Consider the following 98,642-nt stretch of genomic DNA (forward strand, 5'->3'; position numbering starts at 1 on the left):
ATGGCTCTCGAGGCGTCCCGCGTCGCGACCGTGATGGTGAGAAGGCCCGCCTGCGAGAGCGGCTCGTAGTCAGCGGCGATTGAGTAAGCAACCCCGGTCTCCTCACGGAGTGCCTGGTAGAGGTGAGACGATATGCCGTCTCCGAGCAACGATGCGATGACGGGATACCAGACGCTCGAGCCAGAGACGGGCGCAGGGGTGACGAACGCCAGACGTAGGTAGCCCGGAGTTCTGTCCTCCTCCCGGGCAATATACCGCGGCCCCTCAAAGCACGACGGCCCGCAAGACTCAGACGCTTGCTCATGCGCAGCAACCGGCCTCGTCGCATGTCCCAAGCTCGTCCCGGCGTCCAGTCCTCGAGCCACGCCGCAACGCTCGCGCAAGCACTCCTGTACTTCGTCATGTCGAACGTCTCCGCCAACGACCAAGACCATCCTGTCTAGCTGGTAGTGCGTGGCGTGGTACTCTACAACGTCCGCGTGCGAGACGGCGCGCACCGCCTCCACGCTCCCATAGGGCGGCTGAGCGTATGAAGTGCCCGGCCAGACGCTCTGATAAACAAGGCCGTCCACGACGGCTTCGGGATCATCCTGGAGTTCCGAGATCTCCTCGATGATCACCTCCTTCTCCTTTTCCACATCCTCGGGTAGCAGGAGGGGCTCCCTCACGAAGTCCCACAACACGTCGATGGCGCTTGGTAGATGACCCACGGGCACGTTGACCCAGTACGAGACGAACTCGCGCGCGGTCACCGCGTCCATTTGGCCGCCGAGCCCTTCGATGTCCCGACCAAGCTCCTTACCTGCCGGTCTGCGTCGAGTGCCCCGAAACAGCATGTGCTCGGTGAAGTGTGCCAGGCCGTTCTTGCCGGGAGCCTCGTAACGACTGCCCGCTCTTGCTCGCAGATTCACGGCAATGGCAGTTCGCCCCGGGCACTCCAGGGTGATCACGCGAAGACCGCTCGGCAGGACTGCTTTGTTCATACGCCCGAGTCCTCCAATCGCCTGAAGTCAGAGAACAACATGCTGAAGAGAAAGGCATCCCAGTATCGCCCGTACCGGAAGACATACTCCCGGAGGGTGCCGTCAAGTCGAAACCCCATCCTTTCGTTTATCCTGATCATGGTCTTGTTGAACTCAAATACGATGCTCTGAAGACGGTTGAGGTTCATTTCCTCAAAGCAGAACCTGATGAGCGTGCGCCTGGCATCGGAACCCAATCCACGTCCTCGGTTCTCTTTATCGCCGATCACCGTGCCCGCCAGGTTTGCCCTCCGGTTCTTCCAGTCTATCTCGTCCAACTCCAGGAAGCCAACCTTCTTCCCTGTCGAGAGGTCTTCGATCATCAACAGCAGCGTATCCTCGCGTGACAGCTTCTCGTCGAAATGCTTGCGCACAGCTTCCTCATTCGTGGGATAAGCCACGGAAGTGAGCGCGGGTTCCACTACGTCCGGCTGGTTTAGCCACCCGGCAAGCAATGCGTAGTCGGATTCGACGAGCGGGACCAAACGCGACTTATCGCCGACGAGCATGCCAGGTCTCCTCCTGAAATGCACTAAAGTTCTCGATGCTACACTATCCCGCTTCACGTACCGGGTCACGAGAACTCCACGCCGTGGCGTCGCGCCCGGGAGAGTTGCAGCGAGAAGAGAGCGACCCCGGCCAACACGTACGCGGCGGCCACGCCCGCCTCTGCCAACAGGTGCGGCAGGACATCTACATAAGAGGCCCCGGCCGCAATTGCCCGAAAGGCAAGTAGGCCGTTGGTAAGAGGCAGGCACCTGCCGACGGCGGCCAAGGGCTTGGGTAGGGCCTCCAAGGGCACGTTCACGCCTGCCAGAACCATCAGAAGGCTGCTTGCGGCGTTTGCAAGGACAACCTCCACTCTCGTCGTAAACGATACACACGCGACAGCCAGCGCAAGGCCCGCTACCGACAAGGAGATCAACGGCAGCACGGGCAAGGCGCGCAACGCGCCGATCAACACAGATACCGGAACGCCAGACAGTGGTCCGATGAGGAAGAGCACAGTGAGGGTCGTCACGATGCCCTCGACGAACGATGCGCCCTCCCGTCCCAGGATCGACAGGACCTTGTTCGCGGGCGTGACCATCATGAGCGTCAGGTTGCCGCTCGTACGCTCAATATAGACCATGTTTGAGATGGGGACCATGATCGCGACGGCGACCGCCTGTACGGCGTTGCCGACAAGTGCGAATTGCCCGAGAGCCGGCCCGCCCGCGTACGTTGCCGCCAACATGAAGAAAGCCACTCTCATAAGCAACTGCGGGATCTCCGTGCTGAGATAGAAGCCTAGAGGCGTGTCCACGAGGAACATCTTGAACGAGATTCTCACGCTGGCAACGAAAGGCCGCAAAGACCTCACCATTCGGCTAACCGTCCTTCGGATCGGATTCTATCGAGGACCACTCTGTATGAGTAGTACGCCAGGCATACATATGCCCAGGTCAGAACCACAAGGCTTGCGACGATCGTTGCGCGGCTCGTGCCTCCAGCAAGCCCAAAGGCGGCCCTCAAGCCCACGAGCCCCCATGTGGGAGCCAGGATGTAGCTGATTGCCCTCAGGCCGACGGGAAGACGAGAAACCGGGAACATCACACCCGAGATGATATAGGCCGGCCAGTTCATCAAGCCCACCACACGCAACGCCTGTCGAAACCACACGAAGGCGCAACCGGCCACGAGACCCAAGGCTGTGACGGCCACCACCGTCATTACGAGACTGGCAAGGAGGAGCGTCCAGTCAACAACGGGCATGGCCCGCGGAGCGACACTTGCGGCAAGGAGAAGGGCGGTCAAGACCGAGCAAGCGGAGATCGTGGAATTGGCCAGGCTTCTCCCGAGAAGGATCCACATCGCGTCGGTAGGGCTAGCCACTAAGAACAGGAGTGTGCCGTCGCGCCGTTCGCGCTCGACGATCATGCCCGAGCTGAAGAGGTTCGCGTTCCAGATGCCGATTATGCCCGCGCCGATGACGGAGCCGGGGACCAGATCTTCGCGGCCCGCATGCCTGAACAGGAGGACGCTGAGCGCCATGAAGAACACGGGTTGTCCAACCATGATGTAGAAGTAGTGCGGACGTAGGACGAATTCCTGCACTTGACAACGGTACGCCGTCCTCATCACCCTAACGAGGCTTCGCACACTCATGTCTTCAGCGCATCTCCTCCCACGATTTTCACGTACGCATCTTCGAGACTTGGCTCCTTCACCCTGAAGACCAAGACCTCCGCTCCGGAGATCGCTCTCAATATGCTGTCGATCCTGTTCCTGATGTTGACCCCGTGAATGACCAGAGTATGTATGTCGCCGTTGGGGTCGCCGCTTTGTTCCACGACGATCTCAACGCCCGGCTCTCGCCTCAATCTCTCCAGGTGGTCCTGGGTAACCTGCCTGGCCTGGACTTCCGCCGTACATCCTCCCAGAACGACTTCCTTCAACTCCTCGGGCGAGGCGACCTTCAGGACCGTGCCCCGATGCAGGATGGCGATGCGCTGGCAGAGCTCTTCCGCCTCGTACATGTAGTGGGTGGTCAGCAGGATCGTCTTCCCCCTGGAGCGGAGCTCCTTGAGGAGACTCCTCACGGCGCGGGCAGCCACGGGATCAAGACCGATGGTGGGCTCGTCCATGATGATGAACTCCGGATCCGCGATCAGGCTGCGGGCGATGTGTAGCCGCTGCTTCATTCCACGAGAGTATGTCTCCACGAGATCGTGGGCCCGTTCTTCGAGTCCGACCATTTCCAAGAGCTCCTGTGCACGTCTTCTCGCAACCGACGGGGGCACGTGGTAGAGATCGGAGAAGTAGAGCAGGTTATCCCAGGCGCTGAGCCTCCAGTACAGCCCCCTCTCGCCGCCGAGAACGAGGCCTATTCGCGGCCTGATCCTCTTATACTCGGTCGCGACGTTATGACCGAGCACAAAGGCCGTGCCCGCGCTGGGCAATAGGAGCGTGGAGAGCACTTTCGTGAAGGTGGTCTTCCCAGCCCCGTTCGGTCCGAGCAGGCCGAACAACTCCCCCTTCTCTACCGTCAGGTTGACGTTCTTCAGCGCCTGGACCTCCGCCGGTTGCCCAGATGCGATCCGCCCCGTGCGGCGATAGGTACGGCAGAGATCGCGAGTCACTACGACAGACACTTTCCACCACTTCCCTTTGCCTCATGGAAGCGCTCAGTAATGCCCTAAGGGTCCGGGGAAAGCCTGTGGAGCACGGTGCTCTCCTGGTTCCCTACTTCTTCTTGCTGTTCTTCTTGGTCTTTGCGACTTTGAGGCAGGCTCTTATTGCCATCGGCCTCACCCCCTTCGTAGAGGCCTACGGTGCGGCTTTCCCCGGTACCCTGAAGGATGTCGCGAACGACCGAAAGAGCGTCGGCTACCTCCTCCATGAACGTGTCTGTCACTATCAAGCTGGGTCCGGCGAGGTAAACGTTCTCCACGGAAACGAGCATCTCGACACGACCTCTCGAGATACCCACAAACCCCTCTTCGAACATCGGGTGAACGCGAAACCCGTATGCCGGAGCATTCCTGCACAGCCTCTTGAGCGGCTCAAGCGTGTCGAGGGCGTCAAGATCGCGCCCGTCCTCGCGGGTGCTAGGTGAAGCCATTGTCGCAAGAAAGACCAGAGTGCCCGCGGACAACGGTGCGACGTACGAACGCCTTCGTTCCAGATTGAACCAGAATCTCAGCCAAAAGTCTGATGCCGTTTTGTACTGCAGCTCCTTCTTGGCAAAGAACCATACGTCCGCAAGGACTTCATCCAGAGCGCGACGGACCCCTCCTCGCGGCGCCAGGTACTGCCAGACCCAAAATGGCCCGACGCCGATCTCGCGCGCGATGTGCCTTGGCTTCCTGTATTGGTGTAACAGAACTCTCCTCGCAAGCCATGAAGTCGTTCCACGGGGAAACGCTCGAGGAAGCGAGAGCCCATACAGCCTTGATACCTTTCGCGCTAAGAAGTCGTAGAGCACGGTCATCCGAAGGAGCCGGACGTGACGCATGATGTAGTCCCAGTCCAGGCCGTCCTCGTAGGTCCTGACGATGAGGCAGACATCGTTCACGTCCTTCTGTATCACATATCCGTGCTGGTGGGCATGGGCCAATGTTACCAGCAAGGCGTTCTCGGGCGAGGGAACGTAGAAGCCGCTATCGATTCGGCGAGCGTGGTCCCAAAACCAGCTTGGTTCGAGGTAACCGTGGCGAATCCCCACGGGCATGGATGGCCAGTGTATGTCCAGGCACACCCGATGGCGACCCTGGACTTGTTTCTCAAGAGTGATCGAGCCCGCGACCACATGGCCGTCGCCATCGATGGAGCGTCTCAACTGAATCCAGGGAGCCACGCGCCCCGGAACGTACCCCGCCCTAGAGAGGCGCCGGACCATTTCCCATGCAGTCTTCGTGTTCGGGGCGACCACATCGATGTCGTTTTGCGCCCGCAAACAGGTGTCGGGAACCAAGTACCAAAGACTAGTTCCCTTCACCAACATCACCCTGAGTCCCGCGAGGAGCGGGGATATGGCCTCGAGCTCCGCCCGAAGCTCTCTTGCCCGCCGGCCTGCCTCGAGCCCATCTCCGCATTCCCGCTCGAGAGCGCTCGCAAGGTCGCTCATGCGCGGGTCCCCGAGGCCGTTGATATTGCCGTAGGCGATGGGAGCAACCTTGTTGGCATCAAGCCAAGACACGGCAAACTTCGACCTACCTAGGATCGACTCAGTGTGCGCGCGAACCCACGCTCGGGCCTGCGTCGCGGCGGGTGAATCAAGGTCAACTCGGGCGAGGGTTTCGAGGATGTCGACCAGTGACATTGAGATGGGCCCCCTCACGTGCCCAGGATGATGGTACAGAGATACCCGGCGTGCACAAAGTCGTCGGCCGGAGCGGTGCGGAATCTCAAGCCCGGATCGTCCCCGCGGATCAAGGCGCAGTATGGGTCGGGCTCGTCAATGCTGTGGTAGAAGCGTCTTGCCGCACACCCGGCCTTGCACAATGTCAAGGCGTCACACTCCCGGCACGCGCGTGGGATACGCGTGATGCCCGTCCTCACGAACGCCTCTGTCAGGCTGAACTGGGGATCTTCAAGCGCCTTAACGGTAATGCCAACGGAAGGCCAGTACACGCATGGCACAATCTGGCCGTCCGGTCTTATCCGAAGACTCTTGGTGCCACAGCGCCCGTCTTGATGCGGAGAGGGAATGCCCGTGACCGCGTTGACCACGCCTTCGCTGAGGGCGACCACGGTCCCCTCCAGAAAGAGATTCCTTACTCCCAGCCAAAACTCGTCGTATGTCAGAGAGAACCTATCGGTCCGCACGGGTTTGTATACGTTTATCCGTAGATTGACACCATAACGGTCAAGCAACGGGAAGAACCCGGGCAGTGCCTGGTAATTGGTGTTCATCATGCACGCGACGATGCTGGTTTTCACCCCAGCAGCCAGGCACCGCTCTACCGCCCTTATGGCAGCGTCAAACGCGCCTGGCCCTCGGAACTCGTCGTGCCCTCTCCGCGTGGGGAAGTCGATCGATATGTCAATGTCGTGGAAGTAGCGTAAGCGTCTCTCGTCTAGCGCGTTAACGGAGTACCCGTTTGAGGTAAGGCTCATCTTCATGGAGCTATCGTGAAGATAGTCCAGAATGCCACCGATGTTGGGATGAAGCCCGTTTTCGCCCGTGCCCAGGTTCAACGCAGCTATTGGCAGAGCCTCGACGATCTTTCGGACATCTTCCAGTGCGAGACTGCTGGGTGTCTCGCCCCTTGAGTAACAGTGCTCGCACCCGAGGTTACACCTGCTGGTCAAGCCAATGCCCACAGACCACCCATCTGCCTTTGTGCCTGCATGCGCACTGGTGCAATGGCCGCCCATGGTCCATGCTCCTCTCTTCTTTCTTCTCGGGCCGCAAACCAGCTCTGCCTTGGTAGCTGGTTCCAGTAGTCGCACACCGCCCCAGCGGCGCTTGCTTGTGTCGCGGCTTCGCTCCGTCCGCCAGCCGGCGTGACGACTAGCGCTACGAGGCTGTGCGCCCGATTCCGGGGCAGCCTGCCGAAGAGCACTTGAAGGAGCTGAAGCTCAGCGGGCGTTAGTGACTTCGCCGTCTTGGGGTCGGCCGCACGTGGCTTGATTGGGAAGAAAGTGGCAATGGTGGTGCGATAGTGCCCGATCTCATGGGCTTTGGATGAGCAGAAACTTTGTGTGATTGGAAGGCGACAGAGAGCGTCCCGGGTACATCCGGAAGCTAGCTCTCGGCCCTATTTGGCATTTCCTATTCGCCGGGGAATCCAAGAGTCCTGCAGACTCATAGACAGAATCTACAGAATCTCATTTCACCTCCTTTCGTTTCTTCGTTTCATTTCCCATGCTCAACGCCAGATTCACGACCCATCGAGAGTTCGCAGGACAGAACACGAATCGGCCTTCCTCGCCTGCGTTGCAAGCGCTCGAGCTTTTCGGAACGAGCCTCACATGGTCGGAGGCTTCCGGCCCGGATGGGTGTGGAGGGCACGAGCTAATCCGGCCATCCCAGCCCATCTCCGCGACCGTGTCTCCAGTGGACGGGACTTCGAGCCTCCCATCGACAGGGCATTGACATGGGTGCCTCGCAGTAATACACTTCTGGTAAGGAGCGCTCTTTCTTACATATCGACTTGACAGCCTGAGCATATGGAATTCGGCCAGCCTCGGGAGCCAGACTCCGGGCGAGCCGCGCCGCAAGCGCGCCGCCGCTCTGGAAAGGTAACACCGGAAGCCCAGGCGAGGACCTACGCCCTGAAAAGTGGCGCAACGCTATGGCCGTCCACTTGGGTCTCCCACACGACCAAAGGCCGGCAGTGGCCTCGAGGAGCCGTTCTGAACCGGGTGGCTCAGCGGAAGAGGTGCAGAATGTATAGGGCTAAGGTTACGTCCAAGGGGCAAGTCACGATCCCCATGGCAGTCCGAGAGAAGCTCGGGCTGAGGCCGGGCGATATGCTCGAGATTCGCGAGACGGCAGATGGGTACGTGATAAGGAAATGTGTGAGAGTGTCGCCTTTCGATCGGTACGTAGGGTTCCTGCGCAGCAAGGCGGGCCACACCAGCGATGGGATAGTCGAGGAAATGAGGGGTCCGAGTGATTAGCGCTGTGGACACCAACGTCTTGCTGGATATACTGGTTCCGAACACACCTCACAGCGAGGCGTCAAAGGCCCTCCTCGACCAGGCGTACGCTGAGGGTTCCCTGATAATCTGCGAGGTTGTCTACACCGAACTGCTCTGCCAATTCGAAACGTCTCATGACGTGAACGTGTTCCTCTCGGATACCGGCATACGCCTTGTGACTTCCGGCCGAGAGGCCCTCCAAGTGGCCGCCCTTGCCTGGAAAGACTATGTTTCCAGGCGTACCGGCCAACTTCAGTGTGCAAGGTGTGGGAGGTTTCAGGAAATCACCTGCGTTCAATGCGGTGCTGCTATCACGTCACGACAGCGCATAATCACTGACTTCCTCATCGGCGGGCATGCTCTCACGTGCGCAGACCGCCTGCTGTCAAGAGACAGAGGATTCTACAAGACGTACTTTCCATCTCTTAAGGTCAAGGCCAAACCCGGCCCAGAGTGACTTGCTTCCACGCTCCAGCGCGCAATGGGCCTGTCAAGGCTTGATGCCCGGAAGCACGAATGGCACTTTGGCCGTAACAAGGCGAGGTTTCGTGAGAACCTCGGCGTGAACGTTGTACTCGCCGGGCGCGACCGGAGCGCCGGTCGAATCCCTGCCGTCCCAGACAACCGAGTATACGGCTAGCTCCCCCGGGGCTATCTTTCGCTCGGTGAGCATCATGGTGGCCGCCTTGCCCGACGACCAGCGCCATACCTCGGTGCCGTCCTTCGCCGTCACCACGAAGTCGAACTGCATCCCGCTTGAGAACTGCAGACGGATGGGATCCTCGCCCGTATTGAAGGCAGCGATGGTGAACACCTGCAGCTCACGGCCGTCGACTCGGGCGTCACTTGCGCCCACCTGGATCTTGAGGTTCTCGAAGGCCCTTGCAGAGCAGCCGGAAAAGATCGCCGACATCAGCACGATCATCACCACGCCCGTGATCCATCGAATGCCTCGCGGTCTCAGCGTTCGCAACACGGAAATCACCTTCCCTTTGCTCCGGCGGAGTCAGTGCCGGCGGGGCTCCTGGGTGTAAGGCGCGCCGGGCGCACGCCGCCGTCCGCGCCAGCCTCACCTTCTGCGGCGTCCGCGCCGGCCGCGCCGGCCCTCGATAGTGGCGCCGAGCCAACGTTGATCCGCACGCGCAGGTCCACGCCGGTGACCGAGTCGCCGTTCGATGTGATCCTGCCCGGGGTGCGTCCGTAGTAATCGCCTTCATCGATCATCCCGTTGTGGTTGACGTCGATCCAGCCATACAGGTACCAGGATCCCGCCTCGACGTCCCTCACCTCGTACAACCCGCCCGGGGCAGGGTTCGCCACGGCGCTGTGGTACGTGAGCGTGGTTCCGTCGTCCTCGCCCGCAAAGACCTTCATCGTCGTCACCGACGAGCCGGTTACCGCGGCGTGGGCGTTGACCAAACCCCAACCGTGCTCACTGTCCTGCCCGGGGAATCCGAGGTCCATGGCTGTCTCACGAAGAGCATTCGCCACCGCGGCTGGTCCCCTGACCCCCGAGGCGATCATGAGGGCTGCAAGGCCCGCCACGTGCGGCGTGGCCATCGATGTCCCCGAGGCGTTCGCGAAAGAGTTGGTCGGCCAGGCGCTCAGGATATCCGCCCCTGGGGCGACCACGTCCACTTTGCTACCGTAGTTGCTCCACTCGGCTCGGACGAGGTCCGGGCCCACGGCGCCGACGGCGATGACTCTGGGATCGCGGCCGGGGTACGCAACCCACGGCTCCCCGTCGTTGCCGGCCGCCGCCACCATAGTCACGCCCCTATTGTACGCGTACTGGATGGCCTGATCCATGAACGGGTCCTCGCCCGAGCTCGCATCGCCGATCTGGAAGCTCATGTTTACCACGCTGGCTCCGTGGTCCGCGGCGTAACGCAAGGCCTCGATGATCATGGAGAGATCGAGGTAGCCCGAGCCTGAATCGTCAGTGGCCTTGAGCGGCATGATACGCACGTTCCAATTGATGCCTGCCATGCCGAGACCGTTGTTGGTCACCGCGCCTATGATCCCGGCTACGTGGGTTCCGTGGCCATTGATATCCCGCACGTATGTGCTGCGATTGTAAAAGTCGTACCCGGTGGTCATGTGGCTGGCGAGGTCCGGGTGATCCGTCTGGACGCCCGTGTCTATCACAGCCACTATGACGGACGAGCTACCCGTGGTGAAGTCCCACGCGTACGGAAGGCTGATCGCTTCGGGCCCCCACTGCCTCGAGTAGTGCGGATCGTTCGGGACTCGACGCATGACCCGGGCGCTGCCGGACGCGGCTGCGGCTCCAACGCCAACGACCGCGGAAGCCTGGCCCACGCGCGCCGTATAGTTGGGCTGCGCGTGTTCCACGAGGGGATCCTCCTTGAACCTCTCGGCGGCTTGAGCGGGATCGATGCCACGCGGAACGTCGATCACGTATATGCCCGTGCCTTCGATGGCGCGCTTTATCGTGTAGCCGTGCCGCTCAGCCGCGGCGCGGATCTCGTCGGAGGTGGCGCCAGAACGAAAACTGGCGAGGAAGTCCGACGCCGAGTAGGACGGGCCTCCCGGCGCCGCAAGGGGCTGAGTCTTGACCGTCCCCTGTACCACAACGCCCGGTGTTCCAGCCGCCGATGCCGCGCGGGTTGAGTACGCATTCTCCATGACGACGTGCCCGAGAACCCTCCCGTATACTTTGGGAGGCTGTGTGCCGCCGCCCCCTCCGGGATCTGAAGGCGGGGATGGCGGCAGCGGAGACGTGCCGAAGCTCCCCGAGGAGCATCCGGCAAGCACCACTGCTATCAAGACCATCGTCGCGGCCGTTCGTCCAAGTCCGGGCGTCGCCGCCCACGAACGTGCCGAAGCATAGGCTTGTTTGAGCCAAGAGCGTGTTCCTTCGTTCATCGTCTTCCTCCTTCTACCCTGCCGTGGCAAGCCCGCCCGCCTCAGTAACTCGGCAACCCAACGTCATCACTGCCTACCTCGTCGTCACCGCCGACCTCCGTCGGGGCCGCCGTTGGAGAAGGCGACCGCTCCCGCGCCAGCAGCGAAAGTGAGTGTGGCGGGGGCGCCAAGATGCCGGAGATAGGCATGGACGACGCCCATACCTGGAAACCGGCAGCCACATTTCAATTAGCCGAAAGCCGCTCCATATCCTGCAAACAAGACCTGTAGCTGGGCAGGTAAGTGATGGCACGCATGGAGTACTATCCCGCAAACTTCCACGAACGCCCACGGACGACTGAGCGTCATACAACGGGACTCGTTTGTGGAACGAGTGTGGGACGACTGTGGGACGAGTGTGGGACGGGGAGGTTGCTCAAGAGGAGAAAGCATGCTGGTCGGTGTGTGAAGGAGACAGTGTCAGTGAGCGTTACGATGGACCAGCCCTTGAAGTCGACCGGCTCACACCCGAAACCGCCTACGGTCGCCTGACGATCGCCCACTCGCCGCCGAAATGAGAGACGAGGTCGCTCCAGGTAAGGCCGGCCGCAGTGAGGATCTCGGCTTCAAGGGCTTTCGTCGGGATGAAGGACGCTTTGAGGAGGTCCGCTATGTCGGCGCGTCGCCCCCGTAGGTCCGCAAACCGCTCGTCTACGGTCACGAGCCGGCGCGTGACGATCTTGTCTGCGTAGAAGACGACCTTTTCCTCCCAGTTTCGTGGGTATTCCTCAGCGCTGATGATTGAGTCGAGTATGTGCCGGGCCACTATCTCCGCCAGCTCTGCACGGCCTTCATCCCGTACGATCTCCGCGGACGCCTCCGCGTGGTTGCGTGCGCCTCGCCGCACGTGCAAGTGGGATTTCCCCACGTCGTGGAGGAGCGCTCCGCCCACGACCCGCTCGACGTCGACGGCCTCGCCGCGCTCCGCTAGTCGCGAAGCTATGAGCCTCGCCACTTCAGCCACCTTGATCGAGTGTTCGATGACGCCCTCGGGCAGCGCGTGGCGACGCAGGATCTCAATATACTCCTCGCGCCCGTCGCACCACTTCGCACCGCGCGCGTGCGGCACGGCTGCTTCGCCCGCCGCCGCGTCCGTCCTATTCGCCTCTCCCCGGTCAGCGTGACAGGCCTGAAATCCCGGTCTCACGTCCCGTCCGTCCCCTCTCGTCATCTCATCATCCTGTATAGCACTATCTTCTCCGCACACTCCCCGCACGCTCGCCATGGAGCATGGAGAACGAGCGATAGAAGTCCGCCGTGGGACCGCGAATCGAGCCCCCGCACGCCTCGCCGCGCTGGCGCGACGCGCGAAGCAAGCCTCGGCAATGGGCAACCTAAACAGAAGTATACCACAGGGCGCTCGCTCCGTGAGCCAACTCCGATCGCAGGCGGCAGATGCCAGGGCATCCGATGGCAATTGCAGCTCGCGGCACCAAACCGCCACGCAGCGAGGGCGTTCCAGCACATTGCGAGGGCTGTCTTCGTGACTTGGGGCGCGCGGTCCCTGAAAGAGGACCTCCTATGCCCCTCGCGTGCTGGCGACAATGCAAGGGAACGCGGCTCGGTTCATGCTTCGTTCACCTTGACAACGAAGCAGCACTTGCGTACGCTACTAATTGAAAACCATATTCATTTAGTGGAGCGGTGTTCATGATAGACTTGGAAATGCTCCAGCGGCAACTTAAGGCCCACGGACTCAAGCTGACCCGACAGCGGCGCGCGGTGCTCCGAGTAGTCACGACCACAAATGGGCGGCTCGACGCGGCAAAGGTATGCGAGGACGCCAAGGCGGAGTGTCCCGAGATCGGTCTCACCACAGTGTACCGCACTCTTGAGATCCTCGCAGAAATGGGAGCTCTGAGGCGCCTGCATCTCCCCGATGGGTGCAGCACGTATGCCCCTGCATCACCGGGGCATCGTCATCACCTCGTATGTCTGCAGTGCGGAAAGGCCGTTGAGTTCGAAGGCTGCGACCTCGCAGCTTTCCTAGATTCTGTGGCTTCGCAGACCGGGTTCGAAGTCGAGGACCACTGGCTGCAGCTCCTGGGAAGGTGCCCGACGTGTCGACGAACGCAAAGAAGGCTGTGATGATAGCCGCGGTCGCGCTCGCGGCCGTGCTTGCGGCGCCCAGGGTCCTTCGCGCGACGCTTGGGCTTCCGCGCGAAGCGTTCCCGAGCGATTCGACGCCTGCGCGACCGAGCGAAGCGATCGATCAGACGGGTACGGCGGTGAACCGAGGCAAAGTAAAGGTTGCCGTGAGCGTTCTCCCCCAAGCCTACTTCGTGGAACGCGTCGGCGGCGACAGGGTGAACGTCTCGGTCATGGTTCCACCTGGAGCAAGCCCTCACACTTACGAGCCGGCAGCCGGCCAAATGAGGGATCTCGCCCACACGCAGATGTACGTTAGAATCCATGTGGACTTCGAGGAAGCATGGATGCCCCGCATCGTCGCGGCAAACAAACACATGCTGGTGATAGATTCCACAGAGGGAATCCAGCTTTCAGGCGACGGCGATCCTCACGTGTGGTTGTCGCCCAAGCTCGTGCGCATCCAGGTCGAGCACATCTATCGTGGGCTCGCGAAGGTTGATCCGGCAGGCCGCGAGGTGTACGAACGTAACAAGGAAGCCTTCCTCAAGGAGATGGACACACTGGATAAAGAGATCGCCAGCATCCTCGCGCCGGTGAGAGGCGGGCTCTTCATGGTGCTTCACCCCGCCTGGAGCTACTTCGCAAGGGACTACGGGCTGGAAGAGCTGCCTATAGAGGTAGAGGGAAAGGAGCCGAGCGCGCGGGAGCTCGCAGCTCTCGTCGAGAAAGCGAAGGCCCGCCGGATCCGGGTCGTCTTCGTCCAGCCTCAGGCGAGCTCGAGGACTGCTGAGGTGCTCGCGGGGCAGATCGGGGCGCGCATAAGCGTGCTGGACCCGCTCGCGCGGGATTGGGCCGCGAATCTCCGGAGGGTGGCAAAGGCTCTCGCTGACGCGCTCGCAGCATGAGCCTCCATGAAAGCTGCGGAGGGCAGCGGAGGGTGGTGTTCCGAGTGGAAGTCATATGCCTCGAAAACGTGTGGGTGCAACATGACGGCGTCCCCATTCTGGAGGACGTCAACCTCGTAGTACGGGAGGGCGACTTCCTCGGCGTGATCGGACCGAACGGCGGCGGCAAGACCACGCTTCTGAGGACCATCCTCGGCCTTGTGAGGCCCACCCGCGGCAGGGTGACGGTGCTCGGATCAAGCCCCCTGAGGGGACGCCGCTTCGTCGGATACGTGCCTCAGTACTCGTCGTTCGATCGCGACTTTCCCCTGAGCGTCTGGGACGCCGTGCTCATGGGGCGGCTCGGGCATACGGGCTGCCTTCGGAAGTACACTGATGAGGACAAGAGAGTCGCCGCCGACGCGCTTCGAGCGGTTGACGTGTTCGCTTTGAGAGACAGACAGATAGGATGCCTCTCCTGGGGGCAGCGGCAAAGGGTGCTCATAGCGCGGGCGCTCGCCACCGAGCCGAGAGTCCTCCTCCTTGACGAGCCCGCCGCATCCCTGGACAGCCGAGTCGAGGCAGGTCTGTACGATTTGCTGCGTTCGCTCAACACGAAGGTGACCATAGTCATGGTGTCCCACGACATAGGGGCGATCTCCGCCTATGTGAAGTCCATCGCGTGTCTCAACCGTAAGCTCATCTGCCACGACTCGAGGGAGATCACCAGGGATATGCTGAACATCGCGTACGAGTGCCCCGTGGACCTAATCGCGCATGGGCTCGCCCACCGCGTCCTGGACATGCACGACGAGGTCCCGGCCACGACGCGAGGCTCCGTCCCGACTGACACGACACCGACAGTCGCGAGACCGTGAAGGATCGGTAGGCCGTTCCATGGCTTTCAGAGTCTCGAGGGGGTCCGTTGAGGATGCTTCAGGCGCTACAATACGAGTTCATGAGGAACGCCCTCGTTGCGGGCATCCTGGTCAGTGTGGCATGTGGCATCATCGGGACTTACGTAGTCGTAAATAGGATCGTCTTCCTGGCGGGTGGGATCTCCCACGCGGCGTACGGTGGCATCGGCCTGGGAATCTTCCTCGGGGTAAGCCCCATCGCGGGCGCGGTCTCCTTCAGCGTCGCAGCGGCCGTGGCTATGGGCGTCGTGAGCAGGCGGGCGAGGCAGGGCGTGGACATCGCCATAGGCATAATGTGGGCGATGGGCATGGCCTTGGGCATAATCCTCATCGACATGACCCCCGGCTATTCGGCGGATCTCATGAGCTACCTTTTCGGAAGCATACTTGCGGTCCCCACGGAAGACCTAGCCCTCATGGGCGCTCTCGACCTTGTCATCATCTTGACAGTGGCCGCTCTATACAAGGAGTTCCTCGCCATCTCGTTCGATGAGGAGTTCGCCTCGGTGGTAGGCGCGCCCGTGGAACCGCTCTACCTGGTTCTTCTTGGGCTCGTCGCCCTCACCACGGTGATGGCGATGAGAGTTGCGGGTCTCATCCTGACGATCGCCCTCCTCACCATGCCGGCTGCCGTGAGCCGGCAGTTCACAGCCAACCTCGGCAAGATGATGGGGCTCTCGTGTTTCCTAGCTGCGGCGTTCGCCATCTCCGGCTTGTGGCTTTCGTACGCCTTCGACCTCACCCCTGGAGCCACCATCGTGATGGTTTCAGGCGCTGCTTTCGGACTCTCCTCCCTCTATCGCGCGTTACAGCATCGAAGGGCGGATGAGCCAGCGGCGTCCTCCGCGCCGCAATCTTTACGCCCCGCGTAGCTTCACGCCCCACGTAGCTTCACGCCTCGTATGGGTCGCCGGGCGGCATCGTGTGGCCTCCTGTGGCGTGTAGCTGCGTCCGCTTCTTCCGCGGCAAGTCTCGGAACGCTGCGGCCACGGTCGCGGCCGCGCACGCTGGGTGACCTTGCGGAAAGGCGTGACATGTGTGATGTGAGGGTGCCGCTTCGCGCTAGCGATAAAGGGCAGCACACGCCCGTGGCAGGCCACGCGATGCGTGTCTGGCGCTGCTCGCGCCCTGTCGAGACAGCGGACATCTCGGCGAGCTCCTTTGGAGCATCTTGCGCGGCGTCGGTAAACGTGCGATACTATGGCGGTGGCACCGGCAAGAGGTGACTCCGGAGCGGGATCCCCACCAGATCATATGAAAGGATTCTCAACCCATGTCAAGATCGCGCTTCGCGGTGACACAGCACACAACTTTCGAGCGCGCGTCGGCCGCACACGGGCAAGCGCGTACGCGCGCCCAGGTGGATACACTCGGAGACGCACACGCGTCCGCTCATGCCTGCGAATTCACGAATGCTTGCGGGAGCACAAGGGGAGCGACGCCAGGGGAACGCGGCACCACGCCGTGGCGGGCGGCGGACACGCGGCGGCTCGCCGCGCTCGGGGCCATCCTATTCACCACTGTGGTGTGGGGGTTGTCTTTCATCAGCACGAAGACCGTCCTCACCGCAGGCCTGACACCCGTTCAAGTCGCGTTTGCCCGGTTTTTGGTGGCGAGCGCCATCTTCATGCTGCTGCACGCCACAAGGCGCGGCCGAGGTTGGAGCGACCGGCGAGGATGCCGCGATCGAAACCACGGTTGCAATGTAGGGCGAGATGCAGAGCGTTCCGAGCCGGTGTCCCGGAGCAGGAGCCTACCTTGGTTTGCGTCTGGCACGACCATGCGGGTATTGGCCGGAGGGATTCTGGGCGTCCCCGTGTACTTCTTGCTGGAGAACGGCGGCCTTCGCCTCACGTCCGCCAGCACCGCTTCCCTCATCACCGGGACTCTGCCTGTCGTCAACGCCCTCGCCGTGGCGGCGTTCTCCCGCGAGAGAGTCACCGTCCCCCAGTGGGCGGGCATAGGCATCTCGTGCGCGGGCATTTACGCCATCGCCCAGGCCGACCTGGCATCGTCGGTCTCTGCCCGGGCGATGTTGGGAAACGCAATGGTGTTTCTGTCGGTGTGCGCATGGGTTGCATACACTGCGATCAATAGACCACTCTTGCGCCACTACGACAACCTCACCCTCAATACTTACCAGACCGTGACAGGCACTCTCTTCCTCGTGCCCTTTGCCTTGCACGACGGCGTCCCACTCGGCACATGGGGTTCGGAGATCTGGCTCAACATCGTCTATCTCGGAGTCGTGTGCTCTGCTCTGGCTTACGTGCTGCACCTATTCGCACTGGAGCATCTCGGTTCAACGGTGGTAACGAGCTGCCTGAACCTCGTGCCAGTCTTTGGGGTGCTCGGCGGGGCGTTGCTCCTCGCGGAACCTGTCTCGTGGGCAAAGGCGCTCGGCGGAATTCTGGCAATAACAGGCGCGTTCCTGGTGACCACTGGAGACGCAGCGGCGAGACAGCCGGCGACCGCCAGACAGTGAATCTGGGCGAGTCTCTCGCTCTTCTAGAGCTCCCGTGCTCTTGCACCGGACTTGACACAGGTGCTTCTGGTATGGTAGCATACAAAATGCCTCCAAGGACATTGGAGTTGGGTGCGTGCTGCACTGAGACTTGCCATTGTTGATAAAGATAGCGCTCCCATCGTCTAGGGGCCTAGGACACCGCCCTTTCAAGGCGGCGACGCGGATTCGAATTCCGCTGGGAGCGCCATTTGTTTTGTACGGGGGTCACGGGAAGAAACGGGAAGATAGCTTAGCCGCGCGCGAGATACCGCACTCGAGCCGAGGCATTCGAGCGGCGGCGGCACACACTCGCGGTCACGGAGGATCGAAGCCCCTCTTGCCTTTCAGGGTGCCGTGGGGTATAATTACATTGCGCCGGCGATAAAGGTGGCGCGACGGTATTACGGTTTGTGTGGTCGCTTAGCTCAGTAGGTTAGAGCGCTACGCTCACATCGTAGAGGTCGCTGGTTCGAGTCCAGCAGCGACCACCATGTATTTCTTCTCAGCCTGGCAGGCGCGTCGTGGTCTGTCACAGTTGACTGTAACGATGCGAGAGGATATACTAAAGGTGAACGCGCGAGGCGCGTAACCTCGTCATAACATACAAGAACATTTGACGAGCGGATGTGGCTCAGTGGTAGAGCATCGGCTTCCCAAGCCGAGGATCGCGGGTTCGAATCCCGTCATCCGCTCCATTTTTGTGCCCTGAATCGCTATGAGGGCCGGGGGTTTGTCGCCGCCAGCAGCTCGCAGATCTTCTCGGCGGCAAAGCGCACCGCCGGACAGCATCTCTCGGTGTGAGCGTACTCCTTGTATCTCCTTTGTCCCTCCTCGGTTCGGAAATCCACGCCGGAGATGTCCTTGCACATCACGGTTCCGAACTTCTCCACGAACTCGTCGACGAAGCGCCCCATGGTGCTGTATGACGGATCTCTCGCCTCCGCCGTGCTCATGCGCCCCATTGCAAGACCGACGGCTAGCGCCGCGCCGCTCACCGCACCGCATGTGTAGCCCCTGCGCGCCAGCCCCCCGCCGAAAGCCGTAGCCGCTGCGGGCACGCGGTCGTGCTCAAGTCCGAGGGCATCGCACACGGCCTTGAGCGTTGCTTCGGCGCAGTTGAATCCCCCATCGAAGTACGACACCGCGAGTCTACCAACGTCTACGTCAGCGCGCGCCATCTGGAATCCTCCTTCGCTTGGATCTCCGTGCCGCTGGGCTGCTTGTCTCAAAGCCGACACCGGAGCTAGGTTGCAGCCGCCCCGCCCAAGGCCCGAACGCTTGACCGGGGAACCTCTCCTCCGAATTGAACATCTTCTTCACACGGAGTCTATTTGCTTCATTCCTCTCCATTCCTGCTCGCCACCGGCAAAGAGGATCTCGTCGACCTTAAACGAAGGAGCATCGACGGTAAACCGGACGAGGCCGGAGGAGTATCAGGAGGGTATCATAGGAATGTAACGTCGAGTTGCCGCGAGCTGTCGCGGATCCCTTTCGTTATCGGCTGGCGAGCAACACCCGGGTGCCGGTGCAAGCCCGACAAAATGGAACTTCAAGGCGACGGGCCCGACTGGGAGGATTGACGATGAGACACGTGGGCATGTACAGGGGCCTTTGGGAGAAAGGCGAGCTTTCCACCCGCATGGACCAGGCATGGAAGCGTCTCGAGGTCTGCCGCCTCTGCGCCCAGGAATGCGACGCTCGCAGGCTCGCCGGGGAGCGAGGTGTATGCAAGGCCGACGACACTGTGCAGATATCCAGCTACGGTCCGCACTTTGGCGAGGAGGAGCCGCTCGTGGGCAAACACGGTTCGGGCACGATCTTCTTCACCGGGTGCAACCTCCGCTGCGTCTTCTGTCAGAACTGGGACATAAGCCAGATGCGCGTCGGACGCACCGTGTCGACGGCGGAGCTCGCCGACATCATGCTCGAGCTCCAAGACATGCGCTGCCACAACATAAACCTTGTGACCCCTACACACTACATGCCGCACATCCTCGCCGCTCTCGTCGTCGCCTGCGACCGAGGTCTCGAGCTGCCTCTCGTGTATAATTGCGGAGGCTACGAGTCCCTTGCGGCGCTAGAGCTTCTCGACGGTGTCATCGACATCTATATGCCGGACGTGAAATACGCCGACCCTGAAACCGGTCTCCGCTACTCGCACGCTAAGGACTACCCCAAGGTAGTCAAGGTCGCCCTCAGGGAGATGCACCGCCAAGTGGGAGACCTCCAGATCGACCGAGACGGCGTTGCTTGGCGAGGCCTTCTCGTCCGCCACTTGGTCCTGCCTGGAGGGCTCGCTGGGACCGCCGAGATCGTCAAGTTCATCGCGGACGAGATATCGCGCGACACGTACATAAACATCATGTCGCAGTATAGGCCGGAGTACCGTGCCCGGAAGTATCCACCACTCGACCGTCCGATAACGGGGCGGGAGTACGAGGAAGCGGTACGCCTTGCCCGCGAGGCGGGTCTCCATAGGTTTGCTCGTTAATCCGCCTGGTTCGGCCGCGCGGCGGGATCTCGCCGTGACTGCGCGAGCTCCTCTCGCTGGGCGCTCCTTGCCTCGCGCGTCCGCTCCGCCGCTCGGCTCCACAGCCCGGCGGCACCGTCCGGCGGCACCGCTCGGTTCCACAGCCCGGTGTCGTGGTCACGCGCTCACGCCCAACGCCCGCAGGGCAATCACGCAGCCGACGCCCACCACGACCGGCAGGAGCAAGCTCCTGGTCCTCCACGCCACGATGACCGTGGGCACCGACGCAATGAGATAGACGTTCTCGCTCCGCAACGCCAGCTTGCCGCCGGTCACGAGGATACCCTGCGCTCCGAGCGCCGCGAGCACGGCCGGCGCCACGTACGATAGCCACGTCTTGAGCCACGACGGCATCCCGATTCGCGACAGAGCCACCAGCGGCAGCGCCCGCGCGAGGTACGTCACAACGAACATGCCCGCCACCATCAAGGCTATGGAAGGCCTTACACTCAAGTCGTGCTCACCGCCTTGCCCCACCTCGCCGCGTCTCCCCATGCCCGCACTGTCGATGGTCGTCTGGCGACGGCCCGCCGCCCGATCCGCGGGCCCGCCCGGTTCCGTCCAGGGCAGTTCCCACGGAGGCCGCGACGAGAGTGGCGATCACCGTGGACCACCCGCCTAGCGGGCTCACCGCCACGGCGATTGCGACCGTCGCCGCTACGGCGGCCACAAGGAGCGCGATACGTGTGTTCACTTGCATCACCAAGAGGCAAATGAACATCGCAGGAAGGGCGAAATCCATCCCCAGCCTCGACCCGTCCCCCAATGTGGACCCGAGCAACGCTCCGGCTAGCGAGGTCGCGATCCAAGCGGCGTACGAAACGAGGTTGAGGCCTGCCACCTCCCTCCAGTCCGCCGGCTCGTCCGGGGGAAACGCGCCTACCGCGACGCCGTACGTCTCATCGGTTATCCCGAACGCGATGACCGCTAGCAGGCGCTGAGTTATGTGCCTCAGCCTGGGTAGGAGGGACATGCTATATAGCACGTGCCTCAGGTTCACAAGGAGAGTGGTGCCAACCACTCCGGCGGCCGCCGCCCCAGACGCTATCAGGCCGCACGCTATGAATTGGGCTGACCCGGCGTACACGAGAGCCGACATGAGGGTAGCCTCAGCGGGCGATAGTCCTGCTTGGCGCGCGATCACCCCATAGGCGAGGCCGATGGGAGCATATCCCATCACCACGGGAACCGCGAGCCTCGCTCCCCGCGCGAACCTGAGCGGTCCCGCCCTTCCTCTCCCTCGCCCTCGCACCATCGCGCTGTCCCTTCCAGGCTTGCCTACCATACCGGCTGCTCCGCTCCTTTTGCTCTGCTCCTTGTCGTTTGGCACCATGATTTCTCCGTGTCCACCCGTTTCCCTTCCGTTCCGAAACGCAGACAAGGTCGAGGCTTGGTGGGTGTGGCGCCGGAAAGGTGCAGACACCGTACCGGGCACCGAGGCATACAGTGAACTGAAAGACTTTGGCTCTCCTGGCGAGAAGAGCTCCTGGGAGGTGAATTCACATGGCTGAGGAAGAGCGCACAGAGCGCGGCTATCTCCATCCTCCGTATAGAATCCCTGCCCGTGAGCGGGAGGAGATCCTTGCCGGACTCAACCTCGATCTCATGTGGGAATACGCCGCCATGATTCAGTACATTCAGCACGCGAGCATGCTCACAGGGCCGGAGTACGTCGCCGTGATCGAGGAGGAGCTGGAGCACGCCCGGGATGAGCACGAGCACAGCGTGATACTGACCGACCTCATTCAGTACCTGGGCGGTGTGCCCACGGTGGAGGTGGCGGAACGTGCCGTGTCAGCCGACAACAGGACCATGCTCGCCCAGGACCTTCAAGGCGAGTACGACGCCATAGGCCGCTACCTTACACGCATCCAGCAGCTCGAGGCGGTGGGGCTGTACGACTCGTCGCAGAAGATCCGCAACATAGTCGTGGTGGAACAAGAGCACGCCATAGACCTCGAGAAAGCTCTCGGCATCCGGCGGACCGGCCAGGTATGAGCCGGGCAAGCGAAAGCGGGCAAGCACGAGCGGAAGGATACCGCCGCTCGCCGGGCGCCACACGCGAGGGGGCAGGGTCCGAAGCCGTGCTTGCTTACTCTCATTCGCCCCCTCGCTCACTCACGCCCAACACACGTGGCCTGGTGCCGCTAAAAGACCTCGCCGAGGATGAGGGTCTGCGTTCTCTCTTTGCCTGTGGAGACTATCAAGACAGGCGCGCCCGCAAGCTCGGCCATACGAGCCAGGTAAGCCTTTGCGTTCGCGGGAAGGTCTTCGTAGTTCCCGACTGCGCATGAGCCCTCTGGCCATCCGGGCAGGTCCTCGTAAACCGGCTCGCACTCCGCAAATACCTCCTGGTTCGCTGGGAAGTCCCTCAGAATGCAGCCGTTGTGCCTGTACGCAGTGCACACTCGCACCGTTGGAAAACCTGAAAGGGTATCGAGATGAGTGACGGCCAGGCCATCGAGGCCGTTCACGCGCACCGCGTGACGCACTATGACAGCATCCAGCCAGCCGCAGCGTCTCGGACGTCCGGTCACCGTGCCGTATTCCTGCCCGCGCTCACGGATCCTGTCTCCCATCTCGTCTTTCAGCTCTGTGGGCATGGGGCCCGCCCCCACCCGGCTGGTGTAGGCCTTGGTAACCCCGATGACCTTGGAGATCTTCCTGGGACCCACCCCTGTGCCGGGCGCGATTCCACCGGCTGTGGGAGACGACGAAGTCACAAACGGGTATGTGCCATGATCCACGTCCAACATAGTGCCCTGGGCGCCCTCGAAGAGCACGTTCTTGCCGCTGTCGATGGCGTCGTTGAGAAGCACAGAGGTGTCGGTGACATGCGGCCTGATGCGCCCGGCGAACCTCGACGCCCAATCCATGAGATCGTCCTTGGAGAAGCCTTTCGCTCCGTACACGCGCTCGATGACCCTGTTCTTGATGGGAAGCACCACATCGAGCCTTGATGACAGCGCGTCGGCGTCCACTAGATCCACGATCCTCACGCCGAGCCTCGCGACCTTGTCTGTGTAGGTTGGCCCGATTCCCCTTCCTGTGGCTCCGATGCGGGCCGCGCCTTTCTCCTCTTCCTCGAGCTTCTCAATGAGAAGGTGGTAGGGCATGATCACGTGAGCCTTGTCGCTGATCCGGAGGCCGTCGAGATTGACGCCTTTGCCCTCGAGGTAGTCCATCTCCTCCACTAGCCAAGCAGGGTCGACCACGACCCCGTTTCCGATGACGTTGAACTTCCCCGGATAGAAGATGCCCGAAGGTATGAGTTTCAGTTTGAAGATCTCACTGCCTATCTGCACAGTGTGGCCGGCGTTGTTTCCTCCCGAGTACCGCGCCACCACGTGCGCTCGGCTGGCGAGCAGGTCGGTGACCTTTCCTTTTCCTTCGTCGCCCCATTGGGCTCCTACTACCGCTACTGCGGGCACGAGGCCCACCTCCCTCCGTCGCTCTCCGCAGGCTCCCGCCTAGATCCGACCGGGCGAGTTCTAGTCAAGGCCCAGTCTGCTTCGGGCTTCGGCAGCCTGTTGCCTGTTCTGTTAGGTTCTCCCTCATGCACGCCGGGTATGATACCAAAGCGGAGGAATCGTGTCAACATCACGTGAGGCATCCGTCAGATAACTCGCGGTCGCTCCGGCGTGCATTAGCGAGCGACCCGCCCGTATCCGCTTCCATCCCAAGAGTATGAGCGGCCCTGGGCAGCGAAGGTTCATTGTGTCTTCCGAAAGCGCTCGAGGTTCTCGAAACGGGTGTACTCCTTGTGCCACATCAGCTCCACTGACCCCGTCGGACCGTTTCGTTGCTTGGCTACAATGACCTCGGCTATGTTCTTTTTCTGCGTGTTCTTGTTGTAGTAGTCCTCCCGGTAGATGAAAGCGACTACGTCAGCGGAGGTCTCGATCTCTCCGCTCTCCTTGAGATGGCTGAGGAGCGGGCGTCGCTCTGCAGCGGCCTCCACTGCTCTACTGAGCTGGGCAAGGGCGACCACCGGCACTTTCAGCTCTCGTGCGAGGGATTTCAGAGACCTCGTGATCTCCGCGATCTCCTGCTGTCTGCTCTCCGTGCGACCGCGCCCCTGGATGAGCTGGAGGTAGTCTATGACTATGAGCCCGAGGCCGTGCTCTGCTTTGAGCCTTCGCGACTTCGCCCTGATGTCGAGGGCCGTGAGGGACGGACTATCGTCGATGAATATCGGCGCCTCGCTGAGCCGACCTAGACCGTATGACAGGCGCTTCCAGTCCTCGTCGACGAGTTGTCCCCTGCGCAACCTCTGCCCGTCCACCTTCGCCTCAGAGGACAGCAGACGCATCGCCAGCTGCTCGCGGGACATCTCCAGGCTGAAGATGATGACGGGTATCTTCTCGCTCAAAGCTGCGTGCGCCGCGATGTTCAGGGCGAAGCTGGTCTTTCCCATGGACGGCCTCGCCGCAATGATGATGAGGTCGGATGGCTGGAGCCCCGTAAGCATGGCATCGAGATCGGTGAATCCCGTAGGAACTCCTGTGACCTTCCCCTTGCTTTCATACAGCTTCTCGATGCGCTCAAATGTACCGACCAGCACCGCCTTAATGTCCGCAACGCTTTGCCTGCCACGCTGCTGCGATAGAGAGAAGATCATCTGCTCAGCTTGGTCCAGGGCGAGCTCGACGTCTTCCGCGCCCTCGTAGCCTAGTGCAGCTATGGCCGTCCCCGTCTTGACGAGCGACCGATACAGGGATTTCTCCTTAACGATTCTCGCGTAGTACTCCACGTTTGCCGCGGTGGGCACCACACCGGCGAGCGTCGTTATGTAAGGTATCCCTCCAACCCGCTCGAGGGCGCCGTGTCTCCTAAGCTGCTCCGTGACGGTTACGAGGTCGATGGGCTCCCCCCTGTCGTACATGCTGACTATGGTCTCGAAAATCGTCCTGTGCGCGTCCTTGTAGAAATCGTCCGCGGTCACGATATCGAGGGCTTTCACTATAGCGTCTTTCTCGAGCAGCATGGAGCCAATGGTAGCCTGCTCCGCCTCTGTATTCTGCGGTGGCACCCTCTCCAGTCCAACTGCAGTCTCCATGCGATTCGTTCCCTCCGTGTCCTCAGCCCTGGTTTTCTCGGATTCCGGTGATGGCAGCCCGGTCAGCTCGAGCAGCCCAAGGAAAACCCCTCGAGCACCGGTGTACATTCATAGACCCGACTGTGGCTGCGGCCCTGGAAACGGGCGGTCCCGCGACCCAACCTTTCCAAGTAACATTATTGCCACAATTCGGGTTACAATATGGCCCTAGACCCGTGATCACCCAGTTATCTGCGTTGTCTGAGCGTACGCTCACCCACAGCGCCCGCGCGACATGTCGATGGAAGGCTCAGCCAGCACCCGAAAAGGGCACGATCTCTGAGTGCAGCGAGATCCTGCCACGCAGATCCGGACTACACCGCCTGGCTCTGCAGGCCGTTCGCGCTCTGGAGGCCACCACCGGCATCCGGCAGTGCGGTTTCCGGGAGAAGCTCGCCTTCCATCTCGCACCAGCCGTGATTCGCGAGGGCACCTCCCTCGAAAACGTGCGCGATGACGTCCTCGATTCGCTCGACCGGCACAACTTCGATCCCTCGCAGGTCAGGCGGGACGTCTTTCGCGTTCTCCGTGGGAACGATGACCTTCCTCATGCCGGCCTGCCTCGCCCCGTATATCTTCTCGAACACTCCGCCGACGCCCTTCACCCTGCCTTGGATCGATATCTCGCCTGTGATCGCCACATCCTGCCTCACCGGCGTCCCGGTCACGGCACTGAGGATGGCGACGAGAATCGCGCTCCCGGCGGACGGGCCGTCTATCAGGCCTCCTCCGACGACGTTCACGTGCACGTCGTAGTCCGCGAGATCCTTGCCGGTGATTTTCCGAAAGACGGAGGCCGCGTTGAACACCGAGTCCTTCGTCATGCTCCCCGCGGTGTCGTTGAACCTGATGGTGCCCTTGCCGCCCTCACGCGCCGGGAAGGCTATGGCCTCCATCTCGATGACAGTGCCTACGAAGTCGCTTACGCCCAGGCCGAACACATGCCCTACCTCCGCACGGTCCTGGGCCTTCACCAGCACGTATGGGGACATTCGGGCGTTCCTGATGACCTCACGCACGTGTTCCTTCGTAACCGTGAGCCTGCGCAGCTTCTCGCCCGCACGGTATATCGCGAGGCCCATCGCGTCTGCCAGGATGGCCGTAGACTTCCTGCCCTCTATCGTGTAATCGCTTATGAGATCCGACACCCCTGGTTCCAGCCTGACCTTCATGCGGCGCGCCGCGTCTTCCACGATCTGTTTGACGTGAGCGCATGTCAAAGGTTCGAAGTACACCTCGGCCGTTCTTGATCTTATGGCCGGGTTTATGCTCGAGGGATCGCGGGTCGTCGCGCCGATGAGAATGAAGTCCGCCGGGGCCCCGTCCTCGAAAAGCTTCTTGATGTACTTCGGCACGTGAGGGTCAGATGGGTCGTAGTACGATGAGTCGAAGCGCACCCGCTTGTCCTCGAGCACTTTCAGAAGCTTATTCAGGAGGATCGGGTCCATCTCCCCGATTTCGTCGATGAATAGGACGCCCCCGTGAGCCTCGGTGACGAGTCCGACCTTGGGTTCAGGCACGCCCGTCTCAGCAAGGTCTCGCCTAGCTCCCTGGTAGATTGGATCGTGCACCGATCCCAAGAGGGGGTTGGTGACCTCGCGCGGGTCCCATCTGAGGGTGGCCCCGTCGACTTCAACGAACTTGGCGTTCTTGGAGAAGGGCGTGAACTTGAGCTTCTTGGCTTCCTCCAGTACGAGCCGCGCCACCGTGGTCTTGCCTACCCCCGGAGGACCGTACAATATCACGTGTTGGGGGAAGGGGGACGCTATCTTGGAGAGAAGGGCCTGAATTGCCCGCTCCTGGCCCACTACCTCACTTAAGCGACGCGGCCTCAAGAGCTCCGCAGCTGACCTGGAAAGTTGTCTCGCCTCGAGCTTCTCGAGCTCAGCATATTTCCTCAGCGTGTGCGCATTGTCGGCGGGACCCTCTTCCTTGAGGATCTGCATTCTCACCTCTCGCACGTACTCTTCGTGCTTCTTGCGCATTCGCTCCGCGATACGCTTCTCGAGCCTGCCCTCCACCTCGCGCCTTGCGAGGATGTCAGCGATCTCGTTCTCGACCTCGCCTATCACGTCACGTATGTCTTTGCCAGGCGGAATATCCTCGATGGTAGGGTCGTCGAAGACGAGGCGCTCTAGGGCGATCACCCGGTCACGCAGAGCCTCGGATTTCATGAGCTCCAGCGCTTCCAGTTTCCCAGCTTTGAGGACGAGCTTGTCAGCGCCGTAGACGTGGGCAAGAACGCCCATGAGCGCTGAGACCTGTCTCTGAAGCTCGTCCCCAGCCCTTGCGGATACCGTCGGCTGTGCGCTGAGTCCTTTGAATATCCTCGTTATGATGCCATTCATCCATCCTGGTCCCCTTCCGACTGAGGCTCCACGTCAACCAGCACTCTTGCGGCGACTTGAGGATGGAGCCTTATCGGGATCGTGTACGAGCCCACCGCCTTGATGGGGTCGGAGAGCTCGATTTTCCTTCTGTCGACTTCCACGCCGATGACCTCGCGTATAGCGTCGGCGATGTCCCTTGCCGTGACTGACCCGAAGAGGCGGCCTCCCTCTCCGCTCTTACGGCGGATCGTGATCCCCCCAGACGCCAGCTCCTGCGCAAGCTTCCGGGCGAGAGCAAGCTCCTTGTCTGCCTTCCTTTCAACGGCAATCTTCTCCGCCTCGAGGACCCTGAGGTTTCGTTCTGACGCCTCGATCGCAAGCCCGCGGGGGATGAGGTAGTTACGGGCATATCCATCGGCCACCTTCACCGTGTCGCCCTCTCGCCCAAGCCCCTTGACATCTTGCTTCAGGATCACCTTCATGTTCTCTTCCCCCCGCTTTCCACGGAAAGCTTGCGAAAATCGAACCACGCGTCGAATAACCCCACCCACGACACTATCTGCAAGACGGTCGGGTTCAGGATCGCGAACACGCCTAGCAGGATCCTCACGGCAGTGTTCAGGCGGTAGCGGTTCATGAGATACCAGCCCAGCGCGATCCCCTGTACAAGGAAAAGAGTGCTGAAGATGGATAATAGGTTTGCTCCCGCCTTCCAGACGAGAGGAGCTCCCCTGGCCTGGCCGAGCATGGAGAGAGCGAGGGCGGCGACGTATCCCCATCCGAAAGGCCACGAGATCCTCCATCTGTCGAAGGGCGGTATCTCTTCCATCCTGTAGCCCAGCCTGCCCAGCACGAGCCGCGCGAGAAGGTAGTTGACCCCTGCGACCCCCACAACGGCCATCGCGAGCGACGCTGGCAAGATGATCTTGGCTACCTCCAGGAGCTGGGTCATCTGAGTCTGCACCTGCTGAAGTTGAGCCTCTGGCAGTCCGAGGCTCCGATAAAAGTCCATTGCAGAGCTCAGGCTCTTCCTGAACGTCTCCTCCAGCTCCGCGGGGCTAAACCCGCCGAGCCAAGCACTCACCCCCAACACGAACGCCATGGAAACCGCCACCGCTACGCTCGTTACAAGAAGCGTGCGAAGGGGCGTAAACCGTTTTCTTATGCACCAGGCGAGCGTGATGCCTATGACGCCTACCTTCGCCAAGACCGTTAGCCCCTGAAGGGGACCAACTATCATGCTAGTAGCGGCTATAGTAACCACGGTGGCCCACGCGCCCACCTCCACACCCCGTCTGACCACGAGCACGACGATGGGCAGCGGGTACACCAGAGCGAAGACCGGGACATAAGCATCAAGGACACAGAAGACGGTAGCTATAGCTATGAGAAGTGCGCTCTCCACCAAAGTTCTGGTGGCAATGGAACGGGGCATCCCCTCACATCTTCCTCTCAGACAAGTGCCTCTTCAAGGCTGAGAAATCACCATACCACGTCTCGATCTCGTGGTTCTGCTCTATGTTGGCCTTGATCTTTTCCCTTATCCTTGCGTCAAGAGCGGAGTGAGGCAGGCCAAGGCGCTTGCCAAGAAGGTAGCACGCCACGACTATGTTTGCAAGAGAGTCCGCGCAAGCCTCATCGCTCGTTTTCATCATCCCTTTGAAAAGGGATGCGATGTTCACCACGAGCTCCGTTTTGAGCCACTCGATGGTCTTGAGGTTGCGGGCGATGTCCGCCCGGGAGATGATCTCCTGCTCCCTGGCTCCGGCGTCTTCCAGAAAGGCCATACGGTCCCCTGCCCCCCTCTGCCCGATGAGGCCACGGCGTTCGTCTCACTTATTCTCTAGTTTTGCGTGGTTATCCTTCACGGGAACTCAAACAATTGCTGCCATGATTGGGAGGCCAGCAGAAGCGCTCCGCAGCGAGGGAGGCCGGACCGTCTCCAGATATCGCGCACCTCGCTGCCCGGATTTGCCACGGGAGACTGCTCCCAAAAGCGGGAGGGGGCTCTCCCCCCTCCCGCCGGAAGAACAATGCGTCCGCCCTTGGGACCCCGCTGCTCATTGCTCGGCGCTGAACGGCAAGAGCGCAACAAGGCGGGCTCTCTTGATGGCGGCTGTGACCTGGCGCTGATGCCTCGCGCAGTTCCCGGAGATACGTCGAGGTATTATCTTGCCTCTCTCTGTGATGAATCTCCTGAGTCGCGCCACGTCTTTGTAATCCACGGCCTCTATCTTGTCCACGCAGAAGCCACAAACGCGCTTCTTCGACTTACGCCCCTTTTCACGTCTCATGTCAATTCCTGGTTCTAGAACCTCACACACCTGGCAGGCGCCAGATTTGCGAGCCGGCCTCCCTTGACCAGGCTTTCTCTCCTTTCGGGCTGGACTCGCCCGCCCGTCTCGAGCAGGCGTCGTGACAGGGAGACCTCAGCCTGGGTATCGCACCCGGTGAGTTGGCCTCGGCAGATCAGAACGGCAGGTCGTCGCCTGGGCCGGCCGCGTCATCCGGGAATCCTTGACTCGGCACCTCCTGACCGCCCTGCATGCCATCCTTACCTCGGTCGAGAAACTCCACCCTGTCGGCGACCACCTCAGCCACGCGGCGCTTCTGCCCCTCGGCAGTCTCGTACGACCGGATCTGAAGCCGCCCCTCTACACCGACCAGCCGGCCCTTCGCAAGGTAGTTGGCGCAGTTCTCCGCCTGGGCGCGCCAGACCACCACATCGATGAAATCCGCTTCTCTCTCTCCTTGCTGGTTGGTAAACGGGCGGCTCACTGCCACCGTGAACCTGGCAACGGCGACTCCGTTCTGGGTGTAGCGGAGCTCCGGTTGTTGTGCCAGCCTCCCCACGAGAAGGACCTTATTCACCGTCGCACACCACCCTGCCCCGGGCGCCGCCCGGGCTGCTTGCTAGTCGCCCTTTCTCACAATGAGATGCCTTATCACATTGTCCGTGATGCGAAAGACCCGTTCGAGCTCGCGCGCAACCCCAGACTCCGCAGAGAAGTCCATGACCACGTATATGCCCTCTGTATAGCCTGCGATCTCGTACGCGAGCCGTCGTTTGCCCCACCTGTCCACGTTGTTTACCGTGCCGCCTCCGCCTGTCACGAGGTCCTGGATCTTCGCCACCGTGCTGCTCACGGCTTCCTCCTCCAGGTCGGGCTTGACGATGAACATAGCCTCGTAGTCGCGCATCTCGTTCACCTCCCTCTGGACATATGGCTCCACGTCTCGCGTGGAGCAGGGATGACGCTTTGGCGTTCCTCGGACAATCGCCGTCCCTATTATAACATCGCCAGTCGCAACGGGCAATCATACGGAAGGATGAGACGAAGGCCGCCAGCAACGCTTCCTTCCACACCGTCGGAAGACGTCCCGCGCTTTTCGTGGGGTCTAACGTGACGGTTCGCTGAAGCGAAAGAGGATGACGTCCCCGTCCTGCACGACGTAGTCGCGACCCTCGAGCCGCAACAGTCCCCTTTCTCGGGCTTCGGCGAAGGACCCCACGGCCGCCAGGTCGTCATACCTGACTATCTCCGCTTTGATGAATCCCCTCTGAATGTCCGTATGTATTTCCCCCGCGGCTTCATAGGCCGTGCTCCCACGGCGGAGCGTCCACGCCCTTGTCTCCGTGCCCTTCGTAGTGTAGAAGGTAATCAGGTCGAGCGCGCGGTACGCCGCCAACACCACCCTGTCGAGCCCAGACGAGTCCATTCCAAGCTCACGGAGGTACTCCATTGCCTCGTCTCGGTCCAGGTTCAGGAGCTCCGATTCTATCTTGGCCGACACCGTGACCACAGGGGCATGGTCCGCCCGTCCGGCCGCCCACTCCTTCAAGGCACGCACCCTTCCCGCGCCATCCCGAGGGTCATCTTCACCAACGTTTGCGACGTAGATGACAGGCTTCATCGTAAGGAGGAAGAGATCCGATACGACCGCTCTCTCTTCGGTCGACATGGGGACCAGTCTCGCGGGCCTGCCCCTCTCAAGCTCGTCGCTAAGCCTGTCCATGAGGGCGGTCTCCTCCTCGTACTGCCTGTTCCCTCCCTTTTGCATCTTGGCCGTCTTCTCGCGCCGCTTCTGGACCGTCTCCAGATCCGCCAGGATGAGCTCCAGCTCGACCGTCTCGACGTCGCCTACGGGGTCAAGCTGTCCCGAGACGTGGGGCACGCTGGAGTGCTCAAAGCACCTCACTACGTGCGAGATCGCGTCCACCTCGCGGATGTGGCCGAGGAAGCGGTTGCCAAGGCCTTCGCCGCGGCTCGCCCCCTTGACCAGGCCGGCGATGTCCACGAACTTTACGGAGGTCGCCGTCACTCTCTCGGGCTTCGTGATGTCGGCAATGGCCTCAAGCCTCCGGTCGGGGACGGCAACCACTCCGACGTTGGGGTCGATGGTGGTGAACGGATAGCTCGCCACCTCTGCCGTGCCCCGAGTCAGGGCGTTGAAGAGCGTCGTCTTGCCCGCGTTGGGCAGCCCCACAATGCCTATGCGGACCATCACGCCTCGGCCTCCTCGCCACCAGGGCGGGACACGATCTGCTTGACGCTCTTCTCGAACCTCGGCCGACTGAGCATGACGACGCGGCCACACCCGCAGCACTTGATGCGGAAGTCAGCGCCCACTCTCATGACTTCCCATTCATAGGAGCCGCAGGGGTGCCCCTTCTTCAGCCGGACCACGTCCCCTATGTAGAACTTCAAATGCTCCCTCTCCCTCCGCCCAACGCGTCCCCTCTCCCATGAACCCGACGCACAGCCTCACGTGTCCGCGGCTCCCCCAGCAAGCGGCGGGCTGGGGACGGCGCCGGATGGTTCCAAATACACTCGCATGCTGGGAGAATAGAAGGCGATGCCTTCGCGATCAAAGGTCTCCTTGACGCGCTTCCTTAGATCTCGCTCGGCTTGCCACTGCTCCATGGGCTTGGCCTTGGCTATGATGAGCAGCTCGATCCCGCGCTCGCCAATGGCATTCACTCCAAGCACCGTTGGGCCCTCAACGATGTTGGGAATCTCCGTCTTCGCCCTCTCGAAGTCCCGAGCCAACACCTCGATTGCTCGGTCTACGTCGGTGCGGTGATCCACGGTGACGGTGAAGAGCACGCGCATCGCACTGCCCATGTGGTTCACGACCTTGGAGATCTGCCCGTTGGGCACGATTTGAAGCGCCCCGCTGAAAGCACGTATGCTTGTAGTGCGAAGGCCTATGGACTCCACGATCCCCTCCGCGTCAGCGACGGTCACGTAATCGCCGACGGCAAACTGGTCTTCGAAGAGGATGAAGAACCCGTTGATCACGTCGCGGACGAGGTTCTGAGCTCCGAAGCCCAGAGCGAGGCCTGCAAGTCCCGCTCCGGCCAGGAGGCTCGAGGTATCCACGCCGAGCTCGCCCAGAATGGATATGCCCGCGAAGAGGTATATGGCATACCGAAGAAGGCTCTTGAGGAGCGACCGAAGGGTCCTGGCTTTGCGTTCGTCCATGAGCCTGTGGCCCTCGGTTGCACGTTGGGTGATCAGCTTGTCGACCAGTGCGTTCGAGGCCTTCACGAGCAAGAAAGCCACCACCAGCGTGAGCGTGACACGGATGATGGTTCCGCCCGCTCCAAGCCCCAGGTCGATGAGTCGGTCCATTGGCACACCGCCAGAGAGCGCGGGAGCAAAAGTATCGAACAGACTACTCACTTCTTTCCCTCCGTCGTGCCACTTCCCGGGTCACTGAGATGATGTTTCGCCGACGATGCGGAGATATCCTCCCGTCGCACGATAGCCTAACCGCGACCGGGCAGGAACGCGTGCCGGGCGGTTCAAAGGCGAATGCGGGTCCGCGCTTGTCAGAGTCTCGCGTCCTGGCGGCTCGTGCATGGCCGAACTTGCGGACGCAACGGGCTAGCCGTGCGCGCGAGCGGCGGGCGAAGTCCCCCCACACCGAGGAGCCAGGGGTCGCTCTAAGCGAAAATCCCCGTCCAAGACGGGCGGGGAGCTCGCGCCGAGGCTGCTGGCCGCAGGCGTCGCTTTGTGTGCAATCTGTCGGCTCCGAACGAGACTATCTGAGGGTGGTCGGGATGAACGTGTCCACGAGCCCAATGATGAACGCCGATATCAGGGCACCAAGGACGGTCACGCGCATCGCCGGAACAACGAACTGAGAGACATAGATCACCGCGGCCGACACGAGGAACCCGACTACCCCGCGACCGAACGGAGAAACGCTTCTTCCAACGGCAGCCTCGATGATATATCCGAGGCCGGTTATGACCGCCGCCGCGATCAGGGCATTCACGAAGCTCAGGGTGCTGAAGCCCGGCACTATGAGCCCGATGAACATGAGCACCAGAGCCGACACAACGAACCTTACGATGTGGCGCAGCCAGTCGCCCACTTGCTTTCACCCCCTGCGCTGAGATTGGCTTGATGCTAACCATAGAGTAACCATATCCTGCTGCAATATGCGCATTACGGGGAAACGTGGCGCGCCTTAGTCAGTTCTGGCCTATTAGTCTCTCAACGCGATGACGTATCTCGTCGCGCACGCGCCTGAAGACCGCGAGAACCTCATCAGGAGACCCGGTCGCCTTTGCTGGGTCTTCGAGCGGCCAGTGCTCGCGCCTTACATGGGCCGGCAACACCGGACACCTCTCGTCGGCGCTGCCACACAGCGTGACCACGAGATCCACTGCGTCAAGAACGGCGGGGTCTATCGGCTTTGAAGCCTGGCCCGATATGTCGATTCCGGCCTCTGACATGACTCTCACAGCACCGGGGTTCACGCCCTGTGGGTCGAGCCCGGCGCTGTACGCCTCCCAGCCGTCTCCTCCCAGAGCGCGGAGGAACCCCTCTGCCATCTGACTCCGGCACGAGTTGCCTGTGCACAGGAATAGCACTTTCTTTCGCTTCCCATGCTTCGTCATGCGAACCTCTCCTTGAACTCTAGTGGGCTCCCCTTCGCGTCTCTTCCGGCCCGCTCCTTCAGGGGGCGCCGCCACCTAGGCCGCTAACGGTGCGAGCCCGCTTCACCGTTGGTAGCCTTGCCCGGGAGGCTACGCCTGCTACCGATGGAATGAACACGGCAAGTCATCACTCCGGGCGCACTGCGCTCCTGTGTCGCGGCCTTCGAACCCTCAGCAACCCTTGCAGGCGCGGGGCAACCGCTACCGGGCTAGGATGAGCACGATGTCCATGACGTTCGTGCGCGTCGGACCCGTCACGACGAGGTCCCCCAGGGCCTTGAAGAAATGATACGAGTCATTGTTCTCTAGATAGGCACTGGGAGCCATGCCCGCCTCCCGCGCCCTCACCGCAGTGTCGCCGAAAACCATGGCACCCGCCGCGTCTGTTGGCCCGTCTGTGCCATCCGTCCCCACGGCCATGAGGACCACGTCTGTCATGCCCTCGATATCGAGAGCGGCGGATAGGGCAAGCTCTTGGTTTCGGCCGCCGAGCCCTGTCCCCCTTAACGTCACGGTCGTTTCGCCGCCTGCCAGCACGCAGGCAGGCTTGGCCGTTGGCCTGTCATGTCTCGAGAGCTCGCGCGCGATGGCCGCCATCACACGTCCCACCTCTCTGGCTTCCCCCTGGACGCACGATGACAGCACGAGGGAATGATATCCCAGCCTCTCGGCTGCTCGAGCGGCAGCATCCATCGCAATGGCGTTGCTCGCCACGATCACGTTCGCCACGTTTCCAAACAGAGGATCTCCCGGCTTTGGCGTCTCGGGCACCTCGCCCCGTACACCCGCCTCAATCCGGCGCCTCACGGCGTCGGGGATCCGGTCCAGCACCCCGTGGCGCTGCATGACCTCCCACGCCCCCACGAAGGTGCTTGTGTCGGGCACTGTCGGGCCCGACGCGATGACGTCGAGATCGTCCCCGATCACGTCGGAAAGGATGAGGGACACGACCTGAGCGGGTGCGGCGGTCCGAGCAAAGCCGCCCCCCTTCACCAGGGAGATGTGCTTCCTGACCGCATTGATCTCGTGTATCGTGGCACCGCAGCTCAACAGGGCCTGCGTAACACGTTGCTTGTCCAGGAGCTCGATGCCCGGAGCGGGAACTGGCATTAGGCTTGAGCCGCCACCTGAGATGAGGCAGATCACAAGGTCGTCCTCTCCGGCGTCGCGCGCGAGCTCCAGCATTTCTCGGGCGCCCTCGACGCCCGCGGCGTCGGGCACAGGGTGCCCCGCTTCGCGGACCCGGACCTTCGTCAGGGTCTCAGAGTGGCCGTACTTGACGTTGACGAGGCCTGCCGTGATGCGGTCCCCCAGGGTCTCCTCCACGGCGAGGGCCATTCGCGCGCTCGCCTTGCCGGCCCCTATCACTATGACGCGGTCGATCCGCGAGAGGTCGTACGATCTCGCTCCCACCTCCAACACATTGCCCTTCCGGCGAACAATCCTCCTTATCGCCTCGTACGGGTCGACCGCGGCGAGTGCCTCGTTGAGGATCTCAAGGGCGTCACGGCGCAAGCCGTCTGTGACACGTGTTGTCCCGCTCCTGTCCGAGGCCGTTTCCGAAGTCATGTCACACGCCTCCCTTCACGGTTCGCGAACCGGTACCAAGACCCCGCGCCCTACGCCTCCGCCGCCTCCGCCCGACGGTGCAGCGTCCATGACGGCGAATCGTATTTCCGGGAAATAAGGGTGCTTGCCAGGGCAAGCTCCTCTTGCGAGATGTCGTCCTCAACCAGCTCGATAGGGGAGATATGGGATCTCATCCCCTCTATGATCGCGTCTTCGACCTCCCGGAAGCCCACCGGGCGGCTAAGGATCTCAGAAATCGACGTGGCGTGAGAGCGTAGGTGGTCCACCGCCGCGGCCCTTTCCGCTTCAGAGGGGAATCTCAGGAGTCTGCAGAGCTTCTCGGCGTCCAGCTCAATGAGAATGGACCCGTGTTGGAGGAACACGCCCATGAGCCGCGCCTGTGCGCTGCCCACCAGTTTCCGTCCCCCGGCGACCACCTCGTACCAGGACGGTGAGTCGAAGCACGCGCCTGTGCGCACCCCCGCGGCGGAATCTTCGACCGCCCGGGAGGTGGCTCCCCGACCCGACGAGTCGCCGTCGTCGCGCCCGCGGATCTCCGCCTCGACCCCGAGGAGGCGAAGGCCCTTTATGATTCCTTGTGTTGCGAGGCTAAACGATTCCCCCATGCCTCGCGGAAGGGCGGGGTCGTTCTCGCTCATGATGAGACTGTAGGTGACCTCAACGTCGTGCAACACAGCCCTGCCCCCCGTCGGGCGGCGCACGACGTCTACCCCGAGTCTCTCGCACGCGTCTGCGTCTACGTCTCTTTCGAAGGACTGAACCCGGCCGAGGGAGAGGCTCGGAGGCTCCCACTCGAAGAGCCTGAACGTGGGCGGGGAAAGACCCTTGGCTACGTGGGCCATCACCGCCTCGTCCACGGCCATGTTCCATGCTCCGCGCTTGTGTCCCGTACGAAGAAGCCTCCAACGCGTCTGCATTCCGCGCTCCCTCACAAGTCTCCTCGCTCGGACGGCACTCCATGTCAACGGCTGCCCTCGGCTAGACCGACCTCGCACAGCGCCTTCTCTATCTCCGCGCAAGTGAGAGATCTTGGATAGTTGTACATGGTGCCGCCCGGGCATTCGTTGTAGTACGGCCTGTTGCAACCGGGACAGCCCGATGTCTCAAACGGCTTGCCTGTGCGGGCAATCTCCAGTAGCTTCTCTCGCTCCGCACCGAAGCCGGTTATCCGCCCGTCACTGAACCGGAACCCCTCTACGTCCCAAAGTCTGTTTACGATGATGTGCCGGGCGAGCTGCACTCGGCGGTAAGTGCCGATGGGAGGTTGCGGAACGTCCTCCATCGCCGTGCCTCTCACCGGAGTGAACGCGAAGAGACCGATTGTGACGCCGCTGTCAGTGAGACGGCGCATCACCCGTACCAGGTCCTCCTCGGTCTCGCCCAGGCCCACTATGAGATGGGTACTGATCCTTCCAGGGAAGAGGCCTGCAGCTTCCTCGAGAAGGGAGACCGTCCCCTCCCACGACCCAGGTTTGGTCCTCGCGTGAACGTCCGCGCACGCCGCGTCTAGAGCGATCCCGATGGCGTCCGCTCCAAGGGCCAGGATTTCCCTTACCTCTTCCACGCTGGACGCATGGTGAGAGACGGATATCTGAATCCTCCCATCTCCCACACCTGCGCCGCAGTCGCGGCGCACGGCGTCGAGAGCCGGTATGAGCCACCTGAGCATGCTCCGCGCCCTGGAAGTGCGCGTCGCCTGGACGCACACGCGCTTCAGGCGAGACGGGTGACGCGCGACGGCGCCAAGCGCCTGAAGGACGTGCTCGGGCTCGAACTCGGGCCAGACAACCCGGGAGAGGAAGCCGTCCGGGGAGGCGCTCGTCCTCGCTTGAGTGCAGAAAGCGCAGTCCACGGCGCATCGGCCGCCCGCCAAAAGGTATACAGTAGTGGGCGCGTCATCGAGACGAGCCCCACGAAGGCCCAGCACCGCCGCGCTCCCTGTTGACACCCTGATCTTCTCCTTCAAAACGCGCAGCACTCCTCTCGCCATCGCGCGGAAAGGCCGAGCGCCTCCGCTTCCTCTCTCGCCGCGGGGGACGGCGCCACTATCCTGTTGACCCCCGCGCGAAGCGCAAGCTTGTCGATCTTATCGCGATACCCGCCTCGCGGCCGCATGCACCCGAGGTATATGGGTGTCGCGGGGAACATCACCCGCGCCTGGGCCATGACTCTCGCGGCGAACTCGGGGCTGGGCGGCTCGCGCGACTCGTATGACGTCCCGGGAGTGGGCGTGAAGACGATGAAGATGATGGCCTCCACACCAACACGCGCGAGAGCGCCCAGGGCTTCGAGCTCACCTGACGGCTCGCCGCCTCGAAGTCCGATGCAAATGTGCGGCACCACGCGAACGTGGCGCCGCAACATGACGTACTTGGCGAGAAAGTCCCTTGCCGTCACATCGAGGCCGTAAACCTCTCGGATCGTCGCGTCGTCCGCCACGAGATCGAACGACACCACCGGGTGAAGCGGCGCAAGCTCCAGCACGTCTTCCTCGTCCGCGAGTCCGAGGTGGAGATTGAGCCGGTAAGTCGCGGCGAGCTCTCTGATGGTATCGATGCGTGACCTCACCGGGACTCTGCCCCGCCTGTCGCAACCCCCGCTCACAAGGCAGCTCGAGACCCGGTCCGCACAGACCAGCTCATGCCACCTCTCGATGGGGATCATGTGCTTGAGGTAGTGGCCGCCGCAGTGAGCGCACCCAAGCTCGCACGCGCCTCCCGTAACGCTCAGCACGGCGGTTCGCACTGGGTTCACCCACTCGATCTCCTGCCCGAAAGCCGACCGTCTGAGCCGGCACGCTTTCTCAAGAAGAGCCTCTAGTGAACTCATCTGTCATCTATCATCTCATCGCACCGTGGCACGGCCGGGCACTTGCCGACTCAGCAAGCCTTCGCCCAGCCGCACCGGCCCTTGTGAACCCGCGCCCGCTCACTCCTCCTGCGGCTTTCCTTGGCCGAGTGGTTTCCAGCGCAGCACGGGCCTTCGCGCCGCGGTGACATCGTCGAGCCTTCCAACAACCATCTTGTGGGGCGCGGAGTGCAATACGTCCGGATCCTTCTCGGCAAGCTGCGCGATCTCCACCATGGCGTCCACGAACGCGTCGAGTGTGTCCTTGGACTCTGTCTCTGTGGGCTCCACCATTATGGCTTCCTTCACGATCAGGGGGAAGTAGACCGTCGGCGCGTGGAACCCGTAGTCTAGGAGCATCTTGGCTACGTCCGCGGTGTGGACGCCGGTCGCGAGCTGGTACGCCGCCGAGAGGACGAATTCGTGCTTGCAATGTCGATCGTACGGCAAGTGATAGTAGGGCGCAAGCCTCCGCATGAGGTAGTTCGCGTTTAGAACGGCATTCTCGCTTGCCTCGCGCAAGCCCTTTGCGCCGAGGGCTCTGATGTACGCGTACGCTTTCACCATGACGTTGAAGTTGCCGTAGAAAGCCTTGACCTTCCCGATTGAGTGCGGCCTGTCGTAGTCGAGGACGAACTTGCCATCCCTCTTCGCGACCACCGGGACCGGCAGGAAGGGAGCGAGCGCTTTCTTCACGGCCACCGGGCCCGATCCTGGTCCCCCGCCCCCGTGGGGCGTGGAGAACGTCTTGTGGAGATTGAAGTGGAGCACGTCAAATCCCATGTCGCCAGGCCGCGCGATACCCATGATGGCGTTCATGTTCGCCCCGTCATAGTAGAGGAGGCCGCCGGCGTCATGCACGATCTTCGCGATCTCCACTATGTTCTCGTCAAATAGACCGAGTGTGCTGGGGTTAGTGAGCATGAGGGCGGCAACCTCTTCCGAAATCACGGCGCGCAGTGAATCCAGATCCACCCCTCCGCGCGCGTCAGACTTCACCTCGACTACTTGATACCCACAGAACGCCGCGCTCGCCGGGTTTGTGCCGTGGGCGGAGTCGGGCACTATCACCTTGGTGCGCTTTCCGCCATCCCCGCGGCTCTCGTGGTAAGCCTTCACAATCATGAGCCCCGTGAGCTCGCCGTGGGCCCCCGCCGCGGGCTGAAGCGTGGCTTCATCCATGCCTCCGATCTCGCACAGGTATCGGCCAAGCTCATACATCAGTTCGAGGGCCCCCTGGACGAGATCCTCCGGCTGATAAGGGTGGAGGTTGGTGAACCCGGCAAGGGCCGCGGCGTCCTCATTGACCTTGGGATTGTACTTCATCGTGCACGAGCCGAGCGGGTAGAACCCCACGTCGACCCCGTGGTTGCGCTTGGAAAGGTTCGTGTAGTGGCGCACGAGGTCGATCTCACTTACCTCCGGCAACGGAGCGGCGTCCTTGCGGAGCGCCCACTCAGGGAGAACCTCGGCGGGATCCTTCCTCGGGACGTCGCACCGAGGCAGCGAGCACGCCTTCCTGCCTACCTCGCTCCGTTCGAAGATGAGCGGCATAGTCATGCCAATCCCTCCAGTGCGCTGCAAAGTGAGTCGATCTCGTCTTTCGTGCGCTTCTCAGTCACAGCGATCGTCATGACATCGCCAAGGTCCGGGTAGTATCGGCTGAGCGGCAGTCCGCCGAGAATCCGCGAACGAAGGAGAGCAGCGTTCACCTCTTCAGGCGGAACGGGCGTCCGGACGGCGAATTCCTTGAAGAACGGAGCCGAGCTCGCCGGCGCGAACCCCGGGAGCGCAGTGATCCTATCGAATGCGTAGTGCGCCTTTTGCAGGCAGAGGTCGGCAACCTCCCTGATGCCGTCCCTCCCTAGCCACGAGAGGTAGACCGCCGTCGCGAGGGCAAGGAGCGCCTCGTTGGAGCAAATGTTGGAGGTCGCCCGTTCCCTTCTGATGTGCTGCTCCCTGGCCTGAAGGGTCAGGATGTAGCCCCGACGTCCCTGGGCATCCCGAGTCTCGCCGGCGACCCGTCCAGGCATGTTCCTTATGAACTCCTGCCGGCACGCGAGAAAACCGAGGTAAGGTCCACCAAAGCTCATGGGATTGCCAAGACCCTGACCTTCGCCGACGGCTATGTCAGCCCCATATTCCCCGGGGGGAGCGAGGATGCCGAGGGAGATGGGATCGACGCACGCTACGAAGAGCGCCCCCTGCTTGTGGGCGATCTCCGCTGCTGCGGCCATAGCCTCCACCGAGCCTAGGAAGTTCGGGTTCTGAAAGACCACACAAGCGGTCCTTGACGACACGAGCCGCTCCAGCTCCCCGAGGTCGGTGGAGCCGTCGCGCATCCCACACTCGGTCACGTCGATGCCCAGGTTCCTGGCATAGGTCTTCAGAGTGGCGCGGTACTCCGGATGTACCGCCACGGATGCCACCACCTGCTGACGCCGGGTGTGGCGGCACGCCATCGTCGCCGCCTCCGCGACCGCTGTCGCACCGTCATAGAGTGACGCGTTGCTCACATCCATCGCGGTAAGCTGGCACATGAGCGTCTGGTATTCGAAGATGGCCTGCAGCATCCCCTGGCTCATCTCTGCTTGATAGGGCGTGTAAGCGGTGTAGAACTCCGAACGCGAGACGATGTGCCTGACCACGCTTGGCACGAAGTGGTCGTAGGATCCCGCGCCCAGGAACGACACGACCTCGTCCGTGGTCGTGTTCTTGGCGGCGAGGGCCGCCATATGGCGTGCGATCTCGTACTCGGACATGGCTTCCGGGAGGCGCAGGTCTCTCTCGAGCCTCACCTCTCGAGGGATGTCCGAGAAGAGATCATCCACGCTGGAGACTCCGATTTGAGCGAGCATCTCACTACGGTCCCTGTCTGTGTGGGGCACGTAGTTCATCCTTTGCTCGCCTCCTCGGCAACGAAGGCTTCGTACTGTGCGGCGCTCATGAGGCCGTCGAGCTCGCTCGGATCCTCCATCTCTATGACCGCCACCCATCCATCCCCGTACGGATCCTCGTTGATCAGCTCAGGGTGCTCCTCGAGCGCCCGGTTGACCTTGGAGACCTTGCCGCTCACGGGGGCGAACACCTGATCGGCCGTCTTCATGGAATCGAGGTCCGCAAGCGGATCGCGCTGCTTCACCCCGGCTCCCTCGTCCGGAAGGCCGACTCCCACTATCGCGCCCAGTTGCTCCTGGGCATGAGAGGTGATACCCACGGTCGCGAGGCGGCCTTCCACTCGAACCCACTCATGCTTCTCGGTGTATTTCAGGTCCTGTGGATACATTCGCTTCGTCCTCCTTCCTGAGTCGCTCTGAGTCGCTGCTTTCTTGCGCCTTTCCTCCCGACGATATGATTCCCTTGCGGACGGGCTCGGTTCCCGCGTCGGCAGCGTCGTCGTTCCCGCAGCTCGAGCCGATCCAGGCCTTCTCACCATGCCTTTCCCGGCGTCATTGTCCGGCGGCGCTAGAGCGCGCCTTCGCAGCGAGGCTCGCCCGTCAGGCCTGCTCGGGCTTCCCAGGAATGTGTATTTGTTCCACGTGAAACACGACTCGTGGACGAGTCCCCCTCCGCGGGTCCCCCGACGGCGATCTGCGACCCACCGCCGTTGTCGCAGTGTCGTGCGGCTTACTGAGCCTTTCGAACGCGCGGTTTCACGAATGGAGGCCTGACAGCTTCGGCCAAGACTCCTTTGCCGCGAATTACGACTTCGAAGCGCGTTCCAGGCCGCGCCATCTCGGGTGGCACAAAGCACATGCCGATGCCCACTCCCAGGGACGGTGAGAGCGATCCGCTCGTGGTCTCGCCCACGACCGTGCCGTCTTTCGACACCTCGCAGTGAGCCCTCGGCACGCCCTTCTCCAGCAGTCTGAAGCCTGTAAGTCTCCTGGAAACCCCTTTGGCCTTTGCGGCCGCGAGCGAGTCCTTACCGATGAAAGTCGGTTTGTCCATGGCCACGACCCATCCAAGCCCAGCTTCCAGCGGGTTTGTGCCGGGATCGAGCTCGTGACCGTACAGGGCGTAGCCCATCTCGAGCCTCAGGGTGTCGCGCGCTCCCAAGCCGACAGGCTCGATGTCGAACCTCCGGCCCGCTTCCATGAGGGCGTCCCACATGTGTTGCGCGTGACAAGGGTCGAAAAACAGCTCGAATCCGTCTTCTCCCGTGTACCCCGTGCGCGAGATGATGCACTTCACCCCGGCGACCTCGCCCTGCGTGAGGCGGTAATAGTAAAGCTGGGCCAAGGGCACGGGAGTAAGCCCCTGCAGCGTCGCGGCTGAGTCAGGCCCCTGAAGCGCGAGGAGCGCCGTCTCATCCGAGACGTCGGTGATCGCGACGTTGCCGGTGGCGTGAGACTTGATCCAGTCCAGGTCCTTCGACGCATTGGCAGCATTTACCACAAGATAGTAGCGGTCCTCAAGCCTGCAAACAAGGATGTCGTCCACGGCACCGCCGTCCGGATAGCACATGACCGAGTACTGAACCTGACCGACCTCGAGCCGGGCCGCGTCGTTCGTGGTGACTTTCTGCACAAGATCCAGCGCGTCTGGGCCGCTCACCTCGATTTCGCCCATGTGAGACAGGTCGAACAAACCCACTTTCTCTCTGACCTTCTTGTGCTCCTCAATGATCCCCCGGTAGTATACGGGCATCTGCCAGCCGCCGAACTCGATCATCCGCGCGCCGTGCCGTACGTGCAGGTCGTAAAATGGCGTCTTTCTCATCTGGGTGGCCTGCGCCTCGTCCGCACTCACCATTCTCACCTCCGACGTTCTCTCTTGCTCACCGTCCCGGGCCCGAGCACCCGCCCTCCAACGGGCCAAGGAAAACGCAAAACGGGCAAACTCGTTGCCCGTTTCTCTGTCCTTACGCCTGAGAGATTCCCCCGCCAGCCACGTGAGGCGGCGGGTTACCCCGTCGGCGGCACCTCCGGTACGTAGCAGCTCCTTCGGTACCGGTCAATTGAGCGCAAGAGGACAATGGAGGTGCCTCTCCAGAGCGCCGTCAGCGAAGGTGCTTTTGCCTGAGAGTTTGGACACACGCGTGGCAAACGTGCGTCTTGCTCCTTCGGCTCTCTCGCGCCGTGCTCGCGTCCTCGTCTACGTGGTCGTGCGGTCGCACGCGGTCGCGGAGCATCTCCCTCCGACTTCATCCGGCCGCTATTCTGTTCGTGGTCTTGTTCATGTACCTTCTGTACCTATCTATATTAGCCTTGAACCCCGGAATTCCTTCCCGATCGCAGGCCCGAAACGTGATTTCTCAGGAATTCCGCCGCGCTCTCTGGCGTCGTCACATTGATGTACACGCCCATCCCGAACTCGAACCCCGCCGCCACCGTCAGCTTGGGGAAAATCTCAATGTGCCAGTGATAGTATCCTTCACACCGTTCATGAGGCGGCGCGGTGTGAAGGATGTAGTTGTAAGGCGGATCGTCGAGTCCGGCGCCAAGAGCGCCCAGCACGTCCACGAGAACCCCTCCCAGCTCGCGATACCTCGATGGGTCGAGATCCTCGAAAGAGGGAGAGTGGGCTTTCGGCAGAACCCAGGTCTCAAAGGGCATCTTCGAGGCGTACGGCTCCAGCGCGATGAACGCGGACGTCTCAGCCACCACTCTCGCGCCAGCCTCGAGTTCCTGGCTCACGATGTCGCAGAAGACGCATCTGCCCGTCGACTCGTAGTGATGTCTCGCGCCGGCGAGCTCCTCGAGGACAACCGGTGGGACCAGCGGCACGGCCGCGATCTGAGAGTGGGGGTGTTCCAGCGACGCTCCTGCGTCCCTTCCGTGGTTTCTGAAAACGAGGATGTACTTGATCTCGGGCTCCTCGGCAAGACTCTTGTAACGATGACGGTACGCCCGTACGACCTCCGCCATCTGGTCATACGACATGGTCGCCGGGCTGGCGTTGTGGATGGGCGACTCAATGATGACCTCGTGTGCCCCTGTTGCGGGCTTCACGGCAAAGACTCCCGACGTCGAGGGTTGCACCGTAGGTTTCCACGTGAGGGCGGGGTACTTGTTGGGCACCCCCCTCACCCACCAGCCCGCGTGATCCGGTTGCGTTCCGTCTTGCCGGAACGAGAAAATCTCCGGCGGGGTCTGCGCCTCGTTGCCAGGGCAAAACGGACAAGCATCGCTTCTCTCGGGGCGGACCTTGACCGTCGTGGGGTCCCCATGCACGAAGTCCTTCGGCCTCTTGGCACGCTCGGTTGCTACCAGCACCCACCGCCCCGTCACAGGGTCAAGCCTCAGCTCAGGCACCAACCGACCCTCCCCGCGTGACCACCTGCGTCAAGCGACACAACGAAAACCTCATGTCGCCGTGCGCGCGCCGCCAACATTTTACCTCCCGCGCCAGAACACTTCAAGTGCCGAGTAGATATTATGATGGTACGGAATCATCGAGTCGCAAGACAGAAGGAGGATCCCCGGTGTATCGCCTGCTCGAAAGGATAGTCGGCCCCCTCCTCAAGTGGCGCAAGAAAACCTGCATTCTTGTAGTGAAGCGCCGGGTGTGACTCTTCGCTCGGTGGGCGGCCTTAAGAAGCCCTCTAGAGCCCTGCGTGAGATCGACCGCGCATGCTCGAAGGGGTCTTCCCAAGCTGCGCGGCCCGGATCTCGGGTTACCAGGCCCTGGGCTTGCAGAGGATCTCCTCGACCCTGAGGCCGAATATGTTGTTTGAGTGCTCGGGCACTATGATCGCGGCAGTGTCAGCTCCCGCGCTCGTCCCGCCCACTGCCACCACACGCTCGCCGTAAGGCACGGCGCCGGCGTCCAGCGCCATCACGGAGACCTCCACACACACTTTGAGCCCCTGGCCCAGCATCCTGAGAGCCGCCGCGATTATCTCAGGAGGGTACAAGCCCCCGAACTTCAGCCTCAGCGAGCGGTCCACGCCGGCAAGCACGTGCGTAGTGGTGAGGACCCTCACCCCGCGTGAGGCGAGGTCCTGCCTCACCTCGGGTGGCATCTCGTCCACGCCGGGGCTGCTGAATCCCACATGATGGGTGACGCACACGATCGATAGACCCGCTGCGCCGATCTCGAGGGCCTTTCTCGCCGTCGTCCCGGAACTCGACGCGATCACCAGATGGCGGATCCCCTCGCGCCTCGCGGCCTCGATGGCTATCCTCAGAGTCTCGCTGGTGTTCTCCTCACCGGCTTTGGCCCATATCACCCAGACCACCTCCAGTGCTGTGAGCGGCAGCCGCTGACGCCTTCTCTCACGCCCTTAGCGCGACGCGTGCCAACAGCAAGGCGACCGCGATCGCGGGTAGCATGTTCGCCACGTGGATCTTCTTGATACCTAGCATGTCCACACCTATCCCTACGATGAGCAAGCCGCCCACCGCGGTCATCTCTCGCACCGCCGCATCGCTGAGGAATGCTTTGATGCCCGTGGCCGCAAGGGTCAGCGTGCCCTGGTATACGAGGATCACCCCCGCCGATAACGCGACCCCGATGCCGAGGGTCGCGGCGAAGGCGATTGAGCAAAACCCGTCCATTATCGCCTTTGTAACTAGAAGCCGGTAGTCCCCCGTGAGGCCATCTTGGATCGATCCTAGGATGGCCATGGGGCCCACGCAGAACAGAAGGCTCGACGCGATGAATCCTCTCGCGAGCGTGCCGCTCTCGCCGCGAGCGAAGCGCGCCTCTACCCTTGACGCGGTGCGCTCAAGCCACCCCTCGATGTCGACTGCGGTCCCGACGGCGGAACCGATCGCCATGCTGAAGAGCGCCACGAGGACGTCCTTCGTTTCGAGCGCCATGCTCATCCCGATGAAGATGGTGAAGACGCCAACGCCCTGGACGACCGTGTGAGCCATCCTATCCGGTGTCTTCCTCCTCAGCGCGAGCCCGAGCGCGGTGCCCGCGAGCACGGTTGCTACGTTAATGGCGGTGCCGGTCAAGCCTTGTACCTCCTGCCGTCTTGTGCTTCGATCGTTTGTTCGCGCGGCTGCCGCGGTCCGACGCGCGAGGCGGTGTGCCGAATCGGACCGAGGCAGCGACCGGCTCGCGTTCACCGGTCGTCCCGTCCAATCTCCTTCACAGCGAGATAGGCCGGATGATGTAGGCCACCCCATTCCTCCACGCCCGCAGAAGCTCCTCCCTCTTGTATACGACGTGTCCCTCCGCTTCCGTTCTGCCGGCCGGATCGTTCACGATCACGTCCCCGCTCTTAGTGAAGCCGCGCACGAGAACGAGGTGGCCTGAAGAACTCGTGAGTGGCCCGCCCTTCAGCTGCCCCGGCCCGAATCTTATGGAGATGATGACCGGGCGGCCAGCTGCTATTTCCGCCTGCACCGGCTCGAACCCCGAAAAGCGCGTTACGTACGCTTCGAAGCCATACAGAGCCGCCGCGGCTGTGTTGAACGGCCAGTTGCCGTAGATGGAGTTGAGGCCGTCGTAAACCTGCCGAGCCAAGGTAGCCGTGGGAACGGAGACTCCGTAGTATTCCAGGGCCATCGCCACGCAGGTGGGGGAGCATATCCTCCCTGCGATCGCTGGATCCTCGCTCCGCTGCGACCTAAAGGGCACCGGGAGATCCCTCGCCCACGGGGCTCGCGCGGGATCGGACGGTGGAGCGAACGCGGGCACCACGTCTTCGCTCGTCGTATCAGCGTAGCACAGGGCAACCAGCCTCAAGACAGGGGTAGCATCGCGTTTCTCGGAAACAAGCGTGATCCGGTACTGAAGGACTGAAGCCTTCGAGCTCAGTTCGAGCGTATCCTCGTTAACAAAGCCGAAGGCATCCTTCTTGAGCCCGGGCGTGCCGGGAGACCTCAGCCTTCCCCATCGCGCTATCTCGTACCAACCCGTCCAACGGGAGTCATCGAAGCCGGCGCGTACCTCGATGACAGCCCCGGTTCCCTCCGGGGCCGTGATATTCCACGAAGGCACCACGTTATTGAAGGCGAACGCCGTCCGGAGAGGCTCAGATGTCACCGTGCCGGCGCTGGCGTACCCCGCCGGCCCCTTTTCAAGGACGAGGCCTTCAATGCGGCCACTGGTGGCTCCGACGGCCGCCTCCCCGGGAACCGTGGCAGGCGCATCCGTGCTCCAGGCCAAGCCGACGCTCTTGGCACCGGCGAAGTCAGCCCGGAGGGAATGCTTGACCGTAGCGCTCACAGGCGCGGCCAGCGCAGGACACGAAGTCAGCCCAATCAGCCCGATGAGCGCGACCAGCGCCAGCGCCGCCGACGCGATCGGCGCGATCGGAGCGGCGCCGGACGCGGCGCCCAAGAACCCCATTCCGATGCCGATGTGACCCGCGTGCATCCGCAGCCTCCTCTCTCCGGTTTCCGCTTCCCTGGACTGGAGAGCTCCCGCTTGACCCGCATTTGTTGACCCGCACTTGCGCGCTCCCACCGCCCTATCGGCTCAGCGCCGCCCTTGGCCGTGAGGGGATGCGCCCCGCTGGGCCCGCTAGGGACGAAAGCGATGAAAGCGCGGTCCCGACCGCGCGGCCGTCCACTACGGACCGGGGTGGTGGGGTTTCAGATAGTAGCTTTTCTACGGGGGTCACGGGTTTACCTGCTTACCTTGCACTCCCTTTTTCTCCTGAGAAGCTGTTCGGTCGCAGGTCGCTCCAATCTGGCGCCTCTGCGCGGCAGCACCACTTCGCCCCGCGGCCCAGCCGCGCGTGTTGCCTTTGCGTGTCGGGTATGCTATAGTTGAGACATCTGAATCTTGGACACCACGGCAATGAAGGGGCCGCCGCGCACCACGGCGTCAAGAGAGCAAGCCAAGAGCTGAGAGGCTTGCCGCACGGGTCGCAAGCATCCCACCCTGGAGCCGCGAACGATGAGTTCGACGGAGTTCCACCGTTATCAGGAAGCCTGCGCCGGCGCGGTGTGCGGCAGTGTACGGCAGCGCGGCGCAGGGGTGAGCGGGCGGCTGCGTGTTCATGCATGTTCGTGCTTGAGAGACCAGCGCCAAGCGGGGTGGCACCGCGGAGGTTTGGGCCTTCGCCCTCGATGGGGGCGAAGGCCTAAGCATTATCCACCGTCCGACCTCAGAGCGTGAAGGCCCGCGAAACACGTTGAGCTTCCTGGGAACTCGCGGAGCATCCAGAGGCCCCACGGGCCACGATTGGGCCCAGACCTCGAAAGGTCGGTCGATCATACCACTAAGGAGGGATAGTGGCGCCCGGGTTTCTTGCCTGGGGCGAAAGCCGCACCGTCGGTCGGTCGGTAGCGGACCTCGGTGCAGGCAAGGATCTCAGTATGCGCCGGATGGAGCGATGGAGAAGCAAGAGGGTTTCGTTGAACACATAGCGTCGAAGGCGGAGGACTTTTCGCAGTGGTACACCGACGTGATACTCAAGAGTGAACTCGCTGATTACGCTCCCGTGCGTGGGTGCATGGTCATAAGGCCATACGGGTACACGCTCTGGGAGAACATGCAGGCCCGCCTTGATGCACGCATCAAGGCGACCGGACACAAGAACGCGTATTTCCCCCTCTTCATCCCCGAGAGCTTCCTGCGCCGGGAGGCGCAACACGTAGAGGGCTTCGCCCCCGAGGTCGCATGGGTGACGCGTGCCGGTAGCGAAGATCTAGCCGAGCCCCTCGTCGTGAGGCCGACGTCGGAGACGGTGATCGGGTACATGTATTCGAAATGGATCAAGTCCTGGCGCGATCTCCCAGTGCTCATCAACCAATGGGCGAACGTCGTAAGGTGGGAGAAGACCACGCGTCTGTTCCTCCGGACATCGGAGTTCCTCTGGCAGGAGGGGCATACTTGCCATCGCACCGCTGAGGAAGCCGAGGAAGAGACCATCAAGATGCTCGAGGTGTATCGAAGCTTCCTAACGGAGGACCTGGCCATTCCGGTGGTCGCCGGCAGAAAGACTGAAAAGGAGAAGTTCGCGGGAGCGGTGAGGACGTACTCGGTGGAGGCGCTCATGACTGATGGGCGGGCGCTTCAGGCCGGCACGTCACACAACCTCGGCCAGAACTTCGCGAAAGTCTTCGACATCACCTTCCTGGACCAAGACGACCAGCTCAAGCACGTCTGGCAGACCTCCTGGGGAGTCTCAACCAGACTCATAGGCGGCATCATCATGGTGCACGGGGACGAACGGGGCCTTGCGCTTCCACCGCGAGTCGCGCCCACACAAGTGGTGATCGTGCCCATCGCGCCTTCCGCAGCCCGGGAGACAGTGCTGGCGATGGCCCGCGATATCCGAACGCGGCTCGAGAGAGTGTGCAGGGTGGACATGGACGCTCGCGAGGAGTTCTCGCCGGGATGGAAGTTCAACGAGTGGGAGCTGAAGGGGGTCCCGGTGAGGCTGGAGATCGGGCCGCGCGACATCAAGGCGGGGCAGGTCGTGCTAGTGAGGCGCGATACCGGGGAGAAGATGACGGCAGGCATTGACCACCTTGAACGGGCCGTTGAGGACCTGCTGGCCTCTGTCCAAAGGGGACTATACGAGCGCGCGAAGCGGTTCATGGATCAGAACACCCATCGCCTTGAGGACTACGATGAATTCAAGAGGATCATGGAGACCCAGAGGGGCTTTGTGTACGCCCCCTGGTGCGGCCATCAAGAGTGCGAGGTCGCCGTCAAGGAGGAGATCGGGGCCACCATCAGGTGCATACCGCTGGAATCCAAGGATAGCTCCGGAAGGTGCATCCGCTGTGGGTCTGAGACAGACCTCTGGGTATACTTTGCGAAGGCCTATTGAGCCACCAGGATCGCGCCCAAGCACGTCGCCAGGCTCCGGGCGGTGAGGCCGCGCAGCCGAGCAGCCTCGCAGGCGGACGTATGTACGACGTTCGGCGGGAGGACCATCGCCTCCCGCCGAACGCTCCCGTGTCCCGCGGCGCCGAGCCCCACGGCCTGAACCTGAGCCTGAACCTGAGCCTGAGTCCGAGCCTTCGGCCAAGGGTCGGCCAAGGCTCTGCCAGGGGGGCCACCACGACATCAGAGTGGCACCACAATCCCACCATGCGATCCCGCCTCGGGATGTGCTACAACCCTAGTTGAGATGGCGCGCGGAGATCTCCCTGACGACATCGAGCACGTAGAGGATGTTTTCCCGGGAAATATGCCTGTGCGTGACCATCCGCACGCCCGTCGGGGGACGCTCCGACGCCTTGACGTTGTATTCAGCGAGTTCTTTCAGGAATGACCGGGTGTCGAGGCCGAGTCCAGCCACGTCGAGGTAGACCATGTTGGTCTGAACCGTCTCCAAGTCCACGCTTATTCCGGGGATGTCCGCGAGCCCCTCCCCCAAGAAGCGCGCGTTCTCGTGATCTTCCCGCAGCCGGTCCACCATCTTTTCAATCGCTACGATGCCTGCGGCGGCTATCACTCCCGCTTGGCGCATGCCTCCTCCTACCATCTTGCGGCACTTTCTGGCTCGCTCGATGAAGTCCCGGCTGCCCACGAGAACCGAACCCACCGGGGCTGAAAGGCTCTTTGAGAGACAGAACATGACGGAGTCGAACGGCCGGGCGATCTCGCGTGCGTCCACGCCAAGCGCGATGGCGGCATTGAAGATCCTCGCGCCGTCGAGGTGGGTGGCAAGGCCTCTCGAGCGGGCGATGTTGCAGATGGCGGCCATGACATTGAGAGGAGTGACCGTACCTCCCCCTCTATTGTGGGTGTTCTCCACCGTCACAAGACGCGGTGTGGGATAGTGGATGTTGGCCCCCCTTATCGCGGCCGCGATGTCATCCGGATCCAGCACTCCGTGCCTCCCTGGGATGAGCCGCGGCATGACGCCCGCGACGGCGGCTAGCCCGCCGACCTCGTAGTAGTACATGTGGCATTCGGACTCCATGATGACCTCGTCCCCGCGTTGCGTGTGAGCGAGAACCGCGACCAGGTTACCCATGGTGCCGCTGGCCACGAAAAGAGCGGCTTCTTTTCCGAGCCTCTCCGCGGCGAGCTCCTCAAGCCTATTCACCGTGGGGTCCTCGCGCGTCACGTCGTCGCCGAGGGGCGCCGTCGCCATGGCCCGAAGCATTTCCTCCGTGGGAAGCGTGACCGTGTCGCTCATCAAGTTAACCGCTTCTCGCATGATCCCGCAACCTCCTTCGACAACCGGTTTTCCTCAGCCCGCAGGCAGTTTAGCGGGAAAGGCTCCGTGGGTGGGCGGACAGGTCAACGGGCGGCCTCGGCCCGCCTCGGCCCAGTTAGCCGCAGTTAGCTCATGTACAGCGCCCGCGTCCGCGGCGTCCCCGCCCCGCCCCGGCGCACGAGCAGTTCTCGCCGCTGCGCACGTGCCGTCCCACGCAGGCCGCAGGCCGCAGGCCGTCCACGCTCCCACGATGTCTCGTTGTCCCTGCCGTCCCGTGTCCAGGCCCAAGGCTTAGAGAATCGACTTGATGAAAGTCCTCGCCTCCGGCGTCTTCGGGCTTTCGAAGAGCTCGGCCGGCGTCCCTTCCTCCACGAACGATCCCTCGTGCATGAAGAGCGCCCTCTGCGCGACCCGTCTGGCGAACCCCATCTCATGTGTGACCACGATCATCGTCATGCCTGCCTTCGCCAGGTCCTCCATGGCGGTGAGGACCTCTCCGATCAGCTCGGGGTCCAGGGCCGACGTGGGCTCGTCGAAAAGCATCACCTTGGGATTCATGGCCATGGATCGCGCTATAGCCACGCGCTGTTGCTGCCCCCCCGAGAGCTGGTCCGGGTAGGCATCCGCCTTGGCCTCCAGCCCGACCTTGCCGAGCATTCCCAAGCCGATCTCCCTGGCGCGAGCCTCGGGCATCTTCTTCACTATGCGCAACGCGAGGGTGACGTTATCGAGCGCTGTGAGATGTGGAAAGAGGTTGAAGTGCTGAAAGACGAAGCCCATCTCCTCGCGGAGGGCTTGGAGGTTGGTTCTTCGCGGGTCTATGAGCTCGCCGTCCACCCACACCTCACCGGTGTCGGGTGGCTCGAGGTAGTTCAAGCACCGGAGAAGCGTGCTTTTCCCCGACCCGCTGCGGCCGAGGATCACGACCACCTCGCCCTTGTACACCTGGAAGTTCACGTCGCGAAGCACGTGCAGCCGGCCGAAGTGCTTATTCAGACCGACCACTCTGATAATCGGTTCCCCAGCCACAAGGCTCTCCTCCCACGCAGCGCCGTCCCGGCGGAACGCCCAGAGAGGTTCCCTCCTCCTTGCCCAGGCTCATCGCGCTCGGGACGTCTGTGCCAAGGCTCCCCCACCGGCGCGGCGCTGACACAGCTCATCCACAGGTCAGCACCGGACAAGACACCGCAAGGCGAGGGGGTCATCGGCCATCGAGAGGGCAGCCTCTCGCCACGCCGGATAGACGCAGCTCCAATTTAGAAAAGAATAGCACGTACATGACCGCAGACGCAAGGTACAAGGCGGCCGTTGTCGCAAAAGGCACCGTGTATCCGAAGCGCTCTGTCATGAACCCCCCGGCCACGCTTCCTCCGGCCCATGCGAGGTTCCACGCCATGCCCCGAAGACTGCTCAGAATCGCCCTGTCATCGGGTGACACCGCCTCCATGCTGAAGCTGCTGTCGAGAGGCCCGGCCATGTTCATGAGCGCCGACCGCACGAGCATCGCGGGCACTATAAACAGGATGTCGCCGGCGAACGCCATCCCGAGAAGGAACGGCACCGACGCGAGTTGCGTGTAAGCGACCGTCTTCACTTTTCCCCAACGTTCGGCGAGAACCGGCGCAAGGAGAGTGCCAGCCATCGTCATGACCATCGATCCTGCGAATACGAGCCCTATCATCGACTGACTCGCACCCCTGTCGGCCAGGAACACCGCAAGGAATGGCACCATTATCCCGGCTCCTAGGGACATCACGACAGACGTTGCGACGAACTGCCACACCAGGAGGAAGCGTTTTTGGCCCGGCCGGTACGCGCGGGTGGGGCACTCGGGGGAAGCCGCTCCCCCTCCGGCGCGGGACTCGTGAGAACGCCCCTCTTTCAGCGCAAGCAAGGGCGCGGCGGATGCCGCCAGGAAGATGGCGCCTATCATCATCGTTGCCCGGAGCGCCGCCGCTCCAGGTGATAGCAGCCTCGGCGCGACGGAGGCGGAAACTCCCGGCAAGACTCCTCCGAGTGCGTTTCCCACCACCCCTACTGCCAGCACCATGGTGCTGTTCACGCCGAAGAGATACGCCCTCTCGTCGTCGCCGCTGTTCTCGGCCAGGAACGGAGCGGCACTCACGTAGGAAAAGGCGGTGCCGGCACCGAGGAGCCCCTGAAAGAGCAAAAGGGTTGGTCGCGTGGAGGATAGCGAGACACCAACGGCCCCGAGCGCTGCTATGGCGGTTCCTACGAGAAGAGCCTTCCGGTGGCCGGTTGCGCGGGCGACCGCGGCAGCCGGAAGGCTGGCGATGCCTGTGACCAAGGCAGCGAACCCTGTCATGACACCCAGGAAATCGCGGGTATGGCCGAGGGCAATGACATAGAGTGCTAGGACGACCTGGAAGACGCCAAACTGCAGCGAGGCCAGCGCGCTGCTTAGGAGGAAAAGCCTCGCGTTGCTGGAGAACATACGGACTCTGCTCGCATACGAGGAGAAGGCCAGGGACAAGGTGCCGCGCACGTCTACGTCTCCTCTGCAGGCCGGCCCCAACTCTTGCTCAGGTACCACTCTTCTTTCCTCGGATCGAAGTAGACGTCGAACGTCTGGCCAGTGTCAACCGCTACTCGATAGAACCTCCTGCCGTGCTGGTCCCACCAACTCTTGGACCGGCCCCGTCCGGAAGCGGGTGTGGCGAACGCAGCGTCCTCCCATGCCTTCTTGATCTCGACGATTCTGTATTCCTTGCCCTTCCACTTCATGCTGACGGGATCGAGGCTTTCGCCAGAGCGCGTCACTTCGATCTTCTCGTGGTGGAAACCTATCACCGCACCACGACCTCCTTCGCACCCACTCCCATCACCTCGCGCTCGTCGTCCGCGCCGTCTGAAAGCGGCATGTCCAGCCGCAGCCCACCAGCAGGCGGCTGTCTTCTCTTGCGCGCCGAACCAGCCTTGGTTGTCAGGAGCGGTTTCACCAGCGCCACGATGTCGCGGTGTACCTCCCGCATCGGCCTGTTGCCGTCGATGACCTCAACTCTCTGTCCTCGCCGCCGTAGCTCAGCGATGGCGTCGAGGTAATGCTCGGCCACCTTCTCGAGCTGAGGCGTCTCTTCGTACAGTTCAACGTGCCATCTTGCTTGGTTTCGTCTGCGTTCCGCCACCAGCGGTGGAACCTGCAGGTAGACCGTCAAATCCGGAACGATGGTCTTGGAGTTTATTTGTTCGAGCCATCGCCTGTCCACGCTGAGTGACTGGTAGGCGAGGGAGGAGAGGACGTACCTGTCGCAGATGACCACCACGCCTCCCTCCAGCTTGGGTCGGATGTCAACCTCGAGGTGGTCCACGCGGTCCGCAGCGAATAGTAGCGCCAGGCACCTCGGGTCGATGCTCTCGAATTTCCCATTGTGGGACGGGGCGCCGACCCGCTTGGCGAGGATCGTCCGTATGAGCCCGCCCACCGGACCGTCAGTCGGCTCCTTGGTCAGATGGACCGGGAGATTGAGCTTCATGGCTATGTACTCTTTCAGTTTCACGGCTTCGGTAGTAACGCCGGAACCGTCTATCCCCTCGATGACGATGAACTTGCCTTTCTCCATCGACAACTCCTCTTCCCGGGCGCTCGTGCCTGCTTCTTCTAGTATTATACCTTTGCCTCCTTCACATAGCAACGAAGGTGCAAGCTGCCGGTCGAGGGGATCATGTCAGCGAGGCGAGCTTCTTCGACAATAGGTCGAGCCCGGTTTCGAGGACACTCGCGTTCCCGCCGAATCCTATCCTGAGATACCCTTCCATCTCAAAGCATGACCCCGGCACCACCAAGACTCCGTCCTCCTTCACCAATTCCTCGGCTATCTCAAGGGAAGGCGCATCGGCGGCGTATCTCACGAAGACGACCACACCTTCCCTCGGAAGGACGCACCTGACAAGCCCGGAATTCTCCCGGAGCCACTCATTGAGCGTGGAGAGATTCCTTCGAGCTATTGACCGGCTTCGGGCGAGCACCTTGTCTGCGCTGCGGAGCGCAGCAAGCGCGAGAAGCTGCGATGGTCCTGCGGGGCATATGGAAGTGTAGTCACGGAGGATCGAGCACTTCTCTATTATCTCTTCGGGACCGACTATCCAACCTATACGGAGGCCGGGAAGCCCATATGCCTTCGACATGCTGCCGATGCTCACCGCGCTGTCGGAGAATCTCTGGGCGGACGGCGATGCCACGCTGTCTGACAGGGACAAGCCCCTGTACACCTCGTCCGACACGAGCACGGCCTCGAGTTGCTCCGCGATATCGCATACCGCAGCCATGCTGCCCGCGTCTATGGGCGCGCCTGTCGGGTTATGAGGGTGGTTGATAACGATCATCTTCGCACCCTGTGCAACCAGAGCCTCGAGCTCCGAGATGTCCGGTCTGAAGCCCTGTGCCTCGTCCAAGCGCCACAGCTTGACATCAGCTCCCTGGGACCGCGGGACCTCATACAGCTGCTGGTAGGCCGGGAACTCCGAGATCACGATATCGCCCGGCTCCAGCAATGCCGCGAAGACGAGGAAGTTCGCCTCAATGGCGCCCGTCGTGACGAGGACGTTTTCCGAACCGCGACCGGGATACATCTTGGCAATCTCCTGCCGCAGCTCCGGGATCCCGCGGCTATCCGTGTACCCCAAGCTGACGGGCGCGTCTCCGCGCAGCGCTTCGGCCCCACAGATCTCCTCCAGTTCTGCCAGGGTGAAAGGCTCTATCGAGCTAGCGGCGATGTTGTATCGCGCCGTGAACTCGTAGCGGCCAAACCATCTTTCGATGGAGAACGGCTCTATCCTCATCTTGCCGACCCCTCCTCCGCCCCGCTTCTAATCTCCTCCTATTTTCTCCGGCGCAGACGAAGATCCCTTTCCGCCTCCGTTCTTGTGTTTCGCAACTTTGAGGCGGTTGACGGCCTTCTGAAGGGACGCCCGGGCGCGTGCCAACACCACGTGTTCCCTGCTAGTGGCTAGGATCTCCTCGGCCCGCCGCTTGGCCGAGAGAGCCCGCTCGACGTCGATCTCCCCCGGCATCTCTGCAGCCTCCGCTAGGACGATGACCTTGCGCGGTGAGACCTCCATGTATCCTTCGCTCACCGCCAAGGTGAGCCGGGAAGCTCCCGTCCGCACCGTGAGCACTCCCACCGCGAGCCTTGCGATCAAGGGTATGTGGCCGGGAAGGATCCCGATGTACCCGGACACTGTCGGAGCTATGACCGATTCCACGTCACCTGAGAACTCCATTCTGTCAGGCGTTACGACCTCAAGCCGCATTGTCTTGGACACGGCTCAGGATGCCTCCCGGTGCGCGATGATCTCCGCCTTCTCCACGGCCTCGTCAATGGTACCGACCATATAGAACGCTTGTTCGGGTAACGCATCGTGCTTTCCTTCAAGGATCTCAGCAAACCCCCGCACCGTCTCATCGACGGGCACAAACCGCCCGGGGATCCCCGTGAACTGCTCGGAGACGAAGAAGGGCTGGGAGAGGAATCTCTGTATCCTTCGCGCTCGGGCTACGATGCGCCGGTCATCAGGGGATAGCTCGTCGACACCCAGGATGGCTATGACGTCCTGGAGATCCTTGTAGCGCTGCAGGATGGCTTGCACGCTGCGCGCGGTGTTGTAATGACGCTCCCCGACCACCCGCGGATCGAGAAGTCTGGATGTGGACGCAAGTGGGTCCACAGCCGGGTATATCCCCATTTCGGCTATGCTCCTCTCCAGGTTTGTCGTGGCGTCGAGGTGGCTGAACGTCGTGGCAGGCGCGGGATCCGTGTAGTCGTCCGCCGGCACGTACACGGCCTGAATCGAGGTGATAGCCCCGCGACGCGTTGAGGTGATCCTGTCCTGGAGGGTCCCTAGCTCCGAGGCAAGGGTCGGCTGGTAGCCAACGGCGGACGGCATCCGCCCCAACAAGGCCGATACCTCGGCGCCGGCTTGGATGAACCTGAATATGTTGTCGATGAATAAGAGCACGTCCTGACCTCTATCGTCGCGGAAGGCCTCAGCTACAGTGAGGCCGCTGTACGCCGCCCTCAGCCGCGCTCCGGGCGGCTCGTTCATCTGGCCGAAGACTAGCACGGCCTTGTCGAGAACGCCCGACCTCTTCATGGACAGCCACAGCTCGTTCCCTTCCCGCGTCCGTTCTCCAACCCCTGCAAAGACCGACACTCCGCCGTGCTCTGCGGCGACGTGCCTAATGAGCTCCATGATGAGCACGGTCTTGCCGACACCCGCTCCTCCAAACAGGCCGACCTTACCGCCGCGCGGATACGGCGCAAGCAAGTCGATGGCCTTGATACCGGTCTCGAGCATGCGCAGGTGCGTGTCCTGCTCCTCAAAGGAAGGCGGCTTGCGGTGTATCGGCCTGCGCGGAGCGTCCGTCTCTGGGATGGGCGGCCCACCGTCGATGGTCTGCCCAAACACGTTGAGCACGCGCCCGAGAACGGCTTCGCCCGTGGGAACGGTTATGGGGCGGCCGTCGGAGAATGCCTCCACGCCTCGACGAAGGCCTTCGGTGGGGGAAAGGGCCACGCACCGGACGAGTCCCCCTCCCACGTGGCTTGCCACCTCTGCCACGACGGCTGTTTCGCTCGCTCCCGAGGCCGCCTCGTCCTTCCGCTCGCCTGTGCGTATGTTCACACTCCCCGTGGCCGGGACGGCGCGCCCGGTCCTGCGCGCTGGCGAGGCGCCACTTGCGGGTTTGGCGATGAACACGGCGGAGTGTATCGGAGGGAGGTTGTCCTCCGCTTCGAAGCTGATGTCGATGACTGCACCTCTAACCCTGACTACATGCCCTCTCATGTCTTACTCCCTCGTTTTCAAGCCACTCTTTTCAAGCCTCTCTTGAAGGGTGCGACCGCGACAACGGCCGCGGAAATCGCTCTGACATGGCTCGACGGCTCGACGCCCGGCTCGGCTGAGCACGCTCTCGTGCTTCAGGCAGGTCACCGTGAGCCTCCTTCGTTGGGCGAGGAGGGCGCGACCAGTCCGTCGATGAGCGCTTCCGCGCCCCCGACGATGTCGGCTATCTCGCGGGTGATCTGCGCCTGCCGCGACCTGTGGAACGCGAGCGTCAGACGCTCGATGAGCTGCGAAGCGTTGTCCTGGGCCGCGCTCATGGCGGTCATCCTCGCCCCTCGTTCTCCCGCCTCCGCCTCAAGCAGCGCCCTGTACACCTCGACCTCGACATACCTGGTCACCAAGTGGTCCACGACTTCTCTGGGGGACGGCTCGAAAAGGCACGTGCCGGTCGGGATCCGGTCCGCGCGGGCGCTCTCGAAGGGCGCAATGGGGATCAACCGGAAGATCCTGGGCCGTTGCTCGGTCACCGAGTAGAACCGGGAATAGACCAGGTACACGTGGTCGACTTCTTTGGCGTCATACGCCTTCAGTATCCTCGCCGCCACCGCTCTTGCCAGTGCAAACGTCGGACGCTTGGACGCGAGGCTCCTCTCCTCGAGTATCGGAATGCCCAGCTCACGACAAGCCCGCCCGCCGACTCGGCCGATAGCGATCACTCTTGCCGCTTCGCGGCCGCTCGTGCGATCTATGAGGTCCAGCGCGGCCGCGATGATGTCATCGTTGTACCTCCCGCACATCCCCCTGTCGGAGGTGACCAGCATCACGCACACCGTGTGCGGCGGGCGCGCGATCATGAGCGGATGCGCGTATCCCGCCAGCGACGAGATGTCCAGCAGGACCTCGCTGATTTTCCTTGCGAACGGGCGAGCCGCCTCGACCCTAGCCTGGGCTTGCCTGAGCTTGGCTGCGGCCACGAGTCTCATTGCCCCGGTGAGGTGACGGATCTCGCGAATGGTCCGGATGTGCCGTCTGACTTCACGCAGACTCCGCATGGCGCCCCATCACCCCCGCGAGATCCGCCTTGAAGACGTCCAGCGCACGGGCGAGATCCCCTTCCACTTCGTCAATTCGTCCGGTTTCGCGTATCCGGCGCACAAGAGCCGGGCGCTCTTCCTTGATGCGCATCAGGAACTCCCTCACGAACCACCTGGCCTGGTCCACCGGGACATCCTCGAGCCACTCTCCAGAAAGCGCGAACAGCACGATGATCTCGTCCTCGATAGCCAGGACCTCGTGGTTCGGTTGCTTTAGAACCTCCACTATTCGTTCGCCTCGACGAAGCTGTGCCTGTGTGGCCTTGTCCAGATCCGCCCCGAATTGGGCGAAAGCAGATAGCTCGCGGTACTGCGCGAGGTCAAGCCGCAGACGAGATGAAAGGCTTCTCATCGCGGGAAGCTGAGCGTCGCCGCCGACGCGCGACACCGAGAGCCCGACGTTCACAGCTGGCCGGACGCCGGAGAAGAACAAGTCGCTCTCAAGGTAAATCTGGCCGTCCGTGATGGAGATCGTATTGGTCGGAATGTACGCAGACACGTCTCCAGCGAGTGTCTCGACGATCGGCAGCGCGGTCATCGATCCCCCGCCTCGTTCCTTCGACAGCTTGGCAGCTCGTTCGAGGAGCCGACCGTGGATGTAGAAGACGTCCCCTGGGTAGGCTTCCCGCCCCGGGGGCCTGCGGAGAAGCAGAGCGACCTCTCTGTGCGCGGCGGCGTGTTTCGAGAGGTCGTCGTACACGACGAGCACGTCCCTGCCGCCATACATGAAGTGCTCGGCCATCGCGCAGCCCGCGTACGGGGCAATGTACTGAAGTGGCGCTGGGTCACTCGCTGATGCCGCCACGACGATTGTATAGGAAAGGGCGCCGTGCTCCTCGAGCACGCCAACGGTCTGTGCTATGCTGGACGCTTTCTGGCCTATGGCAACATATACACAGAGCACCCCCGACCCCCTCTGACTGATTATCGCGTCTACCGCGATGGACGTCTTGCCCGTTTGTCGATCGCCGATGATGAGCTCACGCTGTCCCCTCCCGATGGGCACCATGGCGTCCACGGCGAGAATTCCCGTCTGCAGCGGCACGCTCACGGGTTCCCGGTCTGCGATCCCGGGTGCTGAGCCCTCGATATTACGCCTAGAACGCGCCAGGATGGGCCCCTTCCCATCCAGAGGCTCACCGAGAGGGGTCACCATGCGTCCGAGCAGCTCTTCCCCCACAGGCACGTCGACAACTCTCCCCGTGCAACGGACGACGGTGCCCTCGACGAGCCCTTCTCCACCACTAAAGACAATGCATCCCACCTGATCCGCATCCAAGTCGAGGACCATCCCCTCGCCGCCTCCATCGAACGCCACCAGCTCGCCGGCCATGGCCGACGGGAGCCCGCTCACTCTCGCTACGCCGTCACCGACGGCGACCACAGTGCCGACTTCCTCCACCACGGGAAGCGGCGTCTGGCTCTCGACCATTCGTATCGCAGATCTGATGGCTTCTCGCGTCGGGCGCACGTCGGCAGTTGGAGTGGCAGGAGTCGCCACACCCGCGGCGGGTCCGGCCGCCGCGCGAAGGTGCTCGTCTAGTCTCGCCCTGAGCTCCTCCAGGCCCCGACTCGTGCTTGCGTCAAGCACCGTGTTCCCCAGCTGAAAGACGATCCCACCCAGTAGGGAGGGGTCATGCTCAAATGAGATGGCGATGGGGCTCCCGAGCGCCTCCGCCGCGTGGGTGCGGATGCGCTCTCCGAGTTCCGATGACAGCGGTCTCGCGGTCCGCACCATGATCCTCAGCGGGCTTTCTGACGGCGGCTGTTGCTTTCTTCTGATGGGCCTCATAGTCTCCTCTCCCCGACGATCGCGAGCCAGCCTTCGTCTAGAACGCGCCGCGCGAGGGCTTCGTCATCGGAGGAACCGATCCTCCTTCCCACGACCGCGCTCGCGGTGGATATGACGAGATCCACGATATCGTCGCGCAGAGCCTCGAACGCTGCCTGCCGCTCCCGGGCAGCCTCGATCCTCGCCCGCTCTAGAATGGCCTGAGCCTCTTTGCGCGCAGCGTCCAGGATCTCCGCCTGCGCCCGCTCCCCCTGAACCATTGCCTTCTCGATGATGTCCTGCGCCTCGCTTCTCGCCTGAGCCAGGCGTGACTCATACTCCTGCTTCATTCTGGCGGCCTCCGCCCGGCTCTGCGCCGCCTCCTCCAGTGACCGTCTTATGCGCTCCTGCCGCTCCATCATGAATTTGCGGACTGGCCTATAGAGGAAGAACGTAAGGAGCGCCGTGAGCAGCAGGAAGTTGATTACGCTTGCGAAAAAGGTCATGTCGATCTGGATCAACGCTCATCCCTCCTCGGACGCCTCTGTCATGTGACCAGGCCGACGCCGGGTGGCCCTGAGTGACAAGCCGCTGGGCAGCGCCTGGTCTCCCGCAGTTGGGCTGCCGCTGCTGCCACACTGCCACCACGTGGTCAACCCTAGCCCATGAGGGGGTTAGCATAAAGGAGGATGAGGGCTACCACCAACGCTATGATGGGCGTGGCCTCGACAAGGCCTATGCCTATCAGCATCGTCGAGAAGATGGAGGCCTTTGCCTCCGGCTGGCGCGCAATGCCGTCCACGGCCTTTCCAGCCACGTGGGCGTCGCCAAGCCCTGCCACCAGTGCAGCGACGCACACGATGATGCATATTGCGGCCACCGAAATGATCTTTAGAAGCATGACCTCTGTCATGGTTTATCCTCTCCTTCGCTCGAAGCTTTGTGTTACTTGCTTGTGTCATGACCCAGACCCCGGTGCCAACCCGAACTCCGGGTGCGGATGCCCGGGTGTGGCCTCGGTCGTGGGAGTTCCCGTAACCCCTCTCTCGCCCGACGTCTCGCCCGACCGGGACGATGACGCAAGCTCGCCCTGCCTGCTCCCCGTCCCTTTAAGCCCGTGGGACCCCGTGGCCTCAAGGCCTCCCTGCTAGTCCTCAGCGGCCACGGACACGTACGCGATGGACAGCATGACGAAGAGATATGCCTGAAGCACGCCCACGAACACGTGGAATGCCTGTCCTACGGCTGGGACTGCGTACGCCACGAGTCTCCCCAAGATGATCACGAGCACGTCGCCGGCGAAAATGTTCCCGAATAATCGCAAGGCCAGCGTGATCGCCCGGGTGCAGAGCTCGATCAGGTTCAGGGGCAGGAACAACGGGTTCGGCTTTACAAACCCGGCGATGTAACCCCAGACACCCTTGACCGACGCCCCCGCGTAGATGGTGAGCCCCAGCACCACCGCTGCAAGCGCGAGCGTCACGTTGATGTCGGCGGTCGGCGACTTCATCCCTGGCACGACCCCTATGAGGTTGGATGCCAGGATGAATAGGAACAGCGTTGCGATGACAGGGAAGCACCCGCGCGCTTTGGGCGGCACGTTGTCGGCGACAAGGCCCCAGAGCGCCTCCACGCCGTACTCCACTACATTCTGGAGGCCGGCTGGAACGTCTCTCATTATCCTCCTCGCGACCACGGCCACAATCACGAGCAAGGCCATGACGATCCATGTCATGATGATGGTGTCCAAGTGAAATGTGAAGACGCCTACGCGCATCAGGAGGTGCGCGCCGATCTCACCCGAAACGTGCGTCATGTCTCGTCCCTCGATTCAAGCTACTTGGCCGAACGGCGCGGCCATCAGATTGTCCCGGCGTCCCCGGCCGGGCTGTCGGAGGGCGGCACGTCGCGGCGCCGCTCTGCTCGAGTGCACGGATGCTTCCCAGCTACCACGAGAAGCCCACTGACACGGACTCCCACGTAGCTTGCAGCGAGACATAGGAACGCCGGCTGGTCAAGGGCCATTGCACCCAACGCCAGCATCATGAACACGAAGACCACTCGACCCGCGGCGACCCACCGCACGAGCGTGGACGCCCGAGCGGGGCTGAGCTCAGCAGCCCTGTTTGACATACGGACCATCGTGAAAAGATCGAGCGCCCCGAGGAGGGCGCCCGCGAGTAATCCTGCTGCCATGCAGAGATGTCCCCCTTCAGCGGACTTCATGATTTGGGATTCGGCGGCCTGTCGCGGAACTCGGACATGACAAGTTTGTATACGCCCCAGAACCCCGCGAGAGCGCCAAGGAGAAACCCCACGACAGCCAGGCACGGACGTGTCCCAAACTTGGCGTCAAGCGCGTAGCCTGCGGCGAACCCCAGAGCCATGGACCCTGCGATGTTGAAACTGATGGTGCCGTAGAACTTGAAAGCCCTGACAAGCTCTGGGTCAAACCTGCCCTCGCTCAAGCTTCCACCTCCAGCCGCCGGAGCACCGCCCTCCCCGCTACGGGCCGAGCGTGCCCAGGCCCATGCGGGTTCAGTGATTCGGTTCCCGGCCGATGGCGGAGGCCTTCAGATCCGGTGCCCTGGGAGCCCCCGAACCGACCAGAACGCGTCTGGCCCTTGGTCTGTATCGATCGCGGGAAAGAAGCTCCTTGGCCTTCTCGACTCCGCCTATCCTGATGATTCGGTACACACTTACTACGTAACCCCAAGATCCCTCATCATCCACGATCTCATCGCCCGCCGCGAGCGCCGGATCCTCCTTCCTGACGACGCTCGGCGGGAGCTTCTCCTCGATGTCCGTTCGAATGAGGACCTCCCTATCCGGAGGGGCGTCCCCGTAAATCTTCACAGTGACGGAGTCCCTCCCCACGTGGGACATCACCATTACGTGGCCCGGGGCGTCGTTCCTGAACCGGAAGTCGATGTAGTCGTATGCGACGGTGGCGTCCCGCCCGACCGGCACGTACGCCGGGGCGACCGAGTGGTTCGCGCGCGCCACGACCTCCAATCCAGCGAGGAGAACCGCGTTATACAGAGTGGATGATACCTGGCAGATGCCTCCGCCAACTCCTGGAACCAGCTCGTCTTCGATCACCACCGGAGCCTCGAGGTATCCTGTGTCCTTGCTGCGCGGACCCACGGCCGCGTTGAACGAGAACACCTCGCCCGGGGCCACCAGCACCCCGTTGATCGCTTGAGCCGCAGAGCGGATGTTGTGCGTTCTCGCTTCGTCGTCCGGAGCGAAGCGTGTGGTGTACGCGCCAATGCACCTCTTGATTCTCATCGCCTCAAGTTGCTCGGTGGTGACTTGGGGGGCAACTGGTTCCACGATCAGACGCACTTGTCGCCCCTCTCTCTGGAGGAGCGCATCTCTTATCGCGGCACCTAGCCTGCTCGTGTCCAACCGCCGTCCGACAACAGAGGGTTTGATCCGGACAGTGTCGTCGGGTGCTATGGAGAAGCCCGCATTCTCGGCGGGGACATCGATCTCCGCTGCAAGCTCGAACAGAATGTCCCTGAAGAGGTATTCGTCCACCGTTGTCACCAGCGGGATCTTGCGACCGGACGCAGCGACGGTCCGTCTCTCCCGCCATCTCGCCAGCCAAGAGCCGGTTCGTCCTATGGCCATGGCGCGGTCGACCGTGGCAGGAATGTCCACCTCCACACCAATGTCGGAGGGATTCAGTTGCCACGATTGGTCCTCCCAGACAAGGGTGATCGGCAGCGTCACTACGTCGGAGACAAAGCGGGTCAGTGCGCGCGTTGCTTCCTCGCGCGTGAGGCCGCCCAATGGGATATCGGCGACACTTACTCCTTTGGCGATCGGGGAGGCCGCCAAGTCGCGCGCATAGGCCAGGCTTGTTCCGGTAAGCAACGTAACCACCACAAGGGCCACGGCCGCTGACACGGGAACCGCGGCGGTGTTGGCCGCCCTGAGCCCTCTGATTGTCAACCCCGTCTGCACGGTCACATCATCCCCGCTTCAGGCCGGGCCGGGCCGGACCCTCGGCCCGGCAAGACGCGTCATTTCTTGAAGATGAAAAGGTAGGCGAAGATGAGGCCCCCCGCGATCAGAAGCCAGAGGTGCCTCCCGAATCGGGCCGTCTCGCCCTGCAAGGCCGAGCGACGCAGCTGAAGCCTGCTCGCCTGCTTGAAATGGATGACTGCCCGATCGATCTTCCCCATTTGCCTGTACGCCACCGCAAGATTGTGGTGGGCGGTGGCGTACTCGGGGTCCACCGACAACGCCATCTTATAGAATTCCACGGCTTTGTCAAGCATGCCGCTCTCCTTGTATGTGTTCCCCAGGTTGCTCATGGCGGCAGCGCACCGCGGATCCGTGGCGAGAGCCCTCTCAAACAGTTTCCTAGCTTCGTCCAACTTGCCCTGGCGGGCAAGGACGACCCCTAACTTGTTCTGGGCCTCTGCATTTCTGGGGTCCGCCGCTACCGCAGCCTCGAACTCCGCCAGCGCCTCGTCCAATCTTCCACTATTCAGGAGTTCGCAACCTCTCCTCACCAGCTCCATGGCGTCTACCTGGCTGGAGGAACCATGCCCCTGACTTGCAGCTCCATCGGATGCCCGGTCCACCTCTGCGGCCGCGCGCGGTAGGCGCGCGCCACCCCGCGTTCTTACGGCGCGCAGCGGTCCATCAGCGCCTGCGGCGCGCGTCTCACCAGCGGGGCCCCGGGTTGCCTGACTATCAGTGGAAGCGCTGGTCTCGTGGCCTTGTCGTAACGTTGGACGCGGACGCGTTCTTCTCCGCACAGACCGTACCTCCTCCGCTACACTGCCGCTCGCCTGCCGCGACAAAAGCTGTGCATCCTCCACGCCCATTATAGATCAGAGTGAGCCGGCTGTCTTGCGGGAGGCCGCCTCGGCGGACGAGGCGGTGGATCAAGCCATGGCGTGCATTCGCAACAATGACTTGAAACTTTGGGCACGTCCGGCTCGGAAGAGGCTCATGTCAAAATTGTTATAGTAAGACGCTCTCTGACATACGCCGCGGCTAGACCGAGGACCAGCGGGAGCCCGAGGTAGCCAAACGCAGGGTACACCCGGCCGACCAGACGTGCAAAGCCGATCCGGGCGACTAGGGCTGCAGCGAGCGTAACGACGGCGGCCAACGTCTGCTGAGATACGCGAAGCCTCTTCGCCAATCTGCGCGACATCGCGAAGCCCCCTGCCGCCGCTGTGGTGATCATGGCCACCCACAGCACTGCCGAGTACGCGAGCCGGAATGCCGCTCCGAGCCGTGAGGCGGCAAGCAACATGGGAACCTCGGTCCTCCAGACCTCTTCGCCATGGAGCATTAGTGTAACGTGGATGGCGGCCAGGAAGATCAGGAGCACAGCCCCTCCTAGTGCCGCGCCTCGTCGGGCGGTTCTCGTGTCCTCCAGCTCCTCTCCCATTGAGGCAAAGGCCGCAAAGGCAAGCAGAAGATTATACGACACGTACACGACGCTCGAGACCGGCCATGCTGGGAGGAGGAGATTGCCTGAGGCCCTTTCCGCGGCACGGACATACGGGGGTGGAAGGACGCCGCAACCGGCCCTGATGAGAGAGATGGCGGCGACCGTCACGGGCACACCCAGCAGCAGCGGAGCCAGCAGCGCGTTGATGGAGAGCAGTCCCGCCGCCCCTCTAGTGGACGCAATCAAGGTAACGGCGGCAGTGATAGCCATTCCGAGCTCAGCGGCCAGCCCTGCCTGCTCCCTGAACAACGCTCCGCTTCCTGAAAGCATGATGCACAACGAACAAAACATGAACACTGTAAGAAGCCAGTCGAGCGCTCTAACTAGCGCCCTCCCGGCGACGAGAGCGAGCAGCTCCTCGGGTGATGAGGTCCCGTGTCTCGAGGCGAGGTCGGCGAGGAGCACGCCGAAGACAATGAAAAGAAGGCCGGCCAGCAGGACTCCGAGGTTGCCCTTTGAAGAGAATCCAACGAAGAAATGAAGGTGTTCCTGCCCCGATGCGAAGCCGGCCCCGACCACCGTCCCGAGGTAAGTGGCGGCTAGCTTGATGTCCATGTGGCCGCCGCCGCGTCGTTCTGCGCCTCCGCGCACTCGTCCACCTCCCCTATGTCCCTGAGACGCCTGACGAGCGCGGCACAAGGCGGCGCTCGCAACACAGTCCTGTTTGACGCGGCTCTTTCGAGCCCGCTTCCGATGATGCGCAGGGAGAGCGCCCGCACGGTAATCCATATTCAAGACGAGGGCTTTTGCAGCACTCACGCATGGTGAGCCTACCTAGGGCCTGCGCCACGGGAGTACCGCCGCTGCCCAGCCTCGTGAGGCAGTCTCCAAGCGGAGGCAGCGCTGGCGGGCCACGGTCGAGAAGGGACCGCGAGCCCTGCCTCTCGGAACCGCCCTCGGCCGATCACCGGCAAGCTCTCCTATCCTCAGGAGGCGAGGCGGAGCCACCGGGCGCCGACGAACGGGAATACGCGCGGTGCGGCGATCATATACTGCAAGTGACGTTTCGTCCTTGAGCAACGTTCCCGTCTTCGGGTTCTTGCGCTTGTTGGGGACGACTGCGGGCGACTGCAAGAGGAGGGCGCTCCTTTGACGTTCTTGGGCAGCAGCCGCGACTCTGTGTGTCGGGCTCACGTGGATGACCCGGACGCGACGGCGATCTTAGCCGGTTCGCTTCGGTCCATGATCTCGCGGGACCTACCGGACGCACCTCGCAGGCCGCTTGTGTTCTTCTGCATTGGGACGGACCGATCAACGGGTGACTCGCTGGGGCCTCTGACAGGCAGCCGCCTCATCAGCCTGGGCATTGATGGCTGTCGCGTGTGGGGCACGCTCGATAACCCGGTTCACGCGGCCAATTTGCAGACGGCTATCGACCGCGTACTATCCATGTTCAGGAACCCGTACATCGTAGCGGTTGACGCGTGCCTGGGCAGACTGGAGAACGTGGGGACGATCACCGCGAGCCGGGGCCCGCTGCGGCCGGGCACCGGCGTAAGCAAGAACCTTCCTCAGGTCGGGCACGCGCACGTCACCGGCATCGTGAATGTGGGAGGCTACATGGAGTACATGGTCCTCCAGAACACCAGGCTATGCCTGGTGATGCGAATGGCCGACATCATAGGGACTGCACTTGCGTCGGCCGCGCGGGACTTCATGGATGCGTGGGTGGGCAGCGAGACCAGTCAGCGGGTCGCGGCTGCCAGGTGGGATCAGCGCACCTGAGGTCGCGGACGGTCCGGCCGATCATATTAGTTCAAGGCGCTGCTCGAGTGCCCTCAGGACTTCGTCCGGGCGCTTTCCGGTGACGTCTAGCACCGGCGCTTCGGTATCGATCGCTGAAACGCCTGAGTGGTTTACGTCCATGCCGCTGACGAGCACCGCGTCAGCGATGTCGAGTCCTTCCTCGAGGCTCACCACCTGGTAGCCTTCCTCTTCAAGCATCTCTCGGTAGTCCGGCAGAGCGTCGGAGACTGCTATGATCCCTTTCATTTCAAGCTCACCTCGGGCCATATCATCCCTCGCTCTGTTTCGGAGTATTCTCTGTCTCTCAGGGAGACTCTTCAGGGGGCGTTTTCGGAGCGTTTCGGAAGCGCCGGACCCGCGCCAGCAGCGCCTGCACCTCCTCGTCCGACACTTGTGTGAAGTCCTCATAGAACTGTCCCACGGCGAAGAAGAGCGCTGGTGTGCTCAGCACGACGACTTCGTCCGCCTCTGCCTCGAGCGTCGGAACGGTCTCGGGAGGTGCAACCGGCACCGCGGCCACGAGTCGCATCGGCTCCTGGGTCTTCGCACCGCGGAGCGCGGCGAGCATCGTGTAGCCCGTGGCAACGCCGTCGTCCACGATGATGACCGTCCTGCCCTTGATGCTCGGCACCGGCTCAGAACCGCGGTACAAACGAGACCTGCGCTCGATCTCCGCCCTTTCCTTGGCAACCGCCTCACGCATATAGTCACGCGTAACGGAAAGACTGCGGATTAGGTCGTCGTTGAGAAGGACTCCGTGATCGGACACTGCACCGATGGCGAGCTCTGGGTCGCTTGGCGCCGGGATCTTCCGAGGTATGACGATGTCCAGGTCCGCAGAGAGTGCAAGGGCTATCTCCGCGCCCACGGGGACGCCCCCTCTGGGCAAAGCCAACACGAGCGCATCAGTTCCCGCGTATCGTTCGAGCTTCTTGGCAAGCAAGCGACCTGCTTGGGCGCGGTCTTTGAAGGTCATGCTGGGCCGTCCCCTGATGCTCCGTCTTCGCCTTCCGGGAGCGCGGGCGGAGCGGTTTTCCCAGGCAGCAGCCTGCCTCGCGCCGGCGCTTCAGTCATTTCGCACGCGCCCTTGAAGATTGCCCCGTCCTCTATCGCGAGAACCGCCGTCTTTACGTCTCCGTACAGCTTGCCCGTGGGAAGGAGCTCCAGCCTGCCCTCTGAGTGAATGTTCCCCTGGACTTCTCCCGCAACGGTCACATTGCGCGCGTGAATCGACGCAACGAGTCGACCGGGCTCGCCGACGATAACGTCTCCGTCAGCGTCAATCTCGCCGTCAACGGTGCCTTCGATACGAATCGTGCCTTCCGCCTGGATCCGACCGCTGATTCGGGTGTCCTTTCCGATGATGGTGTCCACCTTCTTCGGCTGCTGCGGCTCGCCAGTTCGCTTGCCGAACATGCGGGTTTCCTCCCCTCTGAGATCGTGAAGTCCGGTCGTGGGGTCTGGCAGCGCACTTTGACGCGGGAACCCGGGATGATGCCGGTATGGCAGGGTAGGTTTACTCAGCTGGCGTGGAGTTGGTTTGGGCACCTTGCGCTCGCACGACATGCCCTCTGCGGGGAGTCCCCGCGGAGGCGCGTGCTGGCCGTCGGTGACACTCCCTCACATGTAGTTCCGGGGGTTCACAGGCTTGCCGGACAGTCGCACCTCATAGTGAACGTGCGGACCCGTGCTCGTCCCAGAGCTGCCAACGTATGCTATGGTCTGCCCGCGCTTCACCCGCTGTCCCGCCCGGACCACGTTGCGCGAGTTGTGAGCGTATACCGTCTGGAGCCCGTAACCGTGGTCTATGATCACCATTCTGCCATACCCCGCCTGCGTGCCGCTGAAGCGGACGGTCCCGTTGGCGGTCGCCCGGATCGGTGTTCCCGTGGGCGCGGCAATGTCGATCCCCTCATGGCCTTGGATGCGGCCGGTGATCGGATGGCGTCGCCTCCCGAAGCTCGAAGTCACCCGCCCTCTCGTCGGCCAACCACTAGGCGTGTGGTCCAGCTTGCTCCTGTACGACTCTGCGGAGCGCCGCAGTGACGAGAAGCTGGTGGACATGGTGTCTACGGCGCGAACGAGTTCGTCGAGACGCGACTCTGTCTGGGTGACGAGGGCTTCATCCTCCGCCACAGGCTCATCTGTGCCGGGTGCGCCGCGCTCCGCCCCGGGCAGCGCGCCACGCTCATAGTCTCCACGACTCGCCAGAGACACGGGAGCGGTTGATACTTTCTTGCCCTTAATGATACCCATTATTTCCTTGCTTAGGGCATCTAGGCGGGAAAGTTCTTCTTCGAGTTCGGCCGTCCTCTTCGCGAAACCTTCGAGCTGTTTCTTGTTGGCGGCGTTAATGCGCTCGAGTTCCGCGTTCTTCTTCGCCAACTCCTCGATATGAGCGTCCTTGACGACCTGTTGATGGTAGAACCTGGCCACCGTCGCGGTCATGCCGAAGTAGGACAGCACCAGGAAGGACACGACAGCTACCGCCACGCCCGCTCCAGCGTAAACAAGGAGCAGCGGGACGCTAATGCTCCGGATGCTGCCGTCTGTAGTAGGTATCGCCATGATCGTGAGCGCGCTTCGGCGGCGTCTCGCAAACTTGCGCCTGAGCAGCCTGCGCCACATCATGGTTCGCCCCTTCCGAAGGATAGTCTCGCCGGTCGCTCTGCCGCCGGATACTAGGTTGGCGCCCTCTTCGGCGACCCGAAACGGAGGCTGGTCAACTGGGAAGCATGTGATCTACTGCCGGAATTACGAGCTAGCAGGGAGCGGTCACCAGAACTCACAGAGCGACCCAGAAGGCAGGTTGAAACTTCGACGTCGCTGCCAGATTTCCTGCTTTGTCAGCTGACATGCGCCGGGTTTTTTGCGCGCCCTCCGCACAGCTAAGTGTGCTCCCCCGAGCGCTCCGATATGCACCGCCGAGGGCTGAGCGGCCCGGACGACGCGCGCGCCGCGGGAGCCGGAACCGCAGATGGGCACCGCCCAAACCTCTGCATCCGCGGCACGATACGTCTGCACGGTCAGGGCCCTCCGGGGCATTTGCGTTAGCGCGGGCGACGAAGGGCCTGATCAACCGCTTCTTGCTCCTCCGCTGTCAACGCGTAACGGGAAGAGCCTCGCTCGACAGGCTTCGCGTACACGCGCGACTCGTCCCGTCCGTAGAGACTGCTCACGACCACGCCGTCTCCAGACCCGTCGAGGAGAGCGAGAGCGAAGCTCTGGTCTCCCCCGGTGTCCTGAAAGGCATTGAACCTCACGACCCCGAGCCCCTGCACGTGGCGTCTCGCGTCAACGTGCATATCCTCCACGAACTCTTTGAGGCCCTTGAGTTCCTCTTCGAGTTCACCAATACGCCTCACACAGTCCTCGATCAGTCCCTCCAGACTCTCCCCTGTCGCCCCTCGAACGAGCGCGTTGTATCTTCGGAGAAGTCTCCCTAGCCTCCAGTCGAGAACTGCCAGCAGCACCGTCCCTGCCGCCAAGAGAACGACAAGGCACAGCGCAACCGTTTCCAAGTGAGCGCCGACTGTGTCCTGAAGTCGAGTGATGATGTCCACGCATTCTCCTCCTCCCAACCCGGGTTTCTACATTCGACAGGAAGAGAGGCTTTCCTTCTCCACGCTGGGAAGAGGCGCAACTCGATAGGCGGCGGCGCGCCGCTGCCGGCCAAGGCTTTATTTCCCGGGAAATAGCCAAATACCACGGCGGCGGCCCGCCGCGTTCGGCCGGGGGCTCTCTTCGGGATCGCCCGGCGCGCCGAGGAAGGCTGCCTCCCGGCGCCTTCCGTAACCGCACTCGGCCCTTGACCGCGGCTCCGTGCGGCCCGGCAGAGCGCCCTTCCACGCCGGCCTGGAGCTGTTTCGCCGGTTCATTGCGCTGCGTCCGGCAAGGGTGAAAGCTCGGGATGGGATACTCGGAACGAGGTGTCTAGAGTGTTCCACGTGGAACATTCTCTCTGTGGGCCCGTGCCCCACCCAGTAGCCCAGGCGCGCCGCGCGTCGCTCCGGCCGCGGTGGGGACACCGGAAGCGCAATGGCGGGAACATGTGTTCCCCATTTCCCATCACGGCCCCGTCGCCCCCTGTCGCTATCCGGAGGGGGACGAAAGCCGGGAGACGACGATGCTCTGGGCTCTCGTCCGTGCCCCGTCCCTACGAAGAGACACCAGGGCTCATAAAAGAACCAGGCGCCCCTCTCAGTCGGGCACGCCTGGCTGTCAGCCAGCTTCGTTTGCCGGAACCCCCCGGCCTTCGGAGCGCGCCATACGCTCTTCCATCTCAAAGCACAAGGGCGAGGATCCTCTCTAGGTCGTCGTCGTTGTAGTACTCTATCTCGATTTTCCCCTTCTTCCTCCCTGGAATGATCCTCACCTGAGTCCCGAACACACGCCTCAGCCGCTCCTCCAGCGAGGCGATCTCGGGGTCCTTGGGCTTATCCTGTTTCGCTTCCTTCGCCGCGACCTGGCCAGAGGCAAGCACGCGCCGAACGAGTTCCTCGGTGTCGCGCACGGACAGCTCCTTCTCTATCACGTGCCTGCACGCCTCCACTTGCAGCGCCGGATCCTGAATTGCCAGCAGCGCCCGGGCATGTCCCATCGATAATGTTCCACGTGAAACAGCCTCCTGCACTTCTGGCTGCAGATTCAGCAGCCGCAGAGTGTTGGCTATCGACGGTCTGCTCCGCCCCAACACCCTAGCCAGCTCTTCCTGGCTCATGGCGAACTCCGTCACCAGCCGTTGGTAGGACTCCGCTTCCTCCATGGGATTGAGGTCCTCACGCTGCAGGTTCTCGATGAGTGCGACTTGGATCATCTCGGCGTCCTCGAGGTCGCTCACAACCACCGGGACTTCAGAGAGTCCAGCCATCCGCGCCGCCAGCAGGCGCCTTTGCCCAACCACAAGTTCGTATCCTTCTCCCGCTGTCCTCACCACGAGCGGCTGCACGATCCCGTGAGCCTTGATGGACTCGGCCAGCTCTGCCAGCTTCGCGTCGTCGAATCGCTTCCTCGGCTGGTACGGGTTGGGCCGGATCTGATCGATGGGCAGCTCCTGAACCCTCTCAGCGTCCTCTGGACGCATATCTGGTATAAGCGCACTAAGCCCCTTGCCCAGCCCCTTCCTAGGCACTGGCCATCACTTCCTTCGCCAGTTGTCTGTATGCTTCGGCGCCCTTGGACCTGTCGTCGTACAAGATGATAGGCTTCCCGTAACTGGGCGCCTCGCTGAGGCGAATGTTCCTAGGAATTACCGTAGCGTACACTTTCTCCTTGAAGAACTGCCTCACTTCATCTATCACCTGCTGAGAAAGGTTCGTGCGTGGATCGTACATGGTCAGCACCACGCCCTCGATTCTCAATCCGGGATTCAGATGCTTCTGCACGAGCTGAATTGTGTTCAGCAGCTGGCTCAGTCCCTCGAGCGCATAATACTCGCACTGGATCGGCACTATGACCGAGTCCGCCGCGGTGAGAGCGTTGAGCGTCAGTAGACCGAGGGAGGGTGGGCAGTCGATTATTACGTAAGCGTATCTCTGGCGCACGCTGTCGAGGGCCCTGCGCAGTCTGACCTCCCGTGACATCGTCGACACGAGCTCGATCTCCGCCCCCGCCAGTTGAATGCTTGCCGGCACTACCTTGAGAGCAGGAATCGCGGTCTCGAGGATCAGGCTCTCCAACGGCTGATCATTGATGATAGCGTCATACACGCACCGCTTCGTGGACCCCTTGTCGACCCCAACGCCGCTGCTTGCGTTGCCCTGCGGGTCGACGTCCACGAGAAGCACAGGCATCCCTTGTACGGCGATGCAGGCGCTTAGATTCACCGCGGTCGTGCTCTTTCCGACGCCGCCCTTCTGGTTCACCACAGCCATTACCTTAGCCATCGTCACACGCCCCCGCAGACGTTATGCAGTGAGCACTCCCCTGACGGTCCAGGCTCTGTTCAATCAAGAAGCGCCCCCACCGTGCCCCGCTCGCCACCCTCTCGGACATGCAGGCCCTCCACTTACCCCTCAGCCACTCTCGGTCCTTCAGATCGGTCGCCGCTATCCCGCCCGTCCTGTAAAGATCTGGCGATCCTGATCCTCAGCTCGAGAACGTCCCCTTCGTCCCTCTCCTCGAAGCCGACCTTCACGCCCGTCGCCTTCAGTTGCCTCACCACGTCTTTCAGTGAGTTCAGGAACACCCTGATGTCCTTGAACGCGCGAACAGCCCCTGCTTCCTGTCCACGCACCTTGCGTCTCACGCGTTTCCGGCGGATCTCCTTCAGTCTCTCGTCTATGAGCGCCTCCGTCTGCCCCACCGTCAGCCCTTGAGCCTGTATCCGCCGCAGCACCATCAACTGCTCTTGCTCAGAAGGCAGTCTCAACAGCGCTCTCGCGTGCCGCTCGGACAGCATCTCTCGCCCCAGCGCGTCGAGGACCGCTCGAGGCAGCTTCAGCAGCCTGAGTTTGTTGGCGATGGTGGACTGGCTTTTCCCCAAACGCTTCGCAAGCTCCTGCTGAGTCAGCCCAAACTCACCGAGCAGCCTCTGATAGCCCGCCGCCTCCTCCAAGACGTTGAGGTCCTTGCGCTGAAGGTTCTCAACCAGCGACACCTCAGCGCTCTCGCCTGGCGACATGTCCCGCACTATGGCAGGCACGCTCTCGAGACCTGCCATCCGGCACGCCCGGAGGCGCCGCTCGCCCGCGATGACCTCGTACTGGTCCCCCACTTGCCGAAGGATCACCGGCTGAATTACGCCGTGCTCCCTTATGGAGTCAGCCAGCTCCCGAAGGCTTTCCTCGTCGAACGCCTCCCGCGGTTGATAAGGGTTGGACCTGATGAGGCTCAACGCTATGTCCTTGACGGTCTCCTTCGCGCCTGCTTCACCTTTCCGACGCAAGCCCATCAGGCGCGCAAGCTCATCCTTCATCGTCGAGCCGCCTCTCCTCCGAAAGCGTGCCATAGTACTTCGGCGCCGAAGACCCAGATCCTCCCCCACCCGGCGACCAAGAGACCCTATCCTGCCACCCTCACCTGCCCGCTCACAAGCCGCCAGGCCCCCTGATCGGCCTCTTGCCCGGAATGCCTGGTCGCCTCGGGTATCGCCCGGGGGTCCGCCGCTCCTTGTTTATGACCGAAAGCGTTCTTCCGCCGTACCCGCTCGGCAGCGCCACGGAGACTAGCCGCGCGACCCGTCCTCCCACGACCTCCACGGCGTCCATTGCCCCTGCTATCTCTTCACCAACGTCGGGCCCCTTCATGGCTACGAATACCCCTCCCACTTTCACCAGGGGGAGACACACCTCTACCAGGGCCGCCATGTCCGCTACACCTCTCGCTGTCGCTACATCGAACGCCTCCCGGTAGCCTGTCGTCTGCCCTACGCGCTCCGCGCGGTCCCACAACACCTCAACGTCCTCGATCTCCAGGACGCTTGCGAGCTTCCTCAGGAACTCCGCTTTCTTCCGAGACGCCTCAACCAGCGTAAGCCTGATCTCCGGACGCGCCACCTTCAGCACCACACCTGGAAACCCCGCTCCGCTTCCCACGTCAACCACGCTGCAGCCTCCCCAGAGGTCAACCGCCAAGAGACACGTGAGAGAGTCGAGAAAGTGCTTGATCGCCACCTCTTCCTCACCCTCTATCGACGTGAGATTCATCCTCCGGTTCCACTCGGCCAGCTCCCGGTAGTAGCGCTCGAAGAGTTCGATCGCCCTCGCGTCGAGCTCTATTCCCAGCTCTTCTGCTCCGCGTTTCAGTATGTCCGCCACGCCCACCGCTGTGCCCCCATCCGCCGACGCGTCGCCACATCTCTGCCCATCTCAGTTCCCCCGGGACGCGCCGCCTGCCCGCTACGCTCCCCGAACGCCGCCGAATCCCGCTCCGTGCCGCACCGAGTCAACGTAAGCGATGAGAGCCATCACGTCTGCGGGCGACACCCCGGCGATCCTCGCCGCCTGACCTATCGACCTTGGGCGGATGTCGGAGAGCTTCTCGCGAGCCTCCCGGGACAGCCCTACCACGCACCCATAGTCGAGATGCTGCGGCAGGAGCCTCGTCTCCAAGCGCCTCGCGCGCTCTATTTGACTTCTCTGCTTCTCGATGTAACCTGCGTACTTCAGCTCCACTTCCACCACTTGAACCACGTCCGGTGGCAGGGCCGGTCGATCGGGATCAACGATTCTCAGACCCTCGTACGTCACTTCCGGCCTCTGCAGTAAGTCCCCAAGCGAAGTTTGGACCTGGAGCGGGGCCGTCCCGATAGAGGCCAGCAAGCTCGACGTGCCGGCGTCTCCAGGAACGACCGTCCTTCTCAAACGAGCGATTTCCTCTTGGATCTGCCGCCGCCTTACGAGGAATCTCTGGTACCTCTCCTCGCTGATGAGCCCGAGCTCGTGACCCTTTTCAGTGAGCCTGAGGTCGGCGTTGTCCTGTCTGAGCGTAAGCCTGTGCTCCGCGCGCGAAGTCATCATCCGGTACGGCTCGCACGTTCCCTTCGTCACTAGGTCGTCGATCAGCACGCCGATGTACGCCTCCGATCTCTCAAGAACCAGAGGTTCTCTGCCTCGGATCTTCAAAACGGCGTTGATCCCTGCCAGGAGCCCCTGGCTCGCGGCCTCCTCATAGCCGGACGTCCCGTTTATCTGGCCGGCCGCGAAGAGCCCCGGAACCCTCTTCGTCTCGAGAGACGGGAAGAGCTCTGTCGGCACTAGGCAGTCGTACTCTATGGCGTACCCGGGGCGGACTATCTCCGCTTCCTCCAGACCAGGCACGCTGTGGACCATCTCCTCCTGCACGTCCTCAGGCAAGCTCGTGGAAAGCCCTGCGAGGTACATGACCTCTCCTTCCCTCGTCTCGGGCTCCAAGAACACTTGGTGCCTCTCCCGCGCCGGGAACTCGACTATCTTTGTTTCGATCGATGGGCAGTAGCGAGGCCCACGTCCTCTGATGGCTCCGGTGTAGAGCGGCGCCCTTTCCAGGTTCGCGCGGATTATCTCGTGCGTGCGGGAGGTGGTGTACGTCAGCCAGCAGAGCTCCTGATCCTCACGGGTGCCCGTCGTTTCGAACGAGAAACCGAAGGGCAGGACCTCGCCTCTCTGTTCGTGCATCTTGCTCATGTCCACGCTGCTTCTACGCACCCTCGGAGATGTGCCTGTCTTGAACCTCGCGAGCCGCAAGCCGAGTCGCTCTAGCGAGCGTCCCAGCTCCTCCGCGCAAGGCTGCCCGTAAGGCCCCGACCTCCATGCCCGGTCCCCCACATGGACAGTTCCACCGAGGTACGTCCCCGTAGCCACGATGACCGCCGCAGAGCGCAGCATACCGCTCTCATGCGTCGTCACGCCTGCGGCCGAACCGTCTGGGGCTAGCTCGATCCCGACGACGTGCGCAACCTCCACCGCGAGGTTCCGCTGCCCCGCGAGAACTTCGCGCATCCTCGCTCCGTAGGCCGCTTTGTCGGCTTGCCCGCGCAAAGAGCGCACCGCGGGCCCTTTCCCGGTGTTGAGGAGCCTCATCTGGAGATAGGTGGCGTCGATGTTCCGCGCCATCTCCCCGCCGAGCGCGTCTATTTCCCTCACGAGCTGGGCTTTGCCCGGTCCCCCGATGGAAGGGTTGCAGGGCATGGCTGCAACGGCGTCCCACCTGAGCGTCAGCAGAAGCGCGCTTGCGCCCATTCTCGCGCATGCCAGTGCGGCTTCGCAGCCCGCATGACCTGCTCCGACCACGATCACGTCCGCGTCACGACCTCTCATCGCCTCTGCCGACACCTCCTTTCAGACATCTCCCCACGGCCCACCCCGCGCCACAGCCCATCCCGCACCGCTCTCGTCACGGCGCTCAGGAGACTCCGTCTCACTTTCCTATGCAGAACTCCGAGAAGATCCTGTCCAACACGTCATCTGACGCCGAACGTCCCGTGATCTGGTCCAGCCAGAACAGCGCCTCACGCATGTCTATAGCCGCCAGATCGAGGGGCGCGCCCGCTGCCAGCCCCCGCTCCACTTCACCCAGGGCTACCGCCGCGCGCTCCAGGGCCTCTTGCTGCCGAGCGGTCGCCATGACCATCCCTTCGCTTGCACCGCAGGTCCTGCCCGCCGCCAGCCCCGCGATTGTTTCTTCGAGGCGGTCCACGCCAGAACCATCCTTCGCGCTCACACGGATGACCGGCATCCCTGCAGCGTAGGGAGCGACATCTCCCTCCGACACTCTTGGAGGCAGGTCGCTCTTGTTGAGCACGACCGCGCCTCCCTTTCCGCCCGCTTCTCCGCACGCCCGTCTCAGCACTTCTATGTCCCCGCCTGAGAGCGGCTCGCTCCCATCGATCACCGCCAGAGTCAAGTCCGCCTCCTCGATCCGTTCGAGGGTTCCCTCCACACCGAGCCGCTCCACTGGGTCATCGGTCTCGCGGAGCCCAGCCGTGTCAACGAGCCTCACGGGGATGCCGCGTACGGTCGTCCAGTCCTCCACCGCGTCGCGCGTCGTGCCGGGGATCTCCGTTACTATCGCCCTCGACCGACCGAGCATCGCGTTCAGAAGGCTGGACTTGCCCACGTTTGGCCGCCCCACGATGGCCACCGTCACGCCGTCCCGGTACACGCGCCCACGACGCCCCCTCTCCGCGAGACCTCGCAGGCTGGACGCCGCCTCGCGCGCCCTGACGATTGTCCCGGCGCGATCCGGCTCCCCCACCTCGTCTTCGGGGAAGTCCACCGCGGCCTCCAGTTCCGCCAGCAGCGCGACGATGTCATCGCGAATGGACACCACGGCTTCAGAGAAGCCGCCTCTCAGGTTCGCCACCGCCAACCTTCGTGCGGAGTCTGTCTTGGCCCGCACCAGCTCGATGACCGCCTCCGCCTGGGCGAGGTCGATCCTCCCAGAGAGGAACGCCCTCCTCGTGAACTCCCCCGGCTGCGCGAGGCGCGCTCCGCACCTTATAACAGCCTCCAGCACGCGAGACAGGGGCCCCACCCCGCCGTGGCAACTGAACTCCACCACGTCCTCGCGGGTGAAGCTGTGAGGAGCCGGCATGGCGCTCGCGAGCGCCTCGTCTATCACCTCGCCGGTCTCCGGATCAACCACGACTCCGTATCTGAGACGCCACGGCCTGAGAGCGCGGTGTCGGCTCCCCGACGGGTCGCGGAAGAGCCTCGCCGCGATGTTCATGGCGTCCGGGCCGCTGATCCGAACGACCCCTATCCCGCCTTCACCGATGGGAGTCGAAATGGCTGCTATCGTTTCGTTCTCTACGAACCTTCTCTCGTCCATTGAAGATCTCTCCCGGCCCCACTGTCCCGGCGAGAGGCGGGCAATCGTAGCCCGGGTGTCCGGCTGGTTGGCTCGTCGCCCGTCGCGCTGCCCCATCAACTCAAAATGCGTGCCTGAAAGACACGCATTTTCCAAGCCTCGCGACGCGCTCAGCCCAACTCGAGCATGCGGTCGCACTGACACCCGACGCCCGCCCCCTGGAGGCGCCTCTCCTCTCGTCGGTAACCCTAAGCTCCTCTCACTGAGGCCCTCTCGGTCCCTCGTCCTCCTTAGGCGCTATCACGACCCGCCTGTAGGGCTCCTCTCCCTCGCTGAACGACGTGACTCCCTGGCAACGCTGAACGGCGAGGTGGACTATGCGCCGCTCCATCGGGTTCATGGGTTCCAAGGTGGCCCTTCTGCCTTCCCTCCGTACCCGCTCGGCCACGGTCACCGCCAATCTTTCCAGGGAGCGCGCCCTCTTCTCCCGGTAACCCTCCGCGTCGACGACTATCCTGAACCGGTCCTCCTGCTCCCGCCCGGCGCGTTCCGCCACCCGCATCCATCGCCCGGCCACCAGGTTCACAAGGTGCTGGACCGCGTCGAGGGTGGCGCCTCGTCTCCCGATGAGACCGCCCAGCCCCTTCCCTTGGACATCGAGTCTCAGGACTCCATCAACTTCCTGGGCGCTCACCGATACACCGGCAAATCCCATGTGCCTCAACAATTCCCCAAGGAACTCCCTGGCCTTTTCCGCAACGTCCACCTCAACGCTCTCGGTCTTGGCGGTCACCCTCACGCGAGCCGGCCTCTGCCCCACCAGCCCAAGAATTCCCCTCGCAGGCTCTTCGAGCACCTCGATATCCGCTTCATCGCGGCCCAGGCCAAGCTCCTCAAGGGCTTCCTGGACCGCCTCGTCAACGGTCCTGCCGGTCTTCTCAACGCTTCGTATCATGCCCGGACTCCCCCTCTGAATCCCGCGGCTTAGGTGAGGTAGCCTTCGGAACGCTCCCCTTCCTCGGGCGCGTCACAGTCTCAACCACCAGCCCCGCCTGCGCCACCCGCCTTCCCATCCACCACTGCTGCGCCGCGGCCAGTAGGGTGGTAACCACCCAGTACAAAGTGACTCCGGCCGGAAAGCTCAGGCTGATCCAGATGATGAACGCCGGCATTATGAGGTTCATCATCTTCTGGCTCGGGTCCGTGCTCATCATGATCGATTGCAGGTAGGTCGCTGCCCCCGCCAACACGGCCAGTATCACATCTGGCTTCCCCAGGTTAGGCATCCAAAGGAACCGCTGCTCAAACGGGTAGTTTCTCAACGCGGTGAAGAGCGCCCATATGATCGGGAGCTGAATCAGGGTAGGCCAGCACCCGCCGAGAGGGTTCACCTTGTGCTCCCGGTAGAGCTCCATTACCCTCTTTTGCATCTCTTCAGGCTGTGACTTGTACTTCTCCTGGATCTCCTTTACCTTCGGTTGGAGGAGCTTCATCTCCTCCATGGCCTTCGTCTGCTTCACCGTGAGCGGATACGTGACTACCTTCAGCAGGATCGTCAAGGCGATGATCGCGAGCCCGTCGCTCCCGGTCACATCCCGGAGGAACTGAACTATGGAGTTGATAATGCCCGTGAGAGTCAATACAAGCACCCTCCTGTCGCTTCTCAATCCCCGTCGCGCCTACGGGACCGGGTCGTACCCTCCGGGATGAAATGGATGGCACTTCACGATCCGTCTCGCAGCGAGATAAACCCCCCTGAACACGCCATACTTTCGTATGGCCTCGTACGCGTACGCCGAGCACGTGGGGTAAAACCTGCAAGTGGGCCTGCCTTTGAGCGGTGACAGGCAGTTCCTATATACCCAGACGCATAGGAGAGCCACTCCCCTGGCCGCTGAAGACGCCCTTCGACCAATGTCTCGACGGGCGTTGCGCCAGGCAGACCCTCCTCCTTCGCGCGCTTCTTTCACTTTTCACAGTCGTCCTTTCCGGAGGCCCCGCACTCTGAAAGAAGCCCGAAAAGCTCCTCCCTTACCTCTTGAAAAGAGGCGGTCTTCGCTTTCGACCTGGGTAGTATCACAAGGTCCAGGCCCTCTCGAAGTGCCGCCTCGCTCGCCCGATAAGCTTCTTTCACGACCCTTTTCAGGCGGTTCCGCTCGACTGCCCCGCCAAGACGCTTGCTCACAGCGATCCCGACGCGGTTGAACGGCAGCCCGTTCTCCATGTAGTACACCACAACCCGCCTGCCCGGAAGGGATTCCCCGTGTTCGAAAACCTTAGTAAAATCCCTGCTCTTGCGCAGCCGCTCGCTCCTTGGCATCAATCACACCCGTGGGCCCAACGGCCCGCGCTCCCGATTTCATGCAGACAGGCGCTTTCTTCCCTTGGCGCGCCTCCTCTTGAGCACCAGGCGCCCGCCCCTCGTCGCCATCCTCTGCATGAAACCATGAACCTTGCTACGCCGCCTAACCTTCGGCTGGTAAGTCCGTTTCATACCTCTCTCGCGCGCCTCCTGCGTTGTGTCCCGTCGCTGTGTCCCTTTCTTGGACCCCGTACGCTAGCCAAATTATAGCCAACGCCTCCCTGCGTGTCAAGGCCGACAGGAACCCCAAGCCTAGGAATCGCGCCTACCGCCGAGTCATCCCCTATCCGCCATCCCTCCGTGCGCAATCGCCCGATTCCTCCACATGTCGCACTCTCACTGCTCCCCGCTCATTCGTCCCCACGCCTCTTCCACCTTTCACCCCCCTTTCTCCGTCTCAGTCTTTTCCCGGTCCTTTCCGTCCGCGCCTCCCTCACGCTCCGCCCTGCTTTTCCTCACCCCTCCGCTCCCTCCCCACCGTGCCCTCCCACCCCTTGCCACCCTGGAAAACCTCTGCTAATATGATTTCGGAGGTTTTCCAGCCTTTCCATGCAGCTTGGTCAGAACTATAGAGTTCACAGTTCCCCACAGACTTATTCACAGCCTGTGGATAACTCTGTGGGTAACCTGTTGATGTTTTGGGTCACGACGGCACAAGGCTTTCGCCGCTTTCCGAAATCCTTTGTGGATATCGCGAACGGCCAGTTACACGGCCTTTCAGTTGTGGAAACCCCTCTCTGGACTCAGCCGACGTTATCCACAACTTCTGTGGATAAGTTGTGGACAACCTATGGATTTCCTGTGCGTGTTCCTTCTCCGCAGAGTTTTTCACACCTGTGGAAAACTCTGTGGAAAACTCTGAACGAAGGGCGGGCCGTACCCAGCATGGCAGGTGTCTTTTCTCGTCTCTTTCGAAAAGGCTCCCGCGATCGCCTCGCCAATCGCTCCCTTCCCACGGATCACCTCGCCCAGCGTGGAAAGCAGGGAGAGCGTGAGGTTCGAATAGCTGTGTACGACTCTCTCAGCACAGTGCCGCGAATAGTTGATGTCAGAGGCAGGGACTGTGCCGAGCTCCTGAACGAGCTTGCGTCAAAGACGTACTCCTTCGCTCATGAAAAGGGAGGAAGGCTTCCGTACGTGGCCATCAAGGAGATCGTTGAGAACCTCCTCCACGCCGACTTCCAGGACGCCGTTATAAGCGTCCTTCCGGACGGCAATACTATAAGGGTCTCAGACCAGGGGCCTGGGATAATCGAGAAAGAGAAGGCATTCCTCCCAGGTTTCACTACAGCCACCACAGAGATGCGGAAGATCATTCGCGGGGTCGGCTCGGGGCTTCCGATCGTCCGCGACTCAATGCGCGCCATCGGAGGATCGGTTTCCATCGAGGACAATCTCAAACGCGGGTGCGTGGTTACGCTTTCATCGCTTTCCACTTCGGACGACACGCCCGCCCGGGTTTCCTCGGGAGTTTCCGAGAAGCCTTCCGGCGGCGAGAAAGCTCCCGGTCATGCTTTCCATCCACCGCATCCTGAGGGTTTTCGCGATTTGTGGAAGGCCGCTGGAGACACTGAAAACTCTTTCACCGAGATGGATCGGGAGAAAGGCGTTCTTGAGAAGCTGGATGAGGTCCTTTCGGAGCGTCAGCGAAAAGTGTTTCGCGTCCTGGCAGAGAAGGGTGAGGCGGGACCATCAACTATCGTGAAGGAGCTCGAGATAAGCCTCAGCACTGCCTACCGCGACCTCGTCTCGCTCGAGGAGCATGGACTCGTCGAGCCTGCCGACGGGAGTGGAAAACGCCGCCTGACTCCGCGGGGTATGACGTACCTCGCCCGCCTCGCGAGATGACTTGCAGAGCGGTGACTCGTGGAGCGGTGCGCCGGCGGGTTGAGGGGCAAGGCTGAGCTTTCTTTCAGGGGGTCTACGGATCATGCTTGAGCGTGCGGATACTCTTTGGACCAAGGTCCTCGACGTAATGGAGGGGCAGATGCCAAAGCCGAGTTTCGAGACGTGGCTGCGAGGCACGGAGGGGATCGCGATCGACGGCAACACCCTCATCGTACGCACCCTGCACGACATTGGTCGGAAGTTCTTAAGCGACAACTACCGGCAGCCCATTCGTCAGACTCTCAAGGCCCTCACGGAGCTGGACCTGGATGTGTCCTTCGTGTGCTCCGCCCCATCGGAGAAGGCGGGGGATCCTGGACCGGACGACTCGGCGCACAGCGGGCCGCTAGTGGGAGACGACCTGTACACGACCCGGCTCAACCCCAAGTACACTTTTGAGACTTTCGTAGTGGGAAACAGCAACAGATTTGCCCACGCGGCGTGCCTCGCCGTCGCCGAGGCCCCAGGAAGGGCGTACAACCCACTCTTCATCTATGGGGGCGTGGGGCTCGGGAAGACCCACTTAATGCAGGCAATAGGGCACTTTGTGCTTCAGCACAGCCCGTCCACTCGTGTGGTGTACGCGCCTTGCGAAAAGTTCACGAACGACCTCATAAACGCGATCCGTGATGACAAGACGGTGGAATTCCGGGAGCGATATCGAAACGTGGACGTCCTCCTCATCGACGACGTCCAGTTCCTGGCGCAAAAGGAGCGCACCCAGGAGGAGTTCTTCCACACTTTCAACACCCTCCACGAGGCCGGCAAGCAGATCGTGATATCCAGCGATCGTCCGCCAAAGGAGATCCCAACGCTTGAAGACAGATTAAGGTCGCGCTTCGAATGGGGACTCATATCCGACATCCAGGCACCCGACCTCGAGACACGCATAGCCATCCTCAAGAAAAAAGCTCAGCTCGAGCAGCTCGACATGCCTCTCGAGGTGCTTGCGTACATCGCAAATCAAATTCGCTCCAACATACGTGAGCTCGAGGGCGCTCTCACTCGAGTGGCGGCTCACTGCTCCATACACAACCGCCCGCTCACCGTGGCGACCGCGGCGGAGTGTCTGAAGGACATGATTCCTTCAGAGAGACCCAAACAGGTTTCGATCTACCACATCCAGCAGGCTGTGGCGGAGTTTTACCAGATCCCCACCGATGACATGAAGGCAAAGAAGCGAACGAGAACGATCTCGTACCCCCGCCAGGTAGCCATGTATTTGTGCCGCGAGCTCACTGAGGAGTCGCTTCCCACGATCGGCGTTGCCTTCGGCGGGCGGGACCATACCACCGTCCTCCACGCATGCTCTAAGATACGCGCGGACATGGAGGAGGATGAAGCTCTCGCAGGCGCCATTCGCACGATCATCGCACGGCTGAAGGAGATGACTTGACCTTGGGCACCCTTCTGGCACATGCCTGGGCGCGCTGTGCGCTTCCTGTGGATAGACCCTTAGTAACTTGTGGATTTCCTGTGGGCGATTCCTCGAATTCTCTCGGTCTGTGCATAATGTGGACAGTCCGTGACGAAATCCACAGGTTTGTCCACACAGGAACGCCGCGTGGTTCAAGGCGCCGAAGGGTTTATCCACAAATCCACAGGCCCTACTACTAGTACTCAAAAACTGTACATGTACTTAAGAAGACGATCCGGAGTACGGCCCTGTGGACAATCCCGCTACCATTCGAGTAGCCATCACATTGGACTCTGTGTCACCAGCCTTGAGTTTGCGCCAGGTTGAGCTTTGACTTCCATATTGAGAGGGGGATTCTACCAGCATGGATAGGCTTGAGACACTCAGCCAGACAGGCATGGACACTGAAAGTGCGATGGATACGGCGATGGATTCGCCGGTTCAAGTCTCGTGCGAGCGAGACGATCTGGCCGCCGCCGCTGCCATGGTACAGCGAGCAGTGTCGTCGCGGACGACCCTTCCGATCCTTTCCGGCGTTCTGATCGAGACTACACCGGAGGGCCTTCGCCTGGTTGGAACTGATCTTGAACTGTCAGTGGAGACGTTCCTTGCTGTAAGCGCTACGGGGCACGCCGCAGTGGTGCTTCCCGCCAGGTACTTTGGCGAGATAGTGAGGCATCTACCCGAGAGGGAGGTAAGGATCGAGTTTGACGCGGGAAGGCGGATCGCGACCATCTCCAGCGGAAAGGCGGTTTACAGCATCAACTCAATGGAGGCCGCCGAATTCCCACTCTTCCCGCAAGTGGAGGGCAACGTCTGGTGGAAGGTTCAGGGGAAGGACCTTGCCGAGTTCGTGAGGCAGACTGCGTTCGCCGCGGCCACCGATGAGAACCGCCCATTTCTCACAGGGGTCCTGATGGTCTTCGGAGGAAACGAGGCGAGGCTCGCTGCCACGGACACGTTCAGGCTAGCGCTGCGAAAGGTCACGCTCGACGGGGGGACCGACGTGTCCACCGCAGTCGGGTCCGGTCAGATGATAGTCCCGGCCAGGGCGCTCAGCGAAGTGGCGAGGATAATCCAGAACGAGAGCGGCGAAGTGGAGGTGTCCGCCTCACAGAACCAGGTGGCCTTCAAGTGCCGCAAGACGACCATAGTAAGCCGGCTCATAGACGGGCAGTTCCCCAACTACGACCGAGTAATACCTAAAATGTGGAAGACACGCATGGTCGTGGAAAGGCTCAGGTTACTCGAGGCGGTCGAGCGCGTAGCCGTCCTAGGAAAGGATGAGTTCGGCACGGTCAAGCTGGGATATGGGGGAGATACTCTCACTATAAGCGCCAACGCTCCCGACGTCGGGATGGCCTTCGAGGAAGTAGCGGTGAGGACGGTCGAGGGAGAGACTGGAGAGACTGCTCTTCGTGCCCGGTACCTGCTTGACGCGCTACGGGTGGTGGCGGACGAAGAGCTCATCGTCGAAGTGACGGGCGCCGTGAGCCCGATTGTTCTCAGGCAGGCCCGAGCGGAAGGCACGGACTACCTCTACCTGATAATGCCGGTGACGGTAAACTGATGAGCGCCACCGACAAGCCTATGAGAGTGAAAATCACGAGCTCGGACATAAGGCTCGACCAGTTTCTCAAATGGGCTGGAGTCGCATCCACCGGCGGGCAAGCCAAGGCGCTTGTCCAGGAGGGACGGGTGCAAGTGAACGGCCAACCTGAGCTGCGCCGGGGCAGGAAGCTTCATCCCGGCGACGTTGTTGCCGTGACGTCTCCGGCAGGGGCGAGCGCGGCTCGAGTCGAAGCCGGCAACGGCAAAGACCGAGAGCCGCAGTCCTTCGAGGTCGCGGGGGATACCGGCGATGGTGGTTGAGAAGCTGAAGCTCAGGCATTTCAGAAACTACGGCCTCGCCGAGCTCGAGCCGGTGCCTGGCAAGAACGTGCTTTCGGGTGACAACGGCCAGGGCAAGACGAATATCCTGGAGGCCTTGTACCTGTGCGGGACCGGTTCGTCCTACCGAACATCCCGCGATGCCGACCTCATCTCTTGGGGAGAGAGCGCCTTCTACGCGGCGTGTCGGTTCCTTCGACGCAGCGAGCCGCTTCTCGTCGAGGTGAGATGCTCAAGAGAAGCGGGAAAGACCGTGAAGCTCAACGGGATCCCCCAGGACGCGTCAGTCGAGGGCATTGGCGCCGCCAATGTAGTCGTTTTCGGCCCCGACGACCTCCGCATGATAAAGGGTGGACCCGTGGAGCGACGGCGTTTTCTCGACACGGAGATAGGGGCCGTGAGTGACGCGTACCGGCGCAACCTTTCCGCATACCGAAGAATCCTGGCTCAGAGGAACGCCCTTCTCAAGCAAGCGCGTTACGAATCTCTTCCTCCCTCGAGGCGCGACTGCGCCCTCGAAGCATGGGACGAGCAACTTGCGGCCGCGGGGGCGCGCCTGATGCTCAAGAGGGCGGAGGCAGTAAGGAAACTATCTCTACTTGCGAAGGTCGCGCACCGCCACATCTCCCCGAACGGGGCGTTCGAGATGGTGTACCGGCCGTCTTTCAACCCTGGCATTGCGTCGACCGCTGCGACGCGGGGCGATGACGCCGAGGCCCTGCGCAAGTTGGAAGAGTCTTTTCGGCGGGAACTCGAGAGGGCCCGCCCTGAAGAGCTGATGAGAAGCGTGACCCTGGTTGGCCCCCACAGGGACGAGGTCAGCTTCTTAGTGGACGGTGTGGACATGAGGGTGTTCGGCTCTCAGGGACAGCAACGTTCCGTTCTCCTTTCCGTCAGACTGGGAGAGCTAGAGTTCGTCAAGAGCGAGGTGGGCGAAGAGGCCATCCTCCTACTGGACGACGTTTCGAGCGAGCTAGACCCCGGAAAGAGGGCGCGGCTTTGGGAGTACCTCGACGACCGGGTGCAGACGATCATTACGACCACCGACGAGAGGCTTCTTGGCGACACGGGCGGCCCTGCGAAGCGCTTTAGAGTGGACGCGGGGCGTGTGGAAGAGGTGAACTAGAGTGGTCCGGCTGCGGGAAGCGCTCGACGGAGGTCTCAGGCGGCTTGGAGTGCTGCGGCGGGCGAGAAGGGCGCGCGCGGTCGATCTCTGGGCCGAAGTTGTCGGACCCACGGCAGCGAGGGCATCCAGGGCGACCCGCTGCAGGGACGGGGTTCTCTTCGTGGTGGTAGAGAGCTCCGTCTGGGCCAACGAGCTCTCCCTTCTGAAAGCGGACATCGTCAAGAAGCTCAATAAGCTCCTCGGAAAAGGCACGATAGTGGATGTTAGATTCCATACCAGGGGATCTATCAACGCTGGGAACAGGGACAGCCGCGCGGGGGAGCATCCTGGGCGAAAGGGCGGCGAGACCACGGTCGGGCAGACCGCCTCACGAGCGCGGCGAGGACTAAGCCGCAGCGAGATGGAAGAGATCAGCGTTCTCTCTGCGACTATTGCCGATCCCGAGGTCAGGGCGGCGTTCGCCCGGGCCGCTTTGGCCGCCAGGTTAACCGACGGTGCGAGGTGTGGCGGAACCGACTCGGCATGGACCGAGCGAACGAGCACCGAGGAACGGACAAGGAGCTGATACAGTTGTTCGTACATATCGGAGGGCAGGTGAGCGTGGCTCTGCAGGATGTCGTGGCCTTGCTCGACCCAAAGCTGGTCAAGAAGTCTCAGCTTCACGAGGGGTTCCCTTCACGAACTCACGAAGGGCGAGGCCCTGGAATGGTCTGTGTGAATGGAGATGGCCTCGAGTACGGGCAAGAGCCGAGGTGCGTGGTCGTCACGTCCTCCGCCGTGTACCTATCTCCTATATCCCTTGCGACGTTGCGCAGGCGCCTGGAGGTCGCGACGGGTGGCGTCGAGGGTGCGGGCGCGTTATCCCCGGCCGCCCCGAACGCTCGAGCCGCCCAGGCTACCCCGGGACCCGGCTCCCGACGTTGACAATGGTACGGCGGTATAATACCATGAATGCGGTGCGTGGACACGGGTTGACTCCAAACATGAGTTTGGTATAATACTCGCGGGCGGCACTGCGCCAGGAACCGTGGTGACAACATCACGGTTCTTGATGGTTGAAGACACCCTCTTTAGCCAGCATTGGAGACTCTCTCACGGAAAGAGCGGCGGTATCATGGGCAACGTCACGAGTAATTCAGCGAACAACCAGACCGGGCTCGGGGCTCATCCCAACGCCCACGCGCGCATGGACAAGACCGTCGTCGACGCGCCTTACGGAGCCGAACAGATCCAGGTGCTCGAGGGTCTCGAGGCGGTAAGGAAGAGGCCGAGCATGTACATCGGAAGCACGGGCGTGCGAGGCCTTCATCAGCTTGCGTACGAGGTCGTGGACAACTCGATCGACGAGGCACTCGCGGGTTACTGCGACGCCATAGACGTGACCATCAAGAAGGATGGGTCTCTGCGAGTCGCGGACAACGGAAGAGGCATCCCCGTCGACATTCATCCCAAGACTGGAAGGCCCGCCGTGGAGGTAGTCCTCACGGTGCTGCACGCTGGCGGGAAGTTCGGAGGCGGCGCGTACAGGGTATCCGGCGGACTTCACGGGGTGGGCGTGTCCGTGGTGAACGCCCTTTCAGAGTGGCTCGAGGTTGAGGTAAGGTCCGGAGGGAAGATACATCGTCAGCGCTACCAGCGGGGAAAACCCGTGACCGACCTCGAGGTCAAAGGGACCACCGACGCGACCGGCACGACCATCACTTTCCTACCGGATCGAAAGATCTTCGAGACCACGGAGTTCAGCTTCGACACGCTCAGCCACCGTCTGCGGGAGCTCGCCTTCCTAAGCCGCGGCGTGAGGATAACCCTCGCTGACGAGCGCGAAGGGAAGCGCGTGGAGTTCCAGTATGATGGGGGAATCGTATCCTTCGTCGAGCATCTGAACAAGAACAGGGACCCGATCCATCCCGACATCTTCTACGTGGCGCGCGACGTCGGCGACGCTTTTGTCGAGGTCTCCTTTCAGTACAACGACGGGTATGTAGACAACACGTTCTCCTTCGCCAACTTCATAAACACCACGGAGGGCGGCACGCATCTCAGCGGCTTTCGTTCGGCGCTAACGCGCACTATCAATGACTACGCCAGGAAAGTCGGGATGCTGAAAGAGAACGAGGAGAACCTCACAGGTGATGACGTGAGGGAGGGGCTTACCGCCGTCATCAGCGTGAAGCTCCTCTCCCCCCAGTTTGAGGGGCAGACCAAGACCAAACTTGGCAACACCGAGATCCGAGGGATTGTAGACTCGGTGGTCGCGGAGGCGCTCGCGGAGTTCTTCGAGGAGAAGCCGGCTACAGCGCGCGCCATCGTGGACAAGTGCCTCTCCGCGGCACGTGCCAGGGAAGCTGCACGAAAGGCGAAGGAACTGACCCGCCGAAAGACGGCACTCGAGGTGTCGTCGCTTCCTGGGAAGCTCGCCGACTGCTCCCTGCGGGAACCGGACTTGTGCGAGCTCTTCCTGGTCGAGGGGGAATCCGCGGGAGGCAGCGCCAAGCAAGGGCGAGACAGGCGCTTCCAGGCAATCATGCCTTTGCGTGGCAAGATACTCAACGTTGAGAAGGCGCGGCTCGACAAGATTCTCGCCAACGAGGAGATTCGCGCGATGATAACGGCGCTCGGGACGGGTGTCGGCGACGACTTCGACCCGTCCAAGCTGCGCTACCGTAAGGTCGTGGCGATGACCGATGCCGATGTGGACGGAGCTCACATTCGGACTCTGCTTCTCACGTTCTTCTATCGATACATGAGGCCGCTCATCGAGAATGGCAACGTGTACATCGCCCAGCCTCCTCTCTTCCGGGTGAGGCAAGGCAAGAAGGATTACTACGCGTACAGCGAGAGAGAGCTCGAGGCGATCCTGAAGAACGTGGGCCGTCAGGGAGTGACCGTGCAGCGGTACAAGGGTCTTGGCGAGATGAACGCCGAGCAGCTCTGGGAAACCACGATGAATCCCGAGACCCGCACTATCCTGCAGGTGTCCCTCGAGGACGCCATGGCGGCGGACGAGATCTTCACGACCCTCATGGGGGACAAGGTCGAGCCGCGCCGGGAATTCATCCAGCAACACGCGAAGGAAGTAACGGATCTCGACATTTAGCCTCGACATATGGGTGACGGTCACGTGATGCCGTATCCAGACCCTCTTTGACAGGGAGGTCCTCGCGATTGGTTGAACCGACGGACGGGAAAGTCGTGCCGATATGCATAGAAGACGAGATGAAGCGCTCTTACCTCTTGTACTCCATGAGCGTCATCGTGGGGAGGGCGCTTCCCGACGTGCGTGACGGGCTCAAGCCCATCCACAGGCGCATCCTGTACGCCATGAACGAGCTGGGGCTCACGTCGGACAAGCCGCATCGAAAGTCCGCGACCATCGTGGGCGAAGTCATGGGAAAGTACCATCCCCACGGAGACGCCGCGATATACGAAACTCTCGTGCGGATGGCGCAGGACTTCTCCTACAGGTACCCCCTCATAGACGGCCACGGTAACTTCGGGTCCGTCGACGGCGATCCGCCGGCCGCCATGCGCTATACGGAGGCGCGCATGGCCAAGATCACGCTGAAGCTCCTCGCGGACATCGACAAGGACACGGTGGACTTCGTCCCCAACTTCGACGAGTCCTTGAAAGAGCCGGTGGTGCTTCCGTCCAGGTTCCCCAACCTCCTGGTCAACGGCTCGTCCGGTATAGCGGTGGGGATGGCGACGAACATCCCTCCTCACAACCTGGGCGAGGTCGTGGACGCCGTCGTGATGCTGATAGACAACCCCGATGCGTCAGTCAAGGAGCTCATGATGGTCATAAAGGGGCCAGACTTCCCCACCGGCGGGCTCATCATGGGCAGAGACGGAATACGCGAGGCGTACACGACGGGTCGGGGTTCCATCAAGATGAGGGCCCGGGCCAGGATCGAGACGGCTTCGGGTGGCAAGACGAGGATCCTCGTGACCGAGATCCCGTACCAAGTCAACAAGGCCAGGCTTGTCGAGAGCATAGCAGAGCTCGTGCGGGAGAAGAAGATAGACGGAATCACCGACCTACGCGACGAGAGCGACAGGGAGGGCATGCGCATAGTCATCGAGCTCCGGCGTGACGCCAATCCCAACGTCGTGCTCAACCAGCTCTACAAGCACACCCAGATGGAGGACACTTTTGGCGTCATCATGCTCGTTCTCGTGGACGGCCAGCCGAGGGTGCTCAATCTCAAGGAGACTCTTCACTTCTACATCCAGCACCAGAAAGAGGTCGTGACGAGACGCACCCGGTTCGAGCTGGCAAAGGCCGAGGAGAGGGCGCACATCCTCGAGGGCCTCAAGATAGCCCTCGACAACCTTGACGCCGTCATAACCCTGATACGGCAGTCGCGCACCCCGGAGGCGGCCAAGGAAGGGCTGATGCAGACGTTCGGGCTATCCGAGAAGCAGGCTCAGGCCATCCTCGACATGAGGCTGCAAAGGCTCACCGGCCTGGAACGGAAGAAGATCGAAGACGAATACGTCGAGATTATAAAGCTAATAGCCAAGCTAAAGGGCATACTCGCCGACGAGAAGAGGGTCCTCGAGGTGATCAAAGAGGAGCTCCTGGCCATCAAAGAGGAGTACGCCGACCCGAGACGGACGGAGATCACCGCAGCTGCCACCAAACTCGACATCGAGGACCTCATCGCCGACGAGGACATCGTGGTCACTCTCACTCACCAGGGCTACGTCAAGCGGCTGCCTCTAACGACATATCGGAGCCAAAGGAGGGGCGGCCGCGGGGTGACGGGCATGAGCACGAAAGAGGAGGACTTCGTCGAACACCTCTTCGTGACGACCACCCATGAGTACATCCTGTTCTTCACCGACAAGGGCAAGGTGTACTCAATCAAGGCGTACGAGGTGCCGGAGGCGAGCCGTCAGGCGAGGGGCACTGCGGTCGTGAACCTCATCTCCCTTTCGCCCGGTGAGAGCATCCGTGCTGTCATACCAGTCCGTGACTTCGCAGAGGACAAGTTCCTGATGATGGCGACCAGGCGCGGAGTGGTCAAGAAGACGGCGCTTTCCATGTACGATAGCGTCCGGAGGTCCGGCGTGATCGCGATCGACCTTGAGGAAGACGACGACCTTGTGAGCGTGAAGCTGACCGCAGGAGACGAGGAGATCATGATCGTAACCGCCCAGGGCCAGTCCATAAGGTTCAATGAACGCGAAGTGCGGCCTCTGGGGCGCGTCGCCCGCGGCGTCAAGGGCGTATCCCTCGCCAAAGGAGACAGCGTTGTCGGAATGGACGTGGTGAGGGAGGGCTGCGACCTCTTGGTGGTAACGGCGAACGGCTTCGGCAAGCGGACTCCGATCGCTGAATACCGGCTCCAGTCGCGAGGGGGACGGGGCATCAAGACCTTCAAGGTGACGCCCAAGACGGGGCCGGCGGCCGACGTGAAGGTCTTGACCGGTGACGATGAGCTCATGATAGTGTCCGCGGAAGGCATAATAATCAGAATGAACGCCGCGGACGTGCCACAACAGGGAAGATCGACGCAAGGAGTCCGCGTCATGAAGCTCGAGCCCGGCGACAAGGTTGTATCCGTGGCTCAAGTGGTCGGCAAGAACGGGGGCTGACGGGGCGGTGTCTCGCCCGTACGAGGTCCTGGAACATACAGCAGACGTCGGTGTCCGTGCCCGCGGTCGGACGCTCGAGGAAACCTTCGTCAACATGGCCGCGGGGTTGATGTCGCTCGTGGTTCCCGACCCCGAGTCTATCCGGGCGACGGAAGAAAGGCGCATTGAGGCTCGCGCCCCGGATCTCGAGGGCCTCCTCGTGGCATGGCTCTCGGAGTTCGTCTACCTGATAGACGCCGAGAGATTCTTGGTGGCGACGATCGAGGACGTATTCGTGGCCAGCTGCGAGCCCGAAGCCGGGCCCGGGTCGAAGAGGGGCCGGCCGGCCAGCCGGGGGCCAGCCTCGTGGACGGCTGGGGCGGTGGTGCGCGGCGAGAACATTGACGTCGCGCGACATCAGCTCGACACGGAGATAAAGGGCGTCAGCTACCACATGGTCAAGGTTGAGCGAGAAAGAGCGAGCGAGACAGATTCTGCGGGCGGCGCCGGCTGGGTCGCTCAGGCCATCTTCGACATCTAGGATCGACGTCTAGGACGCCCGGCACAGCAAGATCAGGATCAGGCGGGGCTCACCTGGACGATTGCCGTGTACCGATGGGTGTCGTCGTGGGCATGGTGGGTCATCTCGGGAACACTCGGGAACAAAGGAGGTGCGTCGCGGTGTCCAACGGATGGAGTGGCCCTCTCGAGCGCGTGGACGAGTTTCGCTGGCGCATCCCCGTTAACTACAAGGCGGGCATGAGGGTGCCAGGCCTCATCTACGCAGACGAGAGACACGTGGCGAGCATCAGGGAGGACCAAGCACCCGAGCAGGTGGCGAACGCAGCGTTCCTTCCCGGCATCGTGGGAATGTCCCTTGCAATGCCCGACATCCACTGGGGGTACGGCTTCGCCATAGGGGGCGTTGGCGCGACCCTGGCGGATGCGGGCGTCATATCCCCCGGAGGCGTGGGCTTCGACATCAATTGCGGAGTGAGGATGCTTCGCACCAATCTCTTTGAGGGTGACGTGCGGCCGCGCCTCGAGCAGTTGGTCAACCAGCTCTTCCGCGACATACCCTCTGGCGTAGGCTCGACCGGCATCATCAAGCTGGGTAAGGATGACACTGCGGAGGTTTTGGAGAAGGGCGCGCTCTGGGCGGTGGAAAAGGGATACGGCTGGCCAAGGGACCTCGACCACACCGAGGAGCGGGGCGCAATGAAAGGCGCCAGGGCTGGCAAGGTAAGCGACAAGGCTGTGAAACGAGGTATGCCGCAGCTCGGCACGCTGGGCTCGGGCAACCACTTCCTCGAGGTCCAGGTGGTGGAGGAAGTGTTCGACGCGGGTCTCGCTGAGAGGTTCAAGCTTGCTCCCGGACAAATCGTCGTGATGATCCACTCAGGGTCGAGAGGTCTAGGCCATCAGGTGTGCACGGATTACCTCGCAGTGATGGAGCAGGCGATCGCGAAGTACGGCATCAGGATTCCCGACAGACAGCTCGCTTGCGCTCCGCTGGACTCCCCCGAGGGGCAGGACTACTTCGCGGCCATGGCGTGCGCCGCGAACTATGCGTGGGCGAACCGCCAGTGCATCATGCACTGGACGCGTCAGTCCTTTGCCAAGGTGTTCGGGCGGCCGCCCGAGGACCTCGGAATGGAACTCATCTACGACGTGGCGCACAACATTGCGAAAATCGAGGACCACGTGGTGGAAGGCAAGAAGCGAAGGGTATGCGTGCACCGCAAAGGCGCGACGCGCGCGTTTCCGGCGGGCCATCCCGACGTGCCGACCGACTATCGCGACATTGGACAGCCTGTGCTCGTCCCGGGAGACATGGGACGCAACTCATACCTTCTGGTAGGCACGGAAAGGGCGATGGAAGAGACCTTCGGCTCGACCTGTCACGGAGCCGGCCGCGTCATGAGCAGGGCGGCCGCCAAGAAGACCGTGAGCGGAGCGGTGCTCCAAGCGGAGCTGAGAGAGCGAGGTATCATCGCCAAAGCCGCCAGCAAGGCCTCGCTGGCCGAGGAGACTCCGGAGGCGTACAAGGACGTCAACGAGGTCGTGCGCGTGTGTCATGGGGCGGGGATATCACGTAAGGTCGCTAGAATGAGACCGATCGGGGTAATCAAAGGCTAGCGTCCCTAGGTGCATTCCACATTTCATCGAGGGGAGACGGCGTCGGCGTCCCCGGTGGCTTGATTCGATGGGCGCCGGCGCCTCTCGCTCGTGTCTATCCTGAAGTCGTGCCCCGGGTCGGGGCCATCTGGAACCTGCGTGCGATAGCCTTGAGCTCTGTCACGTCTGCCTTCGCGTCCGCTTCCTTCTTGGCGCCGATGTCCCCCCTGAGCTCATCTAAGCGAGCGTCAAAGGTCGTGATGTCCTTCGTCGTGTTCGTGCTCGTCACACGCGGGCGAAGCGACTCCCAGGTGGAACGCAGCGTCGTGAATTCCGAGCTTGCGGCCGACCAATCCTTGCGCTGAACGGCATCCTCAACCCTGCCTAGAGCGCGCTCCAGGTCCTCCACGCCGGCAGTCGGAGCTGTCGGAGCAGGACGAGTCGGAGACGGCGCGGGCACCGTCGGAGCAGGGCGCGTGGGAGCGGGGCGCGTAGGCGCCGGAACCCTTGCAAACCTTAGTCCCGCGAACACCGCGATGAGCACCACGAGCGCACCGATTATCCAGGCGCTCGTGTTCACGCGGCCGCGCATCTCGCCGCCGCCACCACCTTGCCGGCCCTGGCGCTCACCGGCTCCGACGTCTCCGGAAGGGCCCTGTCCGCCCTCCATGCCACCGCCTCGATTTCCGTCTCTATCATCCTGAGACAAACGGTCGTCCATGAGATCACCTCCTCGGCCCATATTATCTGCCACCGGTCACGCGATAATGCGCTTTGACGAGCTATAGGCCCGCAACCCGGCGCGCCGTTGGCGCGCGGGGCCGCGGATCCAGGCGGGGGTCCGGGGAGGTTTACATAATGTGACACTCGTGGTATCATGACTGGGCTCAAGATCGAGTGGGAGGAGAGACCCAGTTATGTTCTTCGGAACCGGAACAACGGAACGCGAAGCGCGCGCGGCGCTCTGGTGGCGCGCGGCACCCGCAGTGCTGCTCTGTGCTGCCTTGCTCTCGCTTGCTGGGTTCTGCGTTGTGCCCGCGAAGTTTGCGTCCTACGGGCCGGTATCCGGATCCGCGGATCTCGCGCTCACGCAAAGCCCGGCGAACGATCCCGACATCGGGCGAGGCGGCGGGTTCGTCGACTGGCTCAGACGCGATGTCGAGTACCTCAAGAGCCTCGGCTCGGGTGGCGGCTCGCTCGTCGGAAGCGACGCCCCGAGGGATCGCGCGAGCCTCACGAGGGAGCTATCGCGCGACATCGAGCGACTTCGCCAGGAGATCGCTCGTCTTGATGGAACTCCCTCTTATGTCGATGGGGATCTCGGCTTCTCCGTATATGACACGGATGCGACCGGCTGGCTGCACGTCATGAGCGTGGCCATGCGGACGCGAGAGGACCTTGCGGCTGCGCTCGGCCCGCCGATCGTTTGGTGGATCGCCGGTGCCCCGGACCACGTGATCCGTGAGGCGGCGCTTCGTGAGTCGGCGTGCCTTTACCGCTTGAACGACGGGACGCCGCTTCTTGAAGCGGACCCGTCCCGTCTGCCCAGAGTCGACGAAGTTGTGAGCACCCTGCGCGTGATGGACCTTCCGCCTGCTGCGTTCGCGGGCTATCGCGTGTACCTGCTCCCGTTCTCCATGGGCGACCTAAGCGGCCTTGGAGCAGAAGGGTACGCGCTCGTCGGGGCGGCTGCCGCAGGGCGTGACGTCATCGCGAACCAAGTGCCGGTGACCGTCGCGCACGAGTTCGGCCACCACGTGCAAATGCGTGCTTTGGGAGGCACCTTCGAAGCAGATCCGGAGGGCTGGGAGCGCTACATGAAGCTCCGCGGCATTCGCCGGTGGACCGCCGATGGCTGTGTGAACACCGAGGCATGGGCGAGATCGCCTGAGGAGACATTCGCCGAGGACGTCCGCGTGCTCTTCGGGCCTCCCTCGGCGTCACAAGAGCCGCACGGGACAGCATATGCTGATCCCAGGACCGACCCCGAGCTTGCCACGAAGTTGCGCCGGTTCATAGCGACGCGCGCTGCGGAGCGAGCGGGCGAGGTCGCCGGGAGTCCGTGGCGCTCGGCTAGGGGCGGTCGCGATTCCACGACGTCTAGCTTGTCGATCGTCAGGGCGTTGCTGAGATCTTGTTACGAGAGAATCGTTGCCGGGTCTTGACACGCACCGAGGACCGTGGTAATATCAAAAAGCGGCCGAGATACGGCCCTGCGAAAAGCGGTTTGCTCCTTGAAAACTAAACAGTGAGATATGGTAAGGTTGCGGTAAGTCTTTGGAG

The 98,642-nt window shown here is 62.3% G+C and carries 97 protein-coding genes, 3 tRNA genes and 1 riboswitch (1 of these 101 only partly in view); of the genes, 26 read left to right on the forward strand and 74 right to left on the reverse strand.

Annotated elements, in window-relative coordinates; all coding sequences use genetic code 11:
• From NUW12_06400 to NUW12_06430, 7 genes are all read right to left on the reverse strand, one after another.
• Positions 1–983, reverse strand: partial view of an insulinase family protein gene (locus NUW12_06400; GenBank protein MCR4402401.1) — the 5' portion only. Its footprint begins 322 nt before the window's first position; the window shows 983 of its 1,305 coding nt (coding positions 1–983); the start codon lies at positions 981–983; its stop codon lies beyond the left edge, outside the window.
• Entirely contained in the window at positions 980–1,531 is a 552-nt protein-coding gene (locus NUW12_06405; protein ID MCR4402402.1) for a GNAT family N-acetyltransferase, read from the reverse strand. Before NUW12_06405 ends, NUW12_06400 begins: the two co-directional genes overlap by 4 nt.
• Positions 1,532–1,596: 65 nt before the next feature.
• Positions 1,597–2,388 (reverse strand): ABC transporter permease, encoded by a 792-nt coding sequence (locus NUW12_06410; protein MCR4402403.1) that lies wholly within the window; start codon positions 2,386–2,388, stop codon positions 1,597–1,599.
• Complete coding sequence (locus NUW12_06415) at positions 2,382–3,170, reverse strand: ABC transporter permease (GenBank protein ID MCR4402404.1); 789 nt, start codon at positions 3,168–3,170, stop codon at positions 2,382–2,384. The genes NUW12_06410 and NUW12_06415 overlap by 7 nt, the downstream gene beginning before the upstream one ends.
• Positions 3,167–4,156 carry an ABC transporter ATP-binding protein gene (locus tag NUW12_06420; protein MCR4402405.1) on the reverse strand — a complete coding sequence of 330 codons (990 nt, stop codon included), beginning with the start codon at positions 4,154–4,156 and terminating at the stop codon, positions 3,167–3,169. Before NUW12_06420 ends, NUW12_06415 begins: the two co-directional genes overlap by 4 nt.
• A 44-nt stretch (positions 4,157–4,200) precedes the next feature.
• Positions 4,201–5,826, reverse strand: coding sequence for a nucleotidyltransferase family protein (locus NUW12_06425; GenBank protein ID MCR4402406.1), 1,626 nt, complete (start codon positions 5,824–5,826; stop codon positions 4,201–4,203).
• Between the two features lie 14 nt (positions 5,827–5,840).
• Positions 5,841–6,830 (reverse strand): radical SAM protein, encoded by a 990-nt coding sequence (locus NUW12_06430; GenBank protein MCR4402407.1) that lies wholly within the window; start codon positions 6,828–6,830, stop codon positions 5,841–5,843.
• Positions 6,831–7,898: 1,068 nt separating this feature from the next.
• Here NUW12_06430 and NUW12_06435 point away from each other — a divergent pair.
• Together NUW12_06435 and NUW12_06440 are read left to right on the forward strand one after the other, a co-directional pair.
• Positions 7,899–8,132 carry an AbrB/MazE/SpoVT family DNA-binding domain-containing protein gene (locus tag NUW12_06435; protein ID MCR4402408.1) on the forward strand — a complete coding sequence of 78 codons (234 nt, stop codon included), beginning with the start codon at positions 7,899–7,901 and terminating at the stop codon, positions 8,130–8,132.
• On the forward strand, positions 8,125–8,610 hold the full coding sequence (locus NUW12_06440) for a PIN domain-containing protein (GenBank protein ID MCR4402409.1): 486 nt from the start codon (positions 8,125–8,127) through the stop codon (positions 8,608–8,610). The genes NUW12_06435 and NUW12_06440 overlap by 8 nt, the downstream gene beginning before the upstream one ends.
• Before the next feature lie 33 nt (positions 8,611–8,643).
• Here NUW12_06440 and NUW12_06445 read toward each other — a convergent pair whose 3' ends face one another.
• The 3 genes from NUW12_06445 to NUW12_06455 all read right to left on the reverse strand — a co-directional run bounded on the left by NUW12_06445 (position 8,644) and on the right by NUW12_06455 (position 12,252).
• Entirely contained in the window at positions 8,644–9,126 is a 483-nt protein-coding gene (locus NUW12_06445; protein ID MCR4402410.1) for a BsuPI-related putative proteinase inhibitor, read from the reverse strand.
• Between the two features lie 8 nt (positions 9,127–9,134).
• Complete coding sequence (locus NUW12_06450) at positions 9,135–11,042, reverse strand: S8 family serine peptidase (protein ID MCR4402411.1); 1,908 nt, start codon at positions 11,040–11,042, stop codon at positions 9,135–9,137.
• A 517-nt stretch (positions 11,043–11,559) separates the two neighbouring features.
• The gene (locus tag NUW12_06455; protein MCR4402412.1) at positions 11,560–12,252 is read right to left on the reverse strand and encodes an HD domain-containing protein; all 693 of its coding nucleotides are present in this window, start codon (positions 12,250–12,252) and stop codon (positions 11,560–11,562) included.
• Between the two features lie 479 nt (positions 12,253–12,731).
• Here NUW12_06455 and NUW12_06460 point away from each other — a divergent pair, with 479 nt between their 5' ends.
• The 8 genes from NUW12_06460 to NUW12_06495 all read left to right on the forward strand — a co-directional run bounded on the left by NUW12_06460 (position 12,732) and on the right by NUW12_06495 (position 18,174).
• The gene (locus NUW12_06460) at positions 12,732–13,169 is read left to right on the forward strand and encodes a transcriptional repressor (protein MCR4402413.1); all 438 of its coding nucleotides are present in this window, start codon (positions 12,732–12,734) and stop codon (positions 13,167–13,169) included.
• Entirely contained in the window at positions 13,142–14,077 is a 936-nt protein-coding gene (locus tag NUW12_06465) for a zinc ABC transporter substrate-binding protein (protein MCR4402414.1), read from the forward strand. The genes NUW12_06460 and NUW12_06465 overlap by 28 nt, the downstream gene beginning before the upstream one ends.
• 32 nt (positions 14,078–14,109) lie before the next feature.
• Complete coding sequence (locus NUW12_06470; protein MCR4402415.1) at positions 14,110–14,934, forward strand: ABC transporter ATP-binding protein; 825 nt, start codon at positions 14,110–14,112, stop codon at positions 14,932–14,934.
• Between the two features lie 53 nt (positions 14,935–14,987).
• Positions 14,988–15,845 carry a metal ABC transporter permease gene (locus NUW12_06475; GenBank protein MCR4402416.1) on the forward strand — a complete coding sequence of 286 codons (858 nt, stop codon included), beginning with the start codon at positions 14,988–14,990 and terminating at the stop codon, positions 15,843–15,845.
• Between the two features lie 401 nt (positions 15,846–16,246).
• A complete protein-coding gene (locus tag NUW12_06480; protein MCR4402417.1) occupies positions 16,247–17,458 on the forward strand; it encodes a DMT family transporter in 1,212 nt (403 codons plus the stop codon).
• 153 nt (positions 17,459–17,611) lie between these two features.
• A tRNA-Glu gene (locus NUW12_06485) sits at positions 17,612–17,687 on the forward strand.
• A gap of 206 nt (positions 17,688–17,893) precedes the next feature.
• Positions 17,894–17,970, forward strand: a tRNA-Val gene (locus tag NUW12_06490).
• Between the two features lie 129 nt (positions 17,971–18,099).
• A tRNA-Gly gene (locus tag NUW12_06495) sits at positions 18,100–18,174 on the forward strand.
• A gap of 18 nt (positions 18,175–18,192) precedes the next feature.
• Here NUW12_06495 and NUW12_06500 read toward each other — a convergent pair.
• A complete protein-coding gene (locus NUW12_06500) occupies positions 18,193–18,657 on the reverse strand; it encodes a C-GCAxxG-C-C family protein (protein ID MCR4402418.1) in 465 nt (154 codons plus the stop codon).
• 404 nt (positions 18,658–19,061) lie between these two features.
• Here NUW12_06500 and NUW12_06505 point away from each other — a divergent pair, with 404 nt between their 5' ends.
• Positions 19,062–19,970 carry a radical SAM protein gene (locus NUW12_06505; GenBank protein MCR4402419.1) on the forward strand — a complete coding sequence of 303 codons (909 nt, stop codon included), beginning with the start codon at positions 19,062–19,064 and terminating at the stop codon, positions 19,968–19,970.
• A 156-nt stretch (positions 19,971–20,126) separates the two neighbouring features.
• Here the strand turns inward: NUW12_06505 and NUW12_06510 are convergent, their stop codons facing one another.
• A complete protein-coding gene (locus tag NUW12_06510; protein MCR4402420.1) occupies positions 20,127–20,462 on the reverse strand; it encodes an AzlD domain-containing protein in 336 nt (111 codons plus the stop codon).
• A gap of 7 nt (positions 20,463–20,469) precedes the next feature.
• Positions 20,470–21,264: an AzlC family ABC transporter permease gene (locus tag NUW12_06515; GenBank protein ID MCR4402421.1), complete on the reverse strand. Its 795-nt coding sequence runs from the start codon at positions 21,262–21,264 to the stop codon at positions 20,470–20,472.
• 248 nt (positions 21,265–21,512) lie between these two features.
• Between NUW12_06515 and NUW12_06520 the strand changes: the two genes are divergently transcribed.
• Complete coding sequence (locus tag NUW12_06520) at positions 21,513–22,007, forward strand: ferritin-like domain-containing protein (GenBank protein MCR4402422.1); 495 nt, start codon at positions 21,513–21,515, stop codon at positions 22,005–22,007.
• A 149-nt stretch (positions 22,008–22,156) separates the two neighbouring features.
• Here NUW12_06520 and NUW12_06525 read toward each other — a convergent pair whose 3' ends face one another.
• The 26 genes from NUW12_06525 to NUW12_06650 all read right to left on the reverse strand — a co-directional run bounded on the left by NUW12_06525 (position 22,157) and on the right by NUW12_06650 (position 48,102).
• A complete protein-coding gene (locus tag NUW12_06525; protein MCR4402423.1) occupies positions 22,157–23,440 on the reverse strand; it encodes an adenylosuccinate synthase in 1,284 nt (427 codons plus the stop codon).
• 281 nt (positions 23,441–23,721) lie between these two features.
• Positions 23,722–25,068: a replicative DNA helicase gene (dnaB, locus tag NUW12_06530; protein ID MCR4402424.1), complete on the reverse strand. Its 1,347-nt coding sequence runs from the start codon at positions 25,066–25,068 to the stop codon at positions 23,722–23,724.
• A gap of 353 nt (positions 25,069–25,421) precedes the next feature.
• On the reverse strand, positions 25,422–27,455 hold the full coding sequence (gene lonC / locus NUW12_06535) for a Lon family ATP-dependent protease (protein MCR4402425.1): 2,034 nt from the start codon (positions 27,453–27,455) through the stop codon (positions 25,422–25,424).
• Positions 27,452–27,919, reverse strand: a complete 468-nt coding sequence (rplI, locus tag NUW12_06540; GenBank protein MCR4402426.1) for a 50S ribosomal protein L9 — start codon at positions 27,917–27,919, stop codon at positions 27,452–27,454. The genes lonC and rplI overlap by 4 nt, the downstream gene beginning before the upstream one ends.
• Entirely contained in the window at positions 27,916–28,872 is a 957-nt protein-coding gene (locus NUW12_06545) for a YybS family protein (GenBank protein ID MCR4402427.1), read from the reverse strand. Before NUW12_06545 ends, rplI begins: the two co-directional genes overlap by 4 nt.
• A 4-nt stretch (positions 28,873–28,876) precedes the next feature.
• On the reverse strand, positions 28,877–29,224 hold the full coding sequence (locus tag NUW12_06550; protein ID MCR4402428.1) for a MazG-like family protein: 348 nt from the start codon (positions 29,222–29,224) through the stop codon (positions 28,877–28,879).
• A 273-nt stretch (positions 29,225–29,497) separates the two neighbouring features.
• Positions 29,498–29,731: a 30S ribosomal protein S18 gene (rpsR, locus tag NUW12_06555; protein ID MCR4402429.1), complete on the reverse strand. Its 234-nt coding sequence runs from the start codon at positions 29,729–29,731 to the stop codon at positions 29,498–29,500.
• A gap of 175 nt (positions 29,732–29,906) precedes the next feature.
• Positions 29,907–30,308, reverse strand: a complete 402-nt coding sequence (locus NUW12_06560) for a single-stranded DNA-binding protein (protein MCR4402430.1) — start codon at positions 30,306–30,308, stop codon at positions 29,907–29,909.
• 42 nt (positions 30,309–30,350) lie between these two features.
• A complete protein-coding gene (gene rpsF / locus NUW12_06565; protein ID MCR4402431.1) occupies positions 30,351–30,638 on the reverse strand; it encodes a 30S ribosomal protein S6 in 288 nt (95 codons plus the stop codon).
• A 198-nt stretch (positions 30,639–30,836) separates the two neighbouring features.
• The gene (ychF, locus tag NUW12_06570; protein MCR4402432.1) at positions 30,837–31,943 is read right to left on the reverse strand and encodes a redox-regulated ATPase YchF; all 1,107 of its coding nucleotides are present in this window, start codon (positions 31,941–31,943) and stop codon (positions 30,837–30,839) included.
• The gene (locus NUW12_06575) at positions 31,943–32,146 is read right to left on the reverse strand and encodes a DUF951 domain-containing protein (protein MCR4402433.1); all 204 of its coding nucleotides are present in this window, start codon (positions 32,144–32,146) and stop codon (positions 31,943–31,945) included. The genes ychF and NUW12_06575 overlap by 1 nt, the downstream gene beginning before the upstream one ends.
• A gap of 57 nt (positions 32,147–32,203) precedes the next feature.
• Positions 32,204–33,124, reverse strand: a complete 921-nt coding sequence (locus tag NUW12_06580; GenBank protein ID MCR4402434.1) for a mechanosensitive ion channel family protein — start codon at positions 33,122–33,124, stop codon at positions 32,204–32,206.
• Between the two features lie 361 nt (positions 33,125–33,485).
• Positions 33,486–33,821 (reverse strand): phage holin family protein, encoded by a 336-nt coding sequence (locus NUW12_06585; protein ID MCR4402435.1) that lies wholly within the window; start codon positions 33,819–33,821, stop codon positions 33,486–33,488.
• Between the two features lie 100 nt (positions 33,822–33,921).
• On the reverse strand, positions 33,922–34,350 hold the full coding sequence (gene arsC, locus NUW12_06590) for an arsenate reductase (thioredoxin) (GenBank protein MCR4402436.1): 429 nt from the start codon (positions 34,348–34,350) through the stop codon (positions 33,922–33,924).
• A gap of 240 nt (positions 34,351–34,590) precedes the next feature.
• On the reverse strand, positions 34,591–35,958 hold the full coding sequence (locus NUW12_06595) for a glycerate kinase (protein MCR4402437.1): 1,368 nt from the start codon (positions 35,956–35,958) through the stop codon (positions 34,591–34,593).
• Positions 35,959–36,008: 50 nt separating this feature from the next.
• A complete protein-coding gene (locus NUW12_06600) occupies positions 36,009–36,896 on the reverse strand; it encodes a lipoate--protein ligase family protein (GenBank protein MCR4402438.1) in 888 nt (295 codons plus the stop codon).
• A gap of 44 nt (positions 36,897–36,940) precedes the next feature.
• The gene (locus NUW12_06605; protein MCR4402439.1) at positions 36,941–37,945 is read right to left on the reverse strand and encodes a radical SAM protein; all 1,005 of its coding nucleotides are present in this window, start codon (positions 37,943–37,945) and stop codon (positions 36,941–36,943) included.
• Positions 37,942–38,808, reverse strand: coding sequence for a radical SAM protein (locus tag NUW12_06610; protein ID MCR4402440.1), 867 nt, complete (start codon positions 38,806–38,808; stop codon positions 37,942–37,944). Before NUW12_06610 ends, NUW12_06605 begins: the two co-directional genes overlap by 4 nt.
• Positions 38,809–38,907: 99 nt before the next feature.
• The gene (gcvPB, locus tag NUW12_06615) at positions 38,908–40,386 is read right to left on the reverse strand and encodes an aminomethyl-transferring glycine dehydrogenase subunit GcvPB (protein ID MCR4402441.1); all 1,479 of its coding nucleotides are present in this window, start codon (positions 40,384–40,386) and stop codon (positions 38,908–38,910) included.
• Positions 40,383–41,723: an aminomethyl-transferring glycine dehydrogenase subunit GcvPA gene (gene gcvPA, locus NUW12_06620; protein MCR4402442.1), complete on the reverse strand. Its 1,341-nt coding sequence runs from the start codon at positions 41,721–41,723 to the stop codon at positions 40,383–40,385. The genes gcvPB and gcvPA overlap by 4 nt, the downstream gene beginning before the upstream one ends.
• Positions 41,720–42,112 carry a glycine cleavage system protein GcvH gene (gene gcvH, locus NUW12_06625; GenBank protein ID MCR4402443.1) on the reverse strand — a complete coding sequence of 131 codons (393 nt, stop codon included), beginning with the start codon at positions 42,110–42,112 and terminating at the stop codon, positions 41,720–41,722. The genes gcvPA and gcvH overlap by 4 nt, the downstream gene beginning before the upstream one ends.
• A 341-nt stretch (positions 42,113–42,453) precedes the next feature.
• Positions 42,454–43,578 (reverse strand): glycine cleavage system aminomethyltransferase GcvT, encoded by a 1,125-nt coding sequence (gene gcvT, locus NUW12_06630; protein MCR4402444.1) that lies wholly within the window; start codon positions 43,576–43,578, stop codon positions 42,454–42,456.
• 96 nt (positions 43,579–43,674) lie between these two features.
• Positions 43,675–43,831: riboswitch (glycine riboswitch) on the reverse strand.
• Between the two features lie 199 nt (positions 43,832–44,030).
• Entirely contained in the window at positions 44,031–45,083 is a 1,053-nt protein-coding gene (galT, locus tag NUW12_06635; protein ID MCR4402445.1) for a galactose-1-phosphate uridylyltransferase, read from the reverse strand.
• Between the two features lie 362 nt (positions 45,084–45,445).
• Positions 45,446–46,000, reverse strand: a complete 555-nt coding sequence (locus tag NUW12_06640) for a hypothetical protein (protein ID MCR4402446.1) — start codon at positions 45,998–46,000, stop codon at positions 45,446–45,448.
• A gap of 46 nt (positions 46,001–46,046) precedes the next feature.
• Positions 46,047–46,733 carry a DUF554 domain-containing protein gene (locus tag NUW12_06645; protein ID MCR4402447.1) on the reverse strand — a complete coding sequence of 229 codons (687 nt, stop codon included), beginning with the start codon at positions 46,731–46,733 and terminating at the stop codon, positions 46,047–46,049.
• 136 nt (positions 46,734–46,869) lie between these two features.
• Positions 46,870–48,102: a peptidase C39 family protein gene (locus NUW12_06650; GenBank protein MCR4402448.1), complete on the reverse strand. Its 1,233-nt coding sequence runs from the start codon at positions 48,100–48,102 to the stop codon at positions 46,870–46,872.
• A gap of 964 nt (positions 48,103–49,066) precedes the next feature.
• On the opposite strand from NUW12_06650, the gene proS reads away from it, so the two are divergent.
• Positions 49,067–50,512, forward strand: a complete 1,446-nt coding sequence (gene proS / locus NUW12_06655; GenBank protein ID MCR4402449.1) for a proline--tRNA ligase — start codon at positions 49,067–49,069, stop codon at positions 50,510–50,512.
• Positions 50,513–50,806: 294 nt separating this feature from the next.
• Here the strand turns inward: proS and ltaE are convergent, their stop codons facing one another.
• From ltaE to NUW12_06745, 18 genes are all read right to left on the reverse strand, one after another.
• Positions 50,807–51,853 (reverse strand): low-specificity L-threonine aldolase, encoded by a 1,047-nt coding sequence (ltaE, locus tag NUW12_06660; protein MCR4402450.1) that lies wholly within the window; start codon positions 51,851–51,853, stop codon positions 50,807–50,809.
• 291 nt (positions 51,854–52,144) lie between these two features.
• On the reverse strand, positions 52,145–52,867 hold the full coding sequence (locus NUW12_06665; GenBank protein MCR4402451.1) for an amino acid ABC transporter ATP-binding protein: 723 nt from the start codon (positions 52,865–52,867) through the stop codon (positions 52,145–52,147).
• 187 nt (positions 52,868–53,054) lie between these two features.
• Positions 53,055–54,359, reverse strand: coding sequence for an MFS transporter (locus NUW12_06670; GenBank protein ID MCR4402452.1), 1,305 nt, complete (start codon positions 54,357–54,359; stop codon positions 53,055–53,057).
• Between the two features lie 2 nt (positions 54,360–54,361).
• Positions 54,362–54,664: a DUF6504 family protein gene (locus NUW12_06675; protein MCR4402453.1), complete on the reverse strand. Its 303-nt coding sequence runs from the start codon at positions 54,662–54,664 to the stop codon at positions 54,362–54,364.
• Positions 54,661–55,434 carry a dTMP kinase gene (gene tmk / locus NUW12_06680; protein MCR4402454.1) on the reverse strand — a complete coding sequence of 258 codons (774 nt, stop codon included), beginning with the start codon at positions 55,432–55,434 and terminating at the stop codon, positions 54,661–54,663. Before tmk ends, NUW12_06675 begins: the two co-directional genes overlap by 4 nt.
• 100 nt (positions 55,435–55,534) lie before the next feature.
• Positions 55,535–56,653, reverse strand: coding sequence for an aminotransferase class I/II-fold pyridoxal phosphate-dependent enzyme (locus NUW12_06685; protein ID MCR4402455.1), 1,119 nt, complete (start codon positions 56,651–56,653; stop codon positions 55,535–55,537).
• Positions 56,654–56,680: 27 nt separating this feature from the next.
• Entirely contained in the window at positions 56,681–57,136 is a 456-nt protein-coding gene (locus tag NUW12_06690; GenBank protein MCR4402456.1) for a F0F1 ATP synthase subunit epsilon, read from the reverse strand.
• 3 nt (positions 57,137–57,139) lie between these two features.
• Complete coding sequence (gene atpD, locus NUW12_06695) at positions 57,140–58,657, reverse strand: F0F1 ATP synthase subunit beta (protein MCR4402457.1); 1,518 nt, start codon at positions 58,655–58,657, stop codon at positions 57,140–57,142.
• Positions 58,658–58,800: 143 nt separating this feature from the next.
• Positions 58,801–59,709, reverse strand: a complete 909-nt coding sequence (gene atpG, locus NUW12_06700; GenBank protein MCR4402458.1) for an ATP synthase F1 subunit gamma — start codon at positions 59,707–59,709, stop codon at positions 58,801–58,803.
• Positions 59,693–61,543, reverse strand: coding sequence for a F0F1 ATP synthase subunit alpha (atpA, locus tag NUW12_06705; protein ID MCR4402459.1), 1,851 nt, complete (start codon positions 61,541–61,543; stop codon positions 59,693–59,695). The genes atpG and atpA overlap by 17 nt, the downstream gene beginning before the upstream one ends.
• Positions 61,540–62,043 (reverse strand): F0F1 ATP synthase subunit B, encoded by a 504-nt coding sequence (atpF, locus tag NUW12_06710; GenBank protein MCR4402460.1) that lies wholly within the window; start codon positions 62,041–62,043, stop codon positions 61,540–61,542. The genes atpA and atpF overlap by 4 nt, the downstream gene beginning before the upstream one ends.
• Positions 62,044–62,180: 137 nt before the next feature.
• Entirely contained in the window at positions 62,181–62,435 is a 255-nt protein-coding gene (atpE, locus tag NUW12_06715; protein ID MCR4402461.1) for an ATP synthase F0 subunit C, read from the reverse strand.
• A 234-nt stretch (positions 62,436–62,669) separates the two neighbouring features.
• Positions 62,670–63,338, reverse strand: coding sequence for a F0F1 ATP synthase subunit A (gene atpB / locus NUW12_06720; protein ID MCR4402462.1), 669 nt, complete (start codon positions 63,336–63,338; stop codon positions 62,670–62,672).
• Between the two features lie 44 nt (positions 63,339–63,382).
• Entirely contained in the window at positions 63,383–63,718 is a 336-nt protein-coding gene (locus tag NUW12_06725; protein MCR4402463.1) for a hypothetical protein, read from the reverse strand.
• Between the two features lie 26 nt (positions 63,719–63,744).
• The gene (locus tag NUW12_06730) at positions 63,745–63,990 is read right to left on the reverse strand and encodes an AtpZ/AtpI family protein (GenBank protein ID MCR4402464.1); all 246 of its coding nucleotides are present in this window, start codon (positions 63,988–63,990) and stop codon (positions 63,745–63,747) included.
• Between the two features lie 70 nt (positions 63,991–64,060).
• Positions 64,061–65,494 carry a VanW family protein gene (locus NUW12_06735; GenBank protein ID MCR4402465.1) on the reverse strand — a complete coding sequence of 478 codons (1,434 nt, stop codon included), beginning with the start codon at positions 65,492–65,494 and terminating at the stop codon, positions 64,061–64,063.
• Positions 65,495–65,553: 59 nt separating this feature from the next.
• Positions 65,554–66,120 carry a tetratricopeptide repeat protein gene (locus NUW12_06740; GenBank protein MCR4402466.1) on the reverse strand — a complete coding sequence of 189 codons (567 nt, stop codon included), beginning with the start codon at positions 66,118–66,120 and terminating at the stop codon, positions 65,554–65,556.
• Between the two features lie 371 nt (positions 66,121–66,491).
• Entirely contained in the window at positions 66,492–67,595 is a 1,104-nt protein-coding gene (locus tag NUW12_06745) for a hypothetical protein (GenBank protein ID MCR4402467.1), read from the reverse strand.
• A 498-nt stretch (positions 67,596–68,093) separates the two neighbouring features.
• Between NUW12_06745 and yyaC the strand changes: the two genes are divergently transcribed.
• The gene (gene yyaC / locus NUW12_06750; GenBank protein ID MCR4402468.1) at positions 68,094–68,729 is read left to right on the forward strand and encodes a spore protease YyaC; all 636 of its coding nucleotides are present in this window, start codon (positions 68,094–68,096) and stop codon (positions 68,727–68,729) included.
• Between the two features lie 21 nt (positions 68,730–68,750).
• Here yyaC and NUW12_06755 read toward each other — a convergent pair whose 3' ends face one another.
• From NUW12_06755 to rpmH, 16 genes are all read right to left on the reverse strand, one after another.
• Positions 68,751–68,996, reverse strand: coding sequence for a YkuS family protein (locus NUW12_06755; protein ID MCR4402469.1), 246 nt, complete (start codon positions 68,994–68,996; stop codon positions 68,751–68,753).
• A 58-nt stretch (positions 68,997–69,054) separates the two neighbouring features.
• Positions 69,055–69,726 carry a phosphoribosyltransferase gene (locus NUW12_06760; protein ID MCR4402470.1) on the reverse strand — a complete coding sequence of 224 codons (672 nt, stop codon included), beginning with the start codon at positions 69,724–69,726 and terminating at the stop codon, positions 69,055–69,057.
• A complete protein-coding gene (locus NUW12_06765) occupies positions 69,723–70,166 on the reverse strand; it encodes a polymer-forming cytoskeletal protein (protein MCR4402471.1) in 444 nt (147 codons plus the stop codon). The genes NUW12_06760 and NUW12_06765 overlap by 4 nt, the downstream gene beginning before the upstream one ends.
• A gap of 204 nt (positions 70,167–70,370) precedes the next feature.
• Entirely contained in the window at positions 70,371–71,381 is a 1,011-nt protein-coding gene (locus tag NUW12_06770; GenBank protein ID MCR4402472.1) for a M23 family metallopeptidase, read from the reverse strand.
• Positions 71,382–71,800: 419 nt separating this feature from the next.
• The gene (locus NUW12_06775; GenBank protein ID MCR4402473.1) at positions 71,801–72,313 is read right to left on the reverse strand and encodes a DUF4446 family protein; all 513 of its coding nucleotides are present in this window, start codon (positions 72,311–72,313) and stop codon (positions 71,801–71,803) included.
• Between the two features lie 719 nt (positions 72,314–73,032).
• Entirely contained in the window at positions 73,033–73,833 is an 801-nt protein-coding gene (locus NUW12_06780) for a ParB/RepB/Spo0J family partition protein (protein ID MCR4402474.1), read from the reverse strand.
• A 40-nt stretch (positions 73,834–73,873) separates the two neighbouring features.
• Positions 73,874–74,635, reverse strand: a complete 762-nt coding sequence (locus NUW12_06785; protein MCR4402475.1) for an AAA family ATPase — start codon at positions 74,633–74,635, stop codon at positions 73,874–73,876.
• Between the two features lie 122 nt (positions 74,636–74,757).
• A complete protein-coding gene (noc, locus tag NUW12_06790; protein ID MCR4402476.1) occupies positions 74,758–75,666 on the reverse strand; it encodes a nucleoid occlusion protein in 909 nt (302 codons plus the stop codon).
• A gap of 112 nt (positions 75,667–75,778) precedes the next feature.
• A complete protein-coding gene (gene rsmG, locus NUW12_06795; protein ID MCR4402477.1) occupies positions 75,779–76,513 on the reverse strand; it encodes a 16S rRNA (guanine(527)-N(7))-methyltransferase RsmG in 735 nt (244 codons plus the stop codon).
• A gap of 75 nt (positions 76,514–76,588) precedes the next feature.
• Positions 76,589–78,487, reverse strand: coding sequence for a tRNA uridine-5-carboxymethylaminomethyl(34) synthesis enzyme MnmG (gene mnmG / locus NUW12_06800; protein MCR4402478.1), 1,899 nt, complete (start codon positions 78,485–78,487; stop codon positions 76,589–76,591).
• A gap of 100 nt (positions 78,488–78,587) precedes the next feature.
• Positions 78,588–80,000, reverse strand: a complete 1,413-nt coding sequence (gene mnmE / locus NUW12_06805) for a tRNA uridine-5-carboxymethylaminomethyl(34) synthesis GTPase MnmE (GenBank protein ID MCR4402479.1) — start codon at positions 79,998–80,000, stop codon at positions 78,588–78,590.
• 238 nt (positions 80,001–80,238) lie between these two features.
• Positions 80,239–80,934 (reverse strand): protein jag, encoded by a 696-nt coding sequence (locus NUW12_06810; protein MCR4402480.1) that lies wholly within the window; start codon positions 80,932–80,934, stop codon positions 80,239–80,241.
• A complete protein-coding gene (locus tag NUW12_06815; GenBank protein ID MCR4402481.1) occupies positions 80,918–81,619 on the reverse strand; it encodes a YidC/Oxa1 family membrane protein insertase in 702 nt (233 codons plus the stop codon). Before NUW12_06815 ends, NUW12_06810 begins: the two co-directional genes overlap by 17 nt.
• Positions 81,620–81,658: 39 nt before the next feature.
• On the reverse strand, positions 81,659–81,862 hold the full coding sequence (gene yidD, locus NUW12_06820; protein MCR4402482.1) for a membrane protein insertion efficiency factor YidD: 204 nt from the start codon (positions 81,860–81,862) through the stop codon (positions 81,659–81,661).
• Positions 81,863–81,945: 83 nt separating this feature from the next.
• The gene (rnpA, locus tag NUW12_06825; GenBank protein ID MCR4402483.1) at positions 81,946–82,299 is read right to left on the reverse strand and encodes a ribonuclease P protein component; all 354 of its coding nucleotides are present in this window, start codon (positions 82,297–82,299) and stop codon (positions 81,946–81,948) included.
• 39 nt (positions 82,300–82,338) lie between these two features.
• Positions 82,339–82,473, reverse strand: coding sequence for a 50S ribosomal protein L34 (gene rpmH / locus NUW12_06830; GenBank protein MCR4402484.1), 135 nt, complete (start codon positions 82,471–82,473; stop codon positions 82,339–82,341).
• Positions 82,474–82,890: 417 nt separating this feature from the next.
• On the opposite strand from rpmH, the gene NUW12_06835 reads away from it, so the two are divergent.
• The 11 genes from NUW12_06835 to NUW12_06885 all read left to right on the forward strand — a co-directional run bounded on the left by NUW12_06835 (position 82,891) and on the right by NUW12_06885 (position 96,380).
• The gene (locus NUW12_06835) at positions 82,891–84,189 is read left to right on the forward strand and encodes an ATP-binding protein (protein ID MCR4402485.1); all 1,299 of its coding nucleotides are present in this window, start codon (positions 82,891–82,893) and stop codon (positions 84,187–84,189) included.
• Between the two features lie 82 nt (positions 84,190–84,271).
• Positions 84,272–85,624: a chromosomal replication initiator protein DnaA gene (gene dnaA, locus NUW12_06840; protein ID MCR4402486.1), complete on the forward strand. Its 1,353-nt coding sequence runs from the start codon at positions 84,272–84,274 to the stop codon at positions 85,622–85,624.
• 385 nt (positions 85,625–86,009) lie between these two features.
• Positions 86,010–87,215, forward strand: coding sequence for a DNA polymerase III subunit beta (dnaN, locus tag NUW12_06845; protein MCR4402487.1), 1,206 nt, complete (start codon positions 86,010–86,012; stop codon positions 87,213–87,215).
• A 20-nt stretch (positions 87,216–87,235) separates the two neighbouring features.
• Positions 87,236–87,517 carry an RNA-binding S4 domain-containing protein gene (locus NUW12_06850; GenBank protein MCR4402488.1) on the forward strand — a complete coding sequence of 94 codons (282 nt, stop codon included), beginning with the start codon at positions 87,236–87,238 and terminating at the stop codon, positions 87,515–87,517.
• Positions 87,507–88,661: a DNA replication/repair protein RecF gene (gene recF / locus NUW12_06855; protein MCR4402489.1), complete on the forward strand. Its 1,155-nt coding sequence runs from the start codon at positions 87,507–87,509 to the stop codon at positions 88,659–88,661. Before NUW12_06850 ends, recF begins: the two co-directional genes overlap by 11 nt.
• 1 nt (position 88,662) lies before the next feature.
• Positions 88,663–89,226: a DUF721 domain-containing protein gene (locus tag NUW12_06860; GenBank protein MCR4402490.1), complete on the forward strand. Its 564-nt coding sequence runs from the start codon at positions 88,663–88,665 to the stop codon at positions 89,224–89,226.
• A 5-nt stretch (positions 89,227–89,231) separates the two neighbouring features.
• Complete coding sequence (locus NUW12_06865; protein ID MCR4402491.1) at positions 89,232–89,585, forward strand: DUF370 domain-containing protein; 354 nt, start codon at positions 89,232–89,234, stop codon at positions 89,583–89,585.
• Positions 89,586–89,847: 262 nt separating this feature from the next.
• Positions 89,848–91,758 (forward strand): DNA topoisomerase (ATP-hydrolyzing) subunit B, encoded by a 1,911-nt coding sequence (gene gyrB / locus NUW12_06870; protein ID MCR4402492.1) that lies wholly within the window; start codon positions 89,848–89,850, stop codon positions 91,756–91,758.
• A 68-nt stretch (positions 91,759–91,826) separates the two neighbouring features.
• The gene (gyrA, locus tag NUW12_06875) at positions 91,827–94,262 is read left to right on the forward strand and encodes a DNA gyrase subunit A (GenBank protein ID MCR4402493.1); all 2,436 of its coding nucleotides are present in this window, start codon (positions 91,827–91,829) and stop codon (positions 94,260–94,262) included.
• Between the two features lie 7 nt (positions 94,263–94,269).
• On the forward strand, positions 94,270–94,782 hold the full coding sequence (locus tag NUW12_06880; protein ID MCR4402494.1) for an archease: 513 nt from the start codon (positions 94,270–94,272) through the stop codon (positions 94,780–94,782).
• A 218-nt stretch (positions 94,783–95,000) separates the two neighbouring features.
• Positions 95,001–96,380 carry an RtcB family protein gene (locus tag NUW12_06885; protein ID MCR4402495.1) on the forward strand — a complete coding sequence of 460 codons (1,380 nt, stop codon included), beginning with the start codon at positions 95,001–95,003 and terminating at the stop codon, positions 96,378–96,380.
• A 94-nt stretch (positions 96,381–96,474) separates the two neighbouring features.
• On the opposite strand, the gene NUW12_06890 is transcribed toward NUW12_06885, so the two are convergent.
• Positions 96,475–97,080, reverse strand: a complete 606-nt coding sequence (locus NUW12_06890; GenBank protein ID MCR4402496.1) for a hypothetical protein — start codon at positions 97,078–97,080, stop codon at positions 96,475–96,477.
• A gap of 196 nt (positions 97,081–97,276) precedes the next feature.
• Between NUW12_06890 and NUW12_06895 the strand changes: the two genes are divergently transcribed.
• Positions 97,277–98,524 (forward strand): hypothetical protein, encoded by a 1,248-nt coding sequence (locus tag NUW12_06895; GenBank protein MCR4402497.1) that lies wholly within the window; start codon positions 97,277–97,279, stop codon positions 98,522–98,524.
• Positions 98,525–98,642 lie beyond the last annotated feature (118 nt).

Source organism: Bacillota bacterium (assembly GCA_024653485.1).
GTDB lineage: Bacteria > Bacillota > SHA-98 > UBA4971 > UBA4971 > UBA6256.

Excerpts from the sequence above, each read along its gene's own strand:
- NUW12_06405 (MCR4402402.1), bottom strand. The coding sequence starts at position 1,531 with ATGCTCGTCGGCGATAAGTCGCGTTTGGTCCCGCTCGTCGAATCCGAC.
- NUW12_06410 (MCR4402403.1), bottom strand. The coding sequence starts at position 2,388 with ATGGTGAGGTCTTTGCGGCCTTTCGTTGCCAGCGTGAGAATCTCGTTC.
- NUW12_06415 (MCR4402404.1), bottom strand. The coding sequence starts at position 3,170 with ATGAGTGTGCGAAGCCTCGTTAGGGTGATGAGGACGGCGTACCGTTGT.
- NUW12_06425 (MCR4402406.1), bottom strand. The coding sequence starts at position 5,826 with ATGTCACTGGTCGACATCCTCGAAACCCTCGCCCGAGTTGACCTTGAT.
- NUW12_06435 (MCR4402408.1), top strand. The coding sequence starts at position 7,899 with ATGTATAGGGCTAAGGTTACGTCCAAGGGGCAAGTCACGATCCCCATG.
- NUW12_06450 (MCR4402411.1), bottom strand. The coding sequence starts at position 11,042 with ATGAACGAAGGAACACGCTCTTGGCTCAAACAAGCCTATGCTTCGGCA.
- NUW12_06455 (MCR4402412.1), bottom strand. The coding sequence starts at position 12,252 with ATGACGAGAGGGGACGGACGGGACGTGAGACCGGGATTTCAGGCCTGT.
- NUW12_06460 (MCR4402413.1), top strand. The coding sequence starts at position 12,732 with ATGATAGACTTGGAAATGCTCCAGCGGCAACTTAAGGCCCACGGACTC.
- NUW12_06475 (MCR4402416.1), top strand. The coding sequence starts at position 14,988 with ATGCTTCAGGCGCTACAATACGAGTTCATGAGGAACGCCCTCGTTGCG.
- NUW12_06480 (MCR4402417.1), top strand. The coding sequence starts at position 16,247 with ATGTCAAGATCGCGCTTCGCGGTGACACAGCACACAACTTTCGAGCGC.
- NUW12_06500 (MCR4402418.1), bottom strand. The coding sequence starts at position 18,657 with ATGGCGCGCGCTGACGTAGACGTTGGTAGACTCGCGGTGTCGTACTTC.
- NUW12_06505 (MCR4402419.1), top strand. The coding sequence starts at position 19,062 with ATGAGACACGTGGGCATGTACAGGGGCCTTTGGGAGAAAGGCGAGCTT.
- NUW12_06515 (MCR4402421.1), bottom strand. The coding sequence starts at position 21,264 with ATGGTGCGAGGGCGAGGGAGAGGAAGGGCGGGACCGCTCAGGTTCGCG.
- NUW12_06520 (MCR4402422.1), top strand. The coding sequence starts at position 21,513 with ATGGCTGAGGAAGAGCGCACAGAGCGCGGCTATCTCCATCCTCCGTAT.
- dnaB (MCR4402424.1), bottom strand. The coding sequence starts at position 25,068 with ATGGAGACTGCAGTTGGACTGGAGAGGGTGCCACCGCAGAATACAGAG.
- lonC (MCR4402425.1), bottom strand. The coding sequence starts at position 27,455 with ATGAATGGCATCATAACGAGGATATTCAAAGGACTCAGCGCACAGCCG.
- rplI (MCR4402426.1), bottom strand. The coding sequence starts at position 27,919 with ATGAAGGTGATCCTGAAGCAAGATGTCAAGGGGCTTGGGCGAGAGGGC.
- NUW12_06545 (MCR4402427.1), bottom strand. The coding sequence starts at position 28,872 with ATGCCCCGTTCCATTGCCACCAGAACTTTGGTGGAGAGCGCACTTCTC.
- NUW12_06550 (MCR4402428.1), bottom strand. The coding sequence starts at position 29,224 with ATGGCCTTTCTGGAAGACGCCGGAGCCAGGGAGCAGGAGATCATCTCC.
- rpsR (MCR4402429.1), bottom strand. The coding sequence starts at position 29,731 with ATGAGACGTGAAAAGGGGCGTAAGTCGAAGAAGCGCGTTTGTGGCTTC.
- rpsF (MCR4402431.1), bottom strand. The coding sequence starts at position 30,638 with ATGCGCGACTACGAGGCTATGTTCATCGTCAAGCCCGACCTGGAGGAG.
- ychF (MCR4402432.1), bottom strand. The coding sequence starts at position 31,943 with ATGGTCCGCATAGGCATTGTGGGGCTGCCCAACGCGGGCAAGACGACG.
- arsC (MCR4402436.1), bottom strand. The coding sequence starts at position 34,350 with ATGACGAAGCATGGGAAGCGAAAGAAAGTGCTATTCCTGTGCACAGGC.
- NUW12_06595 (MCR4402437.1), bottom strand. The coding sequence starts at position 35,958 with ATGACTTCGGAAACGGCCTCGGACAGGAGCGGGACAACACGTGTCACA.
- NUW12_06600 (MCR4402438.1), bottom strand. The coding sequence starts at position 36,896 with ATGCAGACGCGTTGGAGGCTTCTTCGTACGGGACACAAGCGCGGAGCA.
- NUW12_06610 (MCR4402440.1), bottom strand. The coding sequence starts at position 38,808 with ATGAGTTCACTAGAGGCTCTTCTTGAGAAAGCGTGCCGGCTCAGACGG.
- gcvPB (MCR4402441.1), bottom strand. The coding sequence starts at position 40,386 with ATGACTATGCCGCTCATCTTCGAACGGAGCGAGGTAGGCAGGAAGGCG.
- gcvPA (MCR4402442.1), bottom strand. The coding sequence starts at position 41,723 with ATGAACTACGTGCCCCACACAGACAGGGACCGTAGTGAGATGCTCGCT.
- gcvH (MCR4402443.1), bottom strand. The coding sequence starts at position 42,112 with ATGTATCCACAGGACCTGAAATACACCGAGAAGCATGAGTGGGTTCGA.
- NUW12_06650 (MCR4402448.1), bottom strand. The coding sequence starts at position 48,102 with ATGCACGCGGGTCACATCGGCATCGGAATGGGGTTCTTGGGCGCCGCG.
- proS (MCR4402449.1), top strand. The coding sequence starts at position 49,067 with ATGGAGAAGCAAGAGGGTTTCGTTGAACACATAGCGTCGAAGGCGGAG.
- ltaE (MCR4402450.1), bottom strand. The coding sequence starts at position 51,853 with ATGCGAGAAGCGGTTAACTTGATGAGCGACACGGTCACGCTTCCCACG.
- tmk (MCR4402454.1), bottom strand. The coding sequence starts at position 55,434 with ATGGAGAAAGGCAAGTTCATCGTCATCGAGGGGATAGACGGTTCCGGC.
- NUW12_06685 (MCR4402455.1), bottom strand. The coding sequence starts at position 56,653 with ATGAGGATAGAGCCGTTCTCCATCGAAAGATGGTTTGGCCGCTACGAG.
- atpD (MCR4402457.1), bottom strand. The coding sequence starts at position 58,657 with ATGAGAGGGCATGTAGTCAGGGTTAGAGGTGCAGTCATCGACATCAGC.
- atpG (MCR4402458.1), bottom strand. The coding sequence starts at position 59,709 with ATGCGGAGTCTGCGTGAAGTCAGACGGCACATCCGGACCATTCGCGAG.
- atpA (MCR4402459.1), bottom strand. The coding sequence starts at position 61,543 with ATGAGGCCCATCAGAAGAAAGCAACAGCCGCCGTCAGAAAGCCCGCTG.
- atpE (MCR4402461.1), bottom strand. The coding sequence starts at position 62,435 with ATGACAGAGGTCATGCTTCTAAAGATCATTTCGGTGGCCGCAATATGC.
- atpB (MCR4402462.1), bottom strand. The coding sequence starts at position 63,338 with ATGACGCACGTTTCGGGTGAGATCGGCGCGCACCTCCTGATGCGCGTA.
- NUW12_06725 (MCR4402463.1), bottom strand. The coding sequence starts at position 63,718 with ATGGCAGCAGGATTACTCGCGGGCGCCCTCCTCGGGGCGCTCGATCTT.
- NUW12_06755 (MCR4402469.1), bottom strand. The coding sequence starts at position 68,996 with ATGAAAGGGATCATAGCAGTCTCCGACGCTCTGCCGGACTACCGAGAG.
- NUW12_06760 (MCR4402470.1), bottom strand. The coding sequence starts at position 69,726 with ATGACCTTCAAAGACCGCGCCCAAGCAGGTCGCTTGCTTGCCAAGAAG.
- NUW12_06765 (MCR4402471.1), bottom strand. The coding sequence starts at position 70,166 with ATGTTCGGCAAGCGAACTGGCGAGCCGCAGCAGCCGAAGAAGGTGGAC.
- NUW12_06770 (MCR4402472.1), bottom strand. The coding sequence starts at position 71,381 with ATGATGTGGCGCAGGCTGCTCAGGCGCAAGTTTGCGAGACGCCGCCGA.
- NUW12_06780 (MCR4402474.1), bottom strand. The coding sequence starts at position 73,833 with ATGCGTCCAGAGGACGCTGAGAGGGTTCAGGAGCTGCCCATCGATCAG.
- NUW12_06785 (MCR4402475.1), bottom strand. The coding sequence starts at position 74,635 with ATGGCTAAGGTAATGGCTGTGGTGAACCAGAAGGGCGGCGTCGGAAAG.
- noc (MCR4402476.1), bottom strand. The coding sequence starts at position 75,666 with ATGAAGGATGAGCTTGCGCGCCTGATGGGCTTGCGTCGGAAAGGTGAA.
- mnmG (MCR4402478.1), bottom strand. The coding sequence starts at position 78,487 with ATGAGAGGTCGTGACGCGGACGTGATCGTGGTCGGAGCAGGTCATGCG.
- mnmE (MCR4402479.1), bottom strand. The coding sequence starts at position 80,000 with ATGGACGAGAGAAGGTTCGTAGAGAACGAAACGATAGCAGCCATTTCG.
- NUW12_06810 (MCR4402480.1), bottom strand. The coding sequence starts at position 80,934 with ATGATACGAAGCGTTGAGAAGACCGGCAGGACCGTTGACGAGGCGGTC.
- rnpA (MCR4402483.1), bottom strand. The coding sequence starts at position 82,299 with ATGCCAAGGAGCGAGCGGCTGCGCAAGAGCAGGGATTTTACTAAGGTT.
- rpmH (MCR4402484.1), bottom strand. The coding sequence starts at position 82,473 with ATGAAACGGACTTACCAGCCGAAGGTTAGGCGGCGTAGCAAGGTTCAT.
- NUW12_06835 (MCR4402485.1), top strand. The coding sequence starts at position 82,891 with ATGCAGCTTGGTCAGAACTATAGAGTTCACAGTTCCCCACAGACTTAT.
- dnaA (MCR4402486.1), top strand. The coding sequence starts at position 84,272 with ATGCTTGAGCGTGCGGATACTCTTTGGACCAAGGTCCTCGACGTAATG.
- dnaN (MCR4402487.1), top strand. The coding sequence starts at position 86,010 with ATGGATAGGCTTGAGACACTCAGCCAGACAGGCATGGACACTGAAAGT.
- NUW12_06850 (MCR4402488.1), top strand. The coding sequence starts at position 87,236 with ATGAGAGTGAAAATCACGAGCTCGGACATAAGGCTCGACCAGTTTCTC.
- recF (MCR4402489.1), top strand. The coding sequence starts at position 87,507 with ATGGTGGTTGAGAAGCTGAAGCTCAGGCATTTCAGAAACTACGGCCTC.
- gyrB (MCR4402492.1), top strand. The coding sequence starts at position 89,848 with ATGGACAAGACCGTCGTCGACGCGCCTTACGGAGCCGAACAGATCCAG.
- NUW12_06885 (MCR4402495.1), top strand. The coding sequence starts at position 95,001 with ATGAGGGTGCCAGGCCTCATCTACGCAGACGAGAGACACGTGGCGAGC.
- NUW12_06890 (MCR4402496.1), bottom strand. The coding sequence starts at position 97,080 with ATGGACGACCGTTTGTCTCAGGATGATAGAGACGGAAATCGAGGCGGT.
- NUW12_06895 (MCR4402497.1), top strand. The coding sequence starts at position 97,277 with ATGTTCTTCGGAACCGGAACAACGGAACGCGAAGCGCGCGCGGCGCTC.